Origin of the sequence: Aquicoccus sp. SU-CL01552 (genome assembly GCF_040365005.1) — a bacterium.
Classification (GTDB): domain Bacteria; phylum Pseudomonadota; class Alphaproteobacteria; order Rhodobacterales; family Rhodobacteraceae; genus Antarcticimicrobium.
In genome coordinates this window covers 56,352-167,929 of sequence record NZ_BAABWV010000011.1, presented here as the reverse complement: position 1 = coordinate 167,929, position 111,578 = coordinate 56,352, and the positions used below count along the sequence as shown (strand labels likewise).

At 66.5% G+C, this 111,578-nt stretch carries 108 protein-coding genes (1 of these 108 only partly in view); 57 read left to right on the top strand and 51 right to left on the bottom strand.

Features of this window, described 5'->3' with window-relative positions:
- Positions 1–902, bottom strand: the 5' portion of a protein-coding gene (locus tag ABWV23_RS13905) for a UbiA family prenyltransferase (RefSeq protein WP_353348741.1). Its footprint begins 529 nt before the window's first position; 902 of the gene's 1,431 nt are visible here — the first part of the coding sequence; it begins with the start codon at positions 900–902; its stop codon lies off the left edge, out of view.
- Positions 903–1,475: 573 nt separating this feature from the next.
- Between ABWV23_RS13905 and ABWV23_RS13900 the strand changes: the two genes are divergently transcribed.
- The gene (locus tag ABWV23_RS13900) at positions 1,476–1,730 is read left to right on the top strand and encodes a hypothetical protein (RefSeq protein WP_353348763.1); all 255 of its coding nucleotides are present in this window, start codon (positions 1,476–1,478) and stop codon (positions 1,728–1,730) included.
- 49 nt (positions 1,731–1,779) lie between these two features.
- Here the strand turns inward: ABWV23_RS13900 and pepT are convergent, their stop codons facing one another.
- From pepT to ABWV23_RS13885, 3 genes are all read right to left on the bottom strand, one after another.
- Positions 1,780–3,021: a peptidase T gene (gene pepT / locus ABWV23_RS13895; protein WP_353348739.1), complete on the bottom strand. Its 1,242-nt coding sequence runs from the start codon at positions 3,019–3,021 to the stop codon at positions 1,780–1,782.
- A gap of 128 nt (positions 3,022–3,149) precedes the next feature.
- The gene (locus tag ABWV23_RS13890) at positions 3,150–3,851 is read right to left on the bottom strand and encodes a winged helix-turn-helix domain-containing protein (RefSeq protein ID WP_353348737.1); all 702 of its coding nucleotides are present in this window, start codon (positions 3,849–3,851) and stop codon (positions 3,150–3,152) included.
- Positions 3,823–4,113, bottom strand: coding sequence for a hypothetical protein (locus ABWV23_RS13885; RefSeq protein ID WP_353348735.1), 291 nt, complete (start codon positions 4,111–4,113; stop codon positions 3,823–3,825). Before ABWV23_RS13885 ends, ABWV23_RS13890 begins: the two co-directional genes overlap by 29 nt.
- A 172-nt stretch (positions 4,114–4,285) precedes the next feature.
- Between ABWV23_RS13885 and ABWV23_RS13880 the strand changes: the two genes are divergently transcribed.
- The 5 genes from ABWV23_RS13880 (at position 4,286) to ABWV23_RS13860 (ending at position 9,627) form a co-directional block, all read left to right on the top strand.
- Positions 4,286–4,687, top strand: coding sequence for a hypothetical protein (locus ABWV23_RS13880; RefSeq protein ID WP_353348733.1), 402 nt, complete (start codon positions 4,286–4,288; stop codon positions 4,685–4,687).
- A 251-nt stretch (positions 4,688–4,938) separates the two neighbouring features.
- Positions 4,939–6,201: a SulP family inorganic anion transporter gene (locus ABWV23_RS13875; protein ID WP_353348731.1), complete on the top strand. Its 1,263-nt coding sequence runs from the start codon at positions 4,939–4,941 to the stop codon at positions 6,199–6,201.
- A 43-nt stretch (positions 6,202–6,244) separates the two neighbouring features.
- Positions 6,245–6,877 (top strand): ribonuclease HII, encoded by a 633-nt coding sequence (gene rnhB / locus ABWV23_RS13870; protein ID WP_353348729.1) that lies wholly within the window; start codon positions 6,245–6,247, stop codon positions 6,875–6,877.
- 88 nt (positions 6,878–6,965) lie between these two features.
- Positions 6,966–8,072, top strand: coding sequence for a site-specific DNA-methyltransferase (locus tag ABWV23_RS13865; protein ID WP_353348727.1), 1,107 nt, complete (start codon positions 6,966–6,968; stop codon positions 8,070–8,072).
- 211 nt (positions 8,073–8,283) lie between these two features.
- On the top strand, positions 8,284–9,627 hold the full coding sequence (locus ABWV23_RS13860; RefSeq protein ID WP_353348725.1) for an adenylate/guanylate cyclase domain-containing protein: 1,344 nt from the start codon (positions 8,284–8,286) through the stop codon (positions 9,625–9,627).
- A 5-nt stretch (positions 9,628–9,632) separates the two neighbouring features.
- On the opposite strand, the gene ABWV23_RS13855 is transcribed toward ABWV23_RS13860, so the two are convergent.
- Positions 9,633–10,781: an alkane 1-monooxygenase gene (locus tag ABWV23_RS13855; protein ID WP_353348723.1), complete on the bottom strand. Its 1,149-nt coding sequence runs from the start codon at positions 10,779–10,781 to the stop codon at positions 9,633–9,635.
- Between the two features lie 67 nt (positions 10,782–10,848).
- Entirely contained in the window at positions 10,849–11,922 is a 1,074-nt protein-coding gene (locus tag ABWV23_RS13850; RefSeq protein ID WP_353348721.1) for an A/G-specific adenine glycosylase, read from the bottom strand.
- Positions 11,923–12,005: 83 nt separating this feature from the next.
- Here ABWV23_RS13850 and ABWV23_RS13845 point away from each other — a divergent pair, with 83 nt between their 5' ends.
- From ABWV23_RS13845 to ABWV23_RS13835, 3 genes are read left to right on the top strand one after another with little or no spacing between them, the layout of a single operon-like run.
- Complete coding sequence (locus tag ABWV23_RS13845; RefSeq protein WP_353348719.1) at positions 12,006–12,512, top strand: DUF721 domain-containing protein; 507 nt, start codon at positions 12,006–12,008, stop codon at positions 12,510–12,512.
- Between the two features lie 13 nt (positions 12,513–12,525).
- Positions 12,526–13,197: a DsbA family protein gene (locus ABWV23_RS13840; protein WP_353348717.1), complete on the top strand. Its 672-nt coding sequence runs from the start codon at positions 12,526–12,528 to the stop codon at positions 13,195–13,197.
- Positions 13,194–14,315: a CaiB/BaiF CoA transferase family protein gene (locus ABWV23_RS13835; protein WP_353348715.1), complete on the top strand. Its 1,122-nt coding sequence runs from the start codon at positions 13,194–13,196 to the stop codon at positions 14,313–14,315. Before ABWV23_RS13840 ends, ABWV23_RS13835 begins: the two co-directional genes overlap by 4 nt.
- 11 nt (positions 14,316–14,326) lie before the next feature.
- Here ABWV23_RS13835 and lpxK read toward each other — a convergent pair whose 3' ends face one another.
- From lpxK to ABWV23_RS13805, 6 genes are all read right to left on the bottom strand, one after another.
- A complete protein-coding gene (gene lpxK, locus ABWV23_RS13830) occupies positions 14,327–15,328 on the bottom strand; it encodes a tetraacyldisaccharide 4'-kinase (protein ID WP_353348713.1) in 1,002 nt (333 codons plus the stop codon).
- A complete protein-coding gene (locus ABWV23_RS13825; protein ID WP_353348711.1) occupies positions 15,315–16,547 on the bottom strand; it encodes a 3-deoxy-D-manno-octulosonic acid transferase in 1,233 nt (410 codons plus the stop codon). The genes lpxK and ABWV23_RS13825 overlap by 14 nt, the downstream gene beginning before the upstream one ends.
- 4 nt (positions 16,548–16,551) lie before the next feature.
- Positions 16,552–16,794, bottom strand: coding sequence for a DUF4170 domain-containing protein (locus tag ABWV23_RS13820; RefSeq protein WP_353348709.1), 243 nt, complete (start codon positions 16,792–16,794; stop codon positions 16,552–16,554).
- Between the two features lie 76 nt (positions 16,795–16,870).
- Positions 16,871–17,674: an inositol monophosphatase family protein gene (locus ABWV23_RS13815; RefSeq protein WP_353348707.1), complete on the bottom strand. Its 804-nt coding sequence runs from the start codon at positions 17,672–17,674 to the stop codon at positions 16,871–16,873.
- Positions 17,661–19,007: a TldD/PmbA family protein gene (locus tag ABWV23_RS13810; protein ID WP_353348705.1), complete on the bottom strand. Its 1,347-nt coding sequence runs from the start codon at positions 19,005–19,007 to the stop codon at positions 17,661–17,663. The genes ABWV23_RS13815 and ABWV23_RS13810 overlap by 14 nt, the downstream gene beginning before the upstream one ends.
- Before the next feature lie 136 nt (positions 19,008–19,143).
- Positions 19,144–20,658, bottom strand: a complete 1,515-nt coding sequence (locus ABWV23_RS13805) for a DUF2125 domain-containing protein (protein ID WP_353348703.1) — start codon at positions 20,656–20,658, stop codon at positions 19,144–19,146.
- A 129-nt stretch (positions 20,659–20,787) separates the two neighbouring features.
- Here ABWV23_RS13805 and ABWV23_RS13800 point away from each other — a divergent pair, with 129 nt between their 5' ends.
- From ABWV23_RS13800 to ABWV23_RS13790, 3 genes are all read left to right on the top strand, one after another.
- Positions 20,788–21,537, top strand: coding sequence for an SDR family oxidoreductase (locus tag ABWV23_RS13800; RefSeq protein WP_353348701.1), 750 nt, complete (start codon positions 20,788–20,790; stop codon positions 21,535–21,537).
- The gene (locus tag ABWV23_RS13795; RefSeq protein WP_353348699.1) at positions 21,534–22,145 is read left to right on the top strand and encodes an enoyl-CoA hydratase/isomerase family protein; all 612 of its coding nucleotides are present in this window, start codon (positions 21,534–21,536) and stop codon (positions 22,143–22,145) included. Before ABWV23_RS13800 ends, ABWV23_RS13795 begins: the two co-directional genes overlap by 4 nt.
- A gap of 100 nt (positions 22,146–22,245) precedes the next feature.
- Positions 22,246–23,496 (top strand): TIGR03862 family flavoprotein, encoded by a 1,251-nt coding sequence (locus ABWV23_RS13790; RefSeq protein WP_353348697.1) that lies wholly within the window; start codon positions 22,246–22,248, stop codon positions 23,494–23,496.
- Here ABWV23_RS13790 and ABWV23_RS13785 read toward each other — a convergent pair.
- The 5 genes from ABWV23_RS13785 to ABWV23_RS13765 form a co-directional block, all read right to left on the bottom strand.
- A complete protein-coding gene (locus ABWV23_RS13785; RefSeq protein ID WP_353348695.1) occupies positions 23,466–24,056 on the bottom strand; it encodes a glutathione S-transferase family protein in 591 nt (196 codons plus the stop codon). The two genes, ABWV23_RS13790 and ABWV23_RS13785, sit on opposite strands and share 31 nt — an antisense overlap.
- 95 nt (positions 24,057–24,151) lie before the next feature.
- Positions 24,152–25,177 (bottom strand): DNA polymerase III subunit delta, encoded by a 1,026-nt coding sequence (gene holA / locus ABWV23_RS13780; protein WP_353348693.1) that lies wholly within the window; start codon positions 25,175–25,177, stop codon positions 24,152–24,154.
- Positions 25,174–25,659: an LPS assembly lipoprotein LptE gene (gene lptE / locus ABWV23_RS13775; protein WP_353348691.1), complete on the bottom strand. Its 486-nt coding sequence runs from the start codon at positions 25,657–25,659 to the stop codon at positions 25,174–25,176. Before lptE ends, holA begins: the two co-directional genes overlap by 4 nt.
- Positions 25,646–28,204, bottom strand: a complete 2,559-nt coding sequence (gene leuS / locus ABWV23_RS13770) for a leucine--tRNA ligase (protein ID WP_353348689.1) — start codon at positions 28,202–28,204, stop codon at positions 25,646–25,648. The genes lptE and leuS overlap by 14 nt, the downstream gene beginning before the upstream one ends.
- 87 nt (positions 28,205–28,291) lie before the next feature.
- Entirely contained in the window at positions 28,292–28,804 is a 513-nt protein-coding gene (locus tag ABWV23_RS13765) for a DUF3576 domain-containing protein (protein WP_353348687.1), read from the bottom strand.
- A gap of 330 nt (positions 28,805–29,134) precedes the next feature.
- On the opposite strand from ABWV23_RS13765, the gene ABWV23_RS13760 reads away from it, so the two are divergent.
- Together ABWV23_RS13760 and ABWV23_RS13755 are read left to right on the top strand one after the other, a co-directional pair.
- Positions 29,135–30,193, top strand: a complete 1,059-nt coding sequence (locus ABWV23_RS13760; RefSeq protein ID WP_353348685.1) for a porin — start codon at positions 29,135–29,137, stop codon at positions 30,191–30,193.
- Positions 30,194–30,300: 107 nt separating this feature from the next.
- Positions 30,301–30,963 carry a YggS family pyridoxal phosphate-dependent enzyme gene (locus ABWV23_RS13755; RefSeq protein WP_353348683.1) on the top strand — a complete coding sequence of 221 codons (663 nt, stop codon included), beginning with the start codon at positions 30,301–30,303 and terminating at the stop codon, positions 30,961–30,963.
- A gap of 68 nt (positions 30,964–31,031) precedes the next feature.
- Here ABWV23_RS13755 and ABWV23_RS13750 read toward each other — a convergent pair whose 3' ends face one another.
- On the bottom strand, positions 31,032–31,532 hold the full coding sequence (locus ABWV23_RS13750) for a L,D-transpeptidase family protein (protein WP_353348681.1): 501 nt from the start codon (positions 31,530–31,532) through the stop codon (positions 31,032–31,034).
- On the bottom strand, positions 31,529–32,620 hold the full coding sequence (gene ribA / locus ABWV23_RS13745) for a GTP cyclohydrolase II (RefSeq protein WP_353348679.1): 1,092 nt from the start codon (positions 32,618–32,620) through the stop codon (positions 31,529–31,531). Before ribA ends, ABWV23_RS13750 begins: the two co-directional genes overlap by 4 nt.
- 158 nt (positions 32,621–32,778) lie before the next feature.
- Between ribA and ABWV23_RS13740 the strand changes: the two genes are divergently transcribed.
- The 5 genes from ABWV23_RS13740 (at position 32,779) to ABWV23_RS13720 (ending at position 36,360) form a co-directional block, all read left to right on the top strand.
- Complete coding sequence (locus ABWV23_RS13740) at positions 32,779–33,465, top strand: response regulator transcription factor (protein WP_353348677.1); 687 nt, start codon at positions 32,779–32,781, stop codon at positions 33,463–33,465.
- A gap of 220 nt (positions 33,466–33,685) precedes the next feature.
- Positions 33,686–34,474, top strand: a complete 789-nt coding sequence (locus tag ABWV23_RS13735) for an exodeoxyribonuclease III (RefSeq protein WP_353348675.1) — start codon at positions 33,686–33,688, stop codon at positions 34,472–34,474.
- Positions 34,475–34,573: 99 nt separating this feature from the next.
- Complete coding sequence (locus ABWV23_RS13730) at positions 34,574–35,488, top strand: tetratricopeptide repeat protein (protein WP_353348759.1); 915 nt, start codon at positions 34,574–34,576, stop codon at positions 35,486–35,488.
- Between the two features lie 27 nt (positions 35,489–35,515).
- Entirely contained in the window at positions 35,516–36,157 is a 642-nt protein-coding gene (locus ABWV23_RS13725) for an LON peptidase substrate-binding domain-containing protein (RefSeq protein WP_353348673.1), read from the top strand.
- Entirely contained in the window at positions 36,154–36,360 is a 207-nt protein-coding gene (locus ABWV23_RS13720) for a Trm112 family protein (RefSeq protein ID WP_353348671.1), read from the top strand. The genes ABWV23_RS13725 and ABWV23_RS13720 overlap by 4 nt, the downstream gene beginning before the upstream one ends.
- A 14-nt stretch (positions 36,361–36,374) precedes the next feature.
- Here the strand turns inward: ABWV23_RS13720 and ABWV23_RS13715 are convergent, their stop codons facing one another.
- Entirely contained in the window at positions 36,375–37,598 is a 1,224-nt protein-coding gene (locus tag ABWV23_RS13715; RefSeq protein ID WP_353348669.1) for an FAD-dependent monooxygenase, read from the bottom strand.
- A gap of 84 nt (positions 37,599–37,682) precedes the next feature.
- Here ABWV23_RS13715 and ABWV23_RS13710 point away from each other — a divergent pair, with 84 nt between their 5' ends.
- The 4 genes from ABWV23_RS13710 (at position 37,683) to ABWV23_RS13695 (ending at position 44,013) form a co-directional block, all read left to right on the top strand.
- Positions 37,683–39,011, top strand: coding sequence for an amidase (locus tag ABWV23_RS13710; protein WP_353348667.1), 1,329 nt, complete (start codon positions 37,683–37,685; stop codon positions 39,009–39,011).
- 137 nt (positions 39,012–39,148) lie between these two features.
- Positions 39,149–40,330 (top strand): aminotransferase class I/II-fold pyridoxal phosphate-dependent enzyme, encoded by a 1,182-nt coding sequence (locus ABWV23_RS13705; RefSeq protein WP_353348757.1) that lies wholly within the window; start codon positions 39,149–39,151, stop codon positions 40,328–40,330.
- 39 nt (positions 40,331–40,369) lie between these two features.
- The gene (locus ABWV23_RS13700; RefSeq protein WP_353348665.1) at positions 40,370–43,372 is read left to right on the top strand and encodes a DNA translocase FtsK; all 3,003 of its coding nucleotides are present in this window, start codon (positions 40,370–40,372) and stop codon (positions 43,370–43,372) included.
- 41 nt (positions 43,373–43,413) lie between these two features.
- Positions 43,414–44,013 (top strand): LolA family protein, encoded by a 600-nt coding sequence (locus ABWV23_RS13695; RefSeq protein WP_353348663.1) that lies wholly within the window; start codon positions 43,414–43,416, stop codon positions 44,011–44,013.
- Positions 44,014–44,025: 12 nt separating this feature from the next.
- Here ABWV23_RS13695 and ABWV23_RS13690 read toward each other — a convergent pair whose 3' ends face one another.
- A complete protein-coding gene (locus tag ABWV23_RS13690; protein ID WP_353348661.1) occupies positions 44,026–44,604 on the bottom strand; it encodes a transglycosylase SLT domain-containing protein in 579 nt (192 codons plus the stop codon).
- A 199-nt stretch (positions 44,605–44,803) separates the two neighbouring features.
- Between ABWV23_RS13690 and hspQ the strand changes: the two genes are divergently transcribed.
- Positions 44,804–45,130 (top strand): heat shock protein HspQ, encoded by a 327-nt coding sequence (gene hspQ / locus ABWV23_RS13685; RefSeq protein WP_353348659.1) that lies wholly within the window; start codon positions 44,804–44,806, stop codon positions 45,128–45,130.
- Positions 45,131–45,193: 63 nt separating this feature from the next.
- Here hspQ and ABWV23_RS13680 read toward each other — a convergent pair whose 3' ends face one another.
- The 3 genes from ABWV23_RS13680 to ABWV23_RS13670 all read right to left on the bottom strand — a co-directional run bounded on the left by ABWV23_RS13680 (position 45,194) and on the right by ABWV23_RS13670 (position 47,809).
- Positions 45,194–46,771, bottom strand: a complete 1,578-nt coding sequence (locus tag ABWV23_RS13680) for a gamma-glutamyltransferase family protein (protein WP_353348657.1) — start codon at positions 46,769–46,771, stop codon at positions 45,194–45,196.
- A 222-nt stretch (positions 46,772–46,993) separates the two neighbouring features.
- Positions 46,994–47,362, bottom strand: a complete 369-nt coding sequence (locus tag ABWV23_RS13675; RefSeq protein ID WP_353348655.1) for an ATP-binding protein — start codon at positions 47,360–47,362, stop codon at positions 46,994–46,996.
- Between the two features lie 108 nt (positions 47,363–47,470).
- Complete coding sequence (locus tag ABWV23_RS13670; RefSeq protein WP_353348653.1) at positions 47,471–47,809, bottom strand: STAS domain-containing protein; 339 nt, start codon at positions 47,807–47,809, stop codon at positions 47,471–47,473.
- Positions 47,810–47,896: 87 nt separating this feature from the next.
- Between ABWV23_RS13670 and ABWV23_RS13665 the strand changes: the two genes are divergently transcribed.
- The gene (locus tag ABWV23_RS13665; protein ID WP_353348651.1) at positions 47,897–49,069 is read left to right on the top strand and encodes a thiolase family protein; all 1,173 of its coding nucleotides are present in this window, start codon (positions 47,897–47,899) and stop codon (positions 49,067–49,069) included.
- Between the two features lie 56 nt (positions 49,070–49,125).
- Positions 49,126–49,590, top strand: a complete 465-nt coding sequence (gene msrC / locus ABWV23_RS13660) for a free L-methionine (R)-S-oxide reductase MsrC (RefSeq protein WP_353348649.1) — start codon at positions 49,126–49,128, stop codon at positions 49,588–49,590.
- Here the strand turns inward: msrC and ABWV23_RS13655 are convergent.
- The gene (locus ABWV23_RS13655; RefSeq protein ID WP_353348647.1) at positions 49,587–49,769 is read right to left on the bottom strand and encodes a hypothetical protein; all 183 of its coding nucleotides are present in this window, start codon (positions 49,767–49,769) and stop codon (positions 49,587–49,589) included. The genes msrC and ABWV23_RS13655 overlap by 4 nt on opposite strands.
- Before the next feature lie 292 nt (positions 49,770–50,061).
- On the opposite strand from ABWV23_RS13655, the gene ABWV23_RS13650 reads away from it, so the two are divergent.
- Both ABWV23_RS13650 and ABWV23_RS13645 read left to right on the top strand, forming a co-directional pair.
- The gene (locus ABWV23_RS13650; protein WP_353348645.1) at positions 50,062–50,634 is read left to right on the top strand and encodes a helix-turn-helix domain-containing protein; all 573 of its coding nucleotides are present in this window, start codon (positions 50,062–50,064) and stop codon (positions 50,632–50,634) included.
- 23 nt (positions 50,635–50,657) lie between these two features.
- On the top strand, positions 50,658–53,105 hold the full coding sequence (locus tag ABWV23_RS13645; protein WP_353348643.1) for a GcvT family protein: 2,448 nt from the start codon (positions 50,658–50,660) through the stop codon (positions 53,103–53,105).
- A 434-nt stretch (positions 53,106–53,539) separates the two neighbouring features.
- On the opposite strand, the gene ABWV23_RS13640 is transcribed toward ABWV23_RS13645, so the two are convergent.
- From ABWV23_RS13640 to ABWV23_RS13630, 3 genes are read right to left on the bottom strand one after another with little or no spacing between them, the layout of a single operon-like run.
- Positions 53,540–54,052, bottom strand: a complete 513-nt coding sequence (locus tag ABWV23_RS13640; protein WP_353348641.1) for an Lrp/AsnC family transcriptional regulator — start codon at positions 54,050–54,052, stop codon at positions 53,540–53,542.
- The gene (locus ABWV23_RS13635) at positions 54,049–54,909 is read right to left on the bottom strand and encodes a VOC family protein (protein ID WP_353348639.1); all 861 of its coding nucleotides are present in this window, start codon (positions 54,907–54,909) and stop codon (positions 54,049–54,051) included. The genes ABWV23_RS13640 and ABWV23_RS13635 overlap by 4 nt, the downstream gene beginning before the upstream one ends.
- An 18-nt stretch (positions 54,910–54,927) precedes the next feature.
- The gene (locus tag ABWV23_RS13630; RefSeq protein ID WP_353348637.1) at positions 54,928–55,638 is read right to left on the bottom strand and encodes an SDR family oxidoreductase; all 711 of its coding nucleotides are present in this window, start codon (positions 55,636–55,638) and stop codon (positions 54,928–54,930) included.
- Between the two features lie 198 nt (positions 55,639–55,836).
- On the opposite strand from ABWV23_RS13630, the gene ABWV23_RS13625 reads away from it, so the two are divergent.
- The 9 genes from ABWV23_RS13625 (at position 55,837) to rarD (ending at position 67,369) form a co-directional block, all read left to right on the top strand.
- Positions 55,837–57,432 carry an ABC transporter substrate-binding protein gene (locus tag ABWV23_RS13625; RefSeq protein WP_353348635.1) on the top strand — a complete coding sequence of 532 codons (1,596 nt, stop codon included), beginning with the start codon at positions 55,837–55,839 and terminating at the stop codon, positions 57,430–57,432.
- 81 nt (positions 57,433–57,513) lie between these two features.
- Positions 57,514–58,503: an ABC transporter permease gene (locus ABWV23_RS13620; RefSeq protein WP_353348633.1), complete on the top strand. Its 990-nt coding sequence runs from the start codon at positions 57,514–57,516 to the stop codon at positions 58,501–58,503.
- Entirely contained in the window at positions 58,500–59,375 is an 876-nt protein-coding gene (locus tag ABWV23_RS13615; protein ID WP_353348631.1) for an ABC transporter permease, read from the top strand. Before ABWV23_RS13620 ends, ABWV23_RS13615 begins: the two co-directional genes overlap by 4 nt.
- A complete protein-coding gene (locus ABWV23_RS13610) occupies positions 59,372–61,018 on the top strand; it encodes an ABC transporter ATP-binding protein (RefSeq protein ID WP_353348629.1) in 1,647 nt (548 codons plus the stop codon). Before ABWV23_RS13615 ends, ABWV23_RS13610 begins: the two co-directional genes overlap by 4 nt.
- A 15-nt stretch (positions 61,019–61,033) precedes the next feature.
- A complete protein-coding gene (locus ABWV23_RS13605) occupies positions 61,034–62,653 on the top strand; it encodes an aminotransferase class V-fold PLP-dependent enzyme (RefSeq protein WP_353348627.1) in 1,620 nt (539 codons plus the stop codon).
- Positions 62,653–63,951 carry an NAD(P)/FAD-dependent oxidoreductase gene (locus tag ABWV23_RS13600; RefSeq protein WP_353348625.1) on the top strand — a complete coding sequence of 433 codons (1,299 nt, stop codon included), beginning with the start codon at positions 62,653–62,655 and terminating at the stop codon, positions 63,949–63,951. Before ABWV23_RS13605 ends, ABWV23_RS13600 begins: the two co-directional genes overlap by 1 nt.
- Positions 63,948–64,457: an L-2-amino-thiazoline-4-carboxylic acid hydrolase gene (locus tag ABWV23_RS13595; protein WP_353348623.1), complete on the top strand. Its 510-nt coding sequence runs from the start codon at positions 63,948–63,950 to the stop codon at positions 64,455–64,457. The genes ABWV23_RS13600 and ABWV23_RS13595 overlap by 4 nt, the downstream gene beginning before the upstream one ends.
- Positions 64,458–64,461: 4 nt before the next feature.
- Entirely contained in the window at positions 64,462–65,631 is a 1,170-nt protein-coding gene (locus ABWV23_RS13590) for a M20 aminoacylase family protein (protein WP_353348621.1), read from the top strand.
- A gap of 820 nt (positions 65,632–66,451) precedes the next feature.
- The gene (gene rarD / locus ABWV23_RS13585; protein ID WP_353348619.1) at positions 66,452–67,369 is read left to right on the top strand and encodes an EamA family transporter RarD; all 918 of its coding nucleotides are present in this window, start codon (positions 66,452–66,454) and stop codon (positions 67,367–67,369) included.
- A gap of 6 nt (positions 67,370–67,375) precedes the next feature.
- Here the strand turns inward: rarD and ABWV23_RS13580 are convergent, their stop codons facing one another.
- Positions 67,376–67,786: a nuclear transport factor 2 family protein gene (locus ABWV23_RS13580; RefSeq protein ID WP_353348755.1), complete on the bottom strand. Its 411-nt coding sequence runs from the start codon at positions 67,784–67,786 to the stop codon at positions 67,376–67,378.
- A gap of 119 nt (positions 67,787–67,905) precedes the next feature.
- Here ABWV23_RS13580 and ABWV23_RS13575 point away from each other — a divergent pair, with 119 nt between their 5' ends.
- Positions 67,906–68,550, top strand: coding sequence for an RluA family pseudouridine synthase (locus ABWV23_RS13575; protein WP_353348617.1), 645 nt, complete (start codon positions 67,906–67,908; stop codon positions 68,548–68,550).
- A gap of 3 nt (positions 68,551–68,553) precedes the next feature.
- Here the strand turns inward: ABWV23_RS13575 and ABWV23_RS13570 are convergent, their stop codons facing one another.
- On the bottom strand, positions 68,554–69,399 hold the full coding sequence (locus tag ABWV23_RS13570) for an alpha-1,2-fucosyltransferase (RefSeq protein WP_353348615.1): 846 nt from the start codon (positions 69,397–69,399) through the stop codon (positions 68,554–68,556).
- A 177-nt stretch (positions 69,400–69,576) separates the two neighbouring features.
- Entirely contained in the window at positions 69,577–71,016 is a 1,440-nt protein-coding gene (locus tag ABWV23_RS13565; protein WP_353348613.1) for an aldehyde dehydrogenase family protein, read from the bottom strand.
- Positions 71,017–71,203: 187 nt separating this feature from the next.
- Between ABWV23_RS13565 and ABWV23_RS13560 the strand changes: the two genes are divergently transcribed.
- Positions 71,204–71,857: a peroxiredoxin gene (locus ABWV23_RS13560; protein WP_353348611.1), complete on the top strand. Its 654-nt coding sequence runs from the start codon at positions 71,204–71,206 to the stop codon at positions 71,855–71,857.
- Here ABWV23_RS13560 and ABWV23_RS13555 read toward each other — a convergent pair.
- The 12 genes from ABWV23_RS13555 to rbfA all read right to left on the bottom strand — a co-directional run bounded on the left by ABWV23_RS13555 (position 71,854) and on the right by rbfA (position 82,223).
- Entirely contained in the window at positions 71,854–72,573 is a 720-nt protein-coding gene (locus ABWV23_RS13555; RefSeq protein WP_353348609.1) for a glycosyltransferase family 25 protein, read from the bottom strand. The two genes, ABWV23_RS13560 and ABWV23_RS13555, sit on opposite strands and share 4 nt — an antisense overlap.
- 84 nt (positions 72,574–72,657) lie before the next feature.
- Positions 72,658–74,799 carry a polyribonucleotide nucleotidyltransferase gene (gene pnp, locus ABWV23_RS13550; protein WP_353348607.1) on the bottom strand — a complete coding sequence of 714 codons (2,142 nt, stop codon included), beginning with the start codon at positions 74,797–74,799 and terminating at the stop codon, positions 72,658–72,660.
- 187 nt (positions 74,800–74,986) lie between these two features.
- Positions 74,987–75,274: a DUF6525 family protein gene (locus tag ABWV23_RS13545; protein ID WP_353348605.1), complete on the bottom strand. Its 288-nt coding sequence runs from the start codon at positions 75,272–75,274 to the stop codon at positions 74,987–74,989.
- The gene (locus tag ABWV23_RS13540) at positions 75,271–76,491 is read right to left on the bottom strand and encodes a GTP-binding protein (RefSeq protein WP_353348603.1); all 1,221 of its coding nucleotides are present in this window, start codon (positions 76,489–76,491) and stop codon (positions 75,271–75,273) included. The genes ABWV23_RS13545 and ABWV23_RS13540 overlap by 4 nt, the downstream gene beginning before the upstream one ends.
- Before the next feature lie 150 nt (positions 76,492–76,641).
- Positions 76,642–76,911 (bottom strand): 30S ribosomal protein S15, encoded by a 270-nt coding sequence (gene rpsO, locus ABWV23_RS13535; protein ID WP_353348601.1) that lies wholly within the window; start codon positions 76,909–76,911, stop codon positions 76,642–76,644.
- A 160-nt stretch (positions 76,912–77,071) separates the two neighbouring features.
- Positions 77,072–78,085 carry a calcium-binding protein gene (locus ABWV23_RS13530; RefSeq protein ID WP_353348598.1) on the bottom strand — a complete coding sequence of 338 codons (1,014 nt, stop codon included), beginning with the start codon at positions 78,083–78,085 and terminating at the stop codon, positions 77,072–77,074.
- A gap of 143 nt (positions 78,086–78,228) precedes the next feature.
- On the bottom strand, positions 78,229–78,669 hold the full coding sequence (locus tag ABWV23_RS13525; protein WP_353348596.1) for a hypothetical protein: 441 nt from the start codon (positions 78,667–78,669) through the stop codon (positions 78,229–78,231).
- A 112-nt stretch (positions 78,670–78,781) separates the two neighbouring features.
- Positions 78,782–79,375 carry a DUF1643 domain-containing protein gene (locus ABWV23_RS13520; RefSeq protein ID WP_353348595.1) on the bottom strand — a complete coding sequence of 198 codons (594 nt, stop codon included), beginning with the start codon at positions 79,373–79,375 and terminating at the stop codon, positions 78,782–78,784.
- 189 nt (positions 79,376–79,564) lie between these two features.
- Positions 79,565–79,936: a DsrE family protein gene (locus tag ABWV23_RS13515; RefSeq protein WP_353348594.1), complete on the bottom strand. Its 372-nt coding sequence runs from the start codon at positions 79,934–79,936 to the stop codon at positions 79,565–79,567.
- Between the two features lie 142 nt (positions 79,937–80,078).
- Positions 80,079–80,984 carry a tRNA pseudouridine(55) synthase TruB gene (gene truB / locus ABWV23_RS13510; protein ID WP_353348593.1) on the bottom strand — a complete coding sequence of 302 codons (906 nt, stop codon included), beginning with the start codon at positions 80,982–80,984 and terminating at the stop codon, positions 80,079–80,081.
- 109 nt (positions 80,985–81,093) lie between these two features.
- Positions 81,094–81,828: a phosphodiester glycosidase family protein gene (locus ABWV23_RS13505; RefSeq protein ID WP_353348592.1), complete on the bottom strand. Its 735-nt coding sequence runs from the start codon at positions 81,826–81,828 to the stop codon at positions 81,094–81,096.
- Complete coding sequence (rbfA, locus tag ABWV23_RS13500; protein WP_353348591.1) at positions 81,828–82,223, bottom strand: 30S ribosome-binding factor RbfA; 396 nt, start codon at positions 82,221–82,223, stop codon at positions 81,828–81,830. The genes ABWV23_RS13505 and rbfA overlap by 1 nt, the downstream gene beginning before the upstream one ends.
- 90 nt (positions 82,224–82,313) lie before the next feature.
- Here rbfA and dapB point away from each other — a divergent pair, with 90 nt between their 5' ends.
- The gene (gene dapB / locus ABWV23_RS13495) at positions 82,314–83,123 is read left to right on the top strand and encodes a 4-hydroxy-tetrahydrodipicolinate reductase (RefSeq protein ID WP_353348589.1); all 810 of its coding nucleotides are present in this window, start codon (positions 82,314–82,316) and stop codon (positions 83,121–83,123) included.
- A 95-nt stretch (positions 83,124–83,218) separates the two neighbouring features.
- On the opposite strand, the gene ABWV23_RS13490 is transcribed toward dapB, so the two are convergent.
- Positions 83,219–83,425, bottom strand: coding sequence for a DUF1674 domain-containing protein (locus ABWV23_RS13490; protein ID WP_353348587.1), 207 nt, complete (start codon positions 83,423–83,425; stop codon positions 83,219–83,221).
- Between the two features lie 88 nt (positions 83,426–83,513).
- On the opposite strand from ABWV23_RS13490, the gene ABWV23_RS13485 reads away from it, so the two are divergent.
- From ABWV23_RS13485 to ABWV23_RS13455, 7 genes are all read left to right on the top strand, one after another.
- Entirely contained in the window at positions 83,514–84,779 is a 1,266-nt protein-coding gene (locus ABWV23_RS13485) for an RsmB/NOP family class I SAM-dependent RNA methyltransferase (protein WP_353348585.1), read from the top strand.
- Between the two features lie 82 nt (positions 84,780–84,861).
- Positions 84,862–86,604: a heparinase II/III family protein gene (locus ABWV23_RS13480; RefSeq protein ID WP_353348583.1), complete on the top strand. Its 1,743-nt coding sequence runs from the start codon at positions 84,862–84,864 to the stop codon at positions 86,602–86,604.
- 111 nt (positions 86,605–86,715) lie between these two features.
- Positions 86,716–88,305, top strand: coding sequence for a bifunctional phosphoribosylaminoimidazolecarboxamide formyltransferase/IMP cyclohydrolase (gene purH / locus ABWV23_RS13475; protein WP_353348581.1), 1,590 nt, complete (start codon positions 86,716–86,718; stop codon positions 88,303–88,305).
- Positions 88,306–88,311: 6 nt separating this feature from the next.
- Positions 88,312–88,791 (top strand): signal peptidase II, encoded by a 480-nt coding sequence (gene lspA / locus ABWV23_RS13470; protein ID WP_353348579.1) that lies wholly within the window; start codon positions 88,312–88,314, stop codon positions 88,789–88,791.
- A gap of 53 nt (positions 88,792–88,844) precedes the next feature.
- A complete protein-coding gene (locus tag ABWV23_RS13465; protein WP_353348577.1) occupies positions 88,845–89,360 on the top strand; it encodes a DUF3035 domain-containing protein in 516 nt (171 codons plus the stop codon).
- Positions 89,361–89,445: 85 nt separating this feature from the next.
- Positions 89,446–90,804 carry a M16 family metallopeptidase gene (locus tag ABWV23_RS13460; protein WP_353348575.1) on the top strand — a complete coding sequence of 453 codons (1,359 nt, stop codon included), beginning with the start codon at positions 89,446–89,448 and terminating at the stop codon, positions 90,802–90,804.
- On the top strand, positions 90,801–92,114 hold the full coding sequence (locus ABWV23_RS13455; protein ID WP_353348573.1) for a M16 family metallopeptidase: 1,314 nt from the start codon (positions 90,801–90,803) through the stop codon (positions 92,112–92,114). The genes ABWV23_RS13460 and ABWV23_RS13455 overlap by 4 nt, the downstream gene beginning before the upstream one ends.
- Positions 92,115–92,116: 2 nt before the next feature.
- Here ABWV23_RS13455 and ABWV23_RS13450 read toward each other — a convergent pair whose 3' ends face one another.
- The 4 genes from ABWV23_RS13450 to deoC all read right to left on the bottom strand — a co-directional run bounded on the left by ABWV23_RS13450 (position 92,117) and on the right by deoC (position 97,067).
- Positions 92,117–92,971: a glycosyltransferase family 2 protein gene (locus ABWV23_RS13450; protein ID WP_353348571.1), complete on the bottom strand. Its 855-nt coding sequence runs from the start codon at positions 92,969–92,971 to the stop codon at positions 92,117–92,119.
- Positions 92,968–93,669 (bottom strand): polysaccharide deacetylase family protein, encoded by a 702-nt coding sequence (locus ABWV23_RS13445; protein ID WP_353348569.1) that lies wholly within the window; start codon positions 93,667–93,669, stop codon positions 92,968–92,970. The genes ABWV23_RS13450 and ABWV23_RS13445 overlap by 4 nt, the downstream gene beginning before the upstream one ends.
- Positions 93,670–93,673: 4 nt before the next feature.
- Entirely contained in the window at positions 93,674–96,016 is a 2,343-nt protein-coding gene (locus ABWV23_RS13440; RefSeq protein ID WP_353348567.1) for an aldehyde dehydrogenase family protein, read from the bottom strand.
- 61 nt (positions 96,017–96,077) lie between these two features.
- The gene (deoC, locus tag ABWV23_RS13435; protein WP_353348565.1) at positions 96,078–97,067 is read right to left on the bottom strand and encodes a deoxyribose-phosphate aldolase; all 990 of its coding nucleotides are present in this window, start codon (positions 97,065–97,067) and stop codon (positions 96,078–96,080) included.
- Positions 97,068–97,230: 163 nt separating this feature from the next.
- Between deoC and ABWV23_RS13430 the strand changes: the two genes are divergently transcribed.
- From ABWV23_RS13430 to ABWV23_RS13390, 9 genes are all read left to right on the top strand, one after another.
- Positions 97,231–98,184, top strand: coding sequence for a metal ABC transporter solute-binding protein, Zn/Mn family (locus tag ABWV23_RS13430; protein ID WP_353348563.1), 954 nt, complete (start codon positions 97,231–97,233; stop codon positions 98,182–98,184).
- 11 nt (positions 98,185–98,195) lie between these two features.
- The gene (locus tag ABWV23_RS13425) at positions 98,196–99,014 is read left to right on the top strand and encodes a metal ABC transporter ATP-binding protein (RefSeq protein WP_353348561.1); all 819 of its coding nucleotides are present in this window, start codon (positions 98,196–98,198) and stop codon (positions 99,012–99,014) included.
- Between the two features lie 2 nt (positions 99,015–99,016).
- A complete protein-coding gene (locus tag ABWV23_RS13420; RefSeq protein ID WP_353348559.1) occupies positions 99,017–100,234 on the top strand; it encodes a metal ABC transporter permease in 1,218 nt (405 codons plus the stop codon).
- Entirely contained in the window at positions 100,234–101,166 is a 933-nt protein-coding gene (locus ABWV23_RS13415; protein WP_353348557.1) for a metal ABC transporter permease, read from the top strand. The genes ABWV23_RS13420 and ABWV23_RS13415 overlap by 1 nt, the downstream gene beginning before the upstream one ends.
- Before the next feature lie 62 nt (positions 101,167–101,228).
- Complete coding sequence (gene mutL, locus ABWV23_RS13410; protein WP_353348555.1) at positions 101,229–103,118, top strand: DNA mismatch repair endonuclease MutL; 1,890 nt, start codon at positions 101,229–101,231, stop codon at positions 103,116–103,118.
- A 78-nt stretch (positions 103,119–103,196) separates the two neighbouring features.
- Positions 103,197–104,627 carry a DNA recombination protein RmuC gene (locus ABWV23_RS13405; protein WP_353348553.1) on the top strand — a complete coding sequence of 477 codons (1,431 nt, stop codon included), beginning with the start codon at positions 103,197–103,199 and terminating at the stop codon, positions 104,625–104,627.
- Positions 104,617–106,017 (top strand): adenylate/guanylate cyclase domain-containing protein, encoded by a 1,401-nt coding sequence (locus ABWV23_RS13400; RefSeq protein ID WP_353348551.1) that lies wholly within the window; start codon positions 104,617–104,619, stop codon positions 106,015–106,017. The genes ABWV23_RS13405 and ABWV23_RS13400 overlap by 11 nt, the downstream gene beginning before the upstream one ends.
- A gap of 5 nt (positions 106,018–106,022) precedes the next feature.
- Entirely contained in the window at positions 106,023–106,337 is a 315-nt protein-coding gene (locus ABWV23_RS13395; RefSeq protein ID WP_353348549.1) for a DUF3775 domain-containing protein, read from the top strand.
- Positions 106,338–106,480: 143 nt separating this feature from the next.
- The gene (locus ABWV23_RS13390; RefSeq protein ID WP_353348547.1) at positions 106,481–107,185 is read left to right on the top strand and encodes a VIT1/CCC1 transporter family protein; all 705 of its coding nucleotides are present in this window, start codon (positions 106,481–106,483) and stop codon (positions 107,183–107,185) included.
- Between the two features lie 57 nt (positions 107,186–107,242).
- On the opposite strand, the gene ABWV23_RS13385 is transcribed toward ABWV23_RS13390, so the two are convergent.
- From ABWV23_RS13385 to ABWV23_RS13375, 3 genes are read right to left on the bottom strand one after another with little or no spacing between them, the layout of a single operon-like run.
- Positions 107,243–108,385 carry a saccharopine dehydrogenase family protein gene (locus tag ABWV23_RS13385; protein WP_353348545.1) on the bottom strand — a complete coding sequence of 381 codons (1,143 nt, stop codon included), beginning with the start codon at positions 108,383–108,385 and terminating at the stop codon, positions 107,243–107,245.
- A gap of 37 nt (positions 108,386–108,422) precedes the next feature.
- A complete protein-coding gene (locus ABWV23_RS13380; RefSeq protein WP_353348543.1) occupies positions 108,423–109,472 on the bottom strand; it encodes a saccharopine dehydrogenase in 1,050 nt (349 codons plus the stop codon).
- Between the two features lie 13 nt (positions 109,473–109,485).
- On the bottom strand, positions 109,486–110,136 hold the full coding sequence (locus tag ABWV23_RS13375; protein WP_353348541.1) for a histidine phosphatase family protein: 651 nt from the start codon (positions 110,134–110,136) through the stop codon (positions 109,486–109,488).
- Between the two features lie 164 nt (positions 110,137–110,300).
- On the opposite strand from ABWV23_RS13375, the gene ABWV23_RS13370 reads away from it, so the two are divergent.
- Positions 110,301–111,497 (top strand): Zn-dependent hydrolase, encoded by a 1,197-nt coding sequence (locus ABWV23_RS13370; protein WP_353348539.1) that lies wholly within the window; start codon positions 110,301–110,303, stop codon positions 111,495–111,497.
- The last annotated feature ends 81 nt before the right edge of the window (positions 111,498–111,578 follow it).

Here is a 111,578-nt window from a genome sequence, read left to right as displayed (position 1 = left end):
AGGTAGTAGGTGCTCATCGCCAGCAGGAATGATGGGCTAATGCCGATTGCAAGCAGACTGCCCAGAACAAGCAGGCCGGCGGCCATCCATGTACCGTGGGCAATCGGGATGCTGCCAGAAGCAAATGGACGGTTTTTCTTGCGCGGGTGGGCGCGGTCCGCCGCGAGATCGAGAAGGTCGTTCAACACATAGACGCTCGACGCCACTAGGCTGAAGCAGACGAAGGCGAGCAACGACATGAGGAAAGTCCGACTGTCCAGCTGATGCGCCACCAACATGGGCAAGAAGACGAGAACGTTTTTCAGCCACTGATGCGGACGCAGCGCCTTGATGTAGGGCTTGACCGATCTGGCATCGGTGACGAGATGCTCGACGCTTTCACAGACGCGCTCAGCTTCCTGCCGAAGTGCGGCCGGGCTATTCACGGTGATCGCTTTGGCGGCGCGTTTCCAGACCGGCAGATCAGCCTTCGCATCGCCCATGTAGGCGAAGCGCTTCGCCCCGAACCTCTCCTCCAGGAACTGCCCTTTGCGATCGCCCTTGAGGTTCTGCTTGCCGTCCGATCCGTGCACCTCGTCGAAAATGCCCAGATGAGCAGAGATCGCTTCGGCGAAATCGCGATCGCTGGCGGTTACGAGCGCCGTTCTTCCACCAGACGCGCGCCACTCTTGCACGAACGCGATCACCTTGGGATCGTAGGGGAGAGTGGCGGCCTCGACGGCTGAGGTCGCGGCCAGATGGCGTTTGAGCGATGCCCGACCACCAGTCAGCGCAGCCAACGAAAGGAAAGGAACGCGCCAGTCCCGCCCGAAGGCCGACCAGAAGCTCTCGAAGAGCATGTCGCTGCGCAGCAGCGTCCCGTCCAGGTCGACAACGAGGATTTCACCGGCTTCGGTAAACAAGATTATTCCACTCCTCGTTGAAATATAGCGCGCATCCTTAAAAAGTCTCATAATGATAGCATTAGGATGTTGGGCGCACCAGTCGTTGTAGGCCGGTTTCGGAGGAAAATTCGCCTCCGCGCTCGATCGTGCAAGGCAGGCCCAAAGGCTGGGCACCCTTGATGAAGGGATCGGCCCAGGGTGCGAAATGGGGTGCAGAGAGCTGTGGTTCGTTTGGCCGCACAACCAATTGACGTATAGCACGACGGCCAAAGTTCTTACCCCGCTCTCAGCGCGCGGGATATCGAAGCGACCCTACGGAGTTGAAAACTGCGCGGGAGAGAGAAGGGCGCGTGGATCATCTCGGCCACCACCATCCCGTCATGAACCAGTGACGCTGCCCTGATCAGTATGAATTTTTCATTTTCCGTACGGGGCTGTGTGACGCGACCGAACCCCATCGACGCGGCGCCTGCCCGAAACTGGGCTCAGAATGCCCCTCGGTTTCAGTTTGGGCGAACCTGGCCTGCGCCATCCGACGCGCAATCTCTCACCATGATGCTGTGTCTGCGGCAACTCTGAAGGAGGACACACATGCAAAAGGGTGTTCTACCAACCCATGACGCCTATGAACCCGCGCTTCGCGCGGATTTTCGTGATCGGATTCTGACCCGTGCGATCGACAAATTGCCGGGCCTAAACACCTGTATGCGGGGCGAATTCAAGCTGAATGATCTCATCAATCACGCCATGGGGCTCGATGACATCAACACGGCGTTTGACCTGATGCACGCGGGGAAAAGTCTGCGCGCGGTCATTCATTTCGACAAGGAACGCGACCGCGGTTGAAGGGCTGCGCCGCCGATGGCGCAGCCAACACAAAGGGGGTCGCCTTGGGTCAGTCGTCCGCTGCCGCCCGTTCCACCAGCTTCAGGCACAGGTTGGTGGCAGCGCCCATATCCTGCACCGAGATCCATTCCAGCGGGCCGTGGATGTTCTGCATGCCGGTAAAGAGGTTGGGGCAGGGCACCCCCATCTCGGTCAGGCGCGACCCGTCGGTGCCGCCCCGGATCGGGACCGACACCGGGTCGAGCCCGAGGTCGCGGCAGGCATCCTGTGCCAGTTTCACCGGCGTCATGTCCTGTTCCAGCCAATAACGCATGTTGCGGTATTGCGGGCGGATGTCACAGGCGATGGTCGCGCGCGGCTCGGTCGCCTGCACCGCCGCGCAGACCGCGCGCAGCATCTCGCCCTTCTGTTCCAGCCCCTCCATCTCGAAATCGCGCAGGATGAGCTTGATCTTCATCTGCGATGAACCGCCGGTCATCTCGGTGGCGTGCCAGAACCCCTCGCGCGCCTCGGTTACCTCGGGCGTCATGGTGGCCTGCGGCAGGCAGTCGATGATCCTGGCGGCAAGGTGGATGGCGTTGACCATCTTGCCCTTGGCGAAACCGGGATGGATCGACACCCCGGTGATGGACACCTCGGCGGCATCGGCGGAAAAGGTCTCGTACTCGATCTCGCCGACCCTGCCACCGTCGAAGGTATAGGCGAAATCGGCGCCCAGATCCTTGGGGAGCCGCTCATCCACGCCGCGCCCGATCTCCTCGTCCGGGGTAAAGGCGATGCGGATCGGCCCGTGTTCGATCTGGCGGTTCTCCAGCAGGTGCCGCGCGGCGGTCATGATGATCGCAACCCCGGCCTTGTCATCCGCCCCCAGCAGCGTCAGGCCCGAGGCGGTGACGATGTCATGGCCGATCTTGTCGGCCAGATAGGGCGAGGCCTCGGGCGAGAGTACCAGCGCGGGATCGTCGGGATAGGTGATCTCGCCCCCGTTGTAACCCTTGATCACCCGCGGTTTCACGCCGCTGGCGTTGAACTGCGGTGCGGTGTCCACATGCGCCAGCAGCCCGACGGTGGGGCCGGGGACGGTGCCGGGGATCGTTGCCAGAACGGTGCCATAGTCGGTGAGCGTCACGTCCTGCGCGCCGATTTCCTGCAACTCGGTCTCCAGCAGCCGCAGCATGTCGAACTGGATCTCGGTGCTGGGCGAGCCCGGCGACTCCTCGTCGCTCTGGCTGTCGATGGCGGCATAGCGGGTCAGGCGCGCTTCCAGTTCCTGGTCGAATGGGGTGTGCATCGGGCCTCCTGTCTGTTGCGCGAAAGAAGGGCGGCCACGGCGGGGGAAGTCAACCCCACCGCGACCCCTGCCGCGTCGGCTCCTCCCGTTTGCTGTTGAATCCGGCCCCCGGGCATCCGGTGCGCCGCTCACACCATCCGGATCACGTCCTTCTCGATCGCCAGCATGTAGCCGCGCCGCGCGATGTTCTTGACCAGAAGCTCACTGACCATCTGGTTGCCCAGCGTGTCGCGCAGCCGCTTGATCCGCGTTGCCCCGGCGGCCTCTTCGCAATCGGTGGCCTCGCGCCCCGAGATCATCGCCTCGATCTCGACGCCCGAGAGCACCTCGTCATCCAGCCGCGCCTCGGCCAGAACCGAGAGCGTCTCCATCGCCGCCGCCGTCAGCTTGAAGTCCATGTTGTTGAGATAGACGGTGTTTTCCTCGCGGCTGATCAGCAGCGAATTGACCTGGATGCCGGCGCGTTCGATCTGGGCCATGCGGCGGTTCAGCCCGGCCAGCAGCACCAGGAACACCAGCGCCGCCACCATCATCGCGGTGGCAAAGACCAGCAGCACGAAGATCACCATGCGGTAGCTGGCCAGCGTGTCGGCAAAGGCGGTGCCCGATTGCGCCAGGATCTCCAGCAGCTTGATCTCGGTGCCGCTGGTCAGGTCGCTCTCGACGAACAGCCGCTCCACCCGCGCGTTGAAGGCATTGGCGTCGGGCAACGTCAAAAGCAGTACGGCACCGGCAACGCCAAGGATCGCCACGATCGCCGCGATCCCGATCCCGACGATCCGGGCACCGGGGCGGCGCGGTTCAGAACCGGAGATAGAAGTGTCCGGCATTGGCCCTCCTCCCCGCAAGCCCCTCGGGGCCGAACACCGACATCACGTTCAGCAGCTTCCAGCCGTTTTGCTGCAGCCGGGCCGACACCTCGGCCCGCGCCGATTGGCGGTCGCAGCCGCCGCGCAATTGCATGACGCCGTAATGCAGCTTCAGCGGGTTGTCGCGCTTGGCCTTGTAATCGGCGTAGCACTCCGCCGCCGAGGCTGGCGCGGCCGCCATGAGACCGGCGATCAGGGCGATGGAAAGCAGGAACTGTTTCATGGGGCCATCCTGACCGCAGCGCGCCGGTTATTCAATAACCACAGGGCTTTGGGGCGGATGTTATTCGATATCAACCGCCCGTTATTGCCTGTCTGGATGGGTCGGGGCGAGGGTGGCTGCATCCCGCTGCGGCCTTCCCCCGCCGCGACCCAACCCCGAAAGGAAACACACAATGACCCGCAAGATCGTCTCGCACCGCTCCTTCATCACGCTGATTTCCGGCCTCGCGCTGGTGGTGGCCATCACCGGTGCCACCGCCGCCCCGGCCCGCGCCGACAACGACGATGCCGCGCGCTTCTTTGCCGGGCTGGTCGGGCTGGCCATCCTCGGCGCCGCCATCGAAGGCAGCCGCAACGACCACGGCACCGTCGTGCATCAGCGCAAGGTCGTGGTGCAGCAGCCGCCGCGCCACGTTTATCACCCGCAGCGCACCTACAAACCGCAGTACCACGCCCCCCGCGTTCAACAGCCGCCGCGCGCCCATCAGCCCCATGTTCAGCGCGCGCCCCAGCGCCAAGTGAAAGTCATCCGCAAGAAGGTCGTCAACAAGCGCGTCGTGCACGTTCACCGCTGATACCGGGGAAAATCCCTACCCGACTCAGAGGGCGGCCATCAGGTCCGCCCTTTTTTCGTTTGGGGGAGTTGCAACCCGCGCCTCTATCGCCTTTTATGCGCCGATCCTAATCCGGACAGGACCCCGCTTGGCTGTCGCGTCATTTTCGACGCCCCAGCGGGGCCGCGCGCTAGATCGCCCGCGACCGACGTTACCCAATTCGGGTGACGCGGGGCCCTGCCCATTCAACCTCGACATGCATGGGCCCGCATATGAAACCCAAGATTCTGACGACGCTGCAAACCTACACGATGCCCGATTTCGGCATCGATGTTCTGGCCGGTATCACCGTGGCGATGGTGGCGCTGCCGCTCAGCCTGGCCATCGCGATCGCCTCGGGGGCCGATCCGGCCGCCGGGCTGGTGACGGCCATCGTGGCCGGCTTCCTGATCTCGGCTTTCGGCGGCAGCCGGGTGCAGATCGGCGGGCCGACCGGCGCCTTCATCGTGGTGGTTTACGGGGTGATCGCGGATCACGGCTATGACGGGTTGGTGCTGGCCACCCTGATGGCGGGGATGATGTTGCTGGTCGCGGGCTACCTGCGCGCGGGCAACCTGATCTCCTACGTTCCGGAACCGGTGATCAACGGGTTCACCATCGGCATCGGGGTGATCATCGGCACCAGCCAGCTCAAGGATTTCTTCGGTCTCTCGATGGAGGAGGTGCCCGCCGATTTCGTCGAGAAGATCCCCGCGCTCTGGGCGGCGCGCGACACGGTCAGCTGGGAAAGCCTCGGCATCGGGGCCTTCACGCTGGTGGCCATCGTGGCGCTGCGGCGGCTGTTCCCGCGCTTTCCCGGTCTGATCGTCGCGGTCGGGGCCGGCTCGGCCATCGCTGCCGTGCTGACCCTGCCGGTGGATTCGATCTTTTCCCGATTCGGCGCCTTGCCCGATCACCTGCCGATGCCCAAGCTGCCCGAGCTGTCCTATGCAAGGGTGATCGAACTGCTGCCCTCGGCGGCTGTCATCGCCTTTCTGGCCGGAGTTGAATCGCTGCTCTCTGCGATGGTGTCTGACCGGATGATCGGCGGCAAGCACCGCCCCAACGCCGAAATCCGCGCGCAGGGCCTGGCCAATATCGGCTCGGCGTTCTTCGGCGGGCTGCCGGCGACCGGGGCGATTGCCCGGACCGCGACCAACGTGCGCGCCGGCGGCAAGACGCCGGTGGCCGGGCTGGTGCACGCGCTGACCATCCTCGTGGTGATGATGCTGGCGGCGCCGCTGGCGGGCTATCTCGCGATGCCGGCGCTGGCCGCGTTGCTGATGCTGACCGCCTGGAACATGAGCGAGCCGGACAAGTGGCGCATCTACATGCAGGCGCGGATGTCCGACCGCATCCTGCTGCTGCTGACGCTGGTGCTGACGGTGGTGACCGACCTGACCGTCGCCATCGGCACCGGCGTGGCTATCGGCCTGGCGCTGCGGCTGCGTCGGCGCGACGTGCCGCCGGCCGAGTGGCACACCCCGGATCGCTGAAACGCCCTTGCGCTGCCCCGCTCGGCGGGGCAGCAAGGCAGCCATGAACACAGCCGACGACAGCCTGGAACGGGAATTGCGGGCGCAGGGGTTCCTGCGCATCGCCGGTGTCGATGAGGTCGGCCGCGGCCCGATCGCCGGCCCGGTCACCGCCGCCGCCGTGATCCTGGATCCGCAAGCGACGCCCGAGGGGCTGAACGATTCCAAGAAACTCACCGCGCGCCGCCGCGAGGCCCTCGAACAGGCGCTCTCGGGCTGCGCCGAGATCGCCATCGCCCATGCCAGCGTCGCGGAGATCGACGAGATCAACATCCTGCGCGCCAGCCACCTGGCGATGGAGCGCGCCGTTGCCGCACTCGATCCGCCGCCCGATTTCCTGCTGATCGACGGCAACATGATCCCCGCCGGGCTGAGCCTCCCGTCGCGCGCCGTGATCGGTGGCGACGCGCGTTCGGTGTCGATTTCGGCGGCCTCGATCATGGCCAAGACCTGCCGCGACAGGCTGATGGTGGATTTGGCGCAACAGCATCCCGGTTATGGCTGGGAGAGCAACGCCGGATACCCGACGAAAAGCCACAAGACGGCGCTCCGAAATCTTGGTGTCACCCCACACCATAGACGTTCCTTCAAACCGGTACACAATATCTTGTATCAAGACAAATCCGTAAGTGACTGATTCAAAAAAGAAATTGACGGCGAATCGGGTTTGACTCATCCTTGTCTCCATAAAACGAGCGCGCCAAAGCGCCGGATAGAGGCAGAAAATGACGAAAACCAAATCCAAGGGCGCCGCGGCGCTCCCGTTGAATTCTATTCTGGATGGTGACTGCATCGAGGTGATGAACAGTCTGCCGGAGAGCAGTGTCGATCTTATCTTTGCCGACCCGCCCTACAACCTGCAACTCAAGGGCCAGTTGCACCGCCCCGACAACAGCCAGGTCGACGCGGTGGATGATCACTGGGACCAGTTCGATTCCTTTGCCGCCTATGACAAGTTCACCCGCGACTGGCTCGCCGCCGCGCGCCGGCTGCTGAAACCGAACGGCGCGATCTGGGTGATCGGCAGTTACCACAACATCTTCCGTGTCGGCTCGGCGCTGCAGAACGCGGGATTCTGGATTCTCAACGACGTGGTCTGGCGCAAGTCGAACCCGATGCCGAATTTCCGGGGCAAGCGGTTCACCAACGCCCATGAGACGATGATCTGGGCCTCAAAATCCGAGGGTGGAAAATACACCTTCAACTACGAGGCGCTCAAGGCTCTGAACGAGGGCATCCAGATGCGCTCGGACTGGGTGCTGCCGATCTGCACCGGGCACGAGCGGCTCAAGGACGACAACGGCGACAAGGCACATCCCACGCAAAAGCCGGAATCGCTGCTGCACCGGGTGCTGGTGGGGTCCACCAACCCCGGCGACGTGGTGCTCGACCCGTTCTTCGGCACCGGCACCACCGGCGCCGTGGCCAAGATGCTGGGCCGCGAGTTCATCGGGATCGAGCGCGAGGAAGCCTATCGCAAGGTGGCCGAGAAACGCATCTCCCGCGTGCGCAAGTTCGACCGCGACGCGCTGCAGGTCAGCGCCAGCAAGCGGGCCGAACCGCGCGTGCCCTTCGGCCAGCTGGTCGAACGCGGCATGCTGCGCCCGGGCGAAGAGCTGTTCTCGATGAACAAGCGCTACAAGGCCAAGGTCCGCGCCGATGGCACTCTGGTCGGCGGCGAGGTGCGCGGATCCATCCACCAGGTCGGCGCCGCGCTCGAAGGCGCCCCATCCTGCAACGGCTGGACCTACTGGTGTTTCAAGAAAGAAGGCAAGACCGTGCCGATCGACGTGCTGCGCCAGCAGATCCGCTCGGAAATGCGCGAGAATTAATCCTCCAGACAAACCGGATGACCGCCGGTGCCCGCGGGATCGCGCGCGGCACCGCACCTTGCCCCGCCGTCATGGCGGGGCTTTTTTCTTCCGGATTGCTTTGCCTTGGGGCAGGGCGACCCGCTAGGAAGGGGGCGCCGCGAAACCCTGCATGGACCGCACCCACATGAGTGAAAACGCATCCCGCCGGCTTCGCTCTCCCCGGGCACTCATGGCGGATCTCGATCCGGCCGGGGACACGCCCGGCAAGTATACCGAGGCCGCGCTGCTTCGCCACAAATGCGAGGGCATGGACCTTGCCGTGCGCGCCCGATGGGTGGCGCTGGCGGTGATCGCCGTCTTCCTGGTCTTTCTCACCCCCAGCCGAGAGGTGCTGTTCTACCACGGCTTCCTCGCCCTTCTGGCGCTCAATGGCTGGCTGTTGCGGCGCGTCGCGCGGGTGGGGCAATCGCGCGCCGAACTGGCGCTGATCTTTGCCGACCTGGCGATCATGACCCTCGGCATCGTCATGCCCAACCCGCTCAGCGACGAACATCTGCCGCTGGCCATGCAATACCGCAATGGCAACTTCCTCTACCTGTTCGTGATCCTCGCCGCCGGCACGCTGGCGTTTTCCTGGCGCACGGTGATCGGCATCGGGCTCTGGACCGCCGCGATCTGGACGGGCGCGCTGATCGTGGCATGGTGGTCCTCTCCCCCGTTTCCGGAGCTGTCACAGGCCGCGCAGACGGCCTTTGCCGGCCAGTCCGACCTGGCGGCGCGGCTGGACCCGAACGCCTTTCAGGTGCGGCTGCGCCTTCAGGAGGTCGTGGTCTTCCTGATTGTCGCGGTGACACTGGGTGTCTCGGCCCGGCGGTTCAACCGCCTGCTGATCGACAACGCGGCGCTGGAACGCGAACGCGCCAACCTGTCGCGCTATTTCTCGCCCAACGTGGTCGAGGAGCTGTCACAGAACGACGAACCGCTCAAACAGGTGCGCCGGCAGGAGATCGCGGTTCTGTTCGTGGACATCGTCGGCTTTACCCGGTTTTCCGCCGATCGGGACCCCTACGAGGTGATCGAGGTTCTGCGCGGGTTCCACGCCCGGATGGAGGCCGAGGTCTTCAACCACGAAGGCACGCTGGACAAGTACCTAGGCGACGGGCTGATGGCGACTTTCGGCACGCCGCTGGCGGGCGCGCGGGACGCCACCAACGCGCTGGCCTGTGCCCGCGCCATGGTCCGGGTGATCGACGACTGGAACCTCGAGCGGCGTCAGCGCGGTGAGGATACGATCTGCGCCGGGATCGGCGTGCATTATGGCACCGCCGTTCTGGGCGACATCGGCGCCAACCGGTTGGAGTTCGCTGTCATCGGCACCGCCGTCAACGTGGCCAGCCGGCTGGAGGCGCTGACCCGGCCGCTCTCGGTGCGGCTGGCGATCAGCGATGCGCTGCGGACCCGGGTTCTGTCGGAATCCGGTGATACGGCGCCCTTGCTCGACGGGTTCACCCGCCACGCCGATCAGCCCATTCGCGGGATCGAAGAGCCGATGACGATCTGGACCTATCGCTGAGCGACCTATCGGGACCCGCTTCCCTTCGGCATCGGGTTGGTGGCCTTGGTATAGGGGGTCCAGTCGGTGATCTCGGGGTAATACATCGCCCGCCACTGCCGCACGCGCGGGTTCATCACCCGCCGCCACAGCGGCGGGATCATCGCCGCCATCGTCATGATCGGATAGCCATGCGGCAGCTGCGGCGCCTCGGCGGCGGTATAATTCTGCAACAGCGGAAACCGCCGGTCGGGCTTGTAGTGATGATCCGAATGGCGCTGCAGGTTGATCAGCAGCCAGTTGGTGGCCTTCTGCGCCGCGTTCCAGGAATGCTGCGGCAAGACATGTTCGTACCTGCCATCGCCCAGGTATTTCCGCGTCAGCCCGTAGTGTTCGACATAGTTGACCAGCTCCAACTGCCAGATCGCCGTCCCGGCCTGAATCAGGAACAGCCCGACCCCGGCCCAACCGCCAAGCAGGAAGGCCAGAACCAGCATCGCGCCCTGAAACCCCCAGTAGCGCCAGAACGGGTTCTTCGCGTCGGTCCAGGGCCGGTCCTTGCGCGCGAGCCGGGCCTTTTCCGCCCGAAACGCCGAGACCAGGCTTTCGCGCAACACGCGCGGATAGAAACGGTGAAACCCCTCGTTGTACCGCGCCGTCACCGCGTCGCGCGGGGTGCCGACGTAGCGGTGATGCACCAGCAGGTGTTCGGACCGGAAATGCGAATAAAGCACCATCGCCAGCAAAACATCGCCCAACAGCCGCTCAAGCCGGTTCTTCTGGTGCATCAACTCGTGGCTGTAGTTGATCCCGATGGTGCCGGTGATCACCCCGATCCCGAAGAACAGCACGATCTTCTCCAGTACCGACAGGTGCCCCGAATGGGTCACGTACCAGATCGTGCCGAACAGGGTGACGAATTGCAGCGGCACCCAAAGGCTGGTCAGCAGCCGGTACCAGGTCAGATCCTCCGGCGGTGTCTCCGGGTCGGCATTCTCGAGGTTCAGCCCGGTCAACCCGTCCAGCGCGGTGAACAGGTACCAAGTGATCAGCGGCGGCAGGATCACATACCAGCCACCCTGCACCGCGCTCAGCCAGGCGACCGGGATCAGCAGGAAAGAGCCCCAGAAGGGCAGCGCGCTTTGCCAGCGGGCCAGCTTGTCTGCGGGGATCATCGGCGACCTCGTCGGGTTGTACGAAACGGGGCGGATTCTACCCAATTCGTAGCACCTTGCCCATGGGTCACGCGGTCCCGTCGCGCCAGAGGTCATAGGCCTTGCGCATCACCGTCGGCAGGTCTCCGGGCCGGAACATGGCGCGCGGGATCACTTGGCCCAGCTCGGGAAGGACGCCTTCCGGCAAGGGTGCGCATTTGATCGTCAGGATCAGGTGGAAATGGGTGAAGGTATGGCGCACCTCTGCCGGCAGGGTGACCCAGTCGGCAGCAAACGGCGGCTTTTCCTCGGGCGCCTCCGACCAGTCAGACCCGGGCCAGCCCAGCATGCCACCCAACAGCCCCTTGTCGGGCCGCCGTTCCAGCAGCACCGCGCCATCGTCCCGTTGCGCCAGATAGACGATGCCGCGCCTTGTGGGCTTGGGTTTCTTCGGCGTCTTCTTCGGCAGTTCGGGCGCGGTTCCCGCTGCCCTTGCGCGGCAGGGGCTCCGCAACGGGCAGATGCCGCAGGCGGGGGATTTCGGCGTGCAGATCGTGGCGCCCAGGTCCATCACCGCCTGCGCGTAATCGCCGGGCCGCGTACCCGGCGTCAGGGCGGCGGCCTGCGCCTTCAACTCCGGCTTGGCGGCGGGCAGGGGGGTGTGGATGTCATGCAGCCGCGCCATGACCCGTTCCACGTTGCCGTCCATCACCGTTTCCGGCCTGTCAAATGCGATGGCGGAAATCGCCGCGGCGGTATAGGGGCCGACGCCGGGCAGCTCCAACAGCGCGTCATGGTGTTCGGGAAAGCGCCCGTCCAGCTCATCCGCGACGAAGCGCGCGCATTTCAACAGGTTGCGCGCCCGGGCATAGTATCCAAGCCCGGCCCATTCGCCCATCACCGCGCCGTCCTCGGCCGCCGCCAACGCATTCACGTCGGGCCAGAGCGTGGTGAAGCGGTGGAAATAGTCGCGCACGGCGGCCACCGTGGTCTGTTGCAGCATCACCTCGGACAGCCATACGCGATAGGGATCGGGCCGTACCCCCGCCGCCCGCGCCGCCGGGCTGACCCGCCAGGGCAGATCGCGGGCATGCACATCGTACCAACCCAGCAGATCGCCGGCGATGGGCCCTGGCCCGGTTTCGAACTCTGAATCACGCAATCTTTATCCGCCCTGCATTCGGGTTTCGCTGGTACTTGCTGCCCCGTGACATAGAATACCCCGCAGCAGATGGGAATCCACGCATGGCACCGCGCCGATCGACAACCCGGGGGTTCAAGCGTACCGCGACGCTGTTGAACGAGCAGATCCGCCGCGCGGGCGAAAGCCGGGGCTTTGCCGTGACCCGGGTCCTGACCCATTGGGCCGAGATCGCCGGCCCCGAGATCGCCGCCATCGCCCGTCCGGTCAAGATCGGCTACGGGCGCTCCGGGCTTGGCGCCACGCTGACCGTGCTGACCACCGGCGCGCAGGCGCCGATGCTAGAAATGCAGAAGGACCGGCTGCGCGAGCGGGTGAACGCGGCCTATGGCTACAACGCCATCAGCCGGGTGCGCATCACCCAGACCGCGCCCACCGGCTTTGCCGACGGGCAGGCCCGGTTCGAGGCCCCCGCGCCCAAACCGCGCCCCGAGCCGAACCCCGAGGTCTGCCGCGACGCGACAAAAACCGCCGACGGCATCGCCGACGAGGGGCTGCGCGCGGCCCTTGAACGTCTGGGCCGCAACGTTCTATCCAAGCAACGAAACTGAGAAAGGGGTTCAGATGACCCGAATTATCCCCGCGCTGTTCGCGGCAATCCTGCTGACGGCGGGCGCATTCCTGTTCACCGGCCGGTCCGGTGACCTGTCTGGACCGCTGCTGATCGGCGCGGCACAGGCGCAGGAGGCCGGCGAGGTCGATACCTCCTCGATCGTCGACATGGTCCAGGGCGCTGAGGATGCGCCGGTGACGATCATCGAGTATGCCTCTTACACCTGCCCGCATTGTGCGAACTTCCACGAAGGCCCGTACAAGAAACTCAAGGCGGATTACATCGACACCGGCAAGGTGCGCTTCATCTACCGCGAGGTGTATTTCGACCGCTACGGCCTCTGGGCCTCGATGATCGCGCGCTGCGGCGGCGAGGAGAAGTTCTTTGGCATCTCCGACCTGATCTTCAAGGGGCAGTCGGATTGGGTGCGCGCCGGCGGACCGACCGAGATCGTCGATGCCCTGCGCAAGATCGGCCGTCTGGCCGGGCTGGAGAGCGACACGCTGGAGGCCTGCCTGCAGGACGGAGAAAAGGCTCAGACGCTGGTCGCCTGGTATCAGGAGAACGCGGAAAAGGACGGCGTCGAAGCGACCCCCAGCTTTATCGTCAACGGTGAAAAGGTCTCGAACCAACCCTATGAGGACTTCAAGACCTTGATCGAGGCGGAGCTGGCCAAGCAATGACCGCACCGCTTGCCGGACTGAAAGTCGTCGAACTGGCGCGTATCCTGGCCGGCCCCTGGGCCGGTCAGACGCTGTCGGACCTGGGCGCCGAGGTCATCAAGGTCGAAAGCCCCAAGGGCGACGATACCCGTGCCTGGGGCCCGCCCTTCGTCGAGCGTGACGGCGAGGTTTCGGCCGCCTATTTTCATTGCACCAATCGCGGCAAGGCTTCGGTCACCGCCGATTTCACCACCGAAGAGGGCCGCGACAAGGTTCGCGCGCTGGTGCGCGATGCCGACATCCTGATCGAGAATTTCAAGCTCGGCGGGCTGAAGAAATACGGGCTCGATTACGACAGCCTCAAGCAGATCAACCCGCGCCTGATCTACTGCTCGATCACCGGGTTCGGACAGGACGGCCCCTATGCGCACCGCGCCGGCTATGATTTCATCATCCAGGGCATGTCTGGGCTGATGTCGATCACCGGGGAACCGGATGGCCAGCCGCAGAAGTCCGGCGTGGCGATCACCGATATCTATACCGGCATCTACTCGGTAGCGGGCATCCTGGCGGCGCTGCATCAGCGCGAACGCACCGGGCGGGGCCAGCATATCGACATGGCGCTCTTGGACGTTGCCGTTTCGGTCACCGCCAACCAGGCGATGAACTATCTCACCACCGGCAAGGCGCCGGGGCGGATGGGCAACGCGCATATGAACCTGACCCCCTACCAAGTGTTCGATTGCGCCGACGGTCATATCATCATCGCCACCGGAAATGACGGCCAGTACCAGCGGTTGTGCCGGATCCTGGGGCTGGACGACATGGCCGAGGCGCCGGAGTTCCTGCACAACAAGGATCGCATCGCCAATCGCCGGGTGATGATCGCGCGGCTCAACGGCGCCACCGCGCAGCGGGGCAAGGCCGATCTGCTGGCCGCCTGCGAGGCCGAGGGCGTGCCGGCCGGGCCGATCAACGACCTGGCCGAGGTGATGGCCGATCCGCAGGTGGTGGCGCGTGGGATGCAGATTGAACTGGACGGCGTGCCCGGCGTCCGCTCACCGTTCAAATTCTCGGATGCCGAGCTGGCGCTGAAGCACGCTGCGCCGAAACTGGGCGAGAACGACCCCGAAGCCTAGCGCGGCGTGGCTCAGGCCGGGGGTGGCGCGGCCTTGCGCAACAGCCGCGTGACCGCCTCCGCCTCCTCGACCTGCAGCCGGACCGGCAGGGTAATGACCTTGAGCCGGAAATCGGCGGGCAGGCGGACGGCGTCCTTTTCGGTGGTGACCAGCTGCGCGCCGAGTGCCCAGGCCTCGGCCTCCAGCCGGGTCATCAGCGCGGTCGACAACGGCTGGTGATCATCCAGCGGCTCGGCCCGGCGCAGGTCGGCGCCGAGACCGCGCAGGGTGGCAAAGAACTTCTCGGGGTGGCCGATTCCGGCAAAGGCCAGCACCGGCGTGTCGCTCCAGTCCATCCCGGTCTGCAGCGGCGCCAGCTCGGCCCGGGCCCGCGGCAGGGTCACCTTGGCGCCCCAAAGTTGATCGAACCGTGCCTGCGCCTCTGCGCCGCCGATCGACAGCACCAGGTCGGCGCGCTTCAGCCCGGTGTCGACGGGTTCGCGCAGCGGGCCGGCGGGCAGGCATCGACCGTTTCCGAACCCCTGCGCGGCATCGACCACGACGATCGAGAAATCCTTGTGCACGGAAGGGTTCTGGAACCCGTCGTCCAGCACGATCACGGTGGCCCCCGCCTCGGCGGCCTTGCGTGCGCCTGCGGCACGGTCCCGTGCGACCCAGACCTCGGCAAAGGCGGCGAGCAAAAGCGGCTCGTCCCCGGTCTGGGCGGCGCGGTGGCGGGCGGGATCGACCCGCACGGGGCCGGTGAGGCTTCCGCCATAGCCGCGGGTGACCACGTGGGGCTCGTGCCCGGCCGCGCGCAGGGTCTCGACCACCCAGATCACCGTCGGGGTCTTGCCGGTGCCGCCGGCGTTGAGGTTGCCGACGCAGATCACCGGCACGCCGGGGGCGATGCCCGGCCCGCGTGCCATGCGCCGCGCGGTCGCATGTGAATAAAGCGCGCCCAGCGGTGCCAGCAGCCGTGCCCGCCAGCCGGGGCGATCCGGCGGGCGGTTCCAGAACTCAGGCGCGCGCACGTTCGGCCTCCGACAGGTCCAGCCGATCCTGGGTCATCTCGACCAGGTGATCGGTGAGCGCGGCGCTTTCGGTGATCGCATCCCATCCGGCCAGCGCCATCGCCGCTGCGTGATCCGGCGAGGAAAGCTGCATCACCGCTTGCGCCAGGCTATCGGCATCGCGGACGGGCTGGGCCGCCTTGATCCGTTGCAGCCGCTCATAGGCCTCGACATGGGCCGAGACATGCGGCCCGAACAGCACCGCCGAGCCCAGCGCGGTGGCCGCGAACGGGGGCCGTCCGGTGGCTCCGGGGGTCAGCGAACTGGCCATTAGGGTCACCGGCGCCATCCGGTACCACAGTCCGAGATCGGCGCTGTCGTCGCAGATCAGAACCTGGGTTTCCTCTCCGATCGAATCGCCGCCGTGCCAGTCGGCATGGCGCAACCCGGCGGTCGCGATCGCCTCGACCAGCCGCCCGGTTTCGCCCGGGTCCGCCGGCACCGCGATCAGCAACAGCCGGTGCTGCAACCGCAGGGCCTCCCGGTGGGCGGCGAGGACCGAGGCGAACTCATCGGCCTGCAGGTACGCCGCCAGCCACAGCGGGCGCCCCGACAGCGTCTGTGTCGCGGCGGTCAGGGCGGTCTCGGGGCAGGGCGGCGGGCTGACCCCCATGACCAGGCGCGACTGCACCTCGATTCTGTTCCTGGGAACGCCCAGTCGCACCAAGTGCGTGGCGGTCGTGTCGTTGGCGGTCAGGATGCTCTCGAATTCGGCAAGGCAGGGCCGAGTGAGGTCGGTCAGCCAGCCGCCGCGACGCCGGGGCAGATCCTCGAGCGCCAGATCGGCAAGGATCATGGGCAGGCCCTGTTCGCCGGCCTGCGAGATCAGGTTCGGCATCAGGTCCCCCCCGGTCCACAGGCAGAGATCGGGTTGCCAATGGTCGAGAAACGCGCGCGTGACCTGCGGGTGATCCGAAAGCAGCGGCTGCGGGGCCGGGATGTGCCGGGCATTGCCGGAAACCGGAACCGAGGCATTCACCGTGATCAACAGCTTGTCGTCCGGGCTTTGCGCTTGCAGCCGGGCGCCGAGATCGCGGAGCGCGAGGTACCGCTCCGGGCTGGTGGCGTGCAACCACACCAGCCGTCCGCGCGGGCGCGGTGGCGGTGGCACGTCCTGCGGCGGAATGGGCCCCCGCCAGGACAGGGCACGATAGGTCGCGAGTCCCAGCGAAAGACGCATGGCGTCAGCCCAGTTCCTCGGTCGAGGAGGCTTCGGTTTCCTCGTCGCGCAGGCGGTGGATATGGGCGATGAAGTACCGCATGTGGGCATCGTCGACGGTGCGCTGGGCTTCGGCCTTCCAGGCGGCGTAGGCCGAGGCGTAGTCGGGGAACATGCCGACGATGTGGATATCGTTCACATCCTTGAACGCGCTTTTCGACGGGTCGACCAGTTCGCCGCCGAAAACCAGGTGAAGACGTTGGGTCATGTCGGCATCCTTTCCGATTTGGGTCTGTATTGGGGGTGTCGGAATTTCCGGCACCCTACGCCTTGGCGATGTGGCGTCAAGCCGAGGCGATGTCGGGATCCTGCGGGGCCAGCGCCGCGCTCAGCCTTGCATGCAGCGGCGCGCCGGCCGCGATCACGCCGTTGACCTGCGGGTGCGGGTTGTTGAAGCGCAGCGTCGCGCCGCGCCGGTCGGTACAGATCGCGCCGGCCTCTTGCAGGATCAGGTCGCCGGCGGCGATGTCCCATTCCCAGCTCGGGCGCAGCGTCATCATGCCGTCGTACCGGCCCTGCGCCACCAGCGCCATCCGGTAGGCCAGCGATGGCCGATAGGCGCGGCGAAAATCGGGCACGGCCCCGGCGCGCCAGTGTTTCGCCTCGAGGTTGGGGCGGGCCGCGAGGATCTGCGCGGCGCCCATGTCGCGAACCGCGCTGGCGTGGATCGGCGCCCCGTTGAGCTGCGCACCGGTCCCCAGCGCGGCGCTGTAAAGCAGATCGCACATCGGCAGGTAGATCACGGCGGTGGTCACCACGCCGCGCTCGGCGATCGCCAGCGCATGCGCCCAGGCGGTCTCGCCGGCGGCAAAGCTGCGGGTGCCGTCGATCGGGTCGATGATGAAGACACGCTCGCGCTCCAGCCGGTCGCTGCTGTCCTCGCTTTCCTCCGACAGCCAGCCATAGTCCGGGCGGGCGCTGCGCAGGCGATCCTCGAGCATCTCGTTGACGGCGATATCGGCCTCGGTCACCGGCCCGGCGCCTTCGGGCTTGTCCCAGCGCCGCGTCTGCGGGCCGACAAAGCCGCCGGCGATCCGCCCGGCCGCGCGCGCGGCCTCGATCAGCAGGGAAAGATCAGCTTCCGGCAAGCGTCATTCCTTCGACCAGCAGCGAGGGCACCACGCGCGACAGATAAGGCCTAGCGTCGTTGGCCGGGATCAGCCGCATCAGCATGTCGCGCAGGTTGCCGGCGATGGTGCATTCGTTGACCGGATAGGCGATCTCGCCGTTCTCGACCCACAGGCCCGAGGCGCCGCGCGAGTAATCGCCGGTATTCGGGTTGATGGTCGAGCCGATCATCGAGGTGACCAGGAGCCCGGTGCCCATGTCGCGGATCAGGTCCGCGCGGCTGGCGTCACCGGGGGTCAGTTCGATGTTCCAGATGGCGGGAGAGGGCGCCGAGGACACGCCGCGCGCGGCGTTGCCGGTGGGCGACATCCCCAGCTTGCGCGCGCTGGCAAGGTCCAACGTCCAGCCGGTCAGCACGCCGTTCTCGACGATGGCCCGCCGGCGGGTCGGCAGCCCCTCGGCATCGAAGGGGCGCGAGCCGCCGACGCGCGGCCGGTGCGGATCCTCGATCACCGAGAGATGGCTCGGCAGCACCTGCGCGCCGAGATCGTCCTTGAGCCAGGAAGAGCCACGCGCGACCGAGGCCCCGTTGGCGGCGGCCAGGAGGTGGCCGATCAGGCTGGAGGCGATACGCTCGTCGAACAGCACCGGGTACTGCCCGGTCTTGGGCTGGCGCGGGGCCATCCGTTCGACCGCGCGCCGTCCGGCCCGCGCGCCGATCTCCTCGGGGCTGCGCAGGTCCGATTGAAAGCTGCGGCTGTCGCCGTCGTAGTCGCGTTCCATGCCGGTGCCGGTGCCGGCGATGGCCACGCAGGAGATGGAACGCCCGGTGCGCACGTAACCGCCGGAGAACCCGTTGGTCGCCGCCAGATGCACCGCGTGCCGGCCGTAGGAGGCGCCGGCGGCCTGAACCTGGGTCACCCCGTCGATGGCCAGCGCGGCGGCCTCGGCGGCCAGCGCATCGTTCTGCAGCGCCTCGGGCGCGGGCTCGGCTTCGGGGTCTTCCAGTTCCAGCGCGGCCAGGTCCCAGTGTTGCGCGACCTGCGCGGGGTCGGCCAACCCGACGTTGGGGTCCTCGGGAGTTTCACGGGCCATGGCCACGGCGCGCTCGGCCATCTCGGTCAAGGCCTCGGGCCGGCTGTCGGAGACCGCGACGATGGCCTGGCGTTTGCCCAGCAGCACCCGCAGCCCGAGATCCGTGCTTTCCGACCGTTCGGCCTTTTCCAGGGCGCCGGCGCGGATGTCCACTTCGACCGAGCCGCCGCGCACGGCGATGGTGTCGGCGGCCTCGGCCCCGGCCTTGCGCGCGGCTTCCAGCATGGCGTGACAGAGCTGTTCGAGGGATTGGGTCATGGTCGCCCCTGGTTGCAGGAATACGGTTTGGAGGTAGCCCCGGAACGCCCGCACCGCAAGGGCGGCAACGGAAAACGGGGCCGGTCTGATCCGGCCCCGCCCATGATTTCGTCGAGAATCCCGCCCGGGGCGCGGGTTACTTCAACCGTTGACCGTTGGCCATGATCTGGCCCTGGTCGTTGATCTCGACGTCGGACTTCAGCGTGTCGGGCCCATCGCCCGGCACCGCAACCATGCCCATCATCATGCGCGCGCCGGTGGCGTCCTGGTCCGAGATCACGCCCATCTGGATCAGCTTGTCGATCAGCCCGTTGGCGCCGGCCAGTGTGAGGCTGGCCTTGCCGGCCGGGGCGGGCATGCCGCCGAAACTGACCAGGTCGCTGTTGTCAAAGGTGAAATCGCCGGTCCCGGTGAGTTCGGCCCCGACCGCCGACACCTTCAGATCGTTGATCGTCAGCGCGTTCAATTCGCCCGGCGCCTGGTTCAGGTTCTCGGCAATCGCCGGGTCCATCAGGTCGGCCAGCACCCGCACCTTGCCGGCCAGGTCGACGATGATCGTCGCCGGGTCACGCGGCAGGATCGCGCCGGGGTCGAAGATGCCCCAAAGCTGTTCGGGCATGGTGAAATCCGCCAGCGTCAGGCCAAAGGCAAAGGGCTGCTCCTCGTCGGACTTGGCGATCGGCATGTCGAGGGCAAAGGCCATCTTCTGCATCGCGATGGCGATGGGAAAGGGCACGTCCGAAGTTTGCAGGGTGATCTCGCTCTGCTGCTGCGACACGTCATAGGACAGATGCGCGGCATCCATCGCCACCCCGAGCGTCCCGCCCCGCGAGGCGGTGCTCATCGCGAATTTTTCACCGTCGCCGGTGCCGGACATCTCGCCCTTGCCCGAGCCATAGGTAAAGGTGCCGTCGAACCCGAAGCCGGCCTTGAGCATCTGCTGCACATCGGAGGTGTCCATGGTCAGCGGCATCGTGCCCGACCCCTTGAACCCGAGCTTTTGCAGGCTGCCCGAAAAGACGCCCGCATCCTCGGAGTCGGGATCGTCGAAGGCCATGTCATAGGTCAGCTTGGAAGCCGTCATTCCCTGCTCATAGCTGCGCTTGTCGGACATCTGCATCCGGGTGCTGCTGTTTACATCGCTCAGCGAGACCGTCATGCGCGCCACCTCGGGCGGCACGGTGTCGCCCTCGACCGTCAGGCTGTCCAGGCCCATGCCGAGGCGGGCGGCGGTGTAATCGTAGGTCATGTCGCTGGGCGCGCCCGAGACCACCATCGAGGCGCCGGACTGGGTCAGGCCGAGCACCGCCGTCACCTCGTCCTCACCATCGTCCATCGCGAAGGTGATCGGCATCCGCGGCGGCATGGTCACGTTGACCGTCCCGTCGCCGTTCTCGATGAACACCAGCTGGTCGAGCAACATCGAGACGGTGCCCTGCTCCTCCGGGATCTGCAGCGCCATGCTGAGGTCGCTGACGGTCAGGGTGTCGCCCGACATCTGTTCGTTTGCGGTAATCTGGTAGCCGGCCGCCGACAAATAGCTGCGCCAGTTCGACCACACGTCCTGTGCGGCCAGGTCGGCAAACGCGCCGTGGCTTGTGCTGGAAAGGACCAGCGCCGCCGCCGTGCCGCGCTTGAGAAAAGCCATCATGGAAATATCCTCCTGGGAAACTCTGCCGGCATGGTCTGTTCTGCGCGCCGGGGCGTCAAGGGGGAAGGGCTGGACCGGCGCGTCATGGCGCAGTACGACTCGGTCCCAAGAACAACTGGGGATGATGGCATGGACATGACGGGAAAAACGGTTCTGATCACCGGTGCGAGCCGGGGGATCGGGGCCGAGGCGGGCCGGGTATTCGCGGCGGCGGGCGCCAATGTGGTTCTGCTGGCGCGCAGCGCCGATGCGGTCGCCGCGCTGGCCGCCGAGATCGGCCCGCAGGCGGTGGCGCTGGGCGCCGATGTCAGCCGTTATGCCGACATGGAGCAGGCGGTGCAGACCGCGCTCGACCGTTTCGGTAAGCTCGACGTGCTGATCGGGAACGCCGGCGTGATCGAGCCGATCGCCCAGCTGTCCGAGGCCGACCCGGAGGCCTGGGGTCAGGCCATCGACATCAACCTCAAGGGGGTCTTCCACGGCATGCGCGCGGCGGTGCCCGCGATGCGGCAGGCTGGCGGCGGCAGCATTCTGACGATCAGTTCCGGTGCCGCCCACAACGCGCTTGAGGGCTGGAGTGCCTATTGCAGTTCCAAGGCCGGGACGGCGATGCTGACCGCCTGCCTCGATCGGGAGGAACGCGGCCGCGGCATCCGCGCCATGGGGCTCAGCCCGGGTACCGTCGCCACCCAGATGCAGCGCGAGATCAAGGCCAGCGGCGTCAACCCGGTCAGCCAGCTCGACTGGTCCGACCATATCCCGCCCGACTGGCCGGCACGCGCGCTGCTGTGGATGTGCTCGACCGAGGCCGACGACCTCATCGGTACCGAGATTTCCCTGCGCGATGAGGCGATTCGTCGCCGGGTGGGGCTGCTATGATCCGGCTGGAGCAGGACGGGGGGCTGTGGATCGTCACCATCGACCGGCCCGACAAGGCCAATTCGCTGACCCCGGAGATGTTGGAGGAGCTGGCTCGCATCGCCGAGACGGCGCAGGAGGCACAGGCGCTGATCCTCACCGGGACCGGCAAGGTGTTCAGCGCCGGCGCCGATCTCGAGGCGGCGCGCGCGGGCCTGGCGACCTCGCCCCTGTGGGAGCGGCTCTCGGGGGCGATCGCGCGGCTTCCGGGGCTGACCGTGGCGGCCCTGAACGGCACGCTCGCGGGCGGTGCGATGGGCATGGCGCTGGCCTGCGACCTGCGCATCTCGGTGCCCACGGCCAAGGTGTTTTACCCGGTGATGAAACTGGGGTTCCTGCCGCAACCCTCCGACCCGGGGCGCCTTGCGGCGCTGATCGGCCCGGCGCGGGCCAAGCTGATCCTGATGGCGGGGCAGAAGATCACCGCGCAGGAGGCCCATGCGTTCGGCCTGATCGACCGGATCGTCGAACCTGATGCTCTCATGGCGACGGCGCGGGAGCTCGTGGCGGATACCTGCGCCGCCGATCCCCAGGTCGCGCGCGCCATCGGGGCGCTCTGCGTTTCCTGACCGGGTCACCCGCTTTGACGGCGGCGCCTCCGGCGGGAGTATTTGGCAAAGAGAAGAAGCAGGGGGCACGTCGGATCGGGCCGTCGGAGGACACAGCGGGATGGATCGGAGGGTGCGCGTGACCGGACAGGGCGGGGGGGACACACCTCGCGCCGTGGTCGTGGGCGGCGGCCCGGCGGGGCTGATGGCCGCCGAGATGCTGGGGCGTGCCGGTATTCCGGTGCTGCTGGCCGAGGCCAAGCCGTCGCTGGGCCGCAAGCTCCTGATGGCGGGGAAATCCGGGCTGAACCTGACCAAGGACGAACCGTTCGACGATTTCCTGCACGCCTATGGCACGGCGGCGGACTGGCTGCGCCCGATGCTGGAGGCGTTCGGACCGGGCGAGGTCCAGGACTGGGTCCGCACCCTCGGGCAAGAGGTGTTCACCGGCTCGACCGGGCGGGTGTTTCCGCTGGCAATGAAGGCCTCTCCGCTGCTGCGCGCCTGGCTGGCCCGGCTGGACGGGCTGGGGGTGCGCCGGCGCAGCCGCTGGCGCTGGACCGGCTGGGACGGGGACGCGCTGGGCTTTGACACGCCCGAGGGCGAGGTGCGGATCTTGCCGGAGGTGACGGTGCTGGCGCTGGGCGGGGCAAGCTGGGCGCGGTTGGGGTCCGATGGGGCCTGGGCGCCGCTGCTGGCCGAACGCGGGGTGGAGCTGTCTCCCTTCGCGCCTGCCAACGCGGGGCTGTGCGTGCACTGGTCCGAGCCGATGCGCGCGCGGTTCGGCCTGCCGCTCAAGGGGGTGCGGTTCCGGGCCGGGCGGCTTTCGTCGCGCGGCGAGGCGGTGATCTCCAGCCGCGGGCTGGAGGGCGGCGGGATCTATCCGCTGACCCCGGCGCTGCGCGAGGGCGCGCCGCTTTGCGTCGATCTGGTGCCGGACCTGGAGCACGAGACGGTTCTTGCCCGGATGTCCCGTCCGCGCGGCAAGGCGAGCCTTTCGACCCATCTGCGCAAGGCGCTCAGGCTCGATCCCGCGCGACTGGCGCTGTTGCAAGAGTTCGGCCGCCCCTTGCCCGCCGATCAGGCGGGTCTGGCGCGGCTGATCAAGGCGCTGCCGATCCGCCACGCCGGCCTGCGCCCGATGGACGAGGCGATCTCGATCGCCGGCGGCGTCGCCCGCGCGGCGCTTGATGACGGACTCATGTTGCGCGCGCTGCCCGGTATCTTTTGCGCAGGTGAAATGCTGGACTGGGAGGCGCCGACAGGGGGCTACCTGCTGACCGCCTGCCTGGCCTCCGGGCGCTGGGCCGGCCGCGCGGCGGCGGCCCGGCTGCTGTCAGGTCAGGGGAGCAACGCCAGCGTGCGGCCATAGGCGTCGCGCTTGCGCAGATCCTTGAAATAGGCCTCCATCACGTCGTTCTCGACCGGAAAGCCCGCGCTTTTTGCCCAGCCAAGGCAATGGACGCAAAGGATGTCGGCGATCGTCATCTCATCACCTTGCAGGAACGGCCCGACAAGGCGTTTGCCCAGGCGATCCAGGTTGCGTTGAAATTCCCACTTCAGGCTGTCGTTCACGGCCGGGATGCGCAGGTCTTCGGGAAGAACGGTGCGGTGGCGGGCCGAGGTCCAGAGCACCGCGTCGAATTCATCCAGTATGGTGTGGGTCAGCGCATCCTGATGCGCGCGCTCCACGGTGCCGGCGGGATAGGTCAGCGCCCCATGCTTGTCGGCCAGATAGGTGAGGATGGCCACCGAATCCGTCAGCACTGCGTCGCCGTCAACCAGGATCGGAATCTTGCCCGAGGGGTTCAGCGCGCGCACCGTGTCGCTTTGCGGCTTGGCGTCGTGGTGTTCATAGGCGATGCCCATCTCTTCCAGCGTCCATAGCACCCGAAAGGCGCGGCTGGCGACGCTTCCATAGACCTTGTACATTGGGGTCTCCCTGTTCCCGTTCCGGTGCAGTGTTTACCGGGCGCGGCGCGGCTGCAAGGGGGGCTTTCATGGGCAGACGACCGGGATACGTGGCGTCAACGCCGCGCCAGCATCGCCAGGCGGATCAGCGCGCGTTCCATCACCGCCATGGCGGGCGCCGTCTGTCGCGCCGAGCGCAGGTGCAGGTCGGTGTCGGTCAACAGGGTCAGTGCGGTTTCCAGGTTGGCCGCGCCCCAGCCCTGGGCCTGCCGCAGGATACGATCGCGCCGCTTGCCATAGACCGGCGGGCGTAGTTTCCCGATGCCCGCGGCCGCCCCGCCGGGATCGGAGGCGGCGGCGTAGAGCGTGCGGAAATGGCGCGTGGCCCCGATGCAGAGCGAGACCGCGTTGGTGCCCTGCGCCTGCAACCGGTTCAGCAGCGGGCCGATCTCGCCGGCGCGGCCCTCGGCCACGACATTCAGAACGTCGTCGATCGCCGCCTCGGTCGAGCGGGGTGCGCAGGCCTCGAGATCGTCCAGCGAAACGGGGGATTCGTCGCCGAATTTGTACAAGGCGAGTTTCTCGATGGTCTGGGTGAAATCGCCCGGCCCCAGATCGTTGGCCAGATCGGTCAGCGCCGCCATCGTGTCGCGCGGCACATCGCGGATGCCCTTGTCGGCGAGCGTGCGCTCGATCTCGTCGCGCGAGGGGGGATCGTCGTACAGCCCGACCGCGAAGACGGCCTTGTGGCCCTCGAACGCCTTGCGCAGTTTCGAGTTCGCCTTGAGCGCGCCGGCGGTCACCACGATCTGTGCGTCGCCCGGGGTCCAGTCCTGCAGCGCGGCCTGGATCGCCGGGGCGGTGCCGTCGGTGGCCTCTTCGACAAAGACGGCGCGCGGGCCGGGAAAGAACCCGACCGCCTTGACTGCGTCAAGCAGTTGCGCGGCATCCTTGCGCAGATCGCCGCCCGACAGACGGGTCAGGCGCATCTCTTCCTCGGCATTCTTGCCCAAAAGCGCCTTGAGCACCTGTTGCCGCTTGAGCGACACCCGCATCGCGTCGGCGCCATAGATCAGCAGGCCGGTCTTGTCCGGGTCGGGCCGGGCGAAGTAACGGTCCGCCTCGCGTGCCGACAGTTTCATTCCGGCAGGTCCGCCGTGGCGTAGATCCGGGTGACGAGTTGGTCGGCGAGGAGGGTCATCAACCGCTCTGCCGCATCGCGTTCCCCGGCGAGGGACTCGACGGTGGAGCCGGTGGCGGAATAGCCGGTGAAATTGCTGACCTTGCCCGAGGCGACGACTGCGCCGCCGTCCAGCGCGGTCAGCACGTAATCGACCGTCCCCACCAGGCTGTAACGGGTGGTCTCGCCGGTCGAGGTCACCGCCTGGCCCTCGGTCTCGGTCGAGACCGTATAGCTCAGCGCATAGGCCGGTACGGTGGCGCGGCCCAGCCTGTCCTCCAACGTGCGGGTCAGCACGTATTCGTCTGGCGAATCGGGTTCCTGCACCTGCACCCGGCCACGCAGGGCCGCGCCGGTGCCGCCGGGGCCGTAGACAGGGGTAAAGCCGCAGGCGGCGAGCGCCAGCGGCAGGATCAGCAGGCTTCTGCGGTCAAACGACGACATTCACGATCCGTCCGGGGACGACGATCACTTTTTTCGGCGCCGCCCCGTCCAGCGCCTTTTGCACAGCGTCTACTGCCAGCGCGGCTTTTTCAACCTCTGCCTTGTCCATGTCCTTGGAAACGCTGATTTCCGCGCGCCGCTTGCCGTTGACCTGGATCGGCAGGGTGACGGTGTCATCAACCAGCATCTCCGCCTCGGCCTTGGGCCAGGGTGCGGTGGCGATCAGCCCCTCGCCGCCCAGCATCTCCCAGACCTGCTCCGACAGGTGCGGCGTCATCGGTGCCATGAGCTGGGCCAGGGTCAGCGCGGCTTCGCGCTTGGCGCCGCCGCCGGCCTTGGATTTGGCCAGCGTGTTGGTGAAGGCATAGAGTTTCGCGATCGCGGCGTTGAAGCCAAAGCTTTCGACACCGCCGGTCACGTCGTGGATGCACTTGTGCATCTCGCGCAACAGCGCGGCGTCCTGATCGGTGGCCGGGGCATCGGCGTCGATCTCGGTCGCAATGCGATAGACGCGGGACAGGTGCTTGAACGCGGCCTCGGCGCCGGCGGCGGTCCATTCCACGTCGCGCTCCGGGGGGCTGTCGGAGAGCACGAACCAGCGCGCGGTATCGGCGCCATAGGCCGAGATGATGCTGACCGGGTCGACCACGTTCTTCTTCGATTTCGACATCTTGGCGGAGGGGATGATCTCGACCGCTTCGCCGGTTTCCTTCAGGTGGCCGTCCTCGACCTCTTCGGGCAGGTGATAGACCGGGCGACCGTTGCCGTCGCGGGTCTGGTAGATCTCATGCGTCACCATCCCCTGGGTGAACAGTGCGTCAAAGGGCTCGATCGCCTTCTTGGGCAGGTGGCCGGTGAGGTTCATCGCGCGGGCGAAGAAACGGGAATAGAGCAGGTGCAGGATCGCGTGTTCGATGCCGCCGATGTACTGGTCGACGTTCATCCAGTACTCGGCCTCTTCCGCCACGGTCGGGGTGTCGGCATGTGGCGCGGTGAACCGGGCGTAGTACCACGACGAATCGACGAAGGTGTCCATCGTGTCGGTTTCGCGCCGGGCGGGCTTGCCGCATTTCGGGCAGGTGCAATCGCGCCAGTTCGGGTGCCGGTCGAGCGGGTTGCCGGGGATCGAGAAGTCGATCGGTTTGTCACCCTCGTCATAGGGCAGCTGGATCGGAAGATTCTCTTTTTTTTCAGGCACAACGCCGCAGCTGTCGCAATGGACAACCGGGATCGGACAGCCCCAGTAGCGTTGCCGCGACAGGCCCCAGTCACGCAGCCGGAACTGGGTCTTGCCCTGGCCCAGCCCGTTTTTCTCGGCCCAGTCGATGGTGGTGTCGATCGCCTCTTGCCCGGTGGCGACCTCGATGCCGGCGGGCTGGTTGATCCAGCGTACCTTCTCGGTTTTCGGCGGCACGAAGGCGGTGTTCCCGACGCGGCTGTCATCGTCCATCGCGACGAATGTGTCGATCACCGGCAGGTCATACTTGCGCGCGAAATCCAGGTCGCGCTGGTCATGCGCCGGGCAGGCAAAGATCGCGCCGGTGCCGTAATCCATCAAAACGAAATTTGCGACCCAGACCGGCAGGGTCTGGTCGGGGTAGAGCGGATGGCGCACGGTCAGCCCGGTGTCGAAACCGCGCTTTTCGGCCTTTTCCAGCTCGGCTTCGGAGGTGCCCAGCTTGCGGCACTCGGCGTTGAAGGCGGCCAGCGCGGGGTTGTCGGCCTCGAGCGCCTTGGACAGCGGGTGGTCGGTGGACAGCGCGATGAAGCTGGCCCCGGCGAGGGTGTCGGGCCGGGTGGTATAGATCTCGATCCCGTCATGACCGTGCGTCGATTCGGTCAGGTCGAACCGCATTTGCAGCCCGCGCGACTTGCCGATCCAGTTTTCCTGCATCAGCCGCACCTTGGCGGGCCAGTTTTCCAGCCCGTCCAGCGCCTCGAGCAGCTCTTCGGCCATGTCGGAGATCTTGAAGAACCACTGGGTCAGTTCGCGTCGCTCGACCTCGGCGCCCGAGCGCCAGCCCTTGCCGTCGATCACCTGTTCGTTGGCCAGCACGGTCATGTCGACCGGGTCCCAGTTCACCACCGCGTTCTTGCGATAGACGAGGCCCTTGTCGAGCATGTCCAGGAACAGCGCCTGCTGCTGGCCGTAATATTCCGGGTCGCAGGTGGCGAATTCGCGGGACCAGTCGATCGACAGGCCCAGCGGTTTCATCTGGCCGCGCATGTCGGCGATGTTGGAATAGGTCCAGTCCTTGGGGTGACCTCCGCTCGCCATCGCGGCGTTCTCGGCGGGCATGCCGAAGGCGTCCCAGCCCATCGGGTGCAGCACGTTGTGCCCGGTGGCCAGCTTGTAGCGCGCGATCACGTCGCCCATGGTATAGTTGCGCACATGGCCCATGTGGATGCGCCCCGAGGGGTAGGGGAACATCTCCAGCACGTAGTACTTCGGCTTGTCGGCACTGCGCCGTGCGGTGAAGATCCCGGCCTTGTCCCAGGCCTGCTGCCATTTTGCTTCGATTTCAGCGGCAGAGTAACGCGACATTGCTGCGGTCCTTTGAATGAAAACGCCGGGTTAAAACCCGGCGTGGTGTTACTTCGGTTCCGGTCGGCATTCCAGCCCGGTTTGCGGTTACAAGCGCCTGTCGCGCACGCGCAACTGGCGGGCCCGGGTCAGGATCGCGTCCTCGACCGCGCGGGCGGTGCCGGGATCGACCGAGCGGCCGCCGCTGGTCTGCAGCGCCACCTTGAGCGAGCGGGCGTCCAGCGCGGGATCGCTGATATGCACGGTGGCGCGATAGGACCGCCCGCCGCCCGGCGGGGTGCCATAGCCGGTGACGATCACCCCGGTAAAGGGGTCGACCGACTGCACCGGCAGGAAGCTGAGCACATCCAGCGACGCGGCCCAGAGATAGCGGTTCACCTGGACACTGGTGTCGCCCTTGCCGGAGCCGAACAGATCCCAGATCGAGGAGCGTTCGTAGCCCATCGGCGCAGATTCCCGGTTGTGTGCGACTTGCTCGTCAGCCGATACCGTCTCCATAACAACGGCACCGTCCGGTCCACGGTTCCGGCTGCAGGATGCCGCCACCAAGCAAATGGCGAGAATCACGACGGCCTTGGTCGGCTTTATCAAGAATGTCATAGGGCAGCCCTGGGTTTTCCGCTCTGGCCTGTCCTACCCAACGGGGCCATGCTGGGCAAGGCCTTAGTGTAAGGCGCCCGTGCAAGGCCCTGCGCGGCGTGCCGTTTCGGCAGGTTCTGCGGCGCGAAAGGACTGTCGACGACAGGTGCATTGGAGAAGGTCCGGCTGCCGCGTCACAGGACTGTGGCAAAGCTGCACCATCCGGAACGACTTTGTTGCACGCCCGCCTGCAAGCCTTGCCAACATGGCCCCGAAAAAGCGAAACCCACATCCATACCCACGCCGGATTCCCCGGTCTGGGCGTATGAATTCAAAACCGAGGGAAAGAAAATGAAAAAGGTTCTTTTCGCAACGACTGCACTGATCGCGACCGCGGGCATGGCTGCAGCCGAAGTGAGCATCAGCGGCTATGGCCGTTTCGGCATCGACTACAACGAAGCCAACTCCAACGACGTCACTGATCCCGGCTACAACGGCATCAGCGAGACGACCATCACCAGCCGTCTGCGTCTGCAGTTTGACATGTCGACCGAAACCGACAGCGGCGTTGTTCTGGGTGCCCGGATGCGTATGCAGTCCGAGAGCCGTGACAACAACTCGTTTACTCAAACGGGTGTGTGGAACGCTGCGCGCTTCTATGCAAGCTACGGTGGCTTCACGCTGCAAGTTGGCAACATCATCGGTGCGGTCGAAAACATGTCCGGCCTGTACTTGGAAACCCGCACTGCGGGCACCGGCGTTGACGGCGCTGGCTTCGTCTCGCTGGTCACCAACGTGAACGGCGAATACTTCAACTGGGATGCGTACTCGTCGGCCGGCAACGGTGCCAATGGCGTCGAAGTCCTGTACTCGTCGGGTGCCTTCAGCGGCCACCTGTCCTACTCGGCGCGTAACGATTTTGCAGTGACTGGTATCGGCGGCGCCTACGGTCTGGAAGCAGGCGAATCTAACCTGTCCCGCATCGCGGCCAACGTTGCCTACACCTTCGGTGACTGGACTGCCGCCCTGGCCGTGCAGGACTCGACCGCTCTGTTCGAAGACAAGGTCGCAGTCAGCATCGCTGGCGATCTGGGTCAGTACGGCGTTCGCTTGGCCTATGCCGACAACGACGGCATCTCCAAGTGGGGCCTCTATGGCAACATGGATATCGGCGCCGCGTCGAACATCCTGGTTTGGGTCACCGACGAAGACGCAGTTTCGGCTGCTGACGTTCTGGCCGGCCGTGCCGACAACCGCGATGGCATCGGCGGGTCGAACAACCAGGAAGGTACCTCCTACGGTATCCACTACTCCTACGACCTCGGGGGCGGCGCTTCCTTCGAAGCCGGCTGGCGCGAAATGTCGAACGACAACACCACCGTTCAAGCCGGTGTGTACTTCAGCTTCTGATAGCTGTCGTCACGTCTGACGTGATTTGGGCAGGTCCTCGGACCTGCCCTTTTCTTTTTCCGCAAACTGGTGTTTTCCTGCCGCCACAACCGCACAAGGGGGCCATCATGTCGCTGGACGAGATCAAAACACGTATCGCCGAAGCCGAGCAGGCCGCCGGGCGCGCGCCCGGGTCGGTCAAGCTGATCGCGGTTTCCAAGGTGCAGCCGCTGGAGCGGGTCGAGGCGGTGCTGGAGCAGGGTCAGCGGGTCTTTGGCGAGAACCGGGTTCAGGAGGCGGCCGGGAAGTGGCCGGACTTCAAGGACCGGTTCCCGGGGGTCGAACTGCACCTGATCGGGCCGCTGCAAAGCAACAAGGCACGCCAGGCCATCGGCCTGTTCGACGCGATCCATTCGGTCGACCGGCCCAAGCTTGCCAAGGCCCTCGCACGGCTGGCGCAGGAAGAGGGCCATTGCCCCGAGCTGTTCATCCAGGTCAACACCGGCGAAGAGCCGCAAAAGGCCGGGGTGCTGCCCGAGGATACCGACGCGCTTGTTGCCGACTGCCGCGCGCTCGACCTGCCGCTGCGCGGGCTGATGTGCATCCCCCCGGTCGGGGAGGAGCCGAGCCTGCATTTCGCGCTGCTGGCCAAGCTTGCCGCGCGCAACGGGCTGGAGGGGCTGTCGATGGGGATGAGCGGCGATTTCGAAACCGCCATCGCGCAGGGGGCCACCCATGTGCGCGTCGGATCGGCCATCTTCGGCGAACGCAGCGACGCGGTTTCTGCGTGACCTGAGGCCGCAGCCGGCAAATCTCTTTGAAGTGAGTTGATCGGAAAATTCGAATTTTCCGGGGCCGCTCAATGGTCGGGGACGATCACCCTTGTGCCGGGCAGGACCCGCGCGGCCAGCCACAGCAGATCGGCGCGGCAAAAGGCGATGCAGCCCTCGGTCGGGAAACCGGGGCGGCGCCATTGGTGCAGGAAGATCGCCGAGCCGCGCCCCGGCTGCGCCCGGGGCCAGTTCCAGTCGGTCAGCAGCACCAGGTCATACAGCGGATCGCTGCGCCTCAACCGCTCGTGGCTGGGGCCGTAGGGCGCCCGCACCCAGTGGTTATAGGAGGCATCGCCGCTGTCGTCCGACCACAGGTCACGCGGACCGATGGGCAGCGCCCAGCGGTTGGGGCGGGCCATCCGGTCGGGCCGGTAGAGCATCCCGACGATCCGGTGCACCCCGGCGGGGGTGGCGCCATCGCCCTCGCGCTTGTCCGTGGTGATCCCGCCACGCCCGATGGAACAGGGCAGGCGGCGCCCGGCAAACCGCACCCCCGTGGGCGTGAGGACAAGGTCGCGCGGACTCACAGCAGGTGTCCGGATTTCTTTGCCTTGGTGGCCAGGTAGGCGCGGTTGTAATCGGTTTCTCCGACCTTGAGCGGCACCCGCTCGGCCACGGCGATGCCGGTCTTTTCCATCATCGCGATCTTTTTCGGGTTGTTGGTCAACAGCCGCACCGAGGAGAACCCCAATTCCCGCAGAATATCGGCGCCGAGGCGAAAGTCGCGTTCGTCATCCTCGAACCCCAGGCGGTGATTGGCCTCGACGGTGTCGAACCCCTGGTCCTGCAGCGAATAGGCCCGCATCTTGTTCGCCAGGCCGATGCCGCGCCCCTCCTGGTTGAGATAGAGCAGCACGCCCGCCCCCTCGGCCCCCATCTGGGCCAGCGCGGCGCGCAGTTGCGGGCCGCAATCGCATTTCAGGCTGCCCAGCACGTCGCCGGTGAAACAGGCCGAATGCAGCCGCGCCAGCACCGGCTTGGCGCGGTCGGGGCGGCCGATCTCGATGGCGTAATGTTCCTCGGCGCCGTCCTCGGGGCGATAGATATGCAGCCGACCGGCCTCCGAGGCCTCGACGGGGAGGCGTGCGTGCGCCACCTCGTTCATCGGGCTGCGCTCGTCCAGGTGCGGCACCGCAAGCCGCTGCACGATCCGGGTCAGCCCGTATTGCGCGGCGAACCCGGTTCCGTCCGTCACCGGCACCAGCACCACCGCCGGCAGCAGCCGCGCCGATTTGACCAGCGCGATCGCCAGCCGGTGCAGCGCCGCGTTGCCACCGCGCTGGCTGACCAGCGGGCCTTTCATCGGCGCGATCAGGTCGTCGGCGGGATCGGCCAGCGCGCGGATCCAGTCGAGGTCGGCCTCGGCGGGAATCTCGATCCGCGCCAGGTCGCCGTCATAGGCGCGCGCCTTGAGGGTCGTGGCGCGCCGCGCGGTGATCGCGAGCACCGGCGCCGGGCCCAGTGCGCGCAGGTCGTCCAGCCGCGCGTCGGTCAGCGTTTCGGCCGCGACGGCCAGGGCGGCGCCGTCCTCTCCCTGCAGGACCACGGGCACGCCCACGCGCAGATCGGCCCGGGCACGGGCAAGAAGTTCGTTGATATCAGGCAGAAGGCTCATGGTCGGTTCCCGGTCAGCGTCGACTCGTATCTAGGGGGTTTTGTCGGATTGTGAAACATTAGCCGCGAAAGGGACACGACGGCGTGAGCGGATTGCAGCAAAGCTTGTCTTGCGCGCCGCTAGCCCGCATCTGGAAGGGACCGCAGAGGAGAAACCCGATGGCCCAACTGAAGAAGATCCTGCTGGTCGACGATGACGAGGATCTGCGCGACGCGTTGAGCGAACAGCTTGTCATGACCGAGGAGTTCGACGTCTTTGACGCCGGCGACGGCCAGGCCGCGATGGAGCGCGCCAAGGAGGCGTTCTATGACCTGATCATCCTCGATGTCGGCCTGCCAGACACCGACGGGCGCGAGCTTTGCCGCCGGATGCGCAAGCAAGGGGTCAAATCGCCGATCCTGATGCTGACCGGCCATGACACCGATGCCGATACCATCCTGGGGCTGGACGCGGGCGCGAATGACTATGTCGCCAAGCCGTTCAAGTTCCCGGTGCTGCTGGCCCGCATCCGCGCCCAGCTGCGCCAGCACGAGCAATCCGAGGACGCGGTGTTCCAGCTGGGGCCCTATACCTTCAAGCCGGCGATGAAGATGCTGATCTCGGAAGACGACCGCAAGATCCGCCTGACCGAGAAGGAAACCAACATCCTCAAGTTCCTCTACCGGTCGAGCGAGGGCGTCGTGCCGCGCGACATCCTGCTGCACGAGGTCTGGGGTTATAACGCCGGGGTGACGACGCATACGCTGGAAACCCACATCTATCGCCTGCGCCAGAAGATCGAGCCGGACCCCTCGAACGCGCGGCTGCTGGTGACCGAGGCGGGCGGGTATCGGTTGGTGGCATAACGGCAGAGGACTTGACCCAAATCAAAGACGCACCGCGCTCGCATCTTTTATCTGGACCTATCCCGCGCATGTCCGGGTCATGACATGCACCTCCCTGTTGGACTGGACCGGGCCCCGCGCCCGGTCTTTTTTTGTCTGCGGTGGCATCGCGGGCAAACATCGGTTGTGACGCCGGCGCCGGGGCCATAACGTGCCGCCAACCCGAACAGGAGAGACATCCATGCCCTTTACCCTGGCCACCTGGAACATCAACTCGGTCCGCTTGCGCGAGGGGCTGGTCTGCAGGTTGCTGGAGGAGGAGGCGCCCGATGTCCTCTGCCTGCAAGAATGCAAGAGCCCGGTCGAGAAGATCCCGCTCGAGGGGTTCCGCGCGCTGGGCTATACCCACATGGTCGCGCGCGGGCAAAAGGGCTACAACGGCGTGGCGATCCTGTCGAAACTGCCGCTCGAGGACATGGGCGACATGGATTTCGCCGGTCTGGGCCACGCCCGCCACGTCGCCGCGCGGCTGGACAACGGGGTGGTGATCCACAATTTCTACGTGCCTGCGGGCGGCGACAAGCCGGACCGCGCGGTGAACGAGAAGTTCGGCCAGAAACTCGATTACCTGACCGGGATGCGCGATTGGTTCCGCGACGAGCAGTTCGAAAAATCCATCCTGGTGGGCGATCTGAACATCGCCCCGCGCGAGGATGACGTCTGGGATCACAAGAAACTGCTGAAAGTGGTAAGTCACACCCCTGTCGAGGTCGAACAATTGGCCGAGACCCAGGCAGCCGGCAAATGGGTCGACGTCACCAGATCGGACATTCCGGAGGGCAAATTGTACTCTTGGTGGTCCTACCGCGCCCGCGACTGGGACGCGGCCGACAAGGGGCGGCGGCTGGATCACGTCTGGGCCACGCCCGACATCGCCGGGGCCGCGCATGGCAGCAGGGTTCTGCGCGCGGTGCGCGGGTGGGAGCAGCCCAGCGACCACGCCCCGGTTCTGGCCGATTTCGACCTGTGATCGCGGTGCCCGATCCGACCGGGACGGATCGCCCCCTTGGTTTTCGCGCCCATAGCTTTCATATAGGGCGCAAGCACAAAGCAGCGGAGAGCTGAAATGATGGATATTCTTTCGGGTAACGGGGCGGCACCCGCCGCCGATCTGATCAAGGACTCAAGCGAGGCCAATTTCATGGCCGACGTGATCGAAGCCTCGAAAGAGGTGCCGATCATCGTCGATTTCTGGGCGCCCTGGTGCGGCCCGTGCAAGACGCTGGGCCCCTTGCTGGAAGAGGCGGTGAAAGCCGCCGGCGGCGCGGTGAAGATGGTCAAGGTCAACGTGGACGAGGCCCAGATGCTGGCCGGCCAGTTGCAGATCCAGTCGATCCCGACCGTCTATGCCTTTTTCCAGGGCCAGCCGGTCGACGGGTTCCAGGGCGCGCTGCCCGGCTCGGAGATCAAGGCGTTCATCGACCGGGTGATCCAGGCCGCCGGCGGCGAGGCAGGCGGCGGGCTCGACGAGGCCGTGGCGGCCGCCGAGGAAATGCTGGACCAGGGCGCTGCGGCGGATGCGGCGCAGACCTTTGCCGCGATCTTGGGCGAAGACCCCAACCACGCCGGCGCCTATGGCGGGCTGGTGCGCGCCCATATCGCCACCGGCGATCTGGACCAAGCCGAGGCGGTGCTGAACGGGGCCCCGGCCGAGATTTCCCACGCCCCCGAACTGGAGGCGGCGCATGCCCAGCTGGAACTGGCGCGCCAGGCCGCCGATGCCGGCCCGGTGGCCGAGCTGACGGCGGCGGTCGAGGCCGACCCGAACAACCACCAGGCCCGCTTCGACCTTGCCACGGCGCTGCATGCCAAGGGTGACGTCGAAGAGGCCGTGGCGCAGCTGCTCGAACTGTTCCGCCGCGACCGCGAGTGGAATGACGGCGCGGCCAAGGCGCAACTGTTCACCATTTTCGAGGCGCTCAAGCCCAATGATCCGGTGGTCCTGAACGGGCGCCGCAAGCTGAGCTCGATGATATTTGCCTAATCCCGCTCCGGGGCTAGTCTCATTGCCATGATCCAAGCCGCCGACCTGCCGGACACGATCCCCGTCTTCCCGCTGCCCGGGGCGCTTCTGCTTCCCCGGGCACGGTTGCCGTTGCATGTGTTCGAGCCGCGCTACCTGCAGATGCTGGAGGATGCGCTGAAGACGCCGCAGCGGCTGATCGGGATGATCCAGACCTGTGCCTTGCCGGGCAAGCCGGATGCGCTGCACGCCATCGGCTGCGCCGGGCGCGTCACGCAGTTCTCGGAAACCGAGGACGGGCGCTACCTGATCACCCTGACCGGGATCAGCCGCTATCGCATCCTGAACGAGGTCGAGGGGTTTGCCCCCTATCGCCGCTGCACGGTGTCCTGGGACGGGTTCGACCGTGATCTCGGCCAGGAGGAAAGCGATCCGGGCTTTGACCGGGCGCGGTTCCTTGACCTTTTGGGGCGGTTCCTGTCGGCCCGTCAGCTTCAGACCGACTGGGAGACCCTGAAGCAAGCCGAACAGGAATTGCTGATCAATTCGCTTTCGATGCTGCTTGACTTCAACCCCGAGGACAAGCAGGCCCTCTTGGAGGCGCCATCGCTGGAGACCCGGCGCGAAACCCTTGTCACGCTGATCGAATTCTCCATGCGTGGCGGATCGAACGAGGAAACCCTGCAATGACCGAGCCGCAGACCCCCCCGGACCCGCACCATCCCGCCTTTGACCGTCGCATGCTCGAGGCGCTGATCTGCCCGTTGACCCATGCCACGCTGGAATACGATGCCGCGCGGCAGGAGCTGATTTCCAAGGGGGCCGGCCTTGCCTTTCCGATCCGCAACGGGATCCCGGTGATGCTGGTCGACGAGGCGCGCAAGCTCGACTGAGCGCGCACCGGTCGTCAGATCGGCTGACCTTTCAGCAGGCGCGGCAGATCGCCGGTCAGGCCCGCCGCCTCGCGCAGGAAGCCGCGACGCAGGGCCGGGGCGGCGTTGACCAGCCCCATCCCCAGGTCACGGCCCAGCCGCAGCAGCGGGTTGTCGTTCGAGAACAGCTTGTTGAAGGCATCGGTGGCCAGCGCCAGCGTGGCGGTGTCGAACCGGCGCCATTGCTGGTAGCGCTCCAGCACCGGGGCGGTGCCGATATCCTCGCCGCGCCGGGCGGCCTGGACCAGGACCTCGGCCAGCGCGCCGACATCGCGCAGTCCGGCATTCAGCCCCTGTCCGGCGATCGGGTGCATGCCATGGGCGGCATCGCCCACCAGCGCCAGCCGGTCGGCGATGAAGCTGTTGGCGACGGTCAGCCCCAACGGATAGGCCCAGCGGGCGCCGGCCAGCTCGATCTCGCCCAGGAAATCGCCGAACCGCGGGCGCAGCACGGCGAGGTAGTCCTCATCGTTCAGCGCATTGATCGCCTTTGCGGTCTCGGTCCGCTCGCTCCAGACGATCGAGCTGCGGTTGCCGGTCAGCGGCAGGATCGCCAGCGGACCCGGCGGCATGAAGAACTGATGCGCGACGCCGTGGTGCGGTTTCTCATGCGCGATGGCGCAGACCAGTCCGGTCTGGCCATAGTCCCAGCCGGTGCGGGTAATGCCGGCGCGCCGGGCGGTGCCGCTCGAACGCCCGTCACAGCCGATCAGGACACGGGCGGTCAGGGTGCGACCGTCGTCCAGCGTGACAGTGGCGCCCTGCGGCCCGGTGTCCTGGGCCACCACGGTGCCGTCGACCTGGGTGATGCCCGGTTCCGCGTCCATCGCCTCGAGAAAGGCGCGGCGCAGGTGGCGGTCCTCGACCATGTAACCCATCGGGCCTTCCTCGATCTCGTCATGGTCGAAATGCAGGAAGAAGGGTGACGGGCCGGTGCCGGCGTGGCCATCGGTGACCTTGATGTCCAGCATCGGCTGCGCCGCGTCGGCGATCCGCGACCAGACGCCGGTGGCCGCAAGCAGCCGCTGCGAGGCCAGTGCCAGCGCATAGGCGCGGCCGTCAAAGCCGGCGTCCTTGCGCGCGGCGCCGGGCAGGGCGTCGATCAGGGTCACGCTTTGGCCGGCCTGGGCCAGCGCGAGGGCCAGCGCGGGGCCGTTCAGCCCGCCGCCGACGATCAGGATATCGGAGTCATTCGTCATGACCTGCAATATGGCCGGTGGTTCGGGATTGTCCATGCGCGGCGCTGTCGCTACCGTCGCGAAAACCGGCAAAAGGGGAATGAGATGCAGGACTGGCTGAGCATGACGGCAGGCGATCTGGGGCGCGGCATCGCGCGGGGCGAGATCGACCCGGTGGCGCTGACGCAAACCTATCTGGACGCGATTGACGCCCATCCGCAGCGCGATCGCATCTATGCCCGGGTCACCCCGGACCGGGCGCTGGCCGAGGCGGGCGCGGCACAGGCGCGGGCGCAGGTCGGGCGGCGGTTGTCGCCACTGGACGGGGTGCCGATCAGCTGGAAGGACCTGTTCGACAGCGCCGGCACCGTGACCGAGGCGGGATCGGCCCTGCTCAAGGGGCGGGTGCCGGGGGCCGATGCGGCGGTGCTGCGCAATGCCACTGCCATGGGGCTGGTCTGCCTGGGCAAGACCCACATGAGCGAACTGGCTTTTTCCGGGCTGGGGTTGAACCCGATCACCGCGACCTCGCCCAACGTGAACGACGATGGCGCGGCGCCGGGGGGGTCGTCCTCGGGGGCGGCGGCCTCGGTGGCGTTCGGCCTTGCCTCGGCGGGGATCGGATCTGACACCGGCGGCTCGGTGCGCATTCCCTCGGCGTGGAACGACCTTGTCGGGCTCAAGACCACCTCGGGACGGCTCAGCCTGGAGGGTGTGGTGCCGCTGTGCCTGAAGTTCGACACGGTGGGGCCGCTGGCGCGCTCGGTCGAGGATGCAGCGCTGCTGCTGGCGGCGCTGGAGGGCGGGCGCGCGCCCGACCTGGCCGGCGCCTCGCTGCGCGGGCGGCGGCTGGCGGTGTTGCAGACGCTGGTGATGGACGATCTGCGCGAGGCGCCCGCCCGCGCCTTTGACGGGGCTGTGGCGCGGTTCCGCGACGCGGGCGCCGAGATCGTGCCGCTGGAGGTGCCCGAACTGGTCGAAGCACACGGGCTGTCGCCAGTGCTGTACACCGGCGAGGCCTATGGGCTGTGGCGCGAGGCGATCGAGGCCGACCCGGAGGCGATGTTCGGCGAGATCCGCGACAGGTTCCGCGCCGGGGCGAAATTCTCGGCCCCCGATTACGTCGCCGCCTGGCGCAAGCTCGAGGCGGCGCGCGCGGCCTGGGCCCGGGCGACGGCGGGATTCGATGCGGTGCTCTGTCCGACCTCCCCGATCCTTGCGCCCGAGGTGGACCGTCTGATGACCGACTCGGAGTACTACGTGACCGAGAACCTGCTGACGCTGCGCAACACGCGGGTGGGCAACCTGATGGGGCTTTGCGCGCTGAGCCTGCCGACCGGGGTTCCCGGCTGCGGGGTACAGATCATGGCCGCTCCCGAGACCGAGGCGGCGCTGTTGCGGCTGGGGGCGGCGGCCGAGGCGGCGCTGGCCTGACCGCGATGATCAATACGTGCCGGCCTGATTGCCACATTTCCCGGCACGCCCCCCGCCTTAGGCTGGACGAAACGGGCACATCCCTGTAACCTTTGGGGAAACGGGACGCCTACGATCCCGACCTTGAGGCACATATGATGGATTTCCCCGAGCGGTTTTCGAACCTGCCGCCCTATGCATTTCCGCGTCTGCGGACGCTGCTGGACGCCCATGCGCCCGGCGGCGATGTGGTGCATATGACCATCGGTGAGCCCAAGCACGCGTTCCCGTCCTGGGTGACCGAGACGATCCTGGCCCATGCGGCCGAGTTCAACAGCTATCCGCCCAACGATGGCTCGCCGGAACTGCGCGCCGCGATCGCCGCCTGGATCGGTCGCCGCTATGGCGTGACGGTGGATGCCGAAACCCAGGTTGTGGCGCTGAACGGCACCCGCGAGGGGCTGTATAACGCCGCGATGGCATTGTGCCCGGAACAGAAGAACGGGCAGCGCCCGGCGGTGCTGATCCCCAACCCGTTCTACCAGGTCTACATGATCGCGGCGATGTCGGTGGGGGCCGAGCCGGTGTTCCTGCCCGCGACGGAACAGACCGGGCATTTGCCGGATTACGCGTCGTTGCCGGCGGATCTGCTGGATCGCACCGCGATCGCCTATATCTGTTCGCCGGCCAACCCGCAGGGCGCGGTGGCGGATCGCAGCTATTGGGCCGAGCTGATCGCGCTGGCGGAAAAGCACGATTTCCGCATCTTCGCCGACGAATGCTATTCCGAGATCTACCGCGACACGCCGCCGGTGGGCGCGCTGAGCGTCGCGGCCGAGATGGGGGCGGACCCCGAGCGGGTCGTTCTGTTCAACTCGCTGTCCAAACGGTCGAACCTGCCCGGGCTGCGCTCGGGCCTTGTCACCGGCGGACCGGAGAGCTTGAAGCGGATCAAGACCCTGCGCGCCTACTCGGGCGCACCGATGCCCGGGCCGTTGCAGGCGGCCGCCGCCAGGGTCTGGGCCGACGAGGCGCATGTGGAAGAGAACCGCGCGCTCTACCAGGAGAAATACCGCATTGCCGACGAGATCTTCGGCGGGATTCAGGCCTATGCCGGGCCGGAGGCAGGGTTTTTCCTCTGGCTGCCGGTTGAGGACGGCGAGGCGGCGGCGCTCAAGGCTTGGACTGAAACCGGGGTGCGGGTGCTGCCCGGCGCCTACCTTGCGCGCGACGTGGACGGGCGCAATCCCGGCAAGGGTTATGTCAGGGTCGCCATGGTGGCACCGAAGGATGAGTTGCAGCGCGGGCTGATCACGCTTCGCGACTGTCTTTATGAGTAAGAGCGAGATGAACAAGAACGAGCGGGACCGAGGGTAAGCATGGCATTTCAAACACGCAGCCGCGATCCTCTGCTGGACAGCAACATGCAGGCACAGATCGAGAAACGCGGAAAGGAACTGGTCGGGATCGCGCTGATCTGCCTCGGGTTGGCAGCGGCGGCGATGATCGGCTCTTACACGCCGGACGATCCCAACTGGATGGTCTCGACCGACGCGCCGGTGCAGAACTGGTTGGGGCGGATCGGCGCCTCGATCGCGGCACCGCTGTTCATGATCGTGGGCGAGGGCAGCTGGGGCATCGCGTTGGTGCTGGTGGCCTGGGGCCTGCGCTATGCCATGCACAGTGGCGAGGACCGGGCGATGGGGCGGCTGATCTTTGCCCCCATCGCAGTGGCCTTGGGCGCGGTCTATGCAGCGACGCTGGTGCCTGGGGAAGAATGGCGCGCGACCCACAGTTTCGGCCTGGGCGGGCTGTTCGGTGACACGGTGATGGGCGCGCTTCTGACGCTGTTGCCGCTGGGATCGCATTTCGCTGTCAAGCTGGTGTCGCTGCTCACGGCGGCCTCGATGCTGGCGCTGGGGATCTATGTGCTGGGCTTTACCCGCCCCGAGGTCACCCGCGTACTGCGTTTCGCGATGATCGGCATGGTGATGGTCTATGGCGCGATCGTCTCGCTTCTGGGCCGTGGCGCCGGGGCTGCGGCGCAGGCGGCACGGGAACGGCAGGCGTTGCGCGCGGAACGGCGCGAGGCCGAGCGACAGGCGCAGGCCGCCTATGAGGCCGAACTGGCCGCGCAGGCCGCCGCCGAACCGGTGATCGAGGCGCCGTACCCCGATCCCGCCCCCGAACCCGTCGTCGAGGAGCGCGGCGGTTTCCTGTCGCGGATGCCGGGGCTGATCCGCCGACCCGAGCCGATGCCAGAACCGGAACTGGTCGAGCCGCAGCCGGTCGCGGGCACCCGGGCGATGCCGGGTGACGACCGCATCCGCGCCAAGATCGCCGATGCGATCCGCGCCCGTGGTCGTCCCGAACCGACGCCGACGATCGAGCAGGAACGCCCCCTGACCAAGGGTCGCGGACGTGGCCCCGACCCGTTGCTGCTGGACCCCGAGAGCGGGGTGCGCCTGCCGCCGGAACCGCCGGTGACCAGCGCCCAGGCCGGCCTGCCGCCCGAACCGCCAGTGACGGCTCCGATGGCCGCCCCGGTGCCCGGGGCCGCCGCCGTATCCGCCGCTGTGCCCGAATTTGCGACGGTTTCCCAGCCGGTCGCGCCGGCGCCCGCCCAGCCGGTGCCCGAGGTGCCGACGCAGAGGCAAGCCATTCGCGAACCTGCACCCCAGGTCGCCCCGGTCGCGGCGGCCGAGGATCCCGCGCTGCCGTTGCGCGCGCCGCAGCCGGCGCCGCAGGTGCCGGTGGCCGAGCCGCGCAAGGTGGTTCAGAACACGATGCGAAAACCGCCGGCCCCCTCGCGCCGGGCACAGGAAGAGGTGCAGCCGGCGCTGGCCTTTGACGACAGTGGTGCGGAGTTCGAATTGCCGCCGCTGGGCCTGTTGACCAACCCCTCGAACATCGAGCGCCATTACCTGAGCGACGAGGCGTTGGAGGAAAACGCCCGGATGCTGGAGAACGTGCTGGACGACTACGGCGTCAAGGGAGAGATCGTCTCGGTTCGCCCCGGCCCGGTCGTTACCATGTACGAGCTGGAGCCGGCGCCGGGCCTCAAGGCCAGCCGCGTGATCGGCCTGGCCGACGATATCGCCCGCTCGATGTCGGCGCTGTCGGCGCGTGTTTCGACCGTGCCGGGGCGCAGCGTGATCGGTATCGAGCTTCCCAATGACAAGCGTGAGAAAGTGGTTCTGCGCGAGATCCTCGCCTCGCGCGATTTCGGCGACAGCAAGCTGAGCCTGCCGCTGGCGCTGGGCAAGGACATCGGTGGCGAGGCGGTTGTCGCCAACCTGGCCAAGATGCCCCACCTGCTGATCGCCGGGACCACCGGTTCGGGCAAGTCGGTGGCGATCAACACCATGATCCTGTCGTTGCTCTACAAGCTGACGCCCGAGGAATGCCGGTTGATCATGATCGACCCCAAGATGCTGGAACTGTCGGTTTACGACGGCATCCCGCACCTGCTCTCGCCCGTGGTCACCGACCCGAAAAAGGCGGTCGTCGCCCTCAAGTGGGTGGTCGGCGAGATGGAGGACCGCTATCGCAAGATGTCCAAGATGGGCGTGCGCAACATCGAGGGCTTCAACGGCCGGGTGCGCGACGCGCTCTCCAAGGGCGAGATGTTCTCGCGCACGGTGCAGACCGGGTTCGACGACGAGACCGGCGAACCGGTGTTCGAGACCGAAGAATCCCAGCCCGTCGCGCTGCCCTATATCGTGGTGATCGTCGACGAGATGGCCGACCTGATGATGGTTGCCGGCAAGGAGATCGAGGCCTGCATCCAGCGTCTTGCACAGATGGCGCGGGCCTCGGGCATCCACCTGATCATGGCAACGCAGCGCCCCTCGGTCGACGTGATCACCGGCACGATCAAGGCCAACTTCCCGACCCGGATCTCGTTCCAGGTGACCTCCAAGGTCGACAGCCGTACCATCCTGGGCGAGATGGGCGCCGAACAGCTTCTGGGGATGGGCGACATGCTCTACATGGCCGGCGGCGCCAAGATCACCCGCTGTCACGGTCCGTTCGTGTCCGACGAAGAGGTCGAGGAGGTGGTGACCCACCTGAAACAGTTCGGCCCGCCCGACTATGTCGGCAAGGTGCTGGATGGCCCCGACGACGACAAGGCCGAGAATATCGACGCGGTCCTGGGCCTGTCGACCGGCGGCAATACCGATGGCGAGGATGCGCTCTACGATTCGGCGGTCCAGATCGTGATCAACGACCGCAAATGCTCGACCTCCTACATCCAGCGCAAGCTGGCGATCGGCTACAACAAGGCCGCCCGCCTGGTCGAGCAGATGGAGGACGAGGGGTTGGTCAGCCCGGCCAACCACGTGGGCAAGCGTGATATCCTGGTCCCGGAACAGGAGTAGAGGCGGCTTTCATTCCGCCGCTCCGTACCTATGTTGAGGTCATGAAACGTATTCTTTTCGCCTGCGCGCTCAGCCTCGCCGCGCCTGCCGCTTGGGCGGCCGAGAAACTGCCGCTGTCCGAGATCTCGACCTATCTGAATGGGCTTCGCACCGCGAAAAGCCCGTTCACCCAGATCAACGATGACGGCAGCCTGTCGACCGGCACGCTATTCCTGCATCGGCCCGGTCGGGCGCGGTTCGAGTACGATCCGCCGGACGAGGCGGCGGTGGTGGTCGGCGCCGGCACCGTGGTGATCCATGACGGGAAATCGAACCAGCCGCCGGAAAGCTATCCGCTCAGGCGAACGCCACTGTCGATCATCCTGGCCAAGCGGGTCGATCTGGATCGCGCCAACATGGTGGTGGCGCATGGCTTCGATGGCACCGCCACGGTGGTGACGGCGCAGGACCCCGAGCACCCCGACTATGGGCGCATCGAGTTGATGTTCACCGGTGACCCGGTGGAACTGCGCAAATGGGTAATCCACGATGGCGGTGGCGGCCGGACCACGGTGATCCTGGGCGCGCTGGAAACCGGCATCCCGCTCAGCGGCAGCCTGTTTACCCCCTACTCCGGCAGCGGCAGCACGCTGGATCGCTGAGCGCGGTTCCGGTCAGTTGCAGCTGCGCAATTGTGCGCGATAGGTATTCGCGCGCTGCTCCACCTTGGACGCGACGCGCAGCAGCCAGCTCTTGCTGCGGTGGGTACCACGGGAATACCCTGTATGTCCCTCGTGATAGGCGAGGTATTGGTTGCGGGCATCGGTCAGGGGGATTCCGTTGCGTTCGTAGCTGCGGGTCATGTACCAGCCCATGAAATCAGCCGCGTCGCGCATCTTGTCACGTTTCGCGCGGCGCTGTCCGGTGGCGGCCTTGTAATCGTCCCAGGTTCCGTCAAGCGCCTGGCTGTAGCCATAGGCGCTGCTGGCCCGGCCCATGGGAATCACCCCCAGCGCATAGCGGAACGGCGTCCGCGCATCCGAACGGAATCTGCTTTCCTGGTGAATCACCGCCATCTGGACATGGACCGGCACCCCCCATTTGCGTTCGGTCGCGCGAAAGGCGCGTTTGTACTGGGGCCGTTGCGCCAGGATGCTGCAGGCGTTGTCCAAGTTCCGCGGTGGCGCCTTGTAGCCGCCGCCACAGGACGCCAGCAGAAGGACAAGAATCAGTGCGCTCAGAGGTCTGCTCATATGCCTCATGCCTCTTTTTTTATAGGTTTTACCCTAACATTTGCCGGGATGAAATCCAATTCACAGCTGCCCTGGAACGACCGTTCGTCAAGGCGACTGTCGGGGCCGGGTTCACAGACTGTTTCGATGAAAATCAGGGTCTGGGGTTGGACAACACGGGGTGTTTACGGTTAAGAAACTACGATAAGGGCAAGGGCTGATGCTGAAAACACGTGCGAAATATTATCTCGGTCAGGTGGTCCGCCACAGGAAACACCCGTTTCGCGGCGTGGTGTTCGACGTGGATCCCGAGTTCTCGAACACCGAGGAGTGGTATGAGGCGATCCCCGAGGAGAGCCGCCCGGTGCGCGAGCAGCCGTTTTACCACCTGCTGGCCGAGAACGAGAACAGCTATTACGTGGCCTATGTGTCGGAACAGAACCTGATCGCCGATTATTCCGGCGAGCCGGTGGATCATCCCGACATCCCCGAGATGTTCGGCCCGTTCCAGGACGGCGCCTATCCGCTGCACTTCCAGTTCAACTGAACGAACTTCAACTGAACGCCCAAGGGGAACCACGGGCCGGGCGTTGCCGCCCGGCGCCGGTGATCAGTACCCCAGCGCGCAGCCGTCCTTGCGCGGGTCGCTGCCCCCCTCCAGCACACCGTCGGCACGGATGCGGATCGCCTGGGCGCCGCCAATCGGGGCATCCGGGATATCCACCTTGTGGCCCAGGTCGGTCAGGTCTTGCCGCACGGCGTCGGAATAGCCGCGCTCGACCTTCATCGTGCCGGCGTCCGAGAAACAGCGCGGCGCATCCACCGCGGCCTGCAGGTCCATCCCGAAATCGCGCAGGTTGCTGACCAGCCGCGCATGGCCGTTGGGCTGATAGGCGCCGCCCATCACGCCAAAGGGCATCAGCGCCCCGTCACCGTCCCGCAGCATCCCCGGAATGATCGTGTGCATCGGGCGGTTGCCGCCGGTCAGCTCGTTCGGGTGTCCCTCCTGCAGGGTGAACCCGGCGCCGCGGTTCTGCAGCAGGATGCCGAACTTGTCGCTGGCGATGCCCGATCCGAAGCCGTGATAGATTGAATAGATCAGCGACACTGCCATGCGGTCGCGGTCGACCACCGTGATATAGATCGTGTCCCTGTGCACCGCCTCGCTGACGGCGGCGGGGCTGTCCATCGCCCGGCCCATGTCGATCAGCCCGGCCAGCCGTTCCGCGGTTTCGGGGGCGAGCATATGCTCCAGCCGCGCGGTGCGGTCGGGGTCGGCAATGAACCGGTTGCGCGCGTCATAGGCCAGCTTGGCCGCCTCGGCCTCCACATGGGCGCGCTTGGCACCAAAGGGGTCCATGCCGGCGATGTCGAAATGCGACAGGATCCCCAGCATCAGGATCGCCGTCGCGCCCTGGCCGTTGGGCGGATGTTCGAACAGATCGGCCCCGTTGTAGGGCCCCGAGACCGGTGTTGTCTCGTCACAGCGGGTGGCGGCGAAATCCTCGACGGTATGAACGCCGCCCAAGGCATTCAGTGTGGCGCAGATATCCTCGGCCACCTCGCCGGTGTAAAAGGCATCACGCCCGTCGCGCGCGATCCGGCGCAGCACCTCGGCCTGGCCCGGCGCGCGAAAGAGCTCGCCCACCTTGGGCAGCCTGCCGTCGATCAGGTAATTGGTTCGCGCCGCGCCCTGCAGCTTGGCGGCCTCGTTGCCCCAGTCGAAGGCCACGCGCGGGGCCACCGGCACCCCCTCTTCGGCATAGTGGATCGCGGGCGCGAGGATGCGGTCCAGCCCGATCCGACCGACCGTTTCGGACAGGTGACAGAACGCGTCGACCGCGCCCGGAACGGTGACCGCGTGGGGGCTGTAGACAGGCACGGTGGATTCGCCTGCATCGCGCAGGGCCGCCGCGCTGGCCGCGGCGGGGGCCCGTCCCGAGCCGTTCAGCGCCTTGATCTCGCCGGTTGACGGATCGGAGTGCAGGACAAAGCAATCGCCGCCGATCCCGGTCATCTGCGGCTCGCAGATACCCAGCAGGACCGCCCCGGCAATCGCTGCGTCCATGGCGTTTCCGCCCTGCTTCAGGATCTCGACCGCGGCCTGTGCCGCCAGCGGATGCGAGGTGGCGCAGACGCCGTTCGCCGCCAGTACCTCCGACCGTCCGGGCCTGTGAAAATCGCGCATGGATGTCCCCCTTGTCCTGTCCGTTCGGGACAGTAGGGCGCGGCGGCGGGAAAGCCAACCGGTGTAGGGTGCGGGGGGAAAGGCCTCGGCGCCGCGCAATGGGTGGGGGCAATTGCAGCACGGCACCGAGGGAAGCTTGTTGCAGCTACATCCCCTTTGTCACCCGGCAATCGGGCAGCAGTTGGGAGCGATTGCGGCGGTTTCAGGGCGCGCGCCGCCGGATCACCCGTTTGCTTCGGTCAGGCGAAACAGCAGCGATAGCAGGTTTCGTCCGTTCCTGCGCTCGTAGCGGACGTGATCGGTCAGCTGGTGAATCAATCCCCAGCCGAACCCGCCCTCGGGTAATTCGTTGCGGGGGCGGTCCAGGTCGAGGCACGATTCCCGCGGGACATGCCCGCCGGGCAACGGCCTGCCGTTGTCACTGAGCGTCAGTTCCAGCGCGGTTTTCGATAACCGGGCGCGGACCGCGATCTTGTGCCCCTTGCGACCGCAATAGGCATGTTCGATGACATTGTTGACCGCCTCGGCAAAGGCGATCTCCACGTTCTCCGCCGCCTTCGGCGGAAGGCCCATCGCCTGCAATCGTGCCATGACCCCGGCGATTCCCTCGCGCGCGGCCGGGCTGGCTGCTTGGAACTTATGTGAAAACTGTTGTGACATCGGACAGGCGGGCCAGCCGGCTTCGGGCAGAACCGGCTGTCATGCTCCAAGCTCGGCCATCGCGTCGTCCAGCGACGGAAACAGGGTGAAAACGGTATCCATCCGGGTCAGGCGAAAGACCTTTTCCACCATCGGCGACAGGCCGGCCAGATCGAGCCGGCGCCCGGCGCCCATTTGTTTCATCGCGGCGACGATGGCGCCCAGCCCGCTGGAATCGATGAAGGAAACCGATGACAGGTTCAGGATCACCCGGTCCGGCCCCCCCTCGGTCTCCAGGCGCATGCGATCCTTGAACTGAATGGCGACGGCGGCATCGATCCGGTCCGCCTGTACGGTGACGATGCGCGCATCGCCCTGCCGGGTGCTGGTCAACTCCATAACGGTCCTTTGGTGGCGTTTTCGATGCGATCAGGCTAGACCGGAATCGTTACCAATCTGTTGTCCGTCTTGAGGGGAGGATGTCGAATGAAAGAGGTCGTGATCGCGGGGGCGGCGCGGACGCCGATGGGCGGATTCCAAGGCATGTTCGATGGCGTTCCCGCCGCCGAACTGGGCGGCGCGGCGATCCGCGCGGCGCTGCAGGGGGCCGGGACGGAAACGGTGGACGAAGTCCTGATGGGATGCGTGCTGCCGGCCGGCCAGGGCCAGGCGCCGGCGCGTCAGGCCGGGTTCGCCGCCGGGCTGGGCCAGGAGGTGCCGGCCACCACGCTGAACAAGATGTGCGGATCGGGCATGAAGGCGGCGATGCTGGCCTGGGACCAGATCGCGCTGGGCAATCACGACGTGATGATCGCCGGTGGCATGGAGAGCATGTCGAACGCGCCCTACCTGCTGCCCAAGATGCGCGGCGGGGCGCGGATCGGCCACGGACAGGTGATCGACCACATGTTCCTGGACGGGCTCGAGGATGCCTATGACAAGGGGCGCCTGATGGGCACCTTTGCCGAAGATTGCGCCGAGGCGTTCCAGTTCACGCGCGAGGCACAGGACCAATATGCCATCGCTTCGCTCGACAACGCGCTGGAGGCCGAGCGTTCCGGTGCCGTCGAGGGCGAGATCACCCCGGTCACGATCCACGCCCGCACCGGCGAAGAGGTCCTGACCCGCGACGAACAGCCCGGCAAGGCCCGGCCCGAGAAGATTCCGATGCTGAAACCGGCCTTTCGCAAGGATGGCACGGTGACGGCGGCGAACTCCTCGTCGATCTCGGACGGGGCGGCGGCACTGGTGTTGGCCTCGCGCGATCATGCCGAGGCGCAGGGGCTCACCATCCGCGCCCGCATTCTCGGCCATGCCTCGCACGCACAGGCTCCGTCGCAGTTCGCCACCGCCCCGGTTCCGGCGGCGCGCAAACTGCTCGACCGGATCGGTTGGACGATCGGCGATGTCGACCTGTGGGAGGTCAACGAGGCCTTTGCGGTAGTGCCCATGGCCTTCATGCACGAAATGGGCATTCCGCGCGACATCATGAACGTCAATGGCGGCGCCTGTGTTCTGGGCCATCCGATCGGCGCCAGCGGCGCGCGGATCATGGTCACGCTGCTGAACGCGCTTGAAACGCGCGGGCTCAAGCGCGGGGTCGCCGCGATCTGCATCGGCGGCGGCGAGGGCACCGCCATCGCCATCGAACGGGTCTGACCCGAGGGTCATTCGGGGGCCGGTTGCGGCCCCCGGCGCAGGAAAAGGGGCCGCCCATGCGCGTCGACTACGACAGCCTGTCCGGGACCATCGCCGCGCTAACCGATGGAGAGACTGATCCCATCGCCCTGATGGCGACCGTCGCCTGCGAGGTGCACCAGTCGGACGACCGGTTCGACTGGACCGGGTTCTATCGCGTGGTGGCGCCCGAGTTGCTCAAGATCGGCCCCTACCAGGGCGGGCATGGCTGTCTGACCATCCCGTTCGCCCGTGGCGTTTGTGGCGCGGCGGCGCGGACCGGCGCGGTGCAGCTGGTGCCGGATGTCGAGGCATTCGCCGATCACATCGCCTGCGCCAGCACCACCCGCTCGGAACTGGTGCTTCCCGTGCGTGACGGCTCCGGGGGGCTGATCGGGGTGTTCGACATCGACAGCAACCTCCCGGATGCCTTCACCGAACAGGACGCCCGGGCGCTGACGGCGATCCTCGACCGGGTCTTCGCGCAGGTCGCAGTGGATTAATCGAACCGCGCCAGCCGGTCGATCTGGGGCGCCATGGTGCACCATCCATCCGCCTCGGTCAGAACCCAGACGGCCTTTCCCTCGGTGGCGTGGACGGTGATCCGCCCGGCGTCTGAGGAAATCAGCCCCGGGTCCAGCAGGTTCAGAAACAGCGCGAGCGCTTCTGCGGTCAGGCACATTTTCCGCATCTCCTTGCAATCGGTTCCGCGGCGCAGCTTGGCCTCCCACGGCTGAGCCGTCTCCAGTCTATCCCGGCGCCGGGTCTGCCGGGCATGGAAAATGCTGCGGCGCAGAAAGTATGGTGGCGATTCCGTCCCAAAGGCGCTTCGGTGCTTATGAACCGGGCGTTGACCGGACAGCGGATCGGGAAGAAACGCAAATCGTTATGAAAAAATGGGTGAAATTTTCACCGAATCACGCAATCATGAAAAATGACGATGAATTTTCACGGAAACGAGGGGTGACAGGGGCATGAACCACGCGCCGCCAGATCGACCGCAGGGACTGGGTGCCGACCTGCGCGCGCTGCGCCGCGCCCGCGGGCTGACCCTAGCGGAACTGGCGGAAACGCTCGGTCGCTCGGTGGGCTGGCTCAGCCAGGTCGAGCGGGACATGTCGGAACCCTCGATCGCCGACCTGCGCCAGATCGCCGCCTGTTTCGACGTGCCGCTGTCGCTGCTGTTCGGTGCGGCCCGCGCCCCGGCGGAGGAGCAGGGCTATGTGGTGCGCGCCGGGGCGCGGCGGCCGATGGGGCCGGGCGACGACGGGCTGGTCGAGGAATTGCTTTCGCCCGACCTGACCGACGATTTCGAGGTAATCCACTCGACCTTTCATCCCGGCACGCGACTGGAAACGGCAACGCAGCGCCCGACGCAGGAACTTGCCTATCTTGTCACCGGGCGGCTCGATCTCGAGATCGGCACGCGCGCCTTTACCATCGATTCCGGCGACACCTTCCGCATTCGCGGTGAACCGTTCCGCTGGGCCAACCCCTACGCCGAACTGGCGGTGGCGATCTGGGTCATCGCCCCGCCGGTCTATTGATCCGCCAGCAAGGAGCCGATCCCATGTCCAACCTTCCCACCCAGGCCCGCGTGGTCATCATCGGCGGCGGTGTCGTCGGCTGTTCGGTCGCCTATCACCTGACCAGGCTGGGCTGGACCGATGTTGTCCTGCTGGAGCGCAAACAGCTCACCTCCGGCACCACATGGCACGCCGCCGGCCTGATCGCGCAGCTGCGCGCCACCGCCAACATGACCAAACTCGCCAAGTACAGCCAGGAGCTTTACGGCGAGCTGGAGGGCGAAACCGGTGTCGCCACCGGGTTCAAGCGGGTCGGGTCGATCACCGTGGCCCTGACCGAGGAACGCCGCGAGGAACTGTGGCGACAGGCCGCCATGGCCCGCGCCTTTGGCGTCGAGATCGAGGAGATCACCCCCGACGAGGTCGGCGCGCGCTATGCGCACCTGAACCTCGACGGGGTGTTGGGCGGGGTCTACCTGCCCAAGGACGGGCAGGGCGATCCGGCCAATATCGCGCTGGCCCTGGCCAAGGGAGCGCGCCAGCGCGGCGCCATCGTCCGCGAACGGATCAAGGTCACCGGGATCGCCCGCAACCACCGTCGCGTCACCGGTGTCGACTGGCAGGGCGAGGATGGCAGCGACGGGCACATCGCCTGTGACATGATCGTCAACTGCGCCGGCATGTGGGGGCATGAGGTCGGGCGCGTGGCCGGCATCAATGTGCCGCTTCAGGCCTGCGAACATTTCTACATCGTCTCCGAGCCGATCGCCGGGCTGACGCAACTTCCGGTGCTGCGGGTGCCGGATGAATGCGCCTATTACAAGGAGGACGCGGGCAAGATCCTGCTGGGCGCCTTCGAGCCGGTCAGCAAACCCTGGGGCATGGGCGGCATCCCCGACACATTCGAGTTCGACCAGCTGCCCGAGGATTTCGACCATTTCGAACCGATCCTGGAACGGGCGGTGAACCGGATGCCGATGCTGGCCGATGCGGGGATTCATACCTTTTTCAACGGACCGGAGAGCTTTACGCCCGATGATGCCTATCACCTCGGGTTGGCGCCCGAGATGGACAACGTCTGGGTCGCCGCCGGCTTCAACTCGGTCGGCATCCAGAGCGCGGGCGGCGCCGGCATGGCGCTGGCACAATGGATGCAGGACGGCGAAAAGCCCTTTGACCTGGGCGACGTCGACATTTCGCGGATGCATCCCTTTCAGGGCAACAAACGCTATCTCGTCGAACGCGCCACCGAGACGCTGGGCCTGCTTTACGCCGATCACTACCCGTTCCGGCAAAAGGCCAGCGCGCGGGGTGTGCGGCGCTCGCCCCTCCACGCCCACCTGGCCGAACGTGGTGCGGTCTTTGGCGAGTTGGCGGGGTGGGAGAGGGCCAACTGGTTCGCCCGGCCCGGTCAGGCGGCCGAGTATGAATACACGTGGAAACGGCAGAACTTCTTTGACAACGTGGCCGGGGAACTGGCCGCCGTGCGCGGCGGGGTCGGCATGTACGACATGACCAGCTTTGGCAAGCTGCGCATCGAGGGTCCCGATGCCGAGGCTTTCCTTAACCACGTCTGCGGCGCCGACTTGTCGGTGCCTGCGGGCAAGATCGTCTATACCCAGTTTCTCAACGCGCACGGCGGGATCGAGGCCGACGTTACCGTCACCCGCCTGTCCGAGACCGCCTATCTGGTCGTCACCCCCGCCGCGACCCGTCTGGCCGACGAGACCTGGCTGCGCCGCCACCTGGGCGAGTATCGCGCGGTGATAATCGACGTGACGGCGGGCGAGGGTGTGCTGGCGGTGATGGGCCCCGATGCGCGCAAGCTGATGCAGTCGGTGTCGCCGGGGGATTTCTCGAACGCCACCAACCCCTTCGGCACCGCGCAGGAGGTCGAGCTGGGCCTTGGCCTTGCCCGTGTGCATCGCGTCTCCTACGTGGGCGAGTTGGGCTGGGAGATCTACGTGAGCGCCGACATGGCGGCCCATGCCTTTGAAACCATCTGGCAGGCCGGCGAGGGGATGGGCCTCAAGCTCTGTGGTATGCACATGATGGATTGCGCCCGGATCGAAAAGGCGTTCCGCCATTTCGGCCATGACATCACCTGCGAGGATCACGTGTTAGAGGCCGGGCTGGGCTTTGCCGTCAAGACAGCCAAGCCCGATTTCATCGGCCGCGATGCGGTGCTGCGCAAGAAGGAGGCCGGGCTGGACCGCCGCCTTTTGCAGTTCCGCCTGACCGACCCCGAGCCGCTGCTCTATCACAACGAACCGATCCTGCGGGATGGTCAGATCGTGGGTTACCTGTCTTCCGGCGCTTATGGTCACCATTTGGGCGGGGCGATCGGGATGGGCTATGTTCCCTGCACCGGCGAAACCGCGCAGCAGGTACTGGCCTCGCGTTACGAGATCGACGTGGCCGGCTCCCGCGTGGCCGCCGAGGTCTCGCTGAAACCGATGTACGATCCCAAGTCGGAACGCGTGCGCGCCTGATCGGTGTCGATGTGCCCGGGGGGCAACTGCCCCCTCCCTTCCTTCCACTCCACATATCCCCGCCGGAGGCGCAATGGGGAGCGTTGCAACCATTTGAAATCAAGCCGTTATGGCTGCGGCGTTCCTCGATGATCCAGAATTTTCCCTCGTTCTAACATGGCCTCGATGACCGCATCTTCGTTGGTCAAACCCTTGAACTGTCCGGTTGGCATTGACGTCAGGCACATGGTGTCATGGCGAAAACCTCATGAAAGAATACCATAAGCTGCCGCGCCCAGGATCGGGTCGACTGACAGAGGACTTCTTCTCTCAGAACCGCCTTGCGCCCTTCGAGCGCTTCGAATGCTGACTCATCCGGCGTTTCCTCTCTCCGCTTGCCCGCTCGGAAATCCGTCATGTTGTCGACCCGCCCCGCTGGTGGCCAAGCGACGGGATCACAGATAGGTCGTCGGGACGGCAGTGGTGAATTTCAACTCTTCCATCGAGATCATCGAATTGACCTGGCTGAACTCGAGTTTGCGGATCATCTGCTTGTAGACCGAGTCATAGGTGGCAATGTCGGGCGCCACGACCTTGAGGATGTAATCGACCGTGCCGGTGAGCCGGTAGGCCTCGACGACCTCGGGGATCTCGTCGATCAGGTCGCGGAACTTGTGCAGCCAGTCGATCCCGTGGTGCGAGGTGCTGACGCCGATGAAGACGGTGAGCGGCACGTTGGCCCGGGCCTGATCGACCAGGGCCACGCGTTTCTTGATGACACCGGCCTCCTCCATCCGCTTGATGCGCCGCCAGCAGGGGTTGGCGGAGAGGCCGACGGCATCGGAAATGGCCTGAACCGGGGTGTCGCTGTCGTTCTGCAGGATTTCCAGAATGCGCCGGTCGATCTCGTCGAAGGTAATGCTTTCGATCGGTTTCGAACCGGTCTTGCGACGGCGGGGTTCAGTCATGCGGGAACAAACTCCAAAAGGACACCTGCGGAAAACTCGGGGGCGACGGCGAGGCCGGTGGCGGTCTCGCGGAAGGTCACCTGCGACGCTAGCAGGCAATCTTTTGCGGAATCAAGGCTTTGAACCTTGACGCGCAGCACGGTGAACCCGCCCTTGGCGGTGGCGGAGAGGTCAAGATCGGGATAGCGGGCCGCCATGCGGTCGGCCGTTGCAAGGATCAGCGGCGCCGAGTTCGGGCCGGTCGTGACCGTGGTGAGCCCGTCCTCGGGACTGACGGACCCCTTGGCCCAGAGCCGGGCGAAGCGGGCGGCATCGCTCTCCGGCGTTTCGGAGATGGCGAGGATCGCATCGAGGCCGCAGGCGGTGTTGGCGTGGGTCAGAAGCTCTGGCACCCAGACGGTGTCGCGGGTCTTGTGTTGACACATGAAGACCATGCCGAGCGGCAGGTCGTCCGGGGTGAAACTGACGGTGGAAAAGGCCGCGATGCCCTCAGACCCATCGGGTAGGGGAACGGGACGCGAGAAACTTCCCAGCCCCTGTGTCGCGATGCCAAGCTCGGAGAGCGCCTCGGCGGCCTGTTCGGCGCTGTCGATCCGGCAGGCGATGGCATGCAGCCCCTGGCCCTTGGTGGCCAGCATCGCGCGGCGGGCGGCGTTCAACTCGGTCGGTTCGAGGACGCCCAGAAGCTCGAAGTAGTCCTCGGGGAACATGATGGTGTAGTTGGCGGTACCCTTGGCGGCGGAATGGGTGCCGCGCGGCGAGAGGGTGAAGCCGAGCGCCGCGTATTGCGCGGCGGCGGCGTCGAGGTCATCGACGAGGGCAAAGCAATGGTCGATGCCTTTGACGGGATGGGTCATGTGGGTATCTCCGGGAAATTATGTGCGGACGGGGGACAGGACGATTTCGGGAAGGCAGATGCCTGGCTGCATCTCGGCCACGAAAAGCGCGGTTTTCGCCATGTCTTCCGGCTGGATCATCGCGGCCATTTTCGCAGCGTCGAAGCCGGGGCGCTTGGCGAGCAGGGGGGTAGCGACCTCGGCGGGGCAGAGTGCGGTTGACCGGATGCCGTTCTTGCCCTCTTCGTCGTTGAGGCTGAGCGACATGTCGGACAGCGCGTGTTTCGAGGCGCCGTAGACCACGCCGCTCACCGGCGAATGAAAGCGTCCGGCCCAGCTCGAGGTGTGGATCATCACCCCGTCCTGTTGTTCGCGCATGATCGGCAGGCAGGCGCCGATCACGTTGAGCGCGCCGGTGATATTGACGTCGATCACCTGGTCCCAGCTGTCCCAGTCGAGGTCGGCCCAGCTGCGCTTGGGGATGTTGAGCCCGGCGTTGTTGCACAGCACGTGCAGACCACCGCCCCAGTCCGCGACCTTCCGGGCGATTTGCGCCATGCCGTCACGATCGGTCACATCGCCCGGCACGATCAGTGCGGCCTCCGGGTCGGGCAGGGTGGCGGCCACGGCCGCGAGGCTGTCGCGCCCGCGTGCCGTGAGGGCCACGCGATATCCGGCGTTTGCAAAGCGCTGCGCCATGGCGGCGCCGATTCCAGAGCCGGCGCCGGTGATCCATGCGGTTCTTGCCATGTTTTGTGTCCCAGTGTTTTCAATCATAAGGGGATGGTAACACCAACTTTTAATCATTGTGTAGAATTTTTTTCCAAACTTGTGTCAAAAGTTGGGTTTTGATGTTGACTGACACAGGGTGCTGCCGTCAGGTAAGGTGGCAACACCACCCCATGAGCCCGTTCAGGGCCGATCAACCGACCAAGGGAGCCAGGAAAGATGACTTCGAAGATGAAACAGGCGGGGCTTGCGCTCGCCATGACCGGGGCCCTGAGCTCCGTGGCCTTGACGGCCCGCGCAGAGGAAGAGGTCCAGAAGGGCGGCACCGCCGTCATCCACATGATTTCCGAACAGCGTATTCTGAACCCGGGCCTACGCGCCTCCACCGGTGTTTACAACATCACCGGCAAGATCATGGAGCCGCTGATCGACAAGAGCTATGACGGCTACGAGCCGGTGCTGGCGACGGAATGGTCGGGCTCGGAAGACGGCAAGACGATCACGCTGAAGCTGCGCGAAGGGGTCAATTGGCACGATGGCGAGCCGTTCACGTGCGATGACGTTGCCTTCTCCGCCATCGAACTCTGGAAAAAGCTGCTGAACTACTCCTCGGCGCTGCAGGCGAACCTAGAGAGCGTCGACTGCCCCGATCCGCATACGGCCGTGTTCAACTACTCCAAGCCGATGCCGATCGAGCTGTTCGTGGCTGCCATGCCCGACCTGGGCCACCCGGTGCCGAAGCACCTCTACGAGGGCACGGACATCCTCAAGAACGAGTACAACACCGCACCGGTCGGCACCGGCCCGTTCAAGTTCGTCGAATACCAGCGCGGGCAATACGTTCTGGCCGAAAAGAACGAGGATTACTGGCGCGAAGGGTTCCCCTATCTCGACCGTATCGTCTGGCGTTTCATCAAGGACAAATCCGCCGCCGCGGCCGCGCTGGAAGCGGGCGAAGTGCAGGAATCTGGCTTTATCGGGGTCTCGATGGCGGACGTCGACCGGTTCAGCAAGGACGACCAGTTCGATGTCGGCACCATGGGGTATGAGAACAACGTCGCCCACTCGACGGTGGAATTCAATCACCGCAACCCGATCATGGCCGATCTGAAGGTACGCCAGGCGATGTATCATGGCCTCGACATCGACTATGCGATCCAGACGATCATGCATGGCTTTGCCAAGCCGGGCCGCGGTCCTGTCCCGAGTGCGGGCGGCATCAACTACACCGACGACGTGCCGACCTATGACTATGATCCGGAACTGGCCAAGAAGCTGCTGGACGAGGCGGGTTACCCGGTCAAGGACGATGGCTATCGTTTCCACCTGCGTCACCGCCCGGCGCCCTGGGGCGAATACACCCAGCTTTGGGCCGAGTATTATGCCCAGGCAATGAAGGAAATCGGCATCGATGTGGAGATCCTGACCAACGATGCGCCGGGCTTCCTGAACGGCGTCTACCGCGATCATGATTTCGACACCGCGAACGGCTGGCACCAGTTCCGCTCGGACCCGGCGGTTTCCACCATGGTCTGGCTGCGTTCCGGTCAGCCGGAAGGCACGCCCTGGACCAACCAGTTCGGTTGGAAAAGCGATGAAATCGACACGATGATCGACGAGGCGGCCTCCGAGCTCGACGTCGAGAAACGTGCCGCGATGTACCACGAGATCCAGGCCAAGGCGATGGAAGAGCTGCCGGTGTTCTTCGCGATCGAACACCCGTTCATCTCGGTTACTTCCAAGAAGCTGCACAACCACCACAACACCCCGCGGTGGAACTCCTCGAGCTGGTACGACCTGTGGATCGAGCACTGACTTGATCCCTGGCGGGCGCGGTTCCCCTCGCGCCCGCCGCCTTCCTGCCCCTTGCTTATGATCCCGAAGGATCCAAGAACAATGACTTTGCGTATGCCCCCAATCCTGACCTACGCGCTGCGGCGCCTGGTCCAGGCCATTCCCGTGGTCATCCTGATCATGATCGGCACGTTCCTCCTGCTCAAGCTCGCGCCCGGCGACACGGTCGATGCGCTGGTCGGCGACATGGGCGGGGCCGATGCCGCCTTCATCGCCCGGCTTCGGGCGGAATACGGGCTTGATCAGCCGATCTGGGTTCAGCTCTGGCGCTACATGACCAAACTGGCCACGTTCGATTTCGGTTGGTCCTTCGTTTATGAACAGCCGGTCTCGACTGTCCTGATGGAACGTCTCGGCACCACCCTGCTGCTGATGGCGGCATCGCTGAGCATCGCCTTCACGGCGGGCATCGCGCTGGGCGCCATTGCTGCGCGCCGCGCCTATTCCGCGACCGACAACCTGATCTCGGTCCTTGGCCTCGTGTTCTATGCGACGCCGTCGTTTTTCCTGTCTCTGATGCTGATGCTGGTCTTTTCCGTCAAGCTCGGCTGGCTGCCGGTGGGCGGAATCAAGACCATCGCCGCCTTCTACACCGGCTGGGATCACGTCTGGGACGTGGCGCGCCACCTGATCATGCCGACGGCGGCGTTGTCGCTGATCTACCTGGCGTTCTACCTGCGCCTGATGCGGGCCTCCGTGATGGAGGTCGCTGATCTCGACTATGTCCGCACCGCCCGCGCGAAAGGGGCCAAGGAAGGCCGCCTGATGATCCACCACATCATGCGCAACGCGCTTTTGCCGGTGGTCACGCTGCTGGGGCTGCAATTCTCCACCGTGCTGGGCGGCTCGATCGTGGTCGAAACCATCTTCACCCTGCCGGGGCTGGGGCAGCTTGCCTACCAGTCCGTCGTGCAGCGCGACATGAACACGCTGATGGGCATCATTTTCCTCTGCGCCATCATCGTCGTCGTCGTCAATTTCCTCACCGACCTGCTTTATGCACGTCTCGACAGCCGGATCGAACTCGCATGACCCTTGCAGATGCTCAAATCGCCCCGCCCGAGCCGCCGCGCTACGTGATGTTCTGGCGCCGCTACAAACGCAACCGCGCCGCGCTCCTGGGGTTGGTCCTCTTTGCCGTGGTGGTGCTCATGGCGCTGTCGGCGGGGTTCATCGACCCCGGTGACCCGCTGCGCCGCGCCGGCGCACCGCTGACCCCGCCCTTCGTCAACTGGGAGACACCGCTGGGGACCGACCAGCTGGGGCGCGATGTGCTCTCCGGCGTGTTTTACGGCGCGCGCATCTCTCTCCTGATCGGGGTGGTCGCCACGCTGGTCGCCATCGTCATCGGCGTCGTGATCGGCGCCCTGGCCGGCTATTTCGGCGGCTGGGTCGATGACGTTCTGATGCGCGTCACCGAGGCGTTCCAGACGATTCCGAACTTTGTCCTGCTGCTGGCGCTGGTCGCCATCATGGGCTCGAAGATCGAATGGATCACGCTGGCGATCGGGATCGTCAGCTGGACCGCGCCGGCCCGCATGGTGCGCGCCGAGTTCATGTCGCTGCGGGGCCGCGAGTTCGTCGATGCGGCGCGCAATCTCGGGGTGTCGAACACCTCGATCATCTTCCGCGAGATCCTGCCGAACGCCCTGCCGCCGATCGTGGTCTATGCCTCGGTCATCATGGCGTTGTCGATCCTGATGGAAAGCGCACTGGCGTTCCTGGCGCTGGGCGATCCGAACTATGCCAGCTGGGGCAACATGATCGGCCAGGGTCGCGCGGTTCTGCGCTCGGCGCCTTATTGCGCCGTGATCCCCGGCATCGCGATCATCCTTACCGTGCTCTCCTTCTCGCTTCTGGGCGAGGGGCTGAACGACGCGCTCAATCCGAGGCAGAAGAAATGAAAAAGATACCTCGATCCGTACTCGAACTTCGCAAGCTGGAGATCTCGCTGCCCAAGGGGGCTGACCGCCCCTATGCGCTCGAGTCGCTCGATCTGACCATCAAGGCCGGCGAAATCGTCTGCCTGGTGGGGGAGAGCGGCTCCGGCAAGTCACTGTGCGCCGGGGCGATCATGGGCCTTTTGCCCGAACCGCACGTGCGCGTCACCGGCGGCGCGATCCGGTTCATGGGCGAAGAGCTGCGCGGCAAATCCGAGGCGCAGATGCGTGGCCTGCGCGGCGCTGATATCTCGATGATCTTCCAGGAGCCGATGACCGCGCTCAACCCGCAGAAAACCGTGGGCTGGCAGATCGACGAGGTGCTGCGCCTGCACACCAAGATGAACAAGGCAGAGCGGATGGCCCGCGCCATCGAGATGCTCGAACGGGTGCACATTCCCGATCCGGCTTCGGCCTACAACGCCTATCCGCACCAGATCTCCGGCGGGCAGCGGCAACGGGTGATGATCGCGATGTCGCTGGTGCTGTCGCCGAAGCTGATCATCGCGGACGAGCCGACCACGGCGCTCGACGTGACCACGCAGTTGCAGATCCTCAAGCTGATCCGCGAGTTGCAGGACGATGAAGGCGCCGGGGTTCTGTTCATCACCCATGACTTCGGCGTGGTGGCGGAGATCGCCGACAAGGTCGCCGTGCTCTGTCGCGGCGAGCTGGTCGAAAGCGGCACCACCGACGAGGTGCTGAACCATCCGCAGCATCCCTATACCAAGGCGCTGATCGGGGCGGTTCCCGCACTGACGCCGCCGCCGGTCAAGGCGGCCTCCGAGGCGCCGGTGGTGCTCAAGGGCACCGGGCTGAAAAAGACCTTTGCCGCAAGGGGCGGAATGCTCTCAGGCAAGCGCAAGGCGGTGACGGCGGTCAAGGACCTGAGTTTCGAGCTGCGCCAGGGCGAGACCCTGGGCGTAGTTGGCGAAAGCGGGTCGGGCAAGACTACCGTCTCGCGGATCGTGACGCGCCTGCTGGAGTGCGACCAGGGCTCGGTCGAGCTGGACGGGACGGACCTTCTGGCCGCCACGCCGAAAGAGCTGCGGGCGCTGCGCCAGCATATCCAGATGGTGTTCCAGGACCCGATGGCCTCGCTCAATCCGCGCAAGCGGGTGGTCGACCTGATCGCGCAGGGCCCGATCGTGCATGGCGCCAATCCCGCGAAGGCCCGGGAGCAGGCCAAGAAGCTGTTGGAGCTGGTCGAGCTTTCGCCCGCCGCCGCCAACCGGTTCCCGCATGAGTTCTCCGGCGGACAGCGCCAGCGGATCGGCATCGCCCGTGCGCTTGCGCTGGAGCCCAAGGTGATCGTGGCCGACGAGCCGGTCTCGGCGCTGGACGTCTCGGTGCAGGCGCAGGTGCTCAAGCTGCTCGCGGACCTGCGCGACAGGCTCAACCTGTCGCTGCTGTTCGTGACCCACGATCTGCGGGTCGCGGCGCAACTCTGCGACCGGATCATCGTGATGCAAAAGGGCGAAATCGTCGAAAGCGGGCTGACCGCCGAGGTCTTTGCCAACCCGCAGCACCCCTATACGCAGAACCTTCTGTCATCCATCCCCGGCCGCGACTGGACCCCCCCGTCGCTGCAGCCGGATGCCGCCTGAGGACGAGACATGTCAATGGAATTCAAAGATATCCGCAGCGCCCTGATTGGCGAGGGGGCGGCGATCTCCGGCCCCTTCGGTCCACGCGCGCTGATCTATGCCGATTACGTCGCCTCCGGGCGCGCGCTCGGGTTCATCGAGGATGCGATCCGCACCCATGTGCTGCCTTATTACGGCAATACCCACACCGAGACCTCTTTCGTCGGGCGGCGCACCACGCAACTGCGGGAAATGGCCCGCGAGGCGGTGCGAAAGGCGGTGAACGCCGATGAGAACCACGCGGTGATCTTCACCGGTTCCGGCGCGACCGGGGCGGTCGACAAGCTGGTGCGGGCCTTTGCGATGAAAGGTCTTGCGCAGGCTGTCGTCTTTGTCGGCCCCTATGAGCATCACTCCAACGATCTGCCGTGGCGCGAAAGCGGCGCGACCCTTGTGCGGGTGCCGCTCAACGAGGCTGGCACGATCTGTGTCGAGACGCTGGAGCGCGAGCTGGAGGCCCATGCGGATGCGCCGCTCAAGATCGGCGCATTCTCTGCCGCGTCCAATGTGACCGGCGTGCGCACCGACCTGCGCGCCATCGCGCGCCTGCTCCATGCGCATGACGCCTATTGCGTGGCCGATTACGCGGCCGCCGCGCCCTACATGCCCGTCGACCTGGCCGAGACCGTTGACGGCGCGGGCGACCGGATCGACGCGGCGGTGATCTCGCCGCACAAGTTTCCCGGCGGGCCGGGGGCCTCGGGCGTGCTGATCGCCGAGCGCAGCCTGTTCGACACCGCGCGTCCGACGCTGACGGGCGGCGGCACGGTGAGCTATGTTACCGCCGAGGGGCACAGCTATATCTCCGACCCGGAGCATCGCGAAGAGGGCGGTACGCCCGCCATCGTCGACAACATCCGCGCCGGCATGGTGATGCAGCTCAAGCGCGACATGGACGAGGCCCGGGTCGAGGCTCGCGAAACCGTCCTGACCCGTCGGATGGAAGACGCCCTGCGCGCCATTCCGGGCATGGAGCTTTTGGGCCCCTCGAACGTGCCGCGCCTTGGGATCTTCTCGTTCAACCTGCGCGTCAAAGGCAAGTTGTTGCATCACAACTATGTCGTGGCCCTGCTCAATGACCTGTTCGGCATCCAGGCCCGTGGCGGCTGTTCCTGTGCCGGACCCTATGGGCATGAATTGCTGGGGATCGACCAGCAGAGCAGCGCCCGCCACGAGGCCGCTGTGCTGCACGGCCATTCGATCTTCCGTCCGGGCTGGGCGCGGTTTGGTGTGAACTGGTTCTTTGACGACGAGGACGTGGACAAGATCGCTGCGGCGATCCGCTTTGTCGCCCAACACGGGCTGGACATGTTGGCCTACTATCAGCTTGATGCGGTCGAGGGCATCTGGCGCGCCACGCCCTCGTTTGAGGACGGCTGCCCATCCGCGCTCTCTGCGCTTTGGCAGGAGTCTGCCGCGACCAAGGACGCGGTGCCCGATTTTGAAACCTGCCTTGAAGACGCGCGACGCCTGGCTGAAAGCGCCAAGAAGCAAGGCCTTGAGGCCGCGCAGGACCTGTCGCCCGAGGAAGAGTCGCTGCGCTGGTTCTGGTTGCCGCAGGAAGTGGCGGGCCGCACCACGGAAGGGGCTGCATGATGTCGGTTGAATTCCCGAAATCGCTCTGGGCCGCCACGGCAATGGAACGCAACCTGTCCGCGTCCTTGCAAGGCGTTGAAGAGACCGACGTCGCGGTGATCGGCGCCGGGTTCACCGGCCTTTCGGCGGCCATCGAGGCGCGAAAACGCGGCCATGCGGTCACCGTGCTCGAGGGCAAGGCCGTGGGCTGGGGTGCATCCGGGCGCAACAACGGGCAGGTGATCCCGATCCTGACCTCGGCCGAGCCAGATGTCTGGGTCTCGCGTTATGGCGAGGCGGGCAAGCGCATGGTCCGCCTGATCGGAAACTCGGGCGATGTGCTGTTCGACCTGGTGCGCGAATTCGACATGCAGGCCGAGGCCGAGCAAAGCGGCTGGTTCCAGCCCGCGCACAGCCCCGGTCGCGTGAAGCTGTCGCAAAAACGGGTGGATGCCTGGCAACGCCATGGCTTTCCGGCGGAGTTGAAGGACGCCAAAGCCTGTGCCGACATGCTGGGCACGGAGTTCTGGCATGGCGGCATGTACAACCCGACGGGTGGGCACATCAACCCGCTCGCCCTGGCGCGGGAAATGGCCCGTGTGGCCGAGCATCTGGGCGCGGTGATCCACGAGGAAAGCCCGGCGCTGTCCTATGAACGGGTCGGCAGCGAATGGGTCATCAAGACGCCGCAAGGCACTCTGAAAGCCCGCGCGCTGATCATGGCGAGCAACGCCTATACCGGCGAGTTGGCCCCGCGTCTTGCGCCGCGCATCGCCCACTCCATCGTGCCGGTTCTGAGCTGGCAGATGGCAACCGAGCCTGTGGGCGACAACCTGCGGCAGAAGATCCTGCCGGGGCGCCAGGCGGTGTCGGACACGCGTGGTGATCTGCGGTTCTTCCGTTATGACGCGCGCAACCGGCTGATCACCGGCGGGGCGGTGATGGGATCCATCGACGTGGCCAACCGGGTGCGGAAGAAGGCGGCCCGCAATCTGGCCGAGGCGTTCCCCGACCTGGGTGTGCCCGAGATGACCCACGTTTGGTCGGGCTATATCGGCATGAATTGGGACCGGTTCCCGCGCGTGCATAAACTGGGACCAGACGGCTGGGCCTGGATTGGCTGCAACGGGCGCGGCGTGGCGCTTGGCACCTCGCTGGGGCGGGAACTGGCGCGTGCCGCGACAGGCCAGCCCGAAGACGAGCTTGCGCTTCCGGTGACGAAACCGCATCCCTTCCCGGTGCACGGCATCGTGCGCCGCGTCGCACCGACCTATCTGGCCTGGCTCAAACGCCAGGATCACAAGGAAATCAACCTATGACGGAGACCCCAATGGCAGAGGCCAAAGGCATGGACCTGAACGACATTCCGATCCTCATGCGGCGCAAGATCGAGGCGATGATCCTCAAGCATGTGCTCGACGTGATCACCGAGCGCTCGGGCCGTGAAGAGGCCGAGGCGGTGATCGGCGCGGCCTGTTCGAAATCCGCGATCGAGCAAGGGCAGATGCTGGCCGACAACCTGGGCCATGCGCCCGACCTGACGGATTTCGCCGAGATCCAGCCAAACTGGACCCGGGAGGACGCGCTGAGGATCGAGACCATCGAGATGTCCGAAGAGAAGATGGACTTCAACGTCGTGAAATGCCGCTACGCGGAGATGTACCAGGAGATGGGGCTGGGCGATATCGGCCACCTGTTGTCGTGCAACCGCGATGGCGATTTCTGCATCGGCTACAACCCGGAGATCGAGATGACCCGGACCCAGACGATCATGAAGGGCGCCAGCCACTGTGATTTCCGCTACCGCATGAAAAAGGAGGCCTGAGGACATGGCCGTTGAAAACTGGGTCGCCAAAGAGGTCGCGGACCTGACGGAATTTCGTCGCGATCTGCACATGAACCCCGAGCTTCTCTATGACGTGAAACGCACCGCGCAGAAGGTCGCCGAGGCGCTGCGGGCGGCAGGGGTGGACGAGGTTCACGAGGGCCTTGGAGAAACCGGCGTCGTCGGCGTGATCCGCGGTCAGAGCAATGCCTCGGGCCGCATGGTCGGGCTGCGGGCCGATATGGATGCCCTGCCGATCATCGAGGAAACCGGCAAACCCTATGCCTCGCAGACCCCCGGCAAGATGCATGCCTGTGGCCATGACGGGCACACCACCATGCTGTTGGGCGCGGCGCGGCACCTGGCAGAAAGCCGGGCCTTCGACGGCACGGTGATCGTGATCTTCCAGCCTGCCGAAGAGGGCGGTGCCGGGGCCCGCGCGATGATCGAGGATGGTCTCTTTACCCGCTGGCCCTGTGACGAGGTCTACGGGATGCACAACCGTCCGAACCTGCCCGTCGGGCAGTTCACCATCAACTCCGGGCCGATCATGGGCTCGGTCGACGAGTTGAAAATCACCATCACCGGGCGCGGCGGTCACGCGGCGCGGCCCGAACAGACGGTCGATCCGCTGCCCATTGCGGGTGCCCTGTTGCAGGCGGTGCAGACGTTGACCTCGCGCAACATGGACCCGATCGACAGCGCGGTGATCTCGCTGTGCACGATCCAGGCCGGGAATGCGTTCAACGTCATTCCGCAGGACCTCACCATGACCGGCACGGTGCGCACGCTGCGCGAAGAAGTGCGCGACATGATCGAGGAACGGCTCGAGGCGATGGTGGGCAATATCGCCGCCGCCTATGGCGCGGTGGGAACGCTGGACTATACCCGGCACTACCCGGTGACGGTGAACCACGAACACGAGACCGAGCTGGCCGCCAAGGCCGCGCAGGAGGTGGCGGGCGTCGAGAACGTGCATCTCGACATGCCGCAAACGCTGGGTGGCGAGGATTTCTCCTTCATGCTCAACGAGGTGCCCGGCGCGATGATCAATGTTGGCAACGGGCCGTCGGCAGCCCTGCATCACCCGAAGTACGATTTCAACGACGACGTGATCGCCTGGGGCAGCTCGTACTGGACGACGCTGGTGCGCCAGAGATTGCCGCTGGCCTGAACGCCGATCGGAGCATGGGGCACCAAGAAAAACCACTGTTCCGGTTGTGCTGAAAAATCCTGTTATGAGGGCGCCGGTTTCAACCTGCGCCCTCAATGGGCATTCAACTCGACCCGTAAGAGCGCGCTTCGCGGCGCGACCTCATCAAGCTTTCTCAGCAGGGGAGGGGGGAGTTGTGGGCGAAACCTGCCCAAGATGCTGGATTCGGGCTGGGCAAAGGCACCGGCCGGACCTGTCCGGCCGAACCGATGCACGATCCGCAGGGTCGAACGGATCCGGGAACGGCAGATCGCTGCGCTTTTCTGCCCTTGGAGCATGGCGCAGCGCGTGAGCGCTCCCCGCCCGACCTGCATGTCTTCCCTGGATCAGCGGAGCGCGAGACCCGGGTCGGTTTCGGGCTGATTACTGCCAATCTCCGAGTCAGGCACGAAGCGCTGCGATGCGCATAGTCCTCTGAAATACTTGGAATATCTTCTGTGATCTTCCGATCCAGGCGAAGTGTGCCGGTGTCTGGGGAAAACCCTGGCAGCCGCCGCCGTCAGCAGAAGATATTGCCTCGGTGGAAAAGATGACGATGCGCGCCCATTTCGGCCCCCTGATGAGGCGAACACGCCGCAGTCATCGGGCCGAATGTGTGACACACATGTGCTCCACGCCGGAGTTGAAACGATCCAACCCCGTGATTCCAAATGGTCACTTTGGAGTATTACCCCGACTATGCTTGCAGGGGCGCTTCGGTGGTCGTTGCGTGCCTGACCGGCGCGGCCCATTGCGTGCCCCCCGGTGCTGACCTAAAGCGTCGGGGCAGGAGGAGCGCGCAATGGGTACGCAACCAAACCCCCGTATTACCGGGAATACCGATTCACCGCAGGGGCTTGCCTTTGCCTTGGCGGCCTATGTGATGTGGGGATTCCTGCCGCTCTACATGAAACAGCTCAGCCATATCCCGGCGGTCGAGGTGGTGGCGCATCGGGTGATCTGGTCGGTGCCGCTGGCTGCCGCGCTTCTGGTCGTCCTGGGGCGTACTGGCGATCTGCGCCGCGCGCTGACGCAGCCCAGGACGCTGGCGCAGGCCTGTCTGACCGCCGCGCTGATCTCGGTCAACTGGGGCATCTATGTCTGGGCCATCAACTCGGGCCATGCCCTGGACGCGGCGCTGGGCTATTACATCAACCCGTTGTTCAGCGTGTTTCTCGGTGCGGTGTTTCTGGGCGAACGGCTGAACCGGGCGCAGATCGTGGCCATCGCGCTGGCGGCGGTCGCGGTGGTGGTCCTGACCCTGCAGGCCGGGCGCCTGCCCTGGGCGGCGGTCGGGCTGACGTTGAGCTGGGGCGCCTATGCGTTCTTCAAGAAATCCCTGCCGGTAGGACCGAACCAGGGTTTCCTGCTCGAGGTTCTGATCCTCACGCCGGCGGCACTGGCCTGTATCGCCTGGCTGTCCGCCAGCGGGGCCGGGCATTTCGGCGGTGTCCCGATCGACACCACGCTGCTGCTGGGCTGTGGGCTCATCACGGCGGCGCCGTTGATCGCCTATGCCAACGGGGCCAAGCTGCTGCGGCTGTCGACCATCGGCATCCTGCAATACATCACGCCGACCATGATCTTTCTGACCGCCGTGTTCCTGTTCGGAGAGCCGATGGGGCAGGCCCGGATGATCGCCTTTCCGATGATCTGGGTGGCGCTGGGGATTTATTCGGCGGCGATGCTGCAGCAGGTGCGCCGCCGCCGAACCCCGTGAGGAAGCTTACGAAAGCGCCTCGCGGTACTTCAGGAACCGCGGATCCTTCATCACCCGCGCATTCATCGCCTCGCGCAGGGCGGCGACGGTCTTGAGCGGGCGCATCACCACTTCGAAGGTCTCGATCAACCCCTCGGCATTCAGCGTGATCAGGTCGATGCCGACCGCGTCGAGATCGCCGACCTTGCACTGGAACTCCAGCGCCCAGTCGTTGCCCGATCCCATCACCCGCCGATAGCGGAAATCGCTGAACACCTGGCCGACGTGGCCCAGCACCGCCGCGACCGGTTCCCGCCCGGTCCAGGTGGCCCAGTAGGTCGGCGGCAGGAATCGTACGTTTTCGGCCAGGATTTGTGCAATCCGCTCGTGATCGCCCGAGGCGACGATCTCCAGCGCCTGGGCGATGGTCGGGTGCATGTCGGGGTGCAGAACTGCGGTCATCGGGGTCTCCTCTTCTCCGGTTGTCAGGAGATTGGCGGCGCCGGGACCAGGCGGCAAGCTTGACGTCAGGGCGGGGTGCGTTACGACGCGGGGACATGAGCGATTACAATCCCCCCACCGACCCGCTGGAGGTCCTGTACGAGGACGCGCAACTCGTCGCGGTGAACAAGCCCGCCGGACTGCTTTCGGTGCCGGGCAAGGGCGCGCATCTGGCCGATTGCCTGCTGAGCCGGGTGCAGGCCGCCTTTCCCGACGCGCTGCTGGTGCACCGGCTCGACCGCGACACCTCGGGCGTGATCGTCTTTGCCATGTCCCCCTACGCGCAGCGGCACATGTCGCTGCAGTTCGAGAAGCGGATGACGAAAAAGACCTATGTCGCCCGCGTCCGGGGCCGGCTGGAGCCGAAGGAGGGCATCGTCGATCTGCCGCTGATCGTCGACTGGCCCAACCGGCCGCTGCAAAAGGTCTGCCACGAGACCGGCAAACCGGCCGAGACCGGATGGAAGGTGGTGAAATATGGAGACAACGAAACCCGCGTGCGCCTGTTCCCCAAGACCGGGCGCAGCCACCAGTTGCGGGTGCACATGCTGTCGCTGGGCCACCCGATCCTGGGTGATCCGCTCTATGCCGAGGGGGCGGCGCGCGATTTCCCGCGCCTGATGCTGCATTCCGAGGAACTCAGGATCAAGAACCCCGAGGGCGGCGTCTCGCTCAAGATCCGGGCCAAACCGCCGTTCTGAACCTTACACTTCGATCCGCAGCCAATCCTCGGGCAGGATGTCGGGGTTGCGCATCTTTGGCTCCCCGAACCAGCGCGTCGGGCCGGCCACCCGCTTGTCCGGGTTGGCGTTCAGCCAGGCCGCCCACCAGGAAAACGACGAGTTGCCGATGATGTTGTGGCGGCACAGCGACATCAGCCGCATGTCCTCGAAATCCGTCTCGGGGCCGTTGAAATCGACGACCACCTTTTCCACCGGCAGCGGCAGGTTCGCCTTGGCCCAATCGGGATCGTCGGAAAAGACGAAGACCGTTGGCGTGCCCTCGACCTCTTGCATCAACCGCTCCAGCGCGCGGGTGTAATAGACCTCGTCGCAGACCGCATGCGCGCTCAGCGTCAGGTAATCGCCCCGCCGCACATGCAGCGAGATCGCCAGCTCCTCGCCGATCCGGGCCGCCATCTCGGCATTCTGCGCATCGGTGAAATCGGGAAAGGAAAAATCCCGGTGGATGTCGTCGGCGGCATGGGCGAAGTACTTCTCGCTTTGCCAGTAGCCGTGCAGGTAGCTGTCGCCGTCCCAATCGGCAAAGGCCGGATTATAGCCCAGCCCGCGTTCGCGCCGGAACCGTGGCGCCCCGCCCATCACCCGCCACAGCCCATAGGCCAGCGGCCGGTCGTGGCGGTTCGGCGGCAGTTTCAGCGGCTCGGCCAGCGGCAGGTCGAACACGCGGGTCAGAACCCCCTCGCCACGGCGCAGGGCATCGCGCGTGTCCAGCGCCACGGCAACGCCCAGCCGTGCGGCAAGGCCGCGTGCGGCGGCATACTGGAACATCTGGTTTCCCAGGCGCCCGTGCAGGCGGGAAATGATCATCGGCAGCGATCCCTTCGGTCGCCCCGCACATAGCGCATCGCCCCGGCCCGAGACCAGTGGGAAAGCCGTGCGCGAAACGACAGGAGGCAGGCAGGCCCGACTGGTGGAGAGCGATCGCGCCACGAAAAAGGCCACCCCGGGGGGTGGCCCTTGCTGTCAGGTTGGTGTTGGCCCGGTTTATTCCGGGGTCCAGCCGCTGACGGCCTTGACCTCGAGGAAGTCCTCCAGCCCGAACACGCCGCCCTCGCGGCCGTTGCCGGATTTCTTCATGCCGCCAAAGGGCGAACCGGCACCGCGCGACTGGCCGTTCATCTCGACCATGCCAGAGCGCAGGACGCGGGCCATGCGGTTGGCGCGGGCGCCGTCCTGGGTCTGGACGTAGTTGGTCAGCCCGTACTCGGTGTCGTTGGCAATCGCGATGGCGTCCTCTTCACTGTCGAACTTCATGATCGACAGAACCGGGCCAAAGATCTCTTCGCGGGCGATGGTCATGTCCGGGGTCACGTCGGCAAAGACGGTGGGGCGGACGTAAAAGCCCTTGTTGAACTGCTCGGGCAGGCCCGGGCCACCGGCGACCAGGCGGGCGCCCTCGGCGATGCCTTTCTCGATCAACCCCTGGATCTTGTCCCACTGGGTCTTGTTGACCACCGGGCCGATGTGGCGGCCTTCCTCGTGGGCGTTGCCGACCGTGAGCTTGTTGGCGGTCTCGGCCGCGATCTCGACCGCCTGGTCATAGATCTCGGACTGCACCAGCATCCGGCTGGGCGCATTGCACGACTGGCCGGTGTTGTTCATCATGTGCAGCACGCCGCGCTTGACCGCCTTGTCGTCGGCATCGGCAAAGATCACGTTGGCGCCCTTGCCGCCCAGTTCCAGGTGCACCTTTTTCAGGGTGTCGGCGGCGTTCTTGGAGATCGCGATGCCGGCCCGGGTGGAGCCGGTGAAGCTGACCATGTCCACGTCCGGATGACCGGTAAGCTGGTTGCCCACGCCCACGCCGTCGCCGTTCACCAGGTTGAAGACTCCGGCGGGAAAGCCGGCCTCGTCGATCATCTCGGCAAAGACCATGGCGTTCAGCGGGCTTTCCTCGGAGGGTTTCAACACCATGGTGCAGCCGGCGATGGCGGCGGCGCCGACCTTGAGTGTGACCTGGTTCATCGGCCAGTTCCACGGGGTGATCAGGGCGGCGACGCCCACCGCCTCGTAGATGATGCGGTCGTTGGGGGCGTGGTCGCCCAGCGGCCGGTCGAACTGGAAGGCCTTGGCGGCGCGGACGAAGTTCTTGAGGTGGCCGATGCCGGCGCCGACCTGCTGGGTGCGGGCCATGTCGATCGGCGCGCCCATCTCGGAGGTCATCGCCTGGGCCAGGTCCTCGCCGCGCGATTTGTAGACGTCGATCAGTTTCTCGACCAGCGCGATCCGCTCCTCGACCGGGGTGGCCATCCAGCCCGGCAGCGCCGCCTTGGCGGCGGCGACGGCGGCGTCGGTATCGGCCTGCCCGCCCAGCGAGATCACCGCGCAGGGCTCTTCGGTGGAGGGGTCGATGACCGGGTGATCGTTCGGTTGCGACGGGGCCACCCATTGGCCGTTGATGTAGAAATTGCGTTTCTCGATCATGTCCGGTTCTCCCAACTCGGCGGTTCTCCTGACCGTGCGGTCAGCGATTCCGCGCCAATGTGTCACCGCTGAGTTGCGGGGACAAGTCAGGGGATGCAACACGTCTTGCGAGCCCTTACATTGCTGCCGAGACGAGACTAGTCTCGAACAGAACAACCAACCGGATTTTCAACCAGAGGAGAACACAATGGGTCTGCGTATTAACGACATCGTTCCCGATTTCACCGCCATGACCGACCAGGGCGAGATCAGCTTTCACGACTGGATCGGTGACAGCTGGGCCATCCTGTTCAGCCACCCCAAGGATTTCACGCCGGTCTGCACCACCGAGTTCGGCGCCGTGTCGCAACTGGCCGATGAATGGGCCAAGCGCGGCACCAAGGTGATCGGCCTCTCGGTGGACAGCGCCGATGAGCACGTGAAATGGAAATCCGACATCGAGGGCTTTGCCGGTGCCAAGGCCGGGTTCCCGATCATCGCCGACGAGGATCTGTCGGTGTCGAAGGCCTTTGACATGCTGCCCGCCGAGGCCTACCTGCCCGATGGTCGCACCGCTGCCGACAGCGCCTCGGTGCGCTCGGTCTTCATCATCAGCCCGGACAAGAAGATCCAGCTGATGATGATCTACCCGATGACCGTGGGTCGCAACTTTGCCGAGGTGCTGCGCGCGCTGGACGGCCTGCAACGCACCTACCAGCAGCCGCTGGCCACCCCGGCCAACTGGACCGCGGGTCAGGACGTGATCGTGGGGCTGGCGCTGGATGACGCCGCCGCCGAGGCCAAGTTCGGCAAACTGGACAAAAAGCTGCCCTACCTGCGTTTTGCCAAGAACCCGGACTAAGCCGGGTGCTGCGGGCGCAGGGCAACCTGCGCCCGATAGGCGGCCCGTTTGAATTCCCGCGCCAGCTTGCCGCCGGCGCGGGTTTTCTTTTGGATGGTCGAGCCGCCTAGGTCGGCGGTGCGTTCCCGCGCACCGCTGCCCGTCAGGCTGTGGACCGGCTGGCCAGTGACCCAATGCATTTGCAGCAGGGTATCGACCGGGCGGTCGATCGTCGCGGTCGCGGCGAGCAACCGCTTGGCCGCGCCGCGCCCGACCACCTGTGCCACCGTCTGCAGCCCGATCACCTTTGGCAGGATCAACGCTAGCCCCTCCGATTCGCCCAGCACCTGCGCCGGTTTCTCGCGCGGCTTGACCGGCAGGCGGATATAGCTGTCGGGCGTGACATGGGCCTCGACCAGGGCCAGCGCCGCGCGCAGGCGGGTCGGGTCGATGGCGAGGTCATCCTCGACGATCAGGGCGTAGTCCCAGCCCTCCGCCAGGATGCGCCGCCAGCAGCGGCGATGGCTGAGGAAACAGCCGATCTCGCCGGGGGAAAGCGGAAAGGGATAGGCGGGGGCACAGGCATCGCCGGGCCGAATCGTCACGCCGGTGACCTGCGCCGGGTCGCGCCCGTCGACCGCTTCGACCAGCCGCGCGTCGGGCAGCGCGTGCAACAGCGCCGCGGCATTCGGGCGTCGGGCGGTGCTGCTGGACATGTGGATGATCAGGGAATGCATGGGCATGTCTTAACCGGGACGTGAGAAACGAAAAAGCCCCGGCATCGCTGCCGGGGCTTCTCATGGGTGTCGGAAGGCTGCGGATCAGTCCGCCGCTTCCTCTTTCTTCTCGGGGGCGATCTCTTCGCCGGTCTCCTGGTCGACGATCTTCATCGACAGGCGGACCTTGCCGCGATCGTCGAAGCCCAGCAGCTTGACCCAGACCTCCTGGCCCTCTTTCAGGACGTCCGAGGGGTGGTTCAGGCGGCGGTTCTCGATCTGGCTGACGTGCACCAGCCCGTCGCGCTTGCCGAAGAAGTTCACGAAGGCGCCGAAATCGACGATCTTCACGACCTTGCCCTTATAGACCTTGCCCTCTTCCGGCTCAGCCACGATCGAATGGATCATGTCATAGGCCTTCTGGATGGCTTCGCCGTTCGGCGAGGCGATCTTGATGATGCCATCGTCGTTGATGTCGACCTTGGCGCCCGACACTTCGACGATCTCGCGGATCACCTTGCCGCCGGACCCGATCACTTCGCGGATCTTGTCGGTGGGGACCTGCATGGTCTCGATGCGCGGCGCATGGACCGAGAAGTCCGCCGCGCCGGAGAGCGCCTTGTTCATCTCGCCCAGGATGTGCATCCGGCCTTCCTTGGCCTGGGCCAGGGCTTTCTTCATGATTTCCGGCGTGATGCCGGCAACCTTGATGTCCATCTGCAGCGAGGTGATGCCCTCTTCGGTGCCGGCAACCTTGAAGTCCATGTCGCCGAGGTGATCCTCGTCGCCCAAAATGTCGGTCAGCACCGCATAGGACCCGTCCTCTTCCAGCACCAGGCCCATGGCCACACCGGCCACGGCCGATTTCAGCGGAACGCCCGCATCCATCATCGACAGCGAGCCGCCGCAGACCGACGCCATCGAGGAAGAGCCGTTCGATTCGGTGATCTCGGACACCAGGCGCAGGGTGTAGGGGAAGTCGGTCGAGGCCGGCAGAACCGCCTGCAACGCCCGCCACGCCAGCTTGCCATGGCCGATCTCGCGACGGCCCGGGCCACCCACGCGGCCCACTTCGCCGACCGAATAGGGCGGGAAGTTGTAGTGCAGCATGAAGTTCGATTTGAAGTTGCCGTGCAGCGCGTCGATGAACTGTTCGTCATCGCCGGTGCCCAGCGTGGTCACGACCAGCGCCTGGGTTTCGCCACGGGTGAACAGCGCCGACCCATGGGTCCGCGGCAGCAGCCCGTTTTCGCACACGATCGGGCGAACCTGATCGAGGGCGCGGCCGTCGATCCGCTTGCCGTCCTTGACGACCGCGCTGCGAAGCACGATGGATTCCAGCTTTTTCAGTGCCGAACCAAGGTTCGCATCCTCAAGCTGCTCTTCGCTCAGCGCGGCGCGGATCGCCTCTTTCGCGGCGGCAACAGCCGCCTGACGCTCCTGCTTGTCGGTGATGGCATAGGCGGCCTTCATCTTGTCTTCGCCGGCGGCCTTCACGGCCTCGAACAGCGCGGAGTAATCCGGCGGCTGGAAGTCGAAGGGCTCTTTCGCGGCGTCTTCGGCCAGGTCGATGATCAGGTCGAGCACCGGCTGGATCTGCTCATGGGCAAAGGTCACGGCGCCCAGCATTTCCTCTTCCGACAGCTCATAGGCCTCGGATTCGACCATCATCACCGCGTCCTTGGTGCCGGCGACAACCAGGTCAAGACGCTGCTCGGGGTTGTTGCGCAGCCCTTGCATGTCCTCGACCTCGGGGTTGAGGATGTATTCGCCATCCACGTAACCCACGCGGCAGCCGGCGATCGGCCCCATGAACGGCACGCCCGAGATGGTCAGCGCGGCAGAGGCGGCGATCATCGCCACGATATCGGGATCGTTGACCAGATCGTGGCTCAGCACGGTGCACATCACCAGCACTTCATGTTTGAAGCCGGGGACGAACAGCGGGCGGATCGGACGGTCGATCAGGCGCGCGGTCAGCGTCTCTTTCTCGGTCGGACGCGCTTCGCGCTTGAAAAAGCCGCCGGGAACCTTACCGGCCGCATAATATTTTTCCTGGTAATGCACGGTCAGCGGAAAGAAATCCTGCCCGGGTTTGGGTTCCTTGGCAAAGGTCACGTTGGCCATCACCCGGGTCTCGCCCAGGGTGGCGACGACCGAGCCGTCCGCCTGGCGGGCAACCTTGCCGGTTTCCAGAGTGAGGGTGTCTTCGCCCCACTCGATAGATTTCGTCGTTACATTAAACATCATCGTATCCTGTTTGGGAGCACTCCCGGCCTTCCGGGTCTCCCGTTTGCGTGGCGGCCCCATTGCCGCCGACCCCTTGTGGTCTTCCATTCGAGTGCCGAGGTCCGGGCACAACGTCTGAGATGGGCGGGCCATACAGGAGAATGGGCCATTTGGAAAGGATGGATAGCAGGGGGGGCGCGACGGCTCAGGTCGGGGCGCGACCGGGTTCCGGTTCCGATTGCACGGAATCCCGGGCCAGCATCGCGGCCTCGGCGCGCTCGAGGCGGTGGATCGCCTCGTCCGGGTCGCCGCCGCGTGACAGGGTGCGCCGCCAGATCGCCAGGCAGGACCGTGGCGACCAGGGCCGCGCCGCCTGCGCCACCCAGCGGCGCAGCGGGGCGGGCAGCGCATCATAGTCGCGCATTGGGTCGCTCGTGCGGCGGCGTAGCCTGAGCCGCGTCGCCCCCCTGTTGGCGTTTCGTTTCGGCCTCATGCGGCCGCCTCGGCCTCGCGCGCGTCGCGCCAGCCGGGGAACGGGTCCGCCAGACCGGCCAGCGCCGCGAGGTCCGGCCCGGCCTCGGGCAGGAGGCAGGCCTCCAGCCCGGCACGGAGCGCGGGCCAGTCGATGCCGCTGCCGATGAAAACGATCTCCTGGCGCCGGTCGCCAAAGGGCTCGGCCCAGTGGTTGCGGATATAGTCCAGCGCCTGCGGGTGTTCCGGCCAGCGCGCCTGCGGAATGGTGGCCCACCATTTCCCCAGCGGCTTGACGCTGGACAGGGCACCGGCCAGCGAAAACTCGGCCACCCAATCGGGCCGCGTGGCGATCCAGAAATGCCCCTTGGCACGGATCACGCCGGGCAGCGGACCGTTCAGCAGATCGTGGATTTTCTGCGGATCGAACGGCGCGCGGGCGCGGAACACGTAAGAGGCAATGCCGTATTCATCGGTTTCCGGGGTGTGATCGGCAAAGCCGTACAGCTCCTTGGCCCACATCGGGTGCTCGTGGGCCTTCTCGAAATCGAACAGCCCGGTGTCGATCACCGCGTCCATCGGCACCTCGGCGAAATCGGTGCAGATGATCCGCGCATCGGCGTTCAGGCTGCGCACGATCTTGCGCGCGGCATCGGCGCGGTCCGGCCCGGCCTCGGAGATCTTGTTGAGGATGACCACGTCGGCGAACTCGATCTGGTCGGTCAGCAGGTCAACCAGCGTCCGGTCGTCCGCCTCGCCCAGCGATTCGCCCCGGTCGCTGAGGAAATCGTGGCTCGAGAAATCCTCGAGCAGGTTGCGCGCATCGACCACCGTCACCATCGTGTCCAGCCGGGCGATGTCGGACAGGCTCTCGCCGGCCTCGTCGCGGAAATCGAAGGTGGCGGCCACCGGCAGCGGTTCGGCGATGCCGGTCGATTCGATCAGCAGCGTGTCGAACCGCCCCTCCTCGGCCAGCCGCCGCACCTCGATCAGCAGGTCGTCGCGCAGGGTGCAGCAGATGCAGCCGTTCGACATCTCGACCAGGGTTTCGTCGGTATGGCTCAGCTCTGCGCCACCGGCGCGCACCAGGTCGGCGTCGATGTTCACCTCGGACATGTCATTGACGATCACCGCGACCCGGCGCCCGTCGCGGTTGTTGAGGATCCGGTTCAGCAGCGTGGTCTTGCCGGCCCCCAGAAAGCCGGACAGGACGGTAACGGGAAGGCGGGGGTCAGACATGGGGCATCCTTTGAGTGTAATAGTATAACATCACATCCTATAGCCGGCCAAATCCCCGTTGCCAAGCCGATGCCGCACATGGCCGCCCCACAAAGAAAAACCGCGCCCCCAGCGGGGACGCGGTTGATCGAAACAGGTTCGAAAGCGGGTTTAGCGGCGCAGGCCCAGGCGTTTGATCAGGTCCTGGTAACGGGCCTCTTCCTTGCCCTTGAGGTAATCCAGCAGCTTGCGGCGCTGGGCAACCATCTTGAGCAGGCCGCGGCGGCCGTGGTTGTCTTTCTTGTGGGTCTTGAAGTGCTCGGTCAGCGTGGCAATGCGCGAGCTCAGGATCGCGACCTGGACCTCGGGCGAACCGGTGTCGCCTTCCTTGGTCGCGAATTCCTTCATCAGACGGGTCTTTTCTTCGGCAGTAATCGACATCGGGGTCTCCTTTGCGGGTTGGAGTGAATGGCGCAGGCCGGGATGTCGTCCAGCACAGGCCCATGGAGAGTGTGCCGGCCCGTGTGGGTTGCCCCGTGGATGGACCGGATGCGGGCGTATAAGCGGATTCTGCACGGATGCAAAGGAAAATCCGGCGCGGTCAGTTCCCGGCAAGGCCCAGCCCGGGCGCATCGGCGTGATCGACCAGCAGGATGTCGCCCGCCGTCACCGCGCCGTCGCCCTGCACGCTGGCCAGTTCGGAGCCGTTCACCACGATATGGCTCAACCCGGGTGTCACAGGGTCGGCCACGACCTCGACCTCGGGATCGGGGTCTGCCTTCATGTCCCAGAGCAGGAACAGCTGGTCCTCCTCGGGGTCGTAATCGGTCAGTTCGGCCCCCGGGCCGCCGCTGATCCAGTCGCCCAGCACGATGCTGTCGTCCCCCTCTCCGGCGGTGACCACGTCGCCGGCCCCCGCCGTGATGGTGTCGGTGCCATCGCCGCCGTTGAGGAAATCGCTCTCCTGCTCGCTTGCCGCCGGATTACCCCCTGACGGCTCCACCCCGGTCAGGGTATCGTCGCCCCAGCCGCCGAACAGGGTATCAGCCCCGGCGCCCCCGTCTAGGATGTCGTCGCCCTCGGCGCCTTGCAGCGCGTCGCCGCCCTCCCCGCCCAGCAGCAGGTCGTCATCCTGTCCGCCGTCCAGCCGGTCGGCACCGGGCCCGCCCTCCAGCAGATCACCCCCGGCATGGCCGAAGAGCTGGTCATCGCCCGCCTCGCCCTGCAGGTCGTCGGCGCCATAGCCGCCGTGCAGCTCATCCTCGCCGCCACCCCCGGCCAGGGCATCATTGCCCGCCTCGCCGTAAAGGATGTCGTCGCCCTCGCCCCCCGAGGTCCGGTCGTCGCCGCCGTATCCGTTCAGCTGATCCTGCCCGACGCCGCCATCGAGCAGGTCGTCGCCCGGCCCGCCAGAGAGGAAATCGGTACCCGGTCCGCCGGTCAGGTCGAGCCCGTCGAACCCGCCCGCGTCCAGCGGCAGGGCGGTTTCCGCAAGGCCGGCGTCGGGATCGACATCGGTGTCGTCCTCGATCGTCTCATCTTCGTCGGAAAAGATGTCAGCCATGGCCACGCCGCCAATGGCGACAAGGCCAAGCAAGCCCGCGAGCCAAACCATGCTGTCGCTCCACTCGAAAAACTGCGCCTTTATCAGCCACAAAGCCCGCTACAGGTCAAAACAATCCGGCGTGGCTGGTTAACCGATGCTTTCCGGTACGCGCCGACCGCTGGGAGCGCGACACATTCAGGCGCCTGCCGGTGTCAGATGGAGGGTCCTGCAGTCAGATTCGTGATCCGGCCGTCGAACAACGACACGCTGGCCTGGGCGAAACACCCATTCGTTCGCCACCTGAACGGGAAGCGGCGCGGCAGGCAGAACACCAGAATGCGATCGGCCTGATACCGACCTGCGCCATGACCGAAGGACGTGCCGTCCGGAGACACGGTTTTCAGGTGCGTCCAGGCGTTCCCTTCGAACCAGTCAACGATGTCGGCTTCACGACATGTCAGCCCATGGAGTTTTTCACCCGATCTATCGGAGTTCAGGCGATGATATTGCCCGTCCTCCTCAAGCATCCAGGAGAAATCCGACAATGCAGCCTTGCACCGGCCCTGCTCGGTTGCCTGCGCGATCACGGGGTGGCCTTGGAAAAACCCGGCAATCAGGAAAACGAGAAACCAGGATCGGGACATACGGGTCATGGCATAGCCTTATCCCCGTTCGTGTCCGGTTTCCACGCCGGTTCGGCCCTTGGTCCCGACGATCCGGCACCTGCCCCCGAGGTGCGGTCCGGTGACCACGTCGCGCGCGGGGTCAGGGATCGGGAAACGGAAACCGCTCGGTCTTGCTGCTGATGTAAAGCGGATGCCCCGCAGAGCCGTCCTTGTTCAGTTTCAGGCAATTGAGCGGTTTACCGGTTTCCCGCAGCGCCCGGATCGTCCGGTCGACGATGTCCGCGTATCGCTTGTGCAGCTTGCCATAGGCCATCAGGATTTCCTCGGCCTGCTCGGCCTCGTGCAAAATGGCGGGCAGGTTGTCCGGGCTGCAGGCCAACGCGGTGTCATGCGGCACGTTCTTGGGTTCGGTCGCACGCCAGTCCAGCATGTTGGTCTTGACGTAGCGGGTGAACCCCCAGCGCCTGGCAAAGCCAAGCTCCCTGTCGCAGGTCGGGTCCGAAACCTCGGCCGTGGCGACAGAGGGGTTCTGGCCGACGAACATGATGGTGCGCGGTCGCGCGCCATCCGGTGTCCAGTCCCGGGTCAATGTCTGGCGGTATCGGCCGCAGGGCGAGAAGGTCGCGCCGCCGATGATCCCGTCGGGCAGGCGGATGCGAACCTTGCCGCCGGGATCGTGCAGCCTGTGCGCGTCTTGGTTGTCATGGGTCGAGAGGTGGGTTTCATCGGTCATGCGGGACCCCGTTCCAGTCGCCTCTCCATACCGGGACAACAGGCGTCGCCGCGTCGCCCCGGTATGGATGCGGGTGATCATCCATCGTGGTTAGCGCGGCGCGGGGCCGGGGGAAACCGGAAACCGCCGGGACTGGCGCGATCCGCCTGCGGACCGACCGGCCCCGTCGGGGCCAGGTCGGTGCGGGCCTCAGGTGATCTGCAGCGAGCCCTTGGCCGCCATCAACAGGTCGACCACATCCGGGGCGGTGATGATCTCGTACCCGGGGGCCATGTCCTCGGCGGTGAACCCGTTGTGGATCATGCAGGCGCCGCAAATTCCGATCCGGCCACCGGCGGCCAGGAACTGCTCCAGCAGCTCGCCGGCGGGCTGAAAGGGTTTGCCGATGTCGATCGCGTTCAGCATGTCGGGCTTGCCCAGCTCGACCGCCTCGACCATCAGCAGGATGATCGCGCTGTGGCCCTTGTTCAGCGCGTTCAGCGCCATGGTAAAGGCAACGGTGATCTTGTTCGGGTCAGAGGTGCCGTCAAACAGCGTGGCGACGAAATCCGCGGTTTTCATGTAGTGCTCCTTTCGGCGCGGGGGAGGGGCCCCCGCCGCCGGCGGGACAGTCTCGCCAAACCGGTGAATTCGCAAGTTCGAATGTGTCGCACCCCGCCGATGGTGTACAGCCGGCCAGGCCATGGTCGCGCCGGTCCCGGGGTTACAGGTTGAACACCCGGCTGGGATGCAGCTGCCCGGCCTTGTACCGGCCCACCGCCACCGCGCGCCCCTCGAACGAGGCCCAGCATTCGTCGCCGTATTCCACGTCGGACGGCAGCACCGTGCCGGGGTTGCCGTTGCGCAGCCTGGCCGCGCCCTCGGCGGTGCATTTCACCTCTGGCAGGTCGGCCAGCCCCTCTTCCAGCGGGCGGATGAAGTCATCCAGCGCCGGGGTTCTGGCCATCTCGTCGATCTGTGCAAGGGTCACGCCGTCCTCGGCGTCGAAGGGGCCGGACCAGATCCGGCGCAGCCGCACCACGTGGCCATGACAGCCCAGCGCTGCGCCCAGGTCGCGGGCGATGGCGCGCACGTAGCCGCCCTTGCCACAGGTCATTTCCAGCTCGACGTGATCGGCATCGGGCCGGTCGGTCATCACCAGCTCCTCGACCCAGAGCGGCCGCGCCTCGACCTCGAAATCCTCGCCGTCCCGCGCCAGCTTGTAGGCGCGCTGGCCGTCGATCTTGACCGCCGAGTATTTCGGCGGCACCTGCATGATGTCGCCGATGAACGGACCCAGCGCCGATTTGATCTCGTCGTCCGTGGGGCGGGCGGCGCTCTCTGCGATCACCTCGCCCTCGGCGTCGTCGGTGTTGGTGGCCTGGCCCAGCCGCACGGTAAAGGCATAGGCCTTGAGCGCGTCGGTGATATGGGGAACCGTCTTGGTCGCCTCGCCCAGCGCCACCGCCAGAACGCCGGTCGCCTCCGGGTCCAGCGTGCCGGCGTGGCCGGCCTTCTTCGCCTCCAGCGCCCAGCGCACCTTGTTGACCACCGCGGTGGAGGTCATGCCGGCGGGTTTGTCCACCACCAGCCAGCCGGAGAGGTCGCGCCCCTTGCGTTTGCGTGCCATGTCGTTCCCGTTCGTGGTCAGAGGGCGGCGAGGTAGCCGAGCAGAGCGGCGCTGTCAATTTGCGCGGCGGCGGGGCGGCGGAATTGTACGAAATCCGCGCCGAATTCCCCTATTCGGCCGGTTCGGCCACGCCCACAATCGGCCCGAGGTCGAAACCGGGATCGTTCCGTCCCAGCCCGGGCGCGTAGAGGCGCGAGATGTTGCCGTCGAAATACAGCGCCTGCGGCAGCTTCAGGTGATCGCGAAAAAGCCGCGCGAAGGCGTGGAACGTGACCGGCCCCCGCGACAGGGCAAAGACCGCGCGGGTTCCGTCGGCGCTGGTGCCCACCCCGTTGCGCACATAGCGCGAGGTGCTGTCGGGCAGAAAGCGCGGATGCAGCGCCCCGTCGATCACCAGCATCGGCCCCGACTGGGTGGCATGGGTGCAACCGGGATCGCGCGCGAGATAGGCCTGCGTTTCGATCACCTCGGCGCGTCCTTCGGAAATGCAGAAGACCCCGTTGGGCAACAGGCCGAAGTTGCCTGGCCCGGCGCCGGGAATCACCCGCATAACCTCTTGCCCGTTCTCCACGTAATGGCCGACCGGGCTGCGGTCGTCGTGATACATCCCGGCGTTCATCGCGAAGGCCAGCTGCTTTCCTTCATCCGCCAGCACGCGGTTCACCGCCCCGAACTGGCCCAGCGGCCGCCCGTCGTCGCCGTTCAGGAACAGCCGCAGATCCTCTTGCGCGGCATCGACCTCGCAGATGGTATAGCGATTGCCGTCATGGCTGGTGTCACGGCATTCGACCGCCGCCGAGGGCCCGGCGACGAGCATGGCCACGAACGCCAGGACGGCGCGCATCAGCTCTCGAGGTCGCGGCGCACCGCGTCCTGCGACAGCATGCGGCGGGTTTCGTCCATCTGGTCAAAGGTCTGGTCCAGCTGGAACCGCAGGTCGGGGGTGAATTTCAGCCCGGCCTTCTTGCCGATGATGCGGCGCAGCTCGCCCTTGTTGCGGGCCAGCAGCTTGACCACGTCCTCCTGCCCCTTGCCGCCCAGCGGCAGCACATAGGCGGTGGCGATCTTGAGATCGGGCGAGGTGCGCACCTCGCCCACGGTGATCGACATGCGGTTGAGGTCCGGGTCATGGATGTCGCCGCGCGCCAGCACCTCGGCCAGCGTGCGCCGGATCAGTTCGCCCACGCGCAGCTGCCGCTGCGAGGGACCGGGACCGTCATGAAACTTGTTCTTTGCCATGTCCCCGATCTACGCCTTCGCGGGGCCTTTGCCAAGGCGCGCGGGAGCAGGTAGGAAAACAACCGGACACCGCAGCGAAAGGGCGCCGAGATGACACAAAAGCCGGGGATCGTCGTGACCGGGGCATCGGGCCGGATGGGCCAGATGCTGATCAGGATCATCAGCGAGAGCGACAAGGCGCATCTGGTCGGTGCGGTGGAACAGGCCGGCCATTCCTGGGTCGGCCGCGATGTGGGCGAGGCGATGGGCGGCGCGGCGCTGGGCGTGACCGTGACCGACCAGCCGCTCGACGCCTTTGCGCAGGCGCAGGCGGTGATCGATTTCACCGCGCCCGAGGCAACGCTGGAGTTCGCCGCGCTGGCGGCCCAGGCCCGCGCGGTGCACGTGATCGGCACCACCGGCATGACCGATGCGCAGATTGCCCGGCTGGAGCCGGCGGCGCGCCACGCGGTGATCGTCCGTGCCGGAAACATGAGCCTGGGCGTCAACCTGCTGGTGCAATTGACAAAACGGGTGGCCGCCGCGCTGGACGAGGATTTCGACATCGAGGTGATCGAGGCGCATCACCGCCACAAGGTCGACGCGCCCTCGGGCACCGCGCTGATGCTGGGCGAGGCCGCCGCCGAGGGGCGTGGCGTCACGCTCTCCGAGGTCGCCGACCGGGGCCGCGACGGGATCACCGGCGCGCGCGAGCGGGGGCACATCGGCTTTTCGGCGATTCGCGGTGGCGACATCGTGGGCGAGCATGACGTGCTCTTCGCCGCCGATGGCGAGCGTATCGTGCTGCGTCACCTGGCCACCGACCGGGCGATCTTTGCCCGCGGTGCGCTCCGGGCCGCGCTCTGGGGCCAAGGCAAGGCGCCCGGCCAATACGACATGGTGGACGTACTGGGGCTATGACCCGGCCCGGCTTCTTCTCTTGTCAAATACTCCGGGGGTGAGGCCGTCAGGCCGAGGGGGCGGCGCCCCCTTTTCCACGCCCGAACGGGTCGCGATCAGAAATCGATCGCGATTCCCTTCTTTTCCCAGTCGCCATAACGGACCGGTTCGGGTCCGTTGCGCCCGCCCAGCTCCGTGGGGAGGGGCTGCACTTCGGCCTCGGCCTTGCGGCGGCGCTCCTGCGCCTCGGCCAGCGCGCGTTTTGCGGCGGGGGGCAGGTCGGCATCGTCCTGCGCGGCATTCGGGCTGTCGTTCTCACGCATCACGGGTTCCTTTGCTCTGCCTCCGTGATATACGCCTCCGTCACCCGGGGGCAAGATGGGCGCAGGGACGCAGCGAAGGATGGCAGGCATGGACGACAACGCAACCACGGCGCGGCGCAGCGCGATCCACTTGCTCGACCAGGTCCTGGGCGAGGGGCGTCTGCTGTCCGAATGCCTGGCCGCCGGGGCGCTCGATCGGCTGGAACCGGCTGACCGCGCCCGCGCGCAACGGCTGGCCTCCGACACCCTGCGCGGGCTGGAGCGCGCCGACCGGCTGTTGCAGAAGCACCTGCGCAAATACCCGCCCCTGCCGGTGCGCAACGCGCTGCGGCTGGGCACGGTGGAGCTGTGCCAGGGCGGCGCGGCCCATGGTGTGGTCAATGCCATGGTCACCATCGTCAGCCGGGATCGCCACCACGGGCACCTGAAGGGGCTGGTCAACGCGGTGCTGCGCAAGGTCGCCGCCGAGGGGCCGGAGGCCTGGGGCCAGTTGCGGGTGCCGCGGCTGCCGAAATGGCTGCGCAAGCCGCTGGTCCAGGCCTGGGGCGGCGAGGCGATGGCGGCGATGGAGGCGGCGCATTTTGCCGGGGCACCGCTGGACATCACGCCGCGCGCGGGGGCGCAGGTCGATCTGCCCGGCGCGCGGGTCTTGCCCACCGGATCGCTGCGGCTGGATACGCCGGGCCAGGTCTCGACGCTGCCGGGCTTTGCCGAGGGCGCCTGGTGGGTGCAGGATGCCGCCGCCGCGCTGCCGGCGCGGGTGCTGGCGGCGCAGCCAGGCGAAACCGTGCTCGACATGTGCGCCGCGCCGGGGGGCAAGACGTTGCAACTGGCCGCTGCCGGGGCCGAGGTGGTGGCGCTCGACGTCTCCGATGCCCGCCTTGGCCGGCTGCGCGAGAATCTCGGCCGCACCGGGCTTGCGGCGCAGGTGGTGGTTGGCGACGCGCTGGAGCACCAGGGCCAGTACGATGCCATCCTGCTCGACGCGCCCTGTTCGGCCACCGGCACGATCCGGCGCCATCCCGACCTGCCCTTTGCCAAGGACGGGGCCGAGTTCGGCGCGCTGATCGAGTTGCAGGCGCGCATGCTGGCGCATGCCTGGAGCCTGCTGAAACCGGGCGGGCGGCTGGTCTACTGCACCTGTTCGCTGCTGCCTGACGAGGGCGAGGTGCAGGTCGAGGAGGCGCTGGACATGCTGGAGGACGCCAGCATTGACCGCGCCGCGCTGGCCCTGCCGGGTATCGACCCGGGCTGGATCGAGGCCGAGGGCGGGCTGCGCCTGCGGCCCGATTACTGGGCCGATCTGGGCGGAATGGACGGATTTTACATCGCCTGCCTGCGCAAAGCCGCCTGAGACCCGGGTTTCGCAAGTGACTTGGCGGCCCTGCGCCGCTATGATCTGCCGGAAACGCCAGAGAGCGTGAGAGGCAGAGAGCATGTCCAGTCCTGACAGTTTCGCCGGCCGAAGGACACGAATCCTCAACCGGCTGTACGCCCGGCTCAGCCGCCGGCAACGCGCGGCGACCGCGTTCGTCTCGCAACCCGAGCCGCGCACCATCGGCAGTTTTGCCCGCGGCCGGCAGTTGGTCGCGGGCAACCTCCTGTTTGCCGGCTACCTGATCGAATCGCGTGATACCGCGCTGTGGGATGTCGCCGCCCCCAATGCCGCCTTCGATGCCGAGCGTCACGGCTTTGCCTGGCTCGACGACCTGGCGGCGGTGGGCGACATGGCGGCCCGGGCCAAGGCGCAGGCCTGGCTCTGGGGCTGGATCGAGGCGCATGGCGGCGGGCTCGGGCCCGGCTGGACGCCGGACCTCGCCGGGCGGCGGGTGATCCGCTGGATCAACCATGCGCTGTTCCTGCTGCGCGGGCAGGAGCGCGACGCCAGCGATGTCTTTTACCGGTCGCTCTCGGCGCAGACCTGGTTCCTGTCGAAACGCTGGACCGGGGCGGCGCCGGGCCTGCCCCGGTTCGAGGCGCTGACCGGGCTGATCTATGCCGGGCTGTCGCTGGAGGGGCGCGAGGAACTGGCCGATCCGGCGGTCCGGGCGCTGGCGCGCGAATGCGAGGCCCAGATCGACGGCCAGGGCGGCCTGCCCACCCGCAACCCCGAGGAACTGCTCGAGGTGTTCACCCTGCTGACCTGGGCGGCGGCGGTGTTGCACGACGCCGGGCGCGGGGTACCGGCCCCGCACCAGGCGGCGATCGAGCGGATCGCGCCGACCCTGCGCACCCTGCGCCACGCCGATGGCGGGCTGGCGCGGTTCCACGGTGGCGGTCGCGGCATGGAGGGGCGGCTCGATCACGCGCTGGCCGCCAGCCAGGTCAAGCCGGGCCAGCCGGAGGGGCTGGCGATGGGCTATGCGCGCCTGTCGGGCGGGCGCACCACGGTGATCGTCGATGCCAGCCCGCCGCCGCGCCGCGCGGCCTCGTTCAACGCCCATGCCTCGACCCTGGCGTTCGAGCTGACCTCCGGGCGGCGTCCGCTGATCGTCAACTGCGGCTCCGGTGCCTCGTTTGGGGTGGAATGGCGCCGGGCGGGCCGGGCGACGCCGTCGCATTCCACGCTCTGCCTGGATGGCTATTCCAGCGCGCGGTTGGCCGATCCGGCGCGCGGCACCGGGCGCGAGGCGCTGATCGACGCCCCGTTGCGGGTGCCCACCGAGATTTCCGAGATGGCTGACGGCCTGCGGTTCCAGGGCGGGCACGACGGCTATCTGCGCAATTTCGGCCTGACCCATGTGCGCAGCCTCGACCTCACCTTCGACGGGCGCGGGCTGGTCGCCGAGGACATGTTGCTGGCGGTCGAGGATGCCGACAAGCGCCGCTTTGACAAGGCGATGGATGCCACCGTGCTGTCGGGCATCGGGTTCGACATCCGCCTGCACCTGCATCCGGAGGTGGACGCGGCGCTCGACCTTGGTGGGGCGGCGGTGTCGATGGCGTTGAAAAGCGGGGAAATCTGGGTGTTCCGCCACGAGGGCGGCAAGGAACTGAGCCTGGAGCCCAGCGTTTATCTCGAAAAGGGCCGGCTGAAGCCACGCGCGAGCCGGCAGATCGTGCTGTCGGGCCGGGCGCTGGACTATCGCACCCGCGTGCGCTGGTCGCTGAGCAAGGCGCAGGACACCGCCATCGCGGTGCGCGACCTCCATCGGGAAGAGCCTGATTTTTCCGGCTGAGACGCGGCGGGGGGCGCCCGGCTTGCTGCGGCGCGGCAAAAGGGGTGGTTCAATCCCGGCGGGATATGGATTATGCCGCGCGCAGACCTAACCGAGATCAAGGATCGATTCATGACCGACCTCTACCCTGTGCGCCGTGCCCTGCTTTCCGTCTCCGACAAGACCGGCCTGATCGAACTGGGCCAGGCCCTGGCCGCACGCGGGGTCGAGCTGATCAGCACCGGCGGCACCGCCGGCGCCCTGCGCAATGCCGGCCTCGAGGTGCGCGACGTGTCGGAAGTGACCGGATTCCCCGAGATGATGGACGGCCGGGTCAAAACCCTGCACCCGATGGTGCATGGCGGGCTGCTGGCGCTGCGTGATGATCCCTCGCACCAGGCAGCGATGGACACCCACCTGATCGCGCCGATCGACCTGCTGGTGGTCAACCTCTACCCGTTCGAGGAAACCGTCGCCAAGGGCGCCGACTATGCCACCTGCATCGAGAACATCGACATCGGCGGCCCGGCGATGATCCGCGCGGCCTCGAAGAACCACGCCTTTGTCAACGTCGTGGTGGACGTGGCCGATTACGACGCGCTGCTGGCCGAACTGGATGCGAACGACGGCCAGACCAGCTATGGCTTCCGCCAAAAACTGGCGCTGACCGCCTATTCGCGCACCGCCGCCTATGACGCCGCCGTGTCGGCCTGGATGGCCGAGGCTCTGGAACAGCCTGCGCCGCGGCGCCGTGCCTTTGCCGGAACGCTGGCCCAGACCCTGCGCTATGGCGAGAACCCGCACCAAAGCGCGGCCTTCTACACCGATGGCTCGAACCGCCCCGGTGTGGCGACCGCGGTGCAGCACCAGGGCAAGGAACTGTCCTACAACAACATCAACGACACCGACGCGGCCTTTGAGCTGGTGGCGGAATTTGCCCCCGAGGACACGGCCGCCTGTGCCATCATCAAGCATGCCAACCCCTGCGGCGTGGCCAAGGGCGCGACCCTGCTCGAGGCCTACAAATCCGCCTTCGACTGTGACCGCACCAGCGCCTTTGGCGGCATCGTCGCGCTGAACAAGCCGCTGGATGCCGAAACGGCGCAAGAAATCACCGGCATCTTCACCGAGGTGGTGATCGCGCCGGGCGCCTCGGACGCGGCAAAGGAGATCTTTGCCAAGAAAAAGAACCTGCGCCTGCTGACCACCGACGGGCTGCCCGACGTGATGGCGGGGATGAAGACCTTTCGCCAGGTCTCCGGCGGCGTCCTGGTGCAGGACAAGGACAACGGTTTCGTCGGCATGGACGATCTCAAGGTGGTGACCAAGCTCGCCCCGACCGAAGAGCAGATGCGTGACCTGCTGTTCGCCTGGAAGGTGGCCAAGCACGTCAAGTCCAACGCCATCGTCTATGTCCGGGACCAGGCCACCGTCGGCGTCGGCGCCGGCCAGATGAGCCGGGTCGACTCGGCCCTGATCGCCGCCAAGAAGGCCGAGCGCATGGCCGAGGCGCTGGGCCTCGCCGAGCCGCTGACCATCGGTTCCGCGGTGGCTTCGGATGCCTTCTTCCCGTTCCCCGACGGCCTGCTTGAGGCAGCAGCGGCCGGCGCCACCTGCGTGATCCAGCCCGGCGGTTCGATGCGCGACGACGAGGTGATCGCCGCCGCCGACGAGGCGGGGCTGGCCATGGTGTTCACCGGCATGCGCCATTTCCGGCACTGAGTGACCGTGCGCTTTGCCCCTCTGTTCTGGGCCGGGTTCTGGGCCTTCATGCTGGACCAGGTCAGCAAGTATGTCGTGGTGCACTGGATGGGCCTGGTGCGCCTGCGCGAGATCGACGTGCTGCCGCCGCTGCTCAATTTTCGCTATGGCGAGAACAGGGGCATCAACTTCGGCTTGCTCGACAACGGCTCGGACATCGCGCGCTGGGCGCTGATCGGGTTCTCGCTGGCGGTCTGCTTGGCGGTCTTCGTCTGGATCCTGCGGATGCGGGCGGGGCGGGGCATGCAGCTTGCCGCCGGATTGCTGATCGGCGGCGCGCTGGGCAACGTGATCGACCGGCTGCTTTACGGCTATGTTCTGGACTTCGTGAACATGTCCTGCTGCGGCATCGACAACCCCTTTGTCTTCAACGTCGGTGACGTGTTCATCTTTGCCGGGGCGGCGGGGTTGATCCTGCTGGACGGGCACAGGAAAAAGGCCCCGTGACCTTGCCCGGCAAATCGGTTAAACACGCCCGAAACAGGCGGGAGAGAGTGGCCATGACGCGCCCTCTGGGTATCATCATGCTGATTGCGGCGGTCGGGATCGCCGGGTGCTCGAAAACCGGGCTGCGCAACCTGCGCGCACCGGGGCCGGGGCCGGACGAGTTCATGATTCTGCCGGTGAAACCGCTGACCGCGCCGCAGGACTATTCCGCGCTGCCGACGCCCAGCCCGGGTTCGGCGAATCTGGTCGACCTCAACCCGATGGCGGATGCCGCCGTGGCGATGGGCGGGCGAGCCGAGGCGACCGTGCCGGGTGGGGTTCCGGCCGCGGATGGTGCGCTGGTCGCGGCCGCATCGCGCAATGGCGTTGACCCCGACGTGCGGCAAACCCTGGCCGAGGCCGATGCCAAGTTCCGCAAGCGGCAATCGCGCATGACCCGCCTTCGAATCGTGCCGGTCGACCGCTATGAGCAGGCCTATCGGCGCGAGGCGCTGGAACCGTTCCCGGAAACCGAACGCTATCGCGCCGCCGGCGCCGGCACCCCGACGTCGCCACCGTCAACCCGCTGACCCGGCTCACGTTTTCGAGACGTCGGCTTGAACCGGGGCCGGCTGTGCGTACCTTTGAGCGTGGCGCAGGAACGGAGATTGCCGAATGATCAGAAAACTCGCCCTTACCGCCGTTTTGGCGACCGCGCTTACCGCGCCGGTCCTCGCGGCGCAGGACGCCGACCCGCAGGAGCCGGTCACCAGCTTCACGCTGGACAACGGGATGCAGGTCGTGGTGGTCGAGGATCACCGCGCCCCGGTGTTGCAGCACATGGTCTGGTATCGTGCCGGCTCGGCGGACGAACCGGTGGGGTCGTCCGGGGTGGCGCATTTCCTCGAACACCTGATGTTCAAGGGCACCGACACCATGGCCCCGGGCGAGCTTTCGGCGACCGTGGCCGCCAACGGCGGGCGTGACAACGCCTTTACCAGCTATGACTACACCGCCTATTTCCAGCGTGTCGCCGCAGACCGGCTCGGCCTGATGATGAAGATGGAGGCGGACCGCATGGTCAACCTTCGCCTCAGCGAGGACGACATCGAGACCGAGCGCAACGTGATCCTGGAAGAGCGCAACATGCGCACCGAGAACAACCCGGCGGCACTGTTCTCCGAACAGATGAACGCGGCGCAATACCTCAACCATCGTTACGGCGTGCCGGTGATCGGCTGGAAGCACGAGATGGAGACGCTGGACCTTGAGGATGCGCTGACCTTCTATCACCGTTATTACGCGCCGAACGATGCCATCCTGGTGGTCTCGGGCGATGTCGATCCCGACGAGGTGCGGCGGCTGGCCGAGACCTACTATGGCGTGATCCCCGCCAACCCGGACCTGCCCGAGCGGCTCCGCTCTCAAGAGCCGCCCCAGACCGCCGTGCGACGGCTGGTGTTTTCCGACCCGCGCGTGGCCCAGCCCTATATCAGCCGGTCCTACCTGGCGCCGGAGCGGGACCCGGGCGCACAGGAAACAGCCGCGGCGCTTTATCTGCTGTCCGAGATTCTCGGGGGCGGGCAAACCTCGTTTCTGGCGGAACGGCTCCAGTTCGATGACAAGATCGCGGTTTATACCGGGGCGTTCTACTCGGGCGTATCGCGGGATGAGACGACCTTCGATCTCGTGGTCGTCCCGGCAGAAGGGGTCACGATGGAGCAGGCCGAAGATGCGTTGGACGCGAGCCTGCGCGCCTTTCTCGATCAGGGGATAGACCCCGAGCAACTGGACCGGATAAAGCTGCAGCTGCGCTCGGCGCAGATCTATGAGCGTGACGACGTCGCCGGCATCGCCAACCGCTATGGCCGGGCCCTGGCCACCGGGTTGACGGTCGCGGATGTCCAGGCCTGGCCCGATCTGCTTCAGGCGGTCACCGAGGATGATATCATGGAGGCCGCGCGGACGGTGCTGCGGCCGCAGGCCTCGGTCACCGGCTGGCTGATGCGCGACGACGGGGAGGCGGACCAATGAGGGCGTTCATCACGGCAATCCTGCTGATCGTTCTGGCTCTGCCGGCGGCGGCGGCGGTCAAGATACAGGAGGTGGTCAGCCCCGGCGGCATCACCGCCTGGCTGGTCGAGGATCATTCGATTCCCTTCACCGCGCTGGAGCTGCGGTTTCGCGGCGGCACCTCGCTGGATGCACCGGGCAAGCGCGGCGCGGTCAACCTGATGACCGGGCTGCTGGAAGAGGGGGCCGGCGATCTGGACGCCCGCGCCTATGCCCGCGAGCTGGAATCGCTGGCGGCCTCTTTCGGGTTTGACAGTGGGGCGGACACGGTCTCGATCTCGGCCCGGTTCCTGACCGAGAACCGCGACCAGGTGATGGACCTGCTGCATGACACGATCCACAAGCCGCGGTTCGACGCGGAGGCGATCGAACGGGTGCGCGGACAGGTGCTGTCCGGTTTGCGCTCCGACGCCAAGGACCCCAACGAGATCGCCGGGCAGACGTTCCGCGCGATGACCTATGGCGACCATCCCTATGGCAGCGACGGCAACGGCACGATCGACAGCGTCACCGCGTTGACCCGTGACGATCTGCTTGCGGCCCATGGCGCCGTCTTTGCCCGCGACCGGCTTTACGTGGGGGCGGTGGGCGACATCTCCCCGGACGAACTGGGGGTGCTGCTCGACAAGCTGCTGGGCGACCTGCCCGAGACCGGCGCGCCGTTGCCGGGCAAGGCCGAGGTCACCATCTCGGGCGGCGTCACCGTGGTACCCTTTTCCACGCCGCAGTCGGTGGCGCTGTTCGGCCAGCGCGGGATCGACCGTCACGACCCGGATTTCTTTGCCGCCTATGTGCTGAACACCATCCTCGGCGGTGGCAGCTTCGACAGCCGCCTGATGAGTGAGGTTCGCGAGAAACGCGGGCTGACCTATGGCGTCTATTCCTACCTCGTGCCGCGCGACCTGGCCTCGGTCTACATGGGCAGCGTCGCCTCGGCCAACGACCGCATCGGCGAGGCGGTGGAGGTGATCCGTAACGAATGGACACGGCTGGCGCGCGATGGGGTGACCGCCGAAGAACTGGACAAGGCCAAGACCTATCTCACCGGGGCCTATCCGTTGCGCTTTGACGGGAACGAGCGGATCGCCGGCATCCTCGTCGGAATGCAGATGGACGATCTGCCGATCGATTACATCGAGACACGCAACGACAAGGTAAACGCCGTCACGCTCGAGGATGCCAACCGCGTCGCGGCCGAGTTGCTCGATCCCGAGCATCTGCATTTCGTCGTCGTCGGCCAGCCCGAGGGGCTGGAGACCACCACCAACTGACCTCAGCGCGCGCCGCGGTCGCGGTCCCAACGGCCGCGTAGCCGGAACAGCGGCGTCCTCACCGTCACCGCGACGGCGGCATAGGTGAGGAACCCGGCCGGGTCGCGCAGGAACAGCCGCAGCGCCGCGCCCGCGCCGGGCGCGGTCCGGCCCGCGTTTCGTACAAGATCGGGGCGTTTTTCCCCAAGTTCCGCCAGCCCCCGGTTCTGCCGCCGCCGCACCCGGACCAGCGCGCCGAACCCCTCGGCGATGGGCCAGGAATAGGTCTCGGGCACGGCGACCATCTCCGCGGGGGCAAAGTGGTTGCGGATGAACATGTCGTCCGAGGTCAGCTCGGGGATCTGATCCCAGCGGGCGCGCCCGGCGGCGTTCACGGCGGCGACGCCACAGCCCGGCACACCCTGCGCCATGAACGGCAGGCGCGGCCAGAACCGGGCATAAAGGCGCGAGGCGATGGTGCGCGCGGGCCGGATGCGGAATTGCCCGCCGGCATAGGTGGGCTCGGGTCGGTCGACCGCATGCGCCAGCGCCGCGACCAGCCCGGGCGAGACATGCACATCGGCATCCATGAACATCAGCCGCGGATTAGTCGCGGCGGCGATCCCCGCGTTCAGCGCGGCGGTCTTGCTGCCCTGCGCCCGCTCGGTGACCTGGAACCGCCAGCCTCGCGCCGCGAAATCCGGGGCCAGCGCCCGCGCCTCCTCGGCGGTCCGGTCGGAGCAGCCATTGGGAACCACGATCACCTCGACCGGGTGATCCTTGCCCGCGCCGGCAGGCTCTTTCGATCGCAAGAGGTGGGTCAGGCTGTCGCCGATGATCCCCTCTTCCTCGTAGGCCGGGACGATGACGGTGATCATGTCGCCCTCCGTGCCGGAAGCAGTCGTTTGCGGATCAGCCCCAGCGCCCGCCTTGGGTGCCGCGCCAGCGGCACATGGCCGGTCAACGCGTTGGTCAGGGCGGCCTCGCTCATCCCCGCCTCGATGCAATTGCGCGGACGCAGGAACCGTGTGTCGCGGGCCTGCCCCCGGTCCGAGGTGTAAAGCGCGGCGAACCCCTCATCCTGCAACGCGGCCCTCACCCCCCGGTCGTAAAGCCCGAAGGGCGCGGCGGCGCGTGTGACGGGGGCGCCGGAAAGATCGGTCAGCCGGTGCCGGGCGTCGCGAAACTCGGCCTGTCGTCCCGTCGCGTCCAACCCGCGCCAGTCGCGATGGACCGCCCCGTGCAAGCCGATGACATGGCCCGCCGCCGCAAGGCTGCGCACGTCGGCCTCTGACAGCGATCCCGGTTGCCCGATCCGCGCGCTGAGCAGAAAGAACATCGCCCGCAGCCCGCGCTTTTCCAGTTCCGGCAGGGCGATCTCGGCGTCCGAGGCATTGCCGTCGTCGAATGTGATCTCGGGCGCGTGGTCACCCATCGCCACGATCCGGTCGAGGATGTCGCAGAACGCCGCGCGCGAGATCCAGAACACCGCCTCGCCCGGCTCCAACGCCCGCCGGGGCGTGCCGATCCCGTGAAAGATCAGGACCGGGCGTTTCTGTTCGGGGGTGCGCACCATTCGCTTATTCCCCGTAGGGCACCCAGATGTTTTTCACCTCGGTCGCCGCCTCCAGGAAGGGGCGCAGGTCGGGGGCGGTCCAGTCGGTCGCCTGCCCGTTGTTTACCCAGCACCGCTTGAGGTTGCCCGCCGAGGCGCGCTCGATCTCTCCCGAGAGATCGGTGGAGGAAAAGCTCCAGACCGCGTCGACGCCCAGGTGCGAGGCCAGCGGCGCGGCAAGCTCTGCGTGCGATCCGGTCAGGATGTTGACCACGCCCGCCGGCACGTCCGAGGTCTCCAGCACCTGGTAGAAATCGGTGGCGGCCAGCGGGAAAGGCTCGGAGGCGGCCAGCACCACCCGGTTGCCCATGGCGATGGCCGGTGCCATGACAGCCACCAGCCCCAGCAGCGGTGCCTCGTCGGCACAAAGCGTGCCGATGATGCCCACCGGTTCCTTCATCGCCAGTGCCACGCCCCGGATAGGCACCCCGTGAACCTGGCCGTCATACTTGTCGGCCCATGCGGCGGCGGTGAACAGGCGCTGGATCGCGGCCTGAACCTCCTTTTCGCCGCCACGCTTGCCGGTCAAGGTGTCGATCCGGTGGGCGAACTCATCGCCCCGCGCCGAAAGGTTCTCGGCCAGGTAATAGAGGATCTGCGCCCGCAGGTGCCCCGAGGTCCTGGCCCAGCCCGAAGCCGCCTGCGCCGCCTCGACCGCGTTGCGCAGGTCCTTGCGGTTGGCCAGCGGCACATGCCCCAGCAGCGCGCCGGATTTCGACCAGACGGCGCGGGAATAGCCGCCGTCGGGCCGCGCCTGCTTGCCCCCGACATAAAGCTTGGCCGTTCGGTCGAGCGGATCGGCGGGGGCGCCATCCCCGGCCGGAAATGGCGGCATGGGGGCCAGCGCCTTGGGTCGCGCCTTGGGGCGGGTATAGGCCGATAGCCCCTCCCACCCGCCTTCGCGGCCAAAGCCGCTTTCGCGTACCCCGCCAAAGCCCGCGGCGGCGTCGAACAGGTTGGTGGCATTGACCCAGACCACGCCCGCCGCCAGTTTCGGCGCGATATCGAGGGCGAGGTTCACGTTCTCGGTCCAGACCGATGCCGCAAGCCCATAGCACGTGTTGTTGGCCAGTTGCACCGCCTCGCCCGGGGTGCGGAAGGTGGTCGAGACCAGCACCGGGCCAAAGATCTCTTCCTGCATCAGCCGATCCGAGGGCGACAGCCCGGTGATCAGCGTCGGCGGATAGAAACAGCCGCGCTCGGGCAGGGTGACATTGGCGTGATGCACCGCGCCCTCGGTGTTGCCCGCCACCATGTCGGTGATCGCCGCGTGCTGGACCGGGTCCACCACCGCGCCGACGTCGATGCATTTGTCCAGCGGATCGCCGACGCGCAGCTTGTCCATCCGCGCGCGCAGCTTGGCGTGGAATCGCTCGGCCACCGGCTCATGCACCAAGAGGCGTGATCCGGCGCAACAGACCTGGCCGGCGTTGAACCAGATCGCATCGACCAGCCCCTCGACCGCGGAATCCAGATCGGCGTCGTCGAACACGATGTAGGGCGACTTGCCGCCCAACTCCAGCGTCAGTGCCTTGCCGGACCCGGCGGTCGCCGCGCGGATCTTGCGCCCCACCTCGGTCGAGCCGGTAAAGGCGATCTTGTCGATCCCCGGATGGGTCACGATCATCTCGCCCACCGCGCCGTCGCCGGTGACGATGTTGACCACCCCCTTGGGCAGCCCGGCCTGGCGGCAGATGTCCGCGAACAGCAGCGCCGTCAGCGAGGTATATTCCGCCGGCTTCAGCACCACGGTGTTGCCCATCGCCAGCGCCGGCGCGATCTTCCACGCCAGCATCAGCAGCGGAAAGTTCCACGGGATGATCTGGCCGCAGACGCCGATGGCCCGGGCGTCCGGCAGCTCGGTCTCCATCAGCTGCGCCATGCCGGCGTGGTAATAGAAATGCCGCTGCGCCAGCGGCACGTCGATATCGCGGCTTTCGCGGATCGGCTTGCCGTTGTCGAGCGTTTCCAGCACCGCGAAGAGCCGCGCGTGTTTCTGCAGCAGCCGCGCGATGGCGTAGAGGTGTCGCGCGCGCCCCGGCCCGCCCAGGCGTTCCCACTTGCCCTGGGCGCGGCGGGCGGCGGCGGCGGCGGCGTTGACCTCGGTTTCGCTGGCCTGGGTCAGGGTGGCCAGAACCTCGCCGGTGGCGGGATTGCGGCTGTCGAAACCTGTCCCGGGGGCGGTAAAGGCCCCGTCGATGAAATGGCCGAAGCGGTCGCCCTGGTCCACCAGCCAGGCCAGCGCCTCGGCGGCGCTTTCGGGGGCGGGTCCATAGTCCATCGTGTCGAAGATTTCCGTGACGGTCATGGCTTCTTCTCTTTTCAAATACTCATTGGTCCGGCGCGGGCCGCATGTGCCCCGTCGCGGATCAGCCGATTGCGTGCCTGTAGGATGCCGAATAGGCGCCGGTCACGTGATGCTCCAACTGCCGCTCGATATCGCCCAGCAGCGACGAGGCGCCAAAGCGGAACAGGTCGGGCTGCAGCCAGCGTTCGCCCAGTTCCTCCTTGATCAGCGCCAGGTAGGTCAGCGAATCCTTGGCCTTGGAGATGCCGCCGGCGGGCTTGTAGCCGACGCGGTAGCCGGTACGCTCGTGATAGTCGCGGATCGCCCGGATCATCACCAGCGAAACGGGCAGGGTGGCGTTCACCGCCTCTTTCCCGGTCGAGGTCTTGATGAAATCGGCACCCGCCATCATGCAGACCAGGCTGGCGCGGGCGACGTTGCGCAGCGTACCCAGCTCGCCGGTGGCGAGGATCGCCTTGACGTGGGCATCGCCGCAGGCAGCGCGAAAGCTGCGCATCTCGTCGTAAAGCACCTGCCAGTTGCCCTCCAGCACATGGCGGCGCGAGATCACGATGTCGATTTCCTTGGCACCGGCCTTCACGCTTTCGCCGATCTCGGCGACGCGCAGGGGGAACGGCGACAGCCCGGCGGGAAACCCGGTCGAGACGGCGGCGACCGGGATGCCCGAACCCTCCAGCGCGGCGACGGCGGGGGCGACCATCTCGTGATAGACGCAGACCGCGCCCACGGTCAGCCCCTCGATCCCCAGCGCCGACAGCAGGTCGGCGCGCACCGGCTGGCGCGCCTTGGCGCAGAGCCGCCGCACCCGCGCCGCGGTGTCGTCGCCCGACAGCGTGGTCAGGTCGATGCAGCTGACCGCCTTCAACAACCAGGCCGCCTGATAAGCCTTCTTCACGCTGCGGCGGCCGGGCAGGGTGGCGGCGCGGCGTTCGATGGCCGAGGTATTGGCCTGCACCGCGCGCACCCAGTCGAGGTCCAGCGCCATGCCGGGATTGCGCGGCTCGGTCACCTGCGGCAGCTGCGCGGTCGATGCGGGTTTCGTCGTGTCCATGCGGGGGTGTCCGGTGGCTGTTTTGCGGGCAGGCTGGCACGGGTCCGGGGTCATGGCAAGCGGCGGGCTGGAATTTAGTTGCGACTAATTCTCATTTTCATTGACAGTTTTGAGAATCATTCGCATATTCGCTTCAACACCACCGCCAAAGGAGCTTTTCGACATGATCCGACGCACCGCATTGAAACTCTTCGGCGCTCTGGCCGCGCTTCCCCTCGGCGCCACCGTGGCGCTGGCCGAGGCACCGCTGAGCGTGGTCGCGACCACCGGGATGATCGCCGACGCGGCGATCGAGGTGGGCGGCGAGGCGGTCGAGGTGCGGGCACTGATGGGGCCGGGGGTCGATCCGCATGCCTATCGCCAGACCCGCTCGGACATCGTTGCGCTGGCCAATGCCGACCTGGTGTTGTGGCATGGCCTCTACCTCGAGGCGCAGATGGAGGACTTCATGCGCGACCTGGCGCAGGATGGCGGGGTGGTTGCGGTCGCCGAGGGGTTGCCGCGCGACTTGCTCATCGGTCATGACGATTACGACAACAAGTTCGACCCGCACGTCTGGATGAACCCCGAGTTGTGGAGCCGCGTCGTCGTGACCGTGCGCGATGCCCTGATCGAGGCCCGGCCCGAGGCCGAAGCCGCGTTTCGCGCCAATGCCGAGGCGCATCTGGCCGAACTGGCTGTCCTGGCCAAATACACCGCCGGGGTTCTGGCCTCGGTTCCCGACGACAGCCGCGTGCTGGTCACCGCGCATGACGCCTTCAACTACTTCGGAAAGGCCTACGGGTTCGAGGTGGTCGGCATCCAGGGCATCTCGACCGAATCCGAGGCCGGGTTGCGGCGGATTTCCGAACTGGTCGACATGCTGGTGAGCCGCAACGTCGGCGCCGTCTTCGTCGAATCCTCGGTCTCTGATCGCAATATCCGCGCGCTGATCGAGGGCGCCGCCGCGCAGGGCCACGAGGTGGTGATCGGCGGCGAGCTGTTCTCGGACGCGATGGGCGAGCCGGGCACCTATGAGGGCACCTACCTGGGCATGATCGACCACAACGCCACCGTGATCGCCGGGGCGCTGGGCGGCGCGGTGCCGGACAAGGGCATGCAGGGGTTGTTGAACTGATGGAGCCGAGGATGACGCACACACCTGTCGCCCTTGCCGCGACCGAGGGGCGGGCCACCCCGCGCGCCCCGATCCCCGCCGATGCGCCGCTGGCGCTGCGCGGGCTGACCGTGTCCTACGGCGAGAAACCGGCGGTGTTCTCGGTCGATGCCACCTTCGCGCCCGAGGCGATGACCGCGATCATCGGGCCGAACGGCGCCGGCAAATCGACCATGCTCAAGGCCGCGCTGGGGGTGATTCCCCGGCTCTCGGGCGAGGTGGCGGTGTTTGGCCAGCCCATCGGCGTGGCGCGCGACCGCATCGCCTATGTGCCGCAGCGGGCCAGCGTCGACTGGGATTTCCCGACCACCGTGATCGACGTGGTGCTGATGGGGCTGTATCGCCGCGTCGGGCTTTTGGGGCGGCTGACCGGCGCGCATCTTTCGCGTGCGCGCGACTGCCTCGACCGGGTCGGCATGGGCGATTTCGCCGCCCGCCAGATCGGCCAGCTTTCGGGCGGTCAGCAACAGCGGGTCTTTCTCGCCCGCGCGCTGGCGCAGGATGCCGACCTTTACCTGCTGGACGAACCCTTTGCCGGGGTCGACGCCGCGACCGAGCGCGCCATCATCGACGTGCTGAAATCGCTCAAGGCCCAGAAAAAGGCGGTGGTCTGCGTCCATCACGACCTGGCCACAGTGGCCAGCTATTTCGACGAGGTGTTCCTGATCAACGTGCGCCGCATTGCGCAGGGGCCGGTGGCCGAGACCTTTACCGCCGAGAATCTGCACGCCACCTATGGCGGACGGCTGGCGACCACGCATCTGGATCAACTGGATCTGGCGCAGGGCTGAGCATGGGCAATCTCCTTTCCGCACTCCTGCTCCAGGCGGGGTACAACGCGGCGCTGGTCGCGGTCGGGTCGGCCTTGCTCGGGTTTGCCGCCGGTGCCTCGGGCACGTTCCTGTTCCTGCGCAAGCGGGCGCTGGTCTCGGACGCGGTGGCGCATGCGACGCTGCCCGGGGTCGGGCTGGCGTTCATCATCATGGTGGCGCTGGGCGGCGACGGGCGCAGCCTGCTGGGGCTGCTGGCCGGCTCGGCGGTGACCGCCGGGATCGGGCTGTTGCTGGTGGAATGGATCGCGCGGCGCACCCGCCTGTCGGAGGATGCGGCGATCGGCGCGGTGCTGTCGGTTTTCTTTGGCATCGGCATCGTGCTGTTGACGGTGATCCAGACCATGAGCGCGGGGCGGCAGGCCGGGCTTGAGGGTTTCCTGCTCGGCTCGACCGCCGGGATGCTGTTCCAGGACGCGGTGGTGATCGCGGTGGGCGGCACGCTGGCGGTGCTGGCGACCTACCTGTTGCGCCGACCGATGACGCTGGTGGCCTTTGACCCGGAATATGCGGCGGCCTCGGGCTATGACGTGCGCCGCATCGACCTTGCGATGATGGGGCTGGTGATGGCGGTGACGGTGATCGGGCTGAAGCTGGTCGGGCTGATCCTGATCGTGGCGATGCTGATCGTGCCGCCGGTGACCGCGCGGTTCTGGACCGAACGCGCCGGCAGCGTGGTCTGGATCGCCGGGGCGCTGGGCGGGCTTGCGGGCTATCTCGGTGCGGCGATCTCGGCCTCGGCACCGGCGCTGCCGACCGGGCCGATCATCGTGCTGGTCGCCGCCGGGCTGTTCCTGCTGTCGCTGTTCCTGGCCCCGGCGCGGGGTGTCGCGGCGGCTGTGCTGCGCCATCGCCGGTTCCAGCGGCGGGTGCACCGGCGGCAGGGTCTGCTGGCGCTGGCCCGCTCTGAGCCGATCCTCGAGCGCTATACCCTCCGCGTTTTGCGGGCCGAGGGGCTGGTGCGACCCGATGGTGTCGCCACCGAGGCCGGGCGCGCCCAGGCCGCCAAGGTCGCCCGCGACGAGCGCCGCTGGGACATCGCCCGCGAGGTTCACCAGGACGCCGGGCTGACCGGCCGTTATGACGGGCTGACCCCGATCGAAGAGGTGTTTACCGCCGATGAAATCGAAGTTTTCGACAGCCGCCTCGGCGGCCCCCGGTCGGTAGGAGGGTTTGCCTGATGGGCAATGAATTCGTCCAGTTCTCGCTCACGCCGCTGCTGATCGGCGTCCTTGCCGCGGTGGCCTGCGCGCTGCCCGGAAACTTCCTGATCCTGCGGCGGCAGGCGCTGATCGGGGATGCCATCAGCCACGTGGTGCTGCCCGGCATCGTCGTCGCCTTTCTGGTCACCGGCGCGGTTGCGGCGATCCCGATGCTGCTGGGCGCGGCCGGGGCGGCGCTGGTCGCGGTGGTGCTGATCGAGGCGATCAAGCGGCTGGGCCGGATCGAACCCGGCGCGGCGATGGGCGTGACCTTTACCACCCTGTTTGCCGCCGGCGTGCTGATCCTGGAACAGACCGATACCTCGGCGGTGCACCTCGACGTGGAACACGCGCTGATGGGCAACCTTGAATCGCTGATCTGGTTCCGCGCCAAGGGCTGGGGATCGTTGCTCGACCCGGTGGCGCTGGCCGCGCTGCCGGACGAGCTGGGCCGCATCGCGGTGGTCTGCGCGCTGGTGGTGGTGCTCACGATCGTGTTCTGGCGCTGGCTCAAGATCTCGACCTTCGACGAGGGGTTTGCACAGGCGCTGGGTCTGCCGGTGACGGCGATCGGTCTGGGGCTGGTGATCACCGCCGCCGTGGCCGCCGTCGCCGCCTTTGACGCGGTCGGGTCGATCATCGTGATCGCAATGTTCATCTGTCCGCCGGCGGCGGCGCGGCTGGTCACCAACCGGCTGGAGCACCAGGTGATGTGGAGCGTGGTCTTTGCCGTGCTCTCGGCGGTGCTCGGCTATGTCTTTGCCGGCTATGGCCCGCTGTGGTTCGGCAGCCAGAACGCGGTCAGCGCGGCGGGGATGATCGCCGCCGTCTCCGGGGTGATCCTCGGGCTGGCCTGCCTGTTCGGTCCGCACCGGTCCCGTGTCGGCGTCGGCCGGGAAGAGGTGCTCTGAGCGGGGGTTTCGCCCCGGAACCATCTGGCAGAATCGCGCAAAGCCGTGCTAGGTATAGCGGTATGGGTTACCAAGACCGCAATATCGGCGAAAATCGCCCCGTCATTCGTCAGCTTGACGATGCTGCGATCAACCGCATCGCGGCGGGCGAGGTGGTGGAGCGCCCAGCCTCTGCCGTCAAGGAGCTGGTCGAGAACGCCATCGACGCCGGCGCGACCCGGATCACCATCGAAATCGCCGATGGCGGCAAGACGCTGATCCGTGTCACCGACGACGGCTGCGGCATTGCGCCGGACGATCTGCCGCTGGCGCTGTCGCGTCATGCGACCTCGAAGATCGACGGCTCCGACCTGCTGAACATCCACACCTTCGGCTTTCGGGGCGAGGCGCTGCCCTCGCTCGGCGCCGTGGGGCGGCTGACCCTGACCAGCCGCGCCCCGGGCGAGGAGGCCGCCACGCTGCGCGTCGCCGGCGGGCGGATGGAGCCGGTGCGTCCCGCCGCCCTGCGCGCCGGAACCGTGGTGGAACTGCGCGACCTGTTCTTTGCCACGCCTGCCCGGCTGAAATTCATGCGCTCGGACCGCGCCGAAAGCCAGGCGATCACCGATGTGGTCAAACGGCTGGCAATGGCCGAGGCTGCCATCGGCTTTACCCTGCGCGACGTCTCGGGCGGCGGCGAGGGGCGGGTCACCTTCCGCGCCGAGGCGGAGAACGGCGATCTTTTCGGCGCGCTGCAGGCGCGGCTTGCGCGCATTCTGGGCCGTGATTTTGCCGAGAATGCCATGCCGATCGACGCCACGCGTGAGGGGATCCGGCTGTTCGGTTACGCTGCCTTGCCGACCTATTCGCGCGGCGCGGCGGTGATGCAGTACCTGTTCGTCAATGGCCGCCCGGTGCGCGACCGGATGCTGACCGGGGCGCTGCGCGCGGCCTATTTCGATTTCCTCAGCCGCGATCGCCACCCGGCCGCCGCGCTGTTCCTCGATTGCGATCCCAAGCTGGTCGATGTCAATGTGCACCCGGCCAAATCCGAGGTGCGCTTTCGTGAACCGGGCATTCCGCGCGGGCTGATCGTCTCGACCCTGCGGCACGCGCTTGCCGAGGCCGGGCACCGGGCGTCCTCGACCGTGGGGGCGGCGACGCTGGGCGCGATGCGCCCGGAACCCGCGGGCGCACCGCCGCGCGTCTACCAGATGGACCGCCCCTCGGCCGGTGCCCGCGCCGCAGCCTACCAGGCGCAGGCGCCGATGGAGCCGGCCCCGGCCTATGGCGCCCGACCCGAGCCGGGATTTGCCGAGCTTTCGACTGCCTACAGCGGCCGGGTGGTCGAGGTACCGGAGGAGGGCGCGGCTGACGAGACCGCCGCCGAATCCCTGCCGCTGGGCGCGGCGCGCGGGCAGGTGCACGAGAATTACATCATCGCCCAGACCGAAACCGGCATGGTGATCGTCGATCAGCACGCCGCGCATGAGCGGCTGGTCTATGAAAAGCTCAAGAAACAGATGGCCGAAAACGGCGTCGCGGCGCAGGCACTGTTGATCCCGGAGATCGTGGAGCTTTCCGGCGGCGATTGCGCCCGGCTGCTCGAGGTCGCGGGCGATCTGGAGAAAATGGGCCTTGGGATCGAGGCCTTCGGCGGAAATGCCGTCGCCGTGCGTGAAACCCCCGCGATCCTGGGAGAGGTGAACGCCGAGGCGATGCTCCGCGACATCCTCGACGAACTGGACGACGTCGGCGACAGCCAGTTGGTGCAGGCCCGGATCGAGGCGATCCTGAGCCGGGTGGCCTGTCACGGCTCGATCCGCTCGGGGCGCCGGATGCGGGCCGAAGAGATGAACGCGCTGCTGCGCGAGATGGAGGCGACGCCGCACTCGGGCCAGTGCAACCACGGCCGGCCCACCTATGTGGAGCTGAAGCTGACCGATATCGAACGGCTTTTCGGACGCAGCTGAGGCCGGCCTTGCCTTTTCCGACCGCTTGGTTCAACTGGAAGGGGAAAGAACCAAACAGGAACGGGGACCGAGAGGACGATGGATGATGTTCTGACCGCGATACAGGCCATCCCGCCGCAACAGATCCTGATCTGGGCGACGGTGGCCCTGTCGTTGCTGGTCCTGGCGCTGCTGCTGCGCCAGATGGCGCTGCGCGCACTGATCCGCGAATTGCGCCCCTATGAGGACGAGGCGCACAGCCTGCGCCTTGATCTGGCCGAGCAGCGGGCCCAAGCCGGGCGGATCCCGGAATTGCTTCAGGTGATCGAGGATCTGCGCCGCCTGCATGGCGACGAACAGAAATTGCGCATCAGCGCCGAGACCGAGTTGCAGACCCTGAAATCCGAACATGCCGCCCGGCTGGAGGAATTGCGCGGCATGAAGAAGGAGATGGAGGATCGTTTTGCCGCGCTGGCCTCCGGCGTGTTGCAGCGCAATTCTGAATCCTTCCTCAAGCTGGCCTCGGAACGGTTCAAGTCGCACGAGGTCACTGCCAGCGAGGACCTGGAGAAACGCAAGACCGCGATCGAGAACCTGGTCAAGCCGCTGAACGAGAAGCTGACCGTTTTCGACACCCGCATCAAGGAAATCGAAAAGGCCCGCAACGATGCCTATGGCGCGATTCGCGAACAGGTGCGCCAACTGGCCGAGGGGCAGGCGAGCCTGGGCACCGAGACGCGCAAGCTGGTGCAGGCCCTGCGCGCGCCCAAGACCCGCGGTCGCTGGGGCGAGATGCAGCTGCGCCAGGTGTTCGACATGGCCGGCATGGCCGAGAACGTCGATTACACGCTGGAACATCACATGGAGACCGACGACGGCGCCCGCCGTCCCGACGCCATCGTGCAGATTCCGGGCGGCAAGAGCATCGTGATCGACGCCAAGACTCCGCTGGAGGCCTATCTCGACGCGCTGGAATGCGAAACGCCCGAGCAGCAGCAACATCACCTCGCCCGCCACGCGGCGCAGGTGCGCCAGCATGTCAAACTGCTGTCGTCCAAGGCCTATCAGGACCAGATCCCGACCACGCCCGATTTCGTGGTGATGTTCATCCCCGGCGAGACCTTTGTCTCGGCGGCGGTCGAGGCGGACGCCGAGCTGATCGAATACGCCTTCGAACGCAAGGTACTGATCGCCACGCCGACCACGCTGATGGCGCTGGTCAAGGCCATCGCCTATGGCTGGCAGCAGGAGAAGATGGCCGAGAACGCGGTCGAGGTGCAGAAGGTCGCGAAAGAGCTTTACGACCGGCTCAACACCTTTGGCGGTCACCTCGATGCGGTCGGCAAAGCGCTCAACCGTTCGGTCGAGCACTACAACAAGGCGGTCGCCTCGATGGAAAGCCGGGTGCTGCCTTCGGCGCGCAAGTTCGAATCGATGGGCGTGGTCACGCAAGGCTCCGAGATCGAGACGCCCGCCTTGGTCGAGGGGCGCGGACGCGGGTTCGCCGCCGTGACCGAAAGTGCCGAGTAAGGTCTGGCCGGTACGGCCGCCCCCTGAAACCATCCGGCTGTTCCGTGAGGCCGAGCTTCGGGCCGAGGGGCTTGTCGGGGTCTTGCGGATGCTTGCGGTGCTGACCCTGGTGCTGTCCTTCGCGCTGGTGGCCGCGGACTCGGACCTGCCGGCCCAGACCAAGGTGCTTGAACTTCAATGGTTCTATGCCACCGCGATGATGGCGGGGTACTTCATCCTCGGCGCGCTGGCCTGGTGGGGCTATCGGCGTGGCTGGTTGCGGATCTGGATGATCTGGCCGGCCGCCGCCGCCGACTGCCTGTTCTTTCTCTACGGGGTGTGGATCAGCATGGCGAACACCGGCCTGCCCGGCGGCCATGCCTTTGTTTTTCCCGCCGTCTGGCTGGGGCCGGTGGTGCTGGCCTTCGGCGTGCTTCGGTTCAATCCGGGTATCCAGGGGTTCATCGCACTACTCACCGTGGGCGGGCTGGCCTATCTGATCAGCCTGCCGCCGGGCGACGGGTTCGTGCCGCGCTCGGGCGTCGCGGCACTGTTCATGGGGTTCGCGCCGAACGCGATGCGGGTGGCAATGCTGGGCCTTGCGGGCGCGGTGCTGGTGGTGGCGGCGCTGCGCACCAAGCTCTTGTTGCTGCGCTCGATCACCGAGGCGCGAAACGCCACCAACCTCACCCGCTACCTGCCCGGGCAACTGGCCCCGCGCCTCGCCGCCGGCGGGCTGGACGAACTGCGCCGTGGCCGTTGGCACGAAGCCGCCGTTCTGTTCATCGACCTGCGTGGTTTTACCCGCCTGTCCCAGGATATGACGGCGCAGGAGCTGTCGGATTTCGCCACCGAGTACCGCCGCCGGGTCACCGCCGTGGCACGGGCGACGGGCGGCATCCTCGACAAGTTCATGGGCGATGCCGCGATGATCGTGTTCGAAGAGGGGGAGGATTCCGCCGCAACCGCCCGTGCCGGCGTCGATTGTGCGCTGCGCCTGCGCGAGGAGATCGCGGACTGGTCGCGGGTTCGTGTTGCCGCCGGCGCGCCGCCGCTGCGGGCCGGGATCGGGCTGCATTGGGGGCCGGTGTTCAGCGGCGTGGTCGGCACCACCGACCGGCTGGAATACTCGGTCTTCGGCGACACCGTGAATATCGCCGCCCGGCTGGAGGAAGAGACCAAGCGGTTGGGTGCGGATATTCTGGCGTCCTGTGATATCCTGCGCATGGCGCGACAGGATCGAGAGGCCCCCCCCTGGAACATGGCCGCCGAAACCGAACTGCGCGGCCGCGATGGCATTCTGCGCCTGCGCGGGGTACGCAGAGCGGAGCCGGCGCAATTTGCGCAGGATCAAGGACCGGGGCCGAGGGGCCGGTATGAGATGACCGGACCAACGCGAACAGAAGGATGAGAACCATGGATATTTCCGCGCGCAAGGTAGCGCAGGTGGCGGTGATGGCGCGGGAACTGGGCCGCGCCGAGGGCGAAATGCGCGCCTTCATCGACCGCATGAGCGAGGATGAACAGGCCGAGCTGGTGGCGGTCATGTGGATCGGCCGCGAGAGCTTTTTCGCCGAGGATTGGAACGAGGCGCTGGCAACCGCCAAGGCCGAGGCCACGACCCCCTGCTCCGATTACCTGATCGGCACGCCGCACCTGGCCGACAACCTGGAAAACGGGCTGGAGGCGCTGGGCATCTCGGTCGAGGACGTGGAAAACGACCTGATGTAGGACGTGGCCGCCGCGCCGGGAAAGCCGCCCGCAGGTCTTTTCCGCGACATGGTTTTCCTGCCCGAAAAATACATCTTCGGATGTGAATGTATCTCGGCTATGAGAGGCCTTGCTGCTCTGCGACCAGGGAAAAGGCCTTCTCGATGCACCATATTTCCGCCCATCCGGGTGAGCCCCACTATATCACGCGCAGCGGATGGCTTCGTGCCGCCGTCCTTGGCGCGAATGACGGGGTGGTTTCCGTTTCGTCCCTGATCGTGGGGGTTGCGGCGGCGAACCCCAGCCCGAACGCCGTTGTCATCGCGGGCATTGCGGGGCTCACGGCCGGGGCGATGTCGATGGCGGCGGGCGAATATGTTTCGGTGTCGTCGCAGTCCGATACCGAACGGGCCGACATCGCGCGCGAAGCAGATGCGCTGGAGGAATTCCCCGAGGCCGAACTGGCCGAACTCGCCAGCATCTATCGGGAGAAAGGGCTTTGTGCCGAGACCGCGCTTCTGGTCGCGCAAGAGCTGACCGAGCATGATGCGCTGGGGGCCCATGTTCGGGATGAGCTTGGCCTTTCAGAGGTGCACGCCGCCAACCCCTTGCAGGCCGCGTTCACCTCGGGGGTGACGTTCAGTGTCGCCGCTGCGGTCCCCTTGCTGGCCGCGTTCTTCGCTCCGGCGGGGTCGATCATCCCGGTGGTACTTGTTGTTACCGTCATTGTCCTGGCTGCGCTTGGCGCGTTCGGGGCCAAGGCGGGCGCGGCCCCGGTCCTGCGCGCAACGATCCGCGTGGTGGTGTGGGGCGTCTTTGCCATGGCCGTCACCGCGGGGGTCGGCTGGTTTTTCGGTGTGAGCGTCTAGCAAGGCCCGCTGTGGTTTCCCATCGGGCCCTGCCGTTCGTTCAGACGGTGTTTCCGATCACGTGAGGTGATCGACCACCTGCAGGTGCTGCGCCAGCTTGTCGATCTCGCCCATCCAGTCCTGCACCAGCTCCGGTGCGCTGGGGGCGGCATGCACGCCGGGCGCGATCCGGCCGGCGATGACCGATTCGACCGCCAGCGCCACGGTGACCGACACCAGCCGCGCCATCGCGGTGCCCTGCGCGTCGCCCCAGGCATCCATAACATAGGTCTTGTGCCAGACCTCCTTGCCGTCCTTCTCGGCGGTCAGACCGACGCAAAGCACCACCCTGTCCGGCTCGCCCTCGTCATAGGCGTTCTCGTTCCAGAATTGGTCCGACATCTCCTTGAGGCGTGCTTCGCCCTCGGGGCCGGTCAGCGTCTCGACCTCGGCAAACACATCCGACCAGGCCTCGGCCCAGCCGTCCAGCCGCAGCGTGCCGCGCACGAACTGCTTGACCGGCCAGGCCGCGTCGATCCCGTATTCGGCGATGAAGGGAAGGCTGTCGCGGTTCGGATAGACCTCGAAGGTCTCGGCCTCGGGCAGCGGCGCGGTATAGCTGCTGATCGCATCCCAAGGGCGGTCGACCTTGAGCTCTTCGAAATCGCGGATCGAGCGCGACGGCGAGCGCAGCGCCTTGAGCACGCCCAGCGGCGACCACGAGAACTTGTAGCGGAAATCGTTGGGGATCTTGGGCACCCCGCCGCAATAGGAGATGAAGCTGAGCTGGTTCTGCGCGTCGAACGCGTCCGAGGCGCGGTAATCGGCCATCAGCGCATGCGCCATCAGGTGGTCGATCCCCGGATCGAGGCCCACCTCGTTGACCAGCGTCACGCCCGCCGCCTTGGCCTTGTCGTCCAGCGCCCGCATCTCCGGCGCGATATAGGAGGACGAGACGAAATTGGCACCCTTGGAGATCGCCAGTTCCGCCAGCGGCACGTGCCAGTCGCCCGGCAGCATCGAGACGACGACATCGCCCTTTTTCAGCGCCGCACCGATCGCCTCCATGTCAAAGGCGCGAATATCGTCGGTCAGGTCGCCGACGGCCTCGCGCGCCTTGTCGACCGTCCGGTTCCAGACGGTCACCTCTTGTCCCGCTTCGAGCAGCCTGCGCAGCCCGGGAATGGCCGAAAGGCCGGTTCCGCACCAATGAATGGTCATGGGTCGTTCCCCCTGTTTGAATTGAAGTTTCGCCGCCTCAGCCCATGTGGCTGTCAAAGGTGGCCTTGGCCCGACCCCAGACGCCCGTGTCGAGTGACTCCAGCGTCAGCAGCGACGGCAGCAATTGCGCCGCGTAATCCTGCGAACTTTCCACCGGCAGCATCGAGGGCAGGTTGTCGATCGCCATCACGTCCAGCACCGGGTCCTGCGCCACCCGCAGCACCGGCGCGTCCCAGGTGGTGGCCCGGTCGTAGACCGGCACCGGGTTGTAATCGCTGTCCGGGTCGCAGGCGACATCACCGATCGCGCTCAGCCGGCGCGGCGCGGTCAGTGCCGATTTCGGCACGAAGACCGGCGTTCCGGGCCGTGCGAAGATGCAGTTGAGGAAAAGGTCATGCTCCAGGATCTGCGGGAAGGGGCCACCGCTCGCGGTTTCCTCCATGTCCCACTTGGTCACCGCAACGCCCAATGCCTCGCAGAGGTCCGCCGCGCCGGTGCCGACCCGGCCCAGCGCGCCGATCACGATGGCGCGGGGGCGGGGCGCGTCCAGCGCGTCCAATTCGCCCGCCAGCTCGGACAGCAGTGCATCCTTGCCGGGATAGACACCGACCGACCCGCAGATTTCGTCGCGCTGTTGCGCCGCCCAGGCCTTGAGCGTGACCGCCGCGCCCGCATAGCCGGCCCAATAGCCGAATGCGGCGACCCGGCGCCCGGCCTCGTCCACCAGATATTCAAGATCGTAGAGCGTGCCGCCGCCAGCCTTGAACCGCCGCAAAAGCTCCTTGCCCGAATGCTGCCCCTTGAAGGCATGGCCGAACATGATGTGTCGGTGCGACAGCGGCGTGCCGTCCTCGGGCAGTTCCTTCAGCCCGAAGATGATCGCGTCGCGCGGGGCCTCGGGCCAGCTGTTCTCGGCCGCGATGGTGCAGCCGGCGGCGCGGTAGCCGTCGATCGGGATGGCACGAACCGAGCTCTCCTCGACCGTGACCTCGATCCCCTTGGCGATCAGCGCGGCCGCGCCCTCGGGGGTCAGGCCAACGCGGTCTTCGTTCGGCCGTTGCTCGGCCCGGACCCAGAGATGCGTCATCGAAGGGCTCCTTTCACAGATGGGTTTGGGCGTAATGCCGCTCTGGCTGTTCCAGGTGCGGCACCGCGTTGAACAGAACCGGGCTCAGCGCGTCGCCGATGGGAAACAGCCGGTGCAGCGAGGTGTTCATGATCGCCAGCGCCATGCGCGCCATCGACGGGACGCCAAGGCCCAGCACCTGCCGCATCGCCATGGCGATCAGCCCGCCGGAGGTGACCACCAGTGCCGGGCCGGACCCGGCCGCGATCTCGCTCAGCGCCTCGCGCACGCGGGTCTCGAAGGCCTCGAAGCTTTCCGGCGGATTGTCGATCTCGCCGCGCTGCCAGGCCTCGAAGACCAGCGGCAGATGCGCCACGAACCCCTCGCGGTCCTGCGGAATCGCCACGCCGCGCTGCTGCTCCATCAACTGGGCGAGGGTGAAATACTCCAGCTCGTTCAGGCGCGGATCGCGCACCGCCTCGCCCAGTCCCATCGCCTGCGCTGTCTCCAGGTGCCGGGTCAGCGTGCCGCAATAGATCCGGCCGTGATCGGCCGCCGAGGCGCGCAGATGCGCCCCCAGCCATTGCGCCTGCTGGTGGCCCAGCGGGCTGAGCCGGTCATAGCTGGTTTCGTCGCGGGCCTCGGTATTGGCCTGGCCGTGGCGGACAAGGGTAATATGGGACATGGGGCGTTGCCTGTGATGTTCGCCCCCGTCTTATGCCAGCGCCGCGCGGGGGGAAAGGGAGGCGCCGGGGAGCGGGGGGAAAATTTCCCGCGCAAGCGGCAGTTGCGGTTTGCTCCGCCGCGCCGCCGTGCGATGTCTGGGCGACCCCGGATGGAGGATTGGCGATGAAGGTGGATGCGGAACGGTTCCTGGCGGATCTGCACAAACTGCGCGGCTTCGGTGCGGCGGGCGTGGGCAAGGGCGTGGTGCGCCCCGCCTATTCAAAGGCGGATATCGCGGCACGCGACTGGCTTGCCGAGCGGATGCAGCAGGCCGGCCTGACACCGCATTTCGACCCGGTCGGCAACCTTTTCGGGTTGACCGAGGGGCGTTCCCTGTTGCTGGGCTCGCACAGCGACAGCCAGCCCGAGGGCGGCTGGCTCGACGGTGCGCTGGGGGTGATCGCTGCGCTCGAGGTCGCCCGCGCCGCGCAGGAGGCGGGTGGCCCGCCGATCTCGGTGGTCAGCTTCGAGGACGAAGAGGGCCGCTTCGGCGTCACCACCGGCAGCGCGGTCTGGGCCGGATCGACCCCGTTGGAGGTGGCCGACGGGCTGACCGACCGCGACGGCACCGGCTTTGCCGAGGCCCGCGCAGTGATGGCCGACCGGGCCGGCGATTTCATCGACCCCGCGCGCTTCACCGGTTACGTCGAGATGCACATCGAACAGGGGCCGGTGCTGGACGGCAGCGGCGAAAAGGTCGGCGTGGTGACCGACATCGTCGGGATCCGCGACATGCGCATCACCTTCACCGGCCAGCAGAACCACGCCGGCACCACGCCGATGCACCTGCGCCGCGACGCGTTTCAGGCGGTGGCGGCCTTCAACGCGGCGATCAACGCACGCTTTTGCAACGTGGTCACCCCCGCGACGGTCTGGACCATCGGCCATGTCAGCTTGCATCCCAACGCCTCTTCCATCGTGCCGGGGCGCGCCACCTTCTCGATGCAATGGCGTGACGGTGACAGCGACCGCCTCGCCCGGATGGAGCGGATCATCCGCGACACCGCCGAAGAGATCGCGCAGGCACAGGGCATGGACCTGAGCTATGGCCCGATGCTGGGGCTGGAGCCGGTGGCGATGGATGCGACCCTGCGCGCGGCGCTCGAGGCGGGCGCCGAGGCGGTGGCGCCGGGCAACTGGCGCAAGATGCCCTCTGGCGCGCTGCACGATGCCACCAACGTTGCCCGGCTGATGCCGGTGGCGATGCTCTTCACCCCCTCGATCGGCGGTATCAGCCACGCCTTCGAGGAAGACACCGACGAGGCCGATCTGGTTGCCGGCCTCGAGGTGCTGGCCGAGGCGGCGGCGCGGTTGGGGTGAGCGCTTCTGACTCCGCTCTTGTCCTTTCCGGAAAGACCCCCGCCGGAGACCTGAAATCCTTGGGCCTCCGGCTCGAAAACA

Bases quoted from the DNA above. Each gene is read 5' to 3' on its own strand.
- ABWV23_RS13900 (WP_353348763.1), top strand. From the start codon at position 1,476: ATGCAAAAGGGTGTTCTACCAACCCATGACGCCTATGAACCCGCGCTT.
- pepT (WP_353348739.1), bottom strand. From the start codon at position 3,021: ATGCACACCCCATTCGACCAGGAACTGGAAGCGCGCCTGACCCGCTAT.
- ABWV23_RS13890 (WP_353348737.1), bottom strand. From the start codon at position 3,851: ATGCCGGACACTTCTATCTCCGGTTCTGAACCGCGCCGCCCCGGTGCC.
- ABWV23_RS13885 (WP_353348735.1), bottom strand. From the start codon at position 4,113: ATGAAACAGTTCCTGCTTTCCATCGCCCTGATCGCCGGTCTCATGGCG.
- ABWV23_RS13880 (WP_353348733.1), top strand. From the start codon at position 4,286: ATGACCCGCAAGATCGTCTCGCACCGCTCCTTCATCACGCTGATTTCC.
- ABWV23_RS13875 (WP_353348731.1), top strand. From the start codon at position 4,939: ATGAAACCCAAGATTCTGACGACGCTGCAAACCTACACGATGCCCGAT.
- rnhB (WP_353348729.1), top strand. From the start codon at position 6,245: ATGAACACAGCCGACGACAGCCTGGAACGGGAATTGCGGGCGCAGGGG.
- ABWV23_RS13865 (WP_353348727.1), top strand. From the start codon at position 6,966: ATGACGAAAACCAAATCCAAGGGCGCCGCGGCGCTCCCGTTGAATTCT.
- ABWV23_RS13860 (WP_353348725.1), top strand. From the start codon at position 8,284: ATGGCGGATCTCGATCCGGCCGGGGACACGCCCGGCAAGTATACCGAG.
- ABWV23_RS13855 (WP_353348723.1), bottom strand. From the start codon at position 10,781: ATGATCCCCGCAGACAAGCTGGCCCGCTGGCAAAGCGCGCTGCCCTTC.
- ABWV23_RS13845 (WP_353348719.1), top strand. From the start codon at position 12,006: ATGGCACCGCGCCGATCGACAACCCGGGGGTTCAAGCGTACCGCGACG.
- ABWV23_RS13840 (WP_353348717.1), top strand. From the start codon at position 12,526: ATGACCCGAATTATCCCCGCGCTGTTCGCGGCAATCCTGCTGACGGCG.
- ABWV23_RS13835 (WP_353348715.1), top strand. From the start codon at position 13,194: ATGACCGCACCGCTTGCCGGACTGAAAGTCGTCGAACTGGCGCGTATC.
- ABWV23_RS13825 (WP_353348711.1), bottom strand. From the start codon at position 16,547: ATGCGTCTTTCGCTGGGACTCGCGACCTATCGTGCCCTGTCCTGGCGG.
- ABWV23_RS13820 (WP_353348709.1), bottom strand. From the start codon at position 16,794: ATGACCCAACGTCTTCACCTGGTTTTCGGCGGCGAACTGGTCGACCCG.
- ABWV23_RS13810 (WP_353348705.1), bottom strand. From the start codon at position 19,007: ATGACCCAATCCCTCGAACAGCTCTGTCACGCCATGCTGGAAGCCGCG.
- ABWV23_RS13805 (WP_353348703.1), bottom strand. From the start codon at position 20,658: ATGATGGCTTTTCTCAAGCGCGGCACGGCGGCGGCGCTGGTCCTTTCC.
- ABWV23_RS13800 (WP_353348701.1), top strand. From the start codon at position 20,788: ATGGACATGACGGGAAAAACGGTTCTGATCACCGGTGCGAGCCGGGGG.
- ABWV23_RS13795 (WP_353348699.1), top strand. From the start codon at position 21,534: ATGATCCGGCTGGAGCAGGACGGGGGGCTGTGGATCGTCACCATCGAC.
- ABWV23_RS13790 (WP_353348697.1), top strand. From the start codon at position 22,246: ATGGATCGGAGGGTGCGCGTGACCGGACAGGGCGGGGGGGACACACCT.
- ABWV23_RS13785 (WP_353348695.1), bottom strand. From the start codon at position 24,056: ATGTACAAGGTCTATGGAAGCGTCGCCAGCCGCGCCTTTCGGGTGCTA.
- holA (WP_353348693.1), bottom strand. From the start codon at position 25,177: ATGAAACTGTCGGCACGCGAGGCGGACCGTTACTTCGCCCGGCCCGAC.
- lptE (WP_353348691.1), bottom strand. From the start codon at position 25,659: ATGTCGTCGTTTGACCGCAGAAGCCTGCTGATCCTGCCGCTGGCGCTC.
- leuS (WP_353348689.1), bottom strand. From the start codon at position 28,204: ATGTCGCGTTACTCTGCCGCTGAAATCGAAGCAAAATGGCAGCAGGCC.
- ABWV23_RS13765 (WP_353348687.1), bottom strand. From the start codon at position 28,804: ATGACATTCTTGATAAAGCCGACCAAGGCCGTCGTGATTCTCGCCATT.
- ABWV23_RS13760 (WP_353348685.1), top strand. From the start codon at position 29,135: ATGAAAAAGGTTCTTTTCGCAACGACTGCACTGATCGCGACCGCGGGC.
- ABWV23_RS13755 (WP_353348683.1), top strand. From the start codon at position 30,301: ATGTCGCTGGACGAGATCAAAACACGTATCGCCGAAGCCGAGCAGGCC.
- ribA (WP_353348679.1), bottom strand. From the start codon at position 32,620: ATGAGCCTTCTGCCTGATATCAACGAACTTCTTGCCCGTGCCCGGGCC.
- ABWV23_RS13740 (WP_353348677.1), top strand. From the start codon at position 32,779: ATGGCCCAACTGAAGAAGATCCTGCTGGTCGACGATGACGAGGATCTG.
- ABWV23_RS13735 (WP_353348675.1), top strand. From the start codon at position 33,686: ATGCCCTTTACCCTGGCCACCTGGAACATCAACTCGGTCCGCTTGCGC.
- ABWV23_RS13730 (WP_353348759.1), top strand. From the start codon at position 34,574: ATGGATATTCTTTCGGGTAACGGGGCGGCACCCGCCGCCGATCTGATC.
- ABWV23_RS13725 (WP_353348673.1), top strand. From the start codon at position 35,516: ATGATCCAAGCCGCCGACCTGCCGGACACGATCCCCGTCTTCCCGCTG.
- ABWV23_RS13720 (WP_353348671.1), top strand. From the start codon at position 36,154: ATGACCGAGCCGCAGACCCCCCCGGACCCGCACCATCCCGCCTTTGAC.
- ABWV23_RS13715 (WP_353348669.1), bottom strand. From the start codon at position 37,598: ATGACGAATGACTCCGATATCCTGATCGTCGGCGGCGGGCTGAACGGC.
- ABWV23_RS13710 (WP_353348667.1), top strand. From the start codon at position 37,683: ATGCAGGACTGGCTGAGCATGACGGCAGGCGATCTGGGGCGCGGCATC.
- ABWV23_RS13705 (WP_353348757.1), top strand. From the start codon at position 39,149: ATGGATTTCCCCGAGCGGTTTTCGAACCTGCCGCCCTATGCATTTCCG.
- ABWV23_RS13700 (WP_353348665.1), top strand. From the start codon at position 40,370: ATGGCATTTCAAACACGCAGCCGCGATCCTCTGCTGGACAGCAACATG.
- ABWV23_RS13695 (WP_353348663.1), top strand. From the start codon at position 43,414: ATGAAACGTATTCTTTTCGCCTGCGCGCTCAGCCTCGCCGCGCCTGCC.
- ABWV23_RS13690 (WP_353348661.1), bottom strand. From the start codon at position 44,604: ATGAGCAGACCTCTGAGCGCACTGATTCTTGTCCTTCTGCTGGCGTCC.
- hspQ (WP_353348659.1), top strand. From the start codon at position 44,804: ATGCTGAAAACACGTGCGAAATATTATCTCGGTCAGGTGGTCCGCCAC.
- ABWV23_RS13680 (WP_353348657.1), bottom strand. From the start codon at position 46,771: ATGCGCGATTTTCACAGGCCCGGACGGTCGGAGGTACTGGCGGCGAAC.
- ABWV23_RS13675 (WP_353348655.1), bottom strand. From the start codon at position 47,362: ATGGCACGATTGCAGGCGATGGGCCTTCCGCCGAAGGCGGCGGAGAAC.
- ABWV23_RS13670 (WP_353348653.1), bottom strand. From the start codon at position 47,809: ATGGAGTTGACCAGCACCCGGCAGGGCGATGCGCGCATCGTCACCGTA.
- ABWV23_RS13665 (WP_353348651.1), top strand. From the start codon at position 47,897: ATGAAAGAGGTCGTGATCGCGGGGGCGGCGCGGACGCCGATGGGCGGA.
- msrC (WP_353348649.1), top strand. From the start codon at position 49,126: ATGCGCGTCGACTACGACAGCCTGTCCGGGACCATCGCCGCGCTAACC.
- ABWV23_RS13655 (WP_353348647.1), bottom strand. From the start codon at position 49,769: ATGTGCCTGACCGCAGAAGCGCTCGCGCTGTTTCTGAACCTGCTGGAC.
- ABWV23_RS13650 (WP_353348645.1), top strand. From the start codon at position 50,062: ATGAACCACGCGCCGCCAGATCGACCGCAGGGACTGGGTGCCGACCTG.
- ABWV23_RS13645 (WP_353348643.1), top strand. From the start codon at position 50,658: ATGTCCAACCTTCCCACCCAGGCCCGCGTGGTCATCATCGGCGGCGGT.
- ABWV23_RS13640 (WP_353348641.1), bottom strand. From the start codon at position 54,052: ATGACTGAACCCCGCCGTCGCAAGACCGGTTCGAAACCGATCGAAAGC.
- ABWV23_RS13635 (WP_353348639.1), bottom strand. From the start codon at position 54,909: ATGACCCATCCCGTCAAAGGCATCGACCATTGCTTTGCCCTCGTCGAT.
- ABWV23_RS13630 (WP_353348637.1), bottom strand. From the start codon at position 55,638: ATGGCAAGAACCGCATGGATCACCGGCGCCGGCTCTGGAATCGGCGCC.
- ABWV23_RS13625 (WP_353348635.1), top strand. From the start codon at position 55,837: ATGACTTCGAAGATGAAACAGGCGGGGCTTGCGCTCGCCATGACCGGG.
- ABWV23_RS13620 (WP_353348633.1), top strand. From the start codon at position 57,514: ATGACTTTGCGTATGCCCCCAATCCTGACCTACGCGCTGCGGCGCCTG.
- ABWV23_RS13615 (WP_353348631.1), top strand. From the start codon at position 58,500: ATGACCCTTGCAGATGCTCAAATCGCCCCGCCCGAGCCGCCGCGCTAC.
- ABWV23_RS13610 (WP_353348629.1), top strand. From the start codon at position 59,372: ATGAAAAAGATACCTCGATCCGTACTCGAACTTCGCAAGCTGGAGATC.
- ABWV23_RS13605 (WP_353348627.1), top strand. From the start codon at position 61,034: ATGGAATTCAAAGATATCCGCAGCGCCCTGATTGGCGAGGGGGCGGCG.
- ABWV23_RS13600 (WP_353348625.1), top strand. From the start codon at position 62,653: ATGTCGGTTGAATTCCCGAAATCGCTCTGGGCCGCCACGGCAATGGAA.
- ABWV23_RS13595 (WP_353348623.1), top strand. From the start codon at position 63,948: ATGACGGAGACCCCAATGGCAGAGGCCAAAGGCATGGACCTGAACGAC.
- ABWV23_RS13590 (WP_353348621.1), top strand. From the start codon at position 64,462: ATGGCCGTTGAAAACTGGGTCGCCAAAGAGGTCGCGGACCTGACGGAA.
- rarD (WP_353348619.1), top strand. From the start codon at position 66,452: ATGGGTACGCAACCAAACCCCCGTATTACCGGGAATACCGATTCACCG.
- ABWV23_RS13580 (WP_353348755.1), bottom strand. From the start codon at position 67,786: ATGCACCCGACCATCGCCCAGGCGCTGGAGATCGTCGCCTCGGGCGAT.
- ABWV23_RS13575 (WP_353348617.1), top strand. From the start codon at position 67,906: ATGAGCGATTACAATCCCCCCACCGACCCGCTGGAGGTCCTGTACGAG.
- ABWV23_RS13570 (WP_353348615.1), bottom strand. From the start codon at position 69,399: ATGATCATTTCCCGCCTGCACGGGCGCCTGGGAAACCAGATGTTCCAG.
- ABWV23_RS13565 (WP_353348613.1), bottom strand. From the start codon at position 71,016: ATGATCGAGAAACGCAATTTCTACATCAACGGCCAATGGGTGGCCCCG.
- ABWV23_RS13560 (WP_353348611.1), top strand. From the start codon at position 71,204: ATGGGTCTGCGTATTAACGACATCGTTCCCGATTTCACCGCCATGACC.
- ABWV23_RS13555 (WP_353348609.1), bottom strand. From the start codon at position 72,573: ATGCATTCCCTGATCATCCACATGTCCAGCAGCACCGCCCGACGCCCG.
- pnp (WP_353348607.1), bottom strand. From the start codon at position 74,799: ATGTTTAATGTAACGACGAAATCTATCGAGTGGGGCGAAGACACCCTC.
- ABWV23_RS13545 (WP_353348605.1), bottom strand. From the start codon at position 75,274: ATGAGGCCGAAACGAAACGCCAACAGGGGGGCGACGCGGCTCAGGCTA.
- ABWV23_RS13540 (WP_353348603.1), bottom strand. From the start codon at position 76,491: ATGTCTGACCCCCGCCTTCCCGTTACCGTCCTGTCCGGCTTTCTGGGG.
- rpsO (WP_353348601.1), bottom strand. From the start codon at position 76,911: ATGTCGATTACTGCCGAAGAAAAGACCCGTCTGATGAAGGAATTCGCG.
- ABWV23_RS13530 (WP_353348598.1), bottom strand. From the start codon at position 78,085: ATGGTTTGGCTCGCGGGCTTGCTTGGCCTTGTCGCCATTGGCGGCGTG.
- ABWV23_RS13525 (WP_353348596.1), bottom strand. From the start codon at position 78,669: ATGACCCGTATGTCCCGATCCTGGTTTCTCGTTTTCCTGATTGCCGGG.
- ABWV23_RS13520 (WP_353348595.1), bottom strand. From the start codon at position 79,375: ATGACCGATGAAACCCACCTCTCGACCCATGACAACCAAGACGCGCAC.
- ABWV23_RS13515 (WP_353348594.1), bottom strand. From the start codon at position 79,936: ATGAAAACCGCGGATTTCGTCGCCACGCTGTTTGACGGCACCTCTGAC.
- truB (WP_353348593.1), bottom strand. From the start codon at position 80,984: ATGGCACGCAAACGCAAGGGGCGCGACCTCTCCGGCTGGCTGGTGGTG.
- ABWV23_RS13505 (WP_353348592.1), bottom strand. From the start codon at position 81,828: ATGCGCGCCGTCCTGGCGTTCGTGGCCATGCTCGTCGCCGGGCCCTCG.
- rbfA (WP_353348591.1), bottom strand. From the start codon at position 82,223: ATGGCAAAGAACAAGTTTCATGACGGTCCCGGTCCCTCGCAGCGGCAG.
- dapB (WP_353348589.1), top strand. From the start codon at position 82,314: ATGACACAAAAGCCGGGGATCGTCGTGACCGGGGCATCGGGCCGGATG.
- ABWV23_RS13490 (WP_353348587.1), bottom strand. From the start codon at position 83,425: ATGCGTGAGAACGACAGCCCGAATGCCGCGCAGGACGATGCCGACCTG.
- ABWV23_RS13485 (WP_353348585.1), top strand. From the start codon at position 83,514: ATGGACGACAACGCAACCACGGCGCGGCGCAGCGCGATCCACTTGCTC.
- ABWV23_RS13480 (WP_353348583.1), top strand. From the start codon at position 84,862: ATGTCCAGTCCTGACAGTTTCGCCGGCCGAAGGACACGAATCCTCAAC.
- purH (WP_353348581.1), top strand. From the start codon at position 86,716: ATGACCGACCTCTACCCTGTGCGCCGTGCCCTGCTTTCCGTCTCCGAC.
- ABWV23_RS13465 (WP_353348577.1), top strand. From the start codon at position 88,845: ATGACGCGCCCTCTGGGTATCATCATGCTGATTGCGGCGGTCGGGATC.
- ABWV23_RS13460 (WP_353348575.1), top strand. From the start codon at position 89,446: ATGATCAGAAAACTCGCCCTTACCGCCGTTTTGGCGACCGCGCTTACC.
- ABWV23_RS13455 (WP_353348573.1), top strand. From the start codon at position 90,801: ATGAGGGCGTTCATCACGGCAATCCTGCTGATCGTTCTGGCTCTGCCG.
- ABWV23_RS13450 (WP_353348571.1), bottom strand. From the start codon at position 92,971: ATGATCACCGTCATCGTCCCGGCCTACGAGGAAGAGGGGATCATCGGC.
- ABWV23_RS13445 (WP_353348569.1), bottom strand. From the start codon at position 93,669: ATGGTGCGCACCCCCGAACAGAAACGCCCGGTCCTGATCTTTCACGGG.
- ABWV23_RS13440 (WP_353348567.1), bottom strand. From the start codon at position 96,016: ATGACCGTCACGGAAATCTTCGACACGATGGACTATGGACCCGCCCCC.
- deoC (WP_353348565.1), bottom strand. From the start codon at position 97,067: ATGGACACGACGAAACCCGCATCGACCGCGCAGCTGCCGCAGGTGACC.
- ABWV23_RS13430 (WP_353348563.1), top strand. From the start codon at position 97,231: ATGATCCGACGCACCGCATTGAAACTCTTCGGCGCTCTGGCCGCGCTT.
- ABWV23_RS13425 (WP_353348561.1), top strand. From the start codon at position 98,196: ATGACGCACACACCTGTCGCCCTTGCCGCGACCGAGGGGCGGGCCACC.
- ABWV23_RS13420 (WP_353348559.1), top strand. From the start codon at position 99,017: ATGGGCAATCTCCTTTCCGCACTCCTGCTCCAGGCGGGGTACAACGCG.
- ABWV23_RS13415 (WP_353348557.1), top strand. From the start codon at position 100,234: ATGGGCAATGAATTCGTCCAGTTCTCGCTCACGCCGCTGCTGATCGGC.
- mutL (WP_353348555.1), top strand. From the start codon at position 101,229: ATGGGTTACCAAGACCGCAATATCGGCGAAAATCGCCCCGTCATTCGT.
- ABWV23_RS13405 (WP_353348553.1), top strand. From the start codon at position 103,197: ATGGATGATGTTCTGACCGCGATACAGGCCATCCCGCCGCAACAGATC.
- ABWV23_RS13395 (WP_353348549.1), top strand. From the start codon at position 106,023: ATGGATATTTCCGCGCGCAAGGTAGCGCAGGTGGCGGTGATGGCGCGG.
- ABWV23_RS13390 (WP_353348547.1), top strand. From the start codon at position 106,481: ATGCACCATATTTCCGCCCATCCGGGTGAGCCCCACTATATCACGCGC.
- ABWV23_RS13385 (WP_353348545.1), bottom strand. From the start codon at position 108,385: ATGACCATTCATTGGTGCGGAACCGGCCTTTCGGCCATTCCCGGGCTG.
- ABWV23_RS13380 (WP_353348543.1), bottom strand. From the start codon at position 109,472: ATGACGCATCTCTGGGTCCGGGCCGAGCAACGGCCGAACGAAGACCGC.
- ABWV23_RS13375 (WP_353348541.1), bottom strand. From the start codon at position 110,136: ATGTCCCATATTACCCTTGTCCGCCACGGCCAGGCCAATACCGAGGCC.
- ABWV23_RS13370 (WP_353348539.1), top strand. From the start codon at position 110,301: ATGAAGGTGGATGCGGAACGGTTCCTGGCGGATCTGCACAAACTGCGC.